Here is a 114,446-nt window from a genome sequence, read left to right as displayed (position 1 = left end):
GGCCACGAAGAAGCCCCGTCATAAACAAGTCTTAGGAAAAAGGGGAGAGGCCTTCGCAGCGCGCTATCTGCGCGAACGCGGGGCAGAAATAATTGCTGCCAACGTCACTTATCGGGTGGGAGAAATCGACCTTATCGCCCGGGAGGCGGATGGAACCATCGTCTTTGTTGAGGTTAAGACCCGCGCCAATTCCCGCTACGGGGTAGCTGAGGCCGTAACCCCGCAGAAGCTCGCGCGACTGCGTAAAGCCGCGGCACAGTGGCTTGATGGAAAGCCACTGGCTGAGGTGCGATTCGACGTTATTGCCTTGGTCGCGCGCGGGCAGGGGTTTGCGCTGGAACACTTCAAGGGGGTTGAAGATGGCTCTAGGTAATTGTTTGACCATGTCCCTCAACGGAGTCCTAGCTCAGTTGGTTGAGGTAGAAGCAAATGTTGGCCACGGGCTGCCAGGGATACACGTTGTAGGCCAGACGGATACCGCAATCTCCGAATCTCGGGACAGGATCAGGACCGCAGCCTTTAATTCCCATCTGCCCTGGCCCAAGACCAAAGTGGTGGTCTCCATGTCCCCGGCTTCGCTTCCCAAATCCGGGTCCCACTTTGACCTACCCATAGCGCTTGCGATTCTGGCGGCCCAGGCGGAGGCCGACTTCCCATCTTATGGCAGTACTCCCTCGCCCGCCCAACGTCTCCAGCGCACCTTGGTCTTAGGCGAGCTCGGTCTCGACGGCTCCGTTCGTCCTGTAGCGGGCATTATCCCTGCCCTCCTTGCTGCACGGGAACAGGGAATAACAACTCTTATCGTTCCGCCTGGCAATGCCGCCGAGGCGACATTGGTGCCGGACATGGACGTACTGGTTGCTTCGTCTTTGCAGGAAGCTTTCGGATGGGCCTGCGGAAACCGTGGGCTGCCGCAGGCGGCGAGCTTTTCGGGGTCGCTCAGCCCCGCGCCTGCGGCGGCGTCGCGACTCGACTTTAGCGATATCGCTGGCCAAGCTAATGCCAAATGGGCTGCCGAGGTTGCTGCAGCCGGTGGCCATCACTTGATGATGATTGGGCCGCCAGGATCAGGAAAGTCCATGATCGCCTCACGCCTGCCCACCATCCTGCCTACACTTACCCCGGACCAGCAGGTCGAAACCACCGCAATTCATTCGCTGACCGGAACCCCAGGTGAGGTCATCGAGCGCGCCCCGTTCATCGCCCCGCATGCCTCAGTTACTCGGGCGGCATTACTTGGCGGCGGTTCCGGACATCCGCGCCCTGGTGCGGTGAGTTTGGCTCACAATGGTGTGCTCTTTCTCGACGAGGCCAGTGAGGTAGCCGCGCCGGTACTCGATGGTCTGCGTGCACCGCTGGAGGAAGGACACGTGCGGTTGGCGCGCTCGCGCCGCGAGGTTACCTATCCTGCTCGCTTCCAATTGGTCATGGCGGCAAACCCGTGCAGGTGTGCGGCCGAAGACCCGTCTAAGTGCAGATGCAACCCCCATGAACGAATGAACTACCTCTCCAATCTCTCCGGACCGTTGCGAGACCGTCTGGATATGGTGGTCACCTTAAGCGGGCAGGCGGCAACAATTAACGCGGACGGTGAAGAGGAATCCGCAGTCATCGCCGAGCGCGTCGCCGCTGCCCGTGAGCGCGCCGCCGCACGCTGGTGGGCGGATGGCATCACCGCACGCACCAATGGGGAAGTTCCTTCGTCCTATTTGCGCCGAAAGAGACCCGCTGCAGAGGCTGCGATGGTCATGTTGTCTGCCTACTTGGCTGAAGGTGAAATATCCCAGCGCGGAGTGGACCGCGTATTGAAACTCTCTTGGACTCTGGCCGATCTAGCAGGAAAGGCACAGCCGGACCTGGACGAAGTGGGGCGCGCGCTCGATCTGCGCGGCTCAATTAACGTCGGGAGGCTCGCAGCATGACCGACCTTGACCTCTCTACTCCTTATGCCACCTGGGTATACCTCAACCGAGTGGTGGAAGGTCCCTCTGCGGCGTTGCAGGCCCTGCTTACGCAATACCCAGCTGAGGAAATCGCCCACGGAATCTACAATCGCGCCGACTGGATTGGCCCGCTTTTGGCGCGCACGGCCTCCCGCTATGACTGGTTGCGGCAGGCCGAAGATATGGCGGCAGCCGAAAGGGTCGGGGCTCGGCTCATTACGGCAGAAAGCTCAGAGTGGCCCACAGAGGAGTTTGACTCTGCATTCGGCTTCTATCAGCACGGCGGGGAGGCCCCAGCTACTTTTGATGACCAAGCATTGCCACCACATAGCCTGTGGGTGCGCGGTGCACCATTACAGGCAGAGGTTGCTCAAGCTGTGGCCATCGTCGGTACTCGTGCCATTTCTCGCTATGGCTGGCAGGCCACCCACAACGTCGTGTCCGGATTGGTTCAGCATGAATGGACTCCAATATCCGGCGGCGCGCTGGGAGTGGATACCGTCGCGCACGAAACAGCGTTGCACAACAACGGGCGCACGGTAGCCATAGCAGCGTGTGGCATCGATAGGGACTACCCAGCCCGCAATGCCAACTTATTCGCCAAGATTGCGGACAATGGTTGCATCATCTCTGAATTCGCGCCGGAAACCGCGCCGAAGCGCCACCGGTTCTTAACGCGCAATCGCTTAGTGGCAGCATTGAGTCACGGTACCGTAGTTATGGAGGCGGCATTTCGATCTGGCGCGTTGAACACCCTCAACTGGGCAGAAGCGCTTGGGCGAGTTGCGATGGCGGTGCCGGGGCCGATAACTACTAGCGGTTCGTTGGGCTGCCACCAGCGCATTCAAGAAGGCCGCGCACAGTTGGTTACCAGTGCTGATGAAATTCGCGCCTTAGTAAGTCGCGCCGGGGAAGTAGACCCAGGCGCACAGTACGAAATCAATTTTGCGGCAACCATGACCCAACGCCTCTCCCGCAATGAGTTGCGCGTCTTTGACGCGACGCCACCGCTAGGACAGGAGAAAGCAACGGCAGAAGACATTGCCCGCGAAGCAGGATTCCGATTACCGCTGACAGTTCACTTACTACTGGCACTGGAAAAGATGCGCGTTGTCGTCCGGCATGGCAATACTTGGGCGCGCCGGGAAACGGAATAAATGGCACCTGCGTAGGGCGAGTACACTGCTGTGGCATGAGTGAAGATGGAAAGTCCGCGAAGGCTCCGAAAGTTGAGGGGCAGATGGCTGAGGCCATTGAGGACTTTGCGGATTTCCAACTACACGTCAAAGGCCGCGCAGAAGCGACGGTGCGCGGGTATCGCTCCGACTTGCGCGACCTTGCACGCAGCGTGCCTACCTTCGCGGAGTTTGACCTCAATAGCCTGCGCCACTGGTTGGCAGAGGCTGTTGCGGAAGGAAAGTCGCGTTCCACTCTGGCACGGCGCACCGCGGCAGCGAAGGGGTTTTCTACTTGGGCAGTGCGCGAAGGGCACCTTAAGCGAGACGTTGCTGCCCGCCTAGTGACGCCCAAAGTGGGGCGTCACCTTCCAACGGTTCTCGCTCCGGAGCAGGCCGGCGAGCTTATGGGCAATGCGGTTTCTGCAGATGAAGTCCACTTTCTTCGCGATAGCGCCATCCTGGAGTTGCTCTATGCCTCCGGTATGCGCGTGGCGGAGTTGGTCCGGCTGGACCTGGGCGATATTGATTTTCAACGCGGTACCTTGCACGTCACCGGTAAGGGCAATAAGCAGCGCGTAGTGCCTTTCGGGCACGCAGCGGAAGACGCCTTAAAGCAGTGGATTGGCAAAGGCCGTGGAGAACTCGCCGGGGCCGAAACTGAAGCTGTATTTGTTGGCAGCAGGGGAGGGCGCATCGATCAACGCCAGGTGCGCCGCATTGTGGCAAAGGCCGCCAAAGTCACTGGTACACAGGGGCTTACCCCGCATGGGGTGCGCCACTCTGCCGCAACCCACCTATTGGAAGGCGGGGCAGATTTGCGCGTAGTGCAAGAACTGCTGGGGCACTCCTCGCTTAATACCACGCAGATTTATACCCACGTGTCCGCGCAGCGCTTGCAGCGCGTATACGACCAAGCCCACCCCCGAGCCTAAAGCGGTTTGAGGCGAATTACCGGCATATCCAGCAGGGTTAAAGGATCGATGTAGGTATCTTTTGCGATGAGTGCGCCCCAGTGCAGTCCGGGATAGCCATCGACGGGATTGCCTAAACGGCCTATCACTTGGCCCTCGCGGACTTCTTGGCCCTGCTTTACGGAGCCGTGCACAGGTTGATACGTCGTTCTCACTCCATCCGCGTGGGCAATGGAGACAACTGGTTTGCCGGCCACCGTGCCCACAAAGGCGACTTCGCCGTCTTCGGCGGCTACCACCGGCGAGCCCACGGATAGGGCCATGTCGACGCCGCGGTGGCCAGGGCTCCACTTTTGTTCTGGGGCATCGAAACCACGCAACACCCGCGCCGGGCTAGGTTTGCCGGAGGCAGGGTCGACATAGGCCGTGGCCGGTGGGCAACACGGAATAAGAATCGAAAGAAGGGTGAGGAAAGTGGTGGGGAGGAAGGTGGGGCGTCGGCAAGCGGGAAATGTGGAGGGGGAAAGGAACTGATTCATGGGCACAGTGTCCGCCGGAATGAAGCGTTTGGGAAGTCCGTTCACCTTATAGCTGTGGACAACTTGGGTTGCATGATGTGATTGAGACGGTTGTGACGATTGATGCAAAGTGACTGCGGTGAAGTTGTGGATAAGCTGTCTTCGGTTTGGAAAAACCAGCGTAAGGGGATTATTCTTTGGAGCAGCAGTGTGTCCACCTCGTGGAGGCATTGACTACGCGCGGCGAAGTTGTCGCTTCCTGCTGGAAGGAAGAGACAGCCTGACGGTTGACGTGGTCCTTGGAAACAAGGTGTCAGCGGGGCCTTCGTTGCTAGGGTGCGGAATAAAACACCGCACAATTGGAAAACCGAAAGACAAGATAAAAGAAAGCGAGCGAATCATGGCAGTTGTAACCATGCGCGAGCTCCTCGACGCTGGTGTGCACTTTGGCCACCAGACCCGTCGCTGGAATCCGAAGATGCGTCGTTTCATCTTCACCGACCGTAACGGCATCTACATTATCGACCTGCAGCAGACGCTGACCTACATTGACGAGGCTTACGAGTTCGTCAAGGAAACCGTTGCACACGGCGGCACCATCCTGTTCGTTGGTACCAAGAAGCAGGCTCAGGAAGCAGTTGCTGAGGAAGCAACCCGCGTCGGTATGCCTTACGTCAACCACCGCTGGTTGGGCGGCATGCTCACCAACTTCCAGACCGTTTCCAAGCGTCTGAAGCGCATGAAGGAGCTTCAGGCAATGGACGAGCGTGAGGACGGCTACAAGGGCCGCACCAAGAAGGAAGTTCTCATGCTCAACCGTGAGCGCGCCAAGCTCGAGCGCGTTCTGGGTGGCATCTCCGATATGGCCAAGACCCCGTCCGCACTGTGGATTGTTGATACCAACAAGGAGCACATTGCGGTCAAGGAAGCTCACAAGCTGAACATCCCAGTTGTTGCCATCCTGGACACCAACTGCGACCCGGACGACGTTGACTTCCCGATCCCGGGCAACGACGACGCCATCCGCTCCACCAAGCTGCTCTCCGGCATCGTTGCCTCCGCTGTTGAGGAAGGCAAGAAGGCTCGTGAGGAGCGTCAGCTGGCTGCAGCTAAGGAAGCTGCCGGCGACTCCGCTGAGAAGGAAAAGCGTGACGCTGAGGCAGCTGCCGCAGCTTCCGACCCGGCTTCCGCGGAAAAGTCTGAGGGAGCATCCGCAGACAAGGCCGAGAAGTAGTCTTAAACTTCTCGCTAGGAAATTTCCTCACCTGCGTTTAACTGAATACCCCACGCACTTTTGGTGTGGGGCAGCAAGGGGAGTAATTCCTGCCCAAGGCTGTTTACCAACCCCCGCCACCGTGCTTTAACGGCGGCGGGGGTTGGTTTTATCTATGCTGGGTGCTGCTGAAACCAGCTCCACTTTCATGCATAGGTAGGAAAGGGGTGGTTTCTGCCACCCTAAAGCGGCGCGATTTCACCGCGTCGACTACGCTGTTTGAACGAACACTGTTTGATTTTCAAGGAGGATCGCCCCAACTATGGCGAACTACACTGCTGCAGACGTCAAGGCACTGCGCGAAGCTACCGGCTCCGGCATGCTCGATTGCAAGAAAGCTCTGGAAGAGTCCAACGGCGACTACGACAAGGCTGTTGAGTACCTGCGCATCAAGGGCGCTAAGAACGTCTCCAAGCGCGCTGACCGTGAGGCTACCGAGGGCCTCATCGCCGTTTCTGGCAACACCATGGTCGAGATCAACTGTGAGACCGACTTCGTTGCTAAGAACGAAGCTTTCAAGACTTTCGCAGCCAAGATTGCTGACGCTGCTGCTGAGGCCAAGGCCAACTCCGCTGACGAGCTCAACAACATTGAGATCGACGGCAAGAAGGTCTCCGAGGTCGTGGACGAGGAGTCCGCAAAGACCGGTGAGAAGCTGCAGGCACGCCGTGCAGTTACCGTAGAGGGCGACAACGTTGCCGTTTACCTGCACCAGCGTTCCGCTGACCTGCCGCCGGCAGTGGGCGTTCTGGTCTCCTACGAGGGTAGCGAGGAAGGCGCTCACGCTGCAGCGCTGCAGATTGCTGCAATGAACGCTGAGTACCTCACCCGCGAGGACGTTCCTGCAGAGATCGTTGAAAAGGAGCGCGAGATCGCTGAGGCCACCACCCGTGAGGAGGGCAAGCCAGAGGCAGCCCTGCCGAAGATCGTGGAAGGTCGCCTGAACGGCTTCTTCAAGTCCATCGTTCTGCTGGAGCAGGCTTCCCTGTCTGATAACAAGAAGACCGTAAAGCAGGTTGCTGAAGAAGCTGGCACCACCATCACCGGCTTCGTTCGCTACGAGGTTGGCGCTTAAGCCCACCGCGCTTTAACAACTAGCCCACGAAGGACTATCCTTCGTGGGCTTTGTTGTGCGCTCACCGTGCCGACTCGTGCGGATGGACAATCCGCAGGAAAGGGACCGGCACGTCGCAATTGCCTACTGGCCTGCACCGGCGGGCGGTGTGAGGATGCGAAAGATATATGGGTAAGATAGGGCGGAGATTGAAACTGCCCCGCGTTAAGGAGACGAAGTAGGCGTGACTGCTGCAGATATTAAGCGAACCGGATACAAGCGAGTAATGCTGAAGCTGGGCGGTGAGATGTTCGGCGGCGGCAAGGTCGGCATCGACCCAGATGTGGTTGAAAACGTAGCCCGCCAAATCGCCGAGGTTTCCCGCCAGGGAATCGAGATTGCAGTGGTTATCGGTGGCGGAAACTTCTTCCGCGGCGCCGAGCTTTCCCAGCGCGGCATGGATCGTGCTCGCTCGGACTACATGGGCATGCTGGGCACGGTAATGAATTCCCTCGCATTGCAGGACTTCCTCAAGCAGCAAGGCGTGGACTGCCGCGTGCAGACCTCCATCAACATGGCGCAGATTGCCGAGCCTTACCTGCCGCTGCGCGCTGAACGCCACCTGGAAAAGGGGCGCGTGGTTATCTTTGGCGCCGGCATGGGCATGCCGTACTTCTCCACGGATACCACTGCCGCGCAGCGCGCCCTGGAAATTGGCGCTGAGGTTCTTTTCTTGGCCAAGGCGGTCGACGGCGTCTACTCTGATGACCCGCGCACCAACCCGGATGCGGAACTGTACTCTGAAATCACTCCGCGTGAGGTCATTGAAAAGGGCCTCAAGGTTGCAGATGCTACGGCCTTTAGCCTGTGCATGGACAATGATATGCCAATTTTGGTCTTTAACCTGCTGGAGGAGGGCAATATCGCCCGCGCCGCAGGGGGCGAAGTTATCGGCACGCTGGTGCAGTCCTAATACTGTAAGGGCTGCGAACCTGCTACCTTTTTATACAGCCACCCCTATTCGTTTAAGGATGATTTAACCTCATGATCGATGAGATTCAGCTCGAAGCAGAAGAGCACATGACCGCTTCCGTCGAGCACACCCGCGAGCAGCTGGTGACCATTCGTACCGGCCGCGCGAACCCCACCATGTTCAACGGCTTGGTAGCCGAATACTACGGTGTACCTACTCCGATTACCCAGATGGCTACCATTTCCGTACCAGAGCCGCGCATGCTGCTCATCAAGCCTTATGAGCAGTCCATGATTCATGAGATTGAAAACTCCATCCGCAACTCGGATTTGGGCGTGAATCCCACCAACGATGGTCAGGTTCTGCGCGTGACCGTTCCGCAGCTGACGGAGGAGCGTCGTAAGGAAATGGTGAAGCTGGCCAAGAGCAAGGGCGAGGACGGCAAGATTGCTATCCGTAATATTCGCCGCAAGGCCATGGAGCAGTTGAAGAAGCTGCAGAAAGACGGCGACGCCGGCGAGGATGAGGTCATCGCTGCGGAAAAGGAAATGGAAAAGATTACTTCCGGCTACATCGAGCAGGTGGACAAGCTGGTAGAAAATAAGGAAAACGAGCTGATGGAGGTCTAAGACCTCCCATCATTGCCGCCGTGCCCGTCCTCGGCCGGCGGCGCTTTTTCTGTTCCGCGGCCTACAGATCCGAAGTTTAGAGTAGGGGAGGTCGAGCAGTGAAAGTTAGCGAGGGGCGCGAAAAGATGCAGCGAAAGGAGTCGGTCACGGTGAGTGATGCCATAAACCGCCGATTGCCACAGCCGAAGAATGGTGCAGGCCGCGATTTGCCGGCCGCTATCGGCGTTGGCGTAGGCCTTGGCGCACTTGTCGTGCTCGCCGTATGGGCCGGCCCATTCGCGTGGTACGCGGTCGTGGCCCTTGCAGTTGGCGTTGCCATGTGGGAGGTACTCAGCCGCCTGCGGGAGCATTCCTACTATATTCCGCGCACGCTGCTCATTATTTTGGGCCAAGCCATGGTGTGGGTCTCGTGGCCACTGGGCGCGCCCGGCCTTGTTGCGGTCTATGTCACCGCTGTGCTGGCGCTCATGTTTGGTCGCCTCTTCCATAATGGTCGCCATCGCCCGCCAATTAACTACCTGCGGGATATGTCCGTCGGCATTTTTGTGCTGACGTGGATTCCGCTTTTTGCCACCTTTGCAGCAATGCTGTCGCTGGTATCGACCCCGTTTGCCAGTGGTGCCGCTTCCATCGTCGTCTTCATGTTGTGCGTGGTGGCCTCCGATACTGGTGGCTATATCGCTGGCGTGATGTTTGGCTCGCATCCCATGGCCCCTGCGGTGAGCCCCAAGAAATCGTGGGAGGGCTTTGCTGGGTCCATCCTCTTTGGCGTGGTCACCGGCGCGCTTACCGTGAAGTTCCTGCTTCATCACGATGCCTGGGTGGGTGGCCTGATGGGGCTTGGCCTTGTCATTTGTGCCACCTTGGGCGACTTGGTGGAATCCCAGTTTAAGCGTGAGCTCGGAATCAAGGATATGTCGGCCTTGCTGCCAGGCCATGGCGGCTTGATGGACCGCCTGGATGGCATGCTGCCTTCCGCCATGGTCACCTGGGTGGCCATTAGCTTCCTGGCAACGTTTACGCCATAGAAGCAGCGGGTACGCGAAAGCCGCCTCTCCCCAATAGTCCGTCCTAAGAAGGCAGGAAAAGGGGGGAGGCGGCTTTTTGAGACTTATACCTGCTTAGCCTGCTTGCGAAGTTGGCGGCGCAACTCAAACATGCGCCAGCCACCCACTAGCGCCATGATGAGTGCTCCGCCAATGGCGAAGATGAGGAAAGCAATTCCGGCAGGGAACTCACCGGACCAGCCTAGGAAGTTCATGGGAACCTCGTGCTGGTTTTGCATGATGAAAACAATGAGAACAATCAGCAGCAGGAAACCTACGATGAGCGCGATCCATGTGCTGGCTGCGAAAGATCCCTTGGCCTTGCCGGAAGGCTGGGTGGAGTGAGAAGTAGAGTCAGAGACCGTCGGCTCTAGGCTAGAACCGGTTTCCGGTGCAGAAGTGTTCATCTCCGTCGAGGAGAGGTCTGCGTCGGAAGAAGAAAAGTCATCTGCGGGGTAATTCGGATTTGTCATGCATCCATTATTTCTTTAAACCTGTCGATTATGCCACTTGGCACGGCTTTCAATTGGAAAAACCCACGCAGACCGTGGAAAAATGGGCAACACTATGGCTCAACCAGTGAAACTTAACTTCTCTGCCCCGCGCCGCGGACTTCCCCCTAAGCACTTCGCGGACTTGACCGAAACCGAGCGCATTGACAAGCTCGCAGAAATTGGCCTGCCTAAATTCCGTGCAAAGCAGCTGGCTAAGCACTATTACGAGCACTATACCGACAATGTGGAGGATATGACCGATATCCCCGCCGGCAAGCGCGAAGCAGTCAAGGAAGCTTTCTTCCCTGAACTCATGCAGCCTATCCGGACTACTTCCACGGATGACGGCGAGACCACTAAGTCCCTGTGGCGTTTGCATGATGGCACGCTGCTGGAGTCGGTTCTGATGCGCTACCCAGGACGCGCCACGTTGTGTATTTCTTCCCAAGCCGGCTGCGGTATGGCCTGCCCGTTCTGCGCTACCGGCCAGGGCGGTCTAGACCGCAACTTGTCTACGGGCGAGATCGTTGAGCAGTTCCGCCATGCTGCAGCCGCGATGGCAGCAGAAGGTGGCCGCCTGTCCAACGTGGTCTTCATGGGCATGGGTGAGCCACTGGCCAACTACAAGCGCGTGGTGCAGGCCGTGCGACAGATTACCGGCCAGGATGGTGCCGGCTTTGGTCTTTCCCAGCGCAACGTGACCGTGTCTACCGTGGGCTTGGCTCCGGCAATTCGTAAGCTGGCGGACGAGGATTTGGCCTGCACGCTCGCCGTTTCCTTGCACACTCCGGATGATGAGCTGCGCGATGGCCTCGTGCCTGTCAATAACCGCTGGTCCGTCGATGAGGTGCTCGATGCTGCGCGTTATTACGCGGATAAGTCTGGTCGCCGCGTGTCCATTGAGTATGCCCTGATTCGCGATAAGAATGATCAGGATTTCCGCGCGGATATGCTGGGCCGCAAGCTGCATCAAAAGTTGGGCTCCAAGGTTCACGTCAATGTCATTCCGCTCAATCCCACGCCGGGCTCGGAGTGGGATGCAGCTCCGCAGGACCGCCAGGACGAGTTTGTGCGCCGCGTGCAGGCCCAGGGCGTTCCTTGTACAGTGCGCGATACCAAGGGCGATGAGATTGCGGCGGCGTGTGGTCAGCTCGCAGCAGATGAACGGGAAGATAAGTCCGCCTAACTGATAAGATTGGCGGATATGATTATTCCGAATTATCCGCCGCTTGCAGATGACCCCACCGCGCAGGCCTTTGCCGTGCGCGGTCTGAATAAATCTTTCACTGGACGCCCCGCAGTGTCGAATTTGAGCCTCGACATTCCGCGGGGCTCTATTTATGGCATCGTTGGCCCAAATGGCGCTGGCAAGACCACCATGCTGACCATGGCGTGTGGCCTGCTGCGCCCAGATAGCGGTGAGGCGTTCATCGCTGGGCACAATACGTGGCAGCAGCCGATTGCGGCCAAGGCGGCGATGGGCCTGCTCATTGATGGCGCTCCCGTCTTTGACCGCTTGTCTGGTCCAGAGTACCTGTTTTATCTTGGCGCGTTGCGCAGCATGAACCAGGCCGAGGTGGAGCACCGCAGCGCACAGCTGCTGGACGCCTTGCAGCTTGCCGACGCCGCCGATAAACCCATCGCGGACTATTCCGCCGGCATGACTAAGAAGATCCTTTTGGCTGGTGCGCTCTTGCATAACCCGGAAGTCGTGATCCTCGACGAGCCTTTGGAAGCGGTGGACCCAGTCTCGGGCCAGCTCATTCAAGAGCTCTTGCGCGCCTATGCCGCCCGCGGTGGCACCGTAATCCTGTCTTCACACGTCATGCAATTGGTAGAGGGCTTGTGCGATCATGTAGCCATCATCGCGGGAGGACAGGTGCTATCTGCTGGCCATGTGGAGGAGGTGCGCCAGGGCGGTAGCCTGACGGATGCCTTCATCCACTTTGCTGGTGGGAGTGATTTTGATGCAGGCTCTTTCGATTGGCTGCGCCGTGGAGGCGGCGAGCCGCAGCGCGGGGAAGGGGAGGCGTAGGCGCAATGACTTCGACGCTCCTCAAGCTGCACCGCACACTGTGGGTCCGCAATCTCAAGGCGAATGCCGCTGCGGTCATGATCCCTATCTGCCTATTGCTCTATGGACTCATCGGCCTTGCGTCGCTAGGGGCTCTTGCTGCGGCAGATATCTCCATCGGAACTGGGAACGTGCAAGCCCTTACCGTGGCCCCCGCTGTAGGCACGCTCGCCTTTATCGTTATCACCCTCATCATACCCAGCGGGGAGAATCAGCTTTCTGCCCGTGAGCTTTCCGCGTTGCCGGTGCGGTTAAACGACATCACACCGGCACTAGCTATTGCCTCAGTACTCAATCTGCGCGCTCCAGTATCTGTCTTGCTCTCCATCGCCTACGCGGTGGCGGGGAGTGTGATCTTGGCGGCCAATGGCAAGGCATTGTTCATCGTGCCCTTCTGCCTGGGCATGCTCTTTGCCCTAGTGCTGACGCTGGTCTTAGTAGATCTCGCGGTCTATGTCGGGGTTACCGTCGCGGAGCTAAGCTCGACCACCCTCAAAGTTTTGGGTGCGCTGGCGGTGTTCTTGCTTATCTTTGGTTCGAATCGGCTTGCTTCCCTCGCTGACTCTGACTTCCCATTGGGAACTGTGGGCGAGGGTCTGGCGTGGACGCCAGTAGGCGCACCTGTAGGCTGGGCGCTCGCGCTCGCCCAAGGTCAACTGGCGGTGGCCCTTGCACAGTTCTTCATCGCCGCGGCGTCACTGGGCGCAGCCGTGTGGGCGTGGCACCGGTTGCTGCGCTTGCAATTCGAGCGCCGCACACTCCTGTCTCCGGCGCACCAACGCCGCGAAAAGGCCAAAGGGATTAACCGCTTTTCCTTGGGCTCCTTTTCCTATCGCGGTCCAGCTGCCATGGAGTTTACGCGCTCGCTGCGCTACATCTTCCGCGACTCCCGCCTTATCGGCACCATCATCATGCAGCCAATTTTGGCAATCGCCTTTATTATTCAGGGCTTTACTACTGATTCCGTCATGCCTTCTATAGGAGTGCTATTTCTGGGTCTTTTCGGCGGAATTGTAGCCACAAATGATTTTGGCTATGACGGTCCAAGCCTGTGGGTAAAGATGGCCGCCCCAGTTCGTCCGCGCACGTTTCTCTACGCGCGGCACTGGGCCCACTTGGCGCCCACAACCATTACCTTCGTCCTCTCGGCGGCAGTGCTTTTCGCAGTGAGCGCCGACAAAGCGCTCACCGGGTGCTTGATGGTGGTCGCACTGGGAATTTTCATCTCCTCTGCGGGGTTGTCATTGCTGCTATCCACCTTTAATCCCTTTGCCACCGCGCGGCCCGGTGGCAGTATGTGGGCAGATAAATCCGGCTACTCGGCCAGTGCCTTCTTAAGCGCCATTTTGAATTTGTTTATTGGCTGGACGCCGATTATCCCTGGCGTCATCCCAATGGCTATCGGCTACGGCTCGAATATGGCGCTGGTTGCACTGGGGTATATCCTCGTCATCGCGGTTCCCGTTGCGTGTTATATCGTCGCCCTCCGGGTAAGCGGCAAACGCGTGGACAACTCCTTGCCTGAGATTTACGCCAAGGTGGGGCACTGGGTGTCTTAAACCTTTATGTCCCCGCGACAGTAGCTCCATCGCGGCCCTCCCCGGGGCGCGATGGGGTCCGTGGAGCTGGGAGTGGGGCCTCAACGACAGAATGCGTTGGTGAGTAGGAGGGGGCGTCGCCAAGCGGAGGCATAAAGAAACCGCCGACCTTCGCAGGGAAGGGCGGCGGTAGCTAAAGCGTACTAAAAGCTTAGAGCGTGTGCTTGCCGGAGGTTACCGGGGTGGCGTTGTTGGTGCCTGGCTCAACGCGCAGGTGAGAAACGCGGGAAGGCTCAATGTTGAGCGCGCGCAGCTGGGAATCGGTCAGCTCGGCGTATGCGCCGGTGTTGGTCTTCTGGTCGTAGACCCAGTCCGGCTCCTGGTGGCCCACCGGCTGGTTGCGGGCGGTCACGGTGCGAACCTGGTGCAGCTTAGGCTGGAAAGCGTGGATGAGCAGGCCAACGGCGATCAAGATAGCCAAGGCAATGAGCCAGATGGTCTCAACGTGGCCCTTGTGGTTACCAAAGTTGTAGGCAAGCAGGAACAGGACAGAGATCCAACCGGCGATCTGTACGCCAGAGCGGCTGATGCGGGACCAACCGAATCCTGCGGATGGAACGTCCTCAGTAGAAACACCGTCAAATACCTGCGGTACCGGCTTGTGGGAAGACACTTGCTCTCCTTCGCTTCTGCGTGTGTCCGTCTGTGCGATGGGCATGCGGGCACACCAATGCCATTTGTCTGTTACACATTCTAAAACATCGCACCTGAGATGGCGATTAAACACCCCCGTCGCAGTGCGGCGTACCTGCCGCGCCCGCACAATGGTGGTGGGCGCTAGGGTGGAGGCGTGACTACTCAGCGAATACTCATTCTTGGTTCCACCGGTTCAATCGGCACGCAGGCTCTGGAAGTCATTGCGGATAATCCCGATAAATTCGACGTCGTGGGAATCGCTGCGGGTGGCTCCAACCCGCAGCTCATCATCGAGCAAGCCCGTAGCCTCAACCTTTCGTTTGACCACGTTGCCGTGGCCAACGAGGCCGCCGCGGCCGAGGTGTCGGCCGCTTTAGGCGGTTCGGTTTTGAGTGGCGCCGACGCTGCAGAGCACCTAGTGCGCTCGACCCCGGCCGATACGGTACTCAATGCCTTGGTGGGTTCTTTGGGGCTCAAGGCCACCGTGGCCACACTGGAAATGGGCGAGTACTTAGCCTTGGCCAATAAGGAATCCCTCGTCGCGGGCGGCACGCTGGTTACGCAAAAGGCGCGCCCTGGCCAGATTATCCCTGTTGACTCGGAACATTCCGCCATGGCGCAGTGCCTGCGTGCCGGCGAGGAGGGGGAGCTGGATAAGCTTGTCCTTACCGCCTCTGGTGGCCCCTTCCGCGGTTGGTCGCGCGAAGAGATGTGGGACGTGACCCCTGAGCAGGCAGCGCAGCACCCTACCTGGTCCATGGGGCAGATGAATACCCTCAACTCTGCCACCCTCATTAATAAGGGCCTGGAGCTTATTGAAGCAACGCTCCTCTTTGACATCGCCCCTGAGCGCATCGACGTCACCGTGCACCCGCAGTCCATCATTCACTCTATGGCCACCTTCAAGGACGGCTGCACTATCGCACAGGTCTCGCCGCCATCGATGAAACTGCCTATTTCGCTGGCACTGAATTGGCCGCACCGCGTACCAGGCGCCCAGCCGGCCTTGGACTTTGCGCAGGCGCATGACTGGCGTTTTGAGCCGCTTGACGATGCCGCCTTTCCCGCCGTCAGCCTCGCCCGCCGGGCCGCGGCCGATGGAACAGGGGTCATTTATAATGCCGCTAATGAGGAAGCTGCGGCCGCGTTCTTGTCCGGGCGCATCCATTTCCCGGAAATTGTGGACGTCGTGGGCACGATCCTTGATTCCGCATCCGAGTTTGCTGGTGTAGTCTCTAGCCTCGATGAAATCCTCGCGGTAGAAGGCGAGGCGCGCAGGCGCGCGAATGCGCTGATTGATTCGCTGGCTGACTAGAAAGCTTTCACACCATGGCAAACTTGCTGGGCATTGTGTTTTTCGCCCTTGGCATCGGGCTTACCGTAGCGTTGCATGAAGCAGGCCATATGCTCACGGCGCGTGCCTTTGGCATGCGCGTGCGCCGTTATTTTATTGGCTTTGGGCCGCGCCTATTTTCCTTCCGGAAGGGCCACACCGAATATGGACTTGCGGCCTTCCCGGTGGGCGGGTTTTGTGATATCGCTGGCATGACCGCGCAGGATGAATTCCTCTCCGAGGAAGAAGAGCCCCATGCGATGTATAAAAAGCCGTGGTGGCAGCGCATAATCGTGATGGCCGGCGGCATCGGTGTCAACCTGATTCTGGGCTTTGTCATCCTCTACTTTGTGGCGATGACGGCTGGTTTGCCCAACCCGGATGCTGATGTGCGCCCGCGCGTGGGTGAGGTGACGTGCTCGGCCAATCAGAAGCCGAACCAAGAGCTAGAGGCGTGCACGGGTAAAGGCCCCGCTGGAAAGGCCGGCGTGCAGGAGGGCGATATTATTGTGGCTCTCGATGGTCAGAAGCTGGATTCTTTTACCCAGCTGCGCGATGAGGTAATGCAGCGCCCCGGCGAGACCATCACGCTGACGGTTGAGCGCGGTGGGGAAGACAGGGACTTCTCGGTCCACCTCGATACGGTCAAGCGGTTGAACCAAGACGGCGAGCTGGTGGATGCTGGCTCGATCGGACTGAGTAATCAGCTTATCGATGTCGTCGAAAAGCACGGCGCCGTCGAGGCCCTACCGGCAACCTGGCGCTTTAGCACCTACTCGCTGGACGCAACGGTCGAGGGGCTGAAGCAATTCCCGGGCAAAATTCCGGGTGTGGTGGCCTCCATTTTCGGCCACGAACGCGAGGCCGATGGCCCGATGTCCGTCGTCGGTGCTTCCCGCGTGGGCGGCGAATTGGCAGAGCGTTCCCTGTGGTCGATGTTCTTTATGATGCTAGCCACCCTGAACTTCTTCCTCGCACTCTTTAACCTGATTCCGCTACCGCCTTTCGACGGCGGACATATCGCCGTCATCATCTATGAAAAGCTGCGCGATGGCATCCGCAAACTGGCGGGCAAGCCAGCTCTGGGGCCGGCCGATTACACCAAGTTGATGCCGGTGACCTATGTCATGGCCGCGCTGCTAATGGGCGTTGGTGTCATTGTCATTGTTGCCGATGTGGTCAACCCCATACGGCTATTTGGCTAGCCGCCGCAGCCCCCGCTGCGCGCACTTCAGGCATAAAGCAAGCAGTGCTAGAGTGGGGGCGTTAATCACCCACCGTATGTATTTACTGTGCTTCAACAAGGAGAATTCATGTCGACCCCCATCGGTCTAGGAATCCCAGACGGCCCACCACCAGTCCTGCACCCGCGCCGCAAGACTCGTCAGCTGCAGGTGGGCCCGGTCGGCGTCGGCTCTGACTCACCCATCTCGGTGCAGTCGATGACCAATACCAAGACGCACGACATTAACGGCACGCTGCAGCAGATCGCGCAGCTGACGGCTTCCGGCTGCGATATCGTGCGCGTGGCTTGCCCTAAGCCTGTTGATGCGGAGGCACTTCCGGCCATTGCCAAGAAGTCCCCGATCCCGGTTATTGCGGATATCCACTTCCAGCCTAAGTACATCTTCCAGGCCATCGACGCTGGCTGCGCCGCCATCCGCGTGAACCCGGGCAATATCCGCGAGTTTGACGGTCGCGTAAAGGAAGTTGCTAAGGCAGCCGGCGATGCCGGCATTCCCATTCGCATCGGCGTGAATGGTGGCTCCTTGGACAAGCGCCTGCTGGAAAAATACGGCAAGGCCACCCCGGAAGCACTCGTCGAGTCTGCTATCTGGGAGGCTGGCCTCTTTGAGGAGCACGGTTATGGCGATATCGCTATTTCCGTTAAGCACTCCGATCCGGTTTTGATGGTGGAGGCCTACCGCCAGCTGGCGGAAAAGACTGATTACCCGCTGCACCTCGGCGTGACCGAGGCCGGTCCGAAGTTCATGGGTACCATCAAGTCTTCGGTTGCCTTCGGCGCACTGCTGGCAGAGGGCATTGGCGATACTATTCGCGTGTCCTTGTCCGCTCCGCCGGTAGAGGAAATCAAGGTGGGCGACCAGATTCTGCAGTCGCTCAACCTGCGCCCGCGCAAACTGGAAATCGTTTCCTGCCCGTCCTGTGGCCGCGCCCAGGTGGACGTTTACAAGCTGGCGGAGGAAGTTACCGCCGGCTTGGAGGGCATGGAGTTCCCGCTGCGCGTTGCCGTGATGGGTTGCGTTGTCAATGGCCCAGGCGAGGCCCGCGATGCCGACCTCGGCGTTGCCTCCGGCAATGGCAAGGGCCAGATCTTTGTTAAGGGCGAGGTCGTTCGCACCGTGCCGGAGGACAAGATTGTGGAAACCCTCATTGAAGAGGCCATGCGCATTGCCGATGAGCAGGGTATGGAAGCCGTGGAAGGCGCCAAGGCTGAGGTTCGCGTAACCCAGTAATTTACCCACTTTGAGCAGACTGCCCCGCACTTCGGTGTGGGGCAGTCTTTTTTGGCGCTTGCGCTGCTAGAGTGCCAAGACATGAAGAAGTTGGTCGCGCTGGTTGCAACTATCACGCTCGCCTCCACCAGCGTGGTTGCCTGTACACCGAAGCCGGTCTCTGCGGAACCGGTCGCAGAAGAATTCCTCCAGGGGATGGAGTCCCGCAATAATGACGGTTTAGCCGCGCTTACCGACGCCCCCTCCGACGCCACCTCCGCCCTCGATGCCACCTACTCCGGCCTGCAGGCCGAGGGGCTCGACATTGAGCTTGAAGGCGTGGACCAAGATGAGAACCTCGCCACGGCCAACTACAAGGTCACCTGGGACCTGCCCAAGGAACGTACCTTGAGCTATGACACGCAGATGACGCTGACCAAGACTGAGGATGAGTGGACGGTGCGGTGGAAGCCGAGCCTTATCCACCCCGACCTGGGAGCAAATCAGCACCTGGAACTGCGCGCACTGGAAGCAGAGCGCGCCAGCGTGGTGTCTTCCAATGGAGTGGAACTGATGAGCCCGGGGCTGAACTACCGGCTGGTGGTAGATACCAGCTCGCTGGATGATGTGCGTCCCACCGCTTCCAAGATCAGCGGCGCACTAGCTGCCGCTCACCGCCAGGATGACTCCATTGCAGAGATGGATGCCAAGGATCTGGCCAAAAAGTTGGAGGATGCAGACGGCTCCTTTTCCGTCACCATGTTTACGGAGGATCAAGCCAAGGCTGTGCGCCCCAAGGTGGAAGGCATGGACGGCGTGCGCCTCAATGAAGAACCGGCTCTAGTCACCCGCGACCGTGGCCTGGCACCCGATCTGATGTCGCGCGTGCGATCCGCGGTCCAAGATGAGGTCGATGGCCAAACCGGCTGGTCCATTTCTGTGGTCAATGAGAATGGCGCAGCACTCTCTGATGTGGAAAAGCACGACCCTGATGCGGCGCCATCGATCAAGGTAGGTCTGGACTACGACGTGCAGCGGGCCGCGCAAGAGGCGGTCAATGAGCGCGCAGACTCCCAGGCTATGCTCGTAGCCATCCGTCCCTCCAATGGCGATATCTTGGCCGTCGCCCAAACCGAAAAAGCCGATGAAGACGGCGACGTAGCCCTCCAAGGCCAGTACCCTCCGGGCTCGGTGTTTAAGATTCTCACCGCCGCGGCCGGCGTAGAAAAGCAGGGGCTTAATACCGATACCATCGTTCCGTGCCCTGGCACCATGGACATCTTTGGCCGCGTGGTGACCAACTACAATGCCTTCGCCCTAGGCAGCGTTCCGCTCAGCCAAGCCTTTGCACAATCGTGCAACACTACCTTCGCGGATATTTCCACCAAGCTTAAGCCTGGTGAGTTGAAAGACATGGGAAAGAAGTTTGGCTTCGGCGTGGAATACGATATCCCAGGCCTTACTACCATTACCGGTTCCATTCCGGAGGGCAAAGAACCACTGGAGCGCACCGAATCCGGTTATGGCCAGGGCTATGACTTGGCTAGCCCTTTCGGCATGGCGCTTGTCTCCGCAACGGTTGCCAATGGCAAAACGCCAACACCTACGCTGATTGAAGGCCATGAGACCAAAGCCTCCGATAAGCCGCAGCAGATTTCAAAGCCCGTGCTGGACAATGTGCGCAGCATGATGCGCCAAGTGGTCACCAACGGTACCGCCCGCAGCATGGCGGCTGGCGGCACGATTTACGGCAAGACCGGTGAGGCCGAGATCAACGAAGGCTCGCACGCCTGGTTTACCGGCTACCGCGAAGAAGACGATATTGCCTTTGCCACCCTCGTGGTCTTGGGCGGCGGCTCCGATGCTTCGGTCAATATCACCAGCAATTTCTTGCAGAAGGTCGATGACTACCGCTCCGGTCCGCACGAGGGTGCGGCTCCGCCGGCCGAAGGGTAGAAACCCCGCCTGCCCTCGTGACCCCGGCTGCTGCATTATGGGCGCAGAGGACTACCATGGGAAACCATGAGTAATCGAGGAAAGCTAAAGCCAGGCAAGCCCACTCCGATCCTCACCGTGCCGGAGAGCATTGAGCGACCGGAGTACGTGTGGAAGGACGAGGTACAAGAGGGCATTGGTGAGCCCTACGTCCAGTCTCCTGAGGTCATTGAGAAGATGCGTGAGGCATGTAAGATTGCTGCCAACGCCCTCAAGGAAGCCGGCAAGGCCGTGCAGCCGGGCGTAGCTACCGATTATGTAGACCGCGTCGCGCACGAGTACATGTGCGACCACGGCGCTTACCCGTCTACGCTGGGCTACCGCGGCTTCCCCAAGTCCAGCTGTGTATCCCTCAATGAGATTGTTTGCCACGGCATCCCGGATACCACGGTGATTGAGGATGGCGACATCGTCAATATCGATATCACCGCTTATAAGAATGGCGTCCACGGTGATAATAACGCTACCTTCCTTGCCGGCAACGTCTCCGAGGAACACCGCCTGCTGGTAGAGCGCACCAAGGAGGCCACCATGCGCGGCATCAAGGCTGCAAAGCCTGGCCGCGAGATTAACGTCATCGGTCGTGTAATTGAGTCTTATGCCAAGCGCTTCGGCTACAACGTCGTGCGCGATTTCACCGGCCACGGCGTTGGCCCAACCTTCCACAACGGTCTTGTTGTCCTGCACCATGACTCGACCGTGTACCGCGACATCCTTGAGCCTGGTATGACACTGACTGTAGAGCCGATGATTAACCTCGGCTCCTTGGATTATGAGATCTGGGATGATGACTGGACCGTCCAAAACACCGACGGCAAGTTCACCGCCCAGTTTGAGCACACCCTTGTCATTACCGAGGATGGCAACGAAATCCTCACCGTCCCCGACGAGGACTAAAACTATTTCACAAAGGCCGCCTCCACACGACCCTCGGCAGGGAAGTGGAGGCGGCCTTGCACATGCTTGCCGACGCCTTGTGGAAGCCAACCCGCCCTAAGTAGTGAACAGGCTCATAGTAAAAGGGTCTCCTTCTAAGGATGCAACCGCTTGTAAGCCTTAGCTTTCTAGCCCCAACATGTCGCCAGCAATTAGCGGAGGATTGTGCCCAGAACTTGTGGATAGATCCGTTGTTACGGCGAAGTTATCATCTCCGGTCATATCTTCGAATTGTGGAGTTTCGGCCGAGAAGTACGGGCGTAGAACACGGCTCGGTATCCACTTGGTGCAGGTGGCAGTTGCCGGTCACTTGCGAGGCCTTCGCTAGCTGTAGATCCGATTTTGGAGGACAAAGACGCGCACTCGAAGTCTCCAGCATTGAACTTCTTGACTACTAAGAGTGGACGAAAAGCTGGGCTGATCATGTCATCACGCAGACTGCTGATGCCTGTACGGCGCTAGCCCTGGAAGACCATTTGCCCACGCAGGATCGCGGAAAAGTCCTTGGAGGAGCCAATGACGCCAACGCCTTTAACCGCTCGTTGCCCTCGAGCTAATTGTAAACCCTAGATTGCAGGGAAGGGGAGTAGTTGTCCGGATTGAGTTTTGCTGTCTTTTCTGTCTTGAAATGGTTAGCCTGCCCCAAATGATCTGCTCCACTTGGGGCAAACGGTCACGCCAGCGGAGGCAATGGCGGTGTTGCCGAATGCGACGGAGACTGCGGTAGCTATATCGAGGTTGGATATTTCAAAATTACTTTTAGGGGTATAAGCAATGTCTTGCAGTGGGGGAACCAAAGTGCAATTGAGAATCTGGCAGAATTAGTAAAAGCGATGACATGTGCCTATTGGTTTGGGCCGGTATTTCGAGTGAATTCAGTAAAACTCCCGTCCTTTTGCGCGTCAAAGACTGGAATGTCAGCGATTAAATTAATTTGGGCCCTTTATGGTGATAATTTTCCTGAAATTGTGAATGGCCCTTCCTTGGCGTGAAGTGGGAAAACGCCCTAAAACCTGGGAATAAACTGGAAGGATGTGAGAAGGATCACGTAACAGTTCACTTATTCCACTCCAGTCCCAAAAGGGCATTTTCCACTACTTCTGGCAGCGCAGGGTGGATCCAATATTGGTTGCGAGTAAACTCCCGCATGTCCAACTTGTAGGCCATCGCGGTAATCAATTGCTGGATCAAGGTAGAGGCCTGTGGGCCCATGAGGTGAGCGCCGAGAAGCTGTCCAGTCCCGCGGTCTGCTACCAGCTTGCAGATGCCAGTGGTATCTTCCATAGCCCAGCCGTAGGCAACGTCGCCAAAGTTTTGAACTTTGACGGTGATGTCGAAGCCCTTCTGACGTGCCAGCTTTTCAGTAAGGCCCACTGTGGCGATTTGTGGGTGGGTAAAGATGGCGGCGGGGACATTGTCGTGGGGCAGTGGGCGGAGATCTTCTGGGTGGAGCAGGTTGTGCTGCACGGCGCGGGTCTCCGCATTGGCTACGTGCTTGAGCATATATGGAGAAGAGACATCGCCAAGCGCCCAAACACCCTCGGCGGCGGTGCGGCCAAATTCATCGGTGGCAATTCGGCCGTCGGCAAGTAGCTCAATGCCAGCCTTGTCCACATCCATCTGGTCGCCATTGGGGGTGCGCCCAGTAGCAACTAGAATCGCTTCTGCTTCCACGGAGTCACCGTTGTCGAGCTCCAACCGCACTCCATTGTCGGTCTTTTCGAGCTTGGTGCCATTGGCTATGCGCACGTCGAAGCGATCGCGCGCAATCTGGTTGAAGCGGCTGGACAGGTCATCATCCAAGTGGCGCAGCAAGGTCTCGGAGCGATTGACCACGGTCACCTGGGTGCCGAGGCCGTCAAAGACATGGGAAAACTCCATGGCGATATAGCCACCGCCTACCACAATGAGGCTTTCTGGCTGGTGGTCCATGCGCATGATGTCTTCATTGGTGTAGTACTTCACGCCCGAGTTGGCATAGACCTCCGGAATCGCCGGACGGGAGCCGGTGGCAATGACGATCTGGTCGCCGCTGATGACATGCTCGCCGGTCTGAATGGTCTTCGGGCCGACAAAACGAGCGTGCTCATCAAACACGGTGATATTCGGGGTTTCTTCACCGCGGCGGTACTGCTCGCCGCCCTGGGCAATCTGGTCGATGCGGTTGGTAAAGACCCGGTCCACGATGGAGCCCCAATCCACGCTAGTGACCTGAGCATCAAGGCCCAGCCGGCCGGCCTCGCGCGCCGCTAGTGCAATATCGGCGGCATAGACATACATCTTGGTGGGAATGCAGCCTACGTTGAGACAGGTGCCGCCGAAGGTGCCCTTTTCAATGATGGCGATTTTCTGGTCATCAAAATCCGGGCTAGGGATGGAGTTTCCGGAACCGGTGCCGATGATGATGAGGTCAAAATGTTCCTCGGCAGTGGGCGTGTGGGACTGGTGTGAAGTAGTCACGTTTATTCCTTATATATAGGGGATGATTTAGTGAGTAGATTGTGGGGTATCTAGGACGGTGGGAAGCCACTCGTCACAGGCGTCAAAAGCTTCTTGCAGCGGGTCCGGAAGCGATAGGAACACATCGTGCCTAGCGCCCTTGATGGGGTGCAAGGTGTAGTGGGCGCTAAGTTCCTTTGCCCAGCGCCGCGTTTGCGCAACGTCGATGATGACATCTGCGTGGTTCACGCTGTCGGAGTAGGGCTGACCCAATTGGGTGCGAGTGGACTGCAGCGTCAAGATGGGGATGCCAGCATCAACGCGGCCGCTGTGGATAGCGTCAAAGCCATGGAATACCGCGGCTATCCAGCCGACATATTTTTTATGGCCGGCCAATGGCTTAAAGCGAAGATCAAAATCCCAGTCGCCGTAAAAGTCTCGGTGTACGGACTCGCCGTAAGCAGTGAGGTTGCCACCAGGCAGGGGAATCATGGGAGCCTTGCGGCCTAGCGCATAGAGCAATGGCTTGAGGGGGGTGAGAACTTGGCCGGGTACGCCCATCATGTCGAGCCACGGACTATTCAGGATGAGGCCCGCCAAGCGCTGGTGGCGTTCTTGGTCGGTTCGGCGCAGATGATCCATCCACAGCGGGGCGATCAAGCCACCGGTGGAGTGGGCGATGAAGATGACCTCATCATTGGGGATCGCATCAAGTGCGGCGGTGAGGTCTGTAAAGTACAGCGCCAAGTCCGAAGCATAGTGCCACGACTGGCCCGAGCGGCGCGAGCGGCCGCACTTGCGCAGATCGATGGCATAAAAGTCATAACCTTCGGCGGCAAAGTGCTCGGCTACGTGGGTGTGGAAGAAATAATCGGTCATGCCGTGTAGCCACACCAGCGCCGGGCGTGACGGGGCGGCTGACTCACGTGCAGTACCACCCGCGTGCTTCGGCGCGTAGTGCACCAGCGTGGTGACCACGTCGCCCTCGCCATCGGGGTCTGTACCCAAGTCAATGGTGGCAGCTTCATAGTCAGGGCCAAGTTTGTCTGGGCCCCATACCGGGGAGTGTGTAACCATGCCTCGATTCTAGGTGCAATGAAGAATTTATGGTGTTGCCGGTGGGGTGTAAATAGTGGGGCGGAAATTCCCACATTTTCGCCACTGGTCTGGGGGAGAAATCCCAAATTGGATGAGAAAAGCGTAGAGTAAGGCCTTAATGCGTGACGCACCGCCAGGTTGTCATAGTGCAACGATGGTGGCGCGGGGCGCTAAGCGGTAAAAACCAAGGCGTAGACCGCGCCGATGGATATCTATTTTCAATTCGAAGAGGTAATAACACAGTGTCCTCCGCTAAGAAGACAGCACAGGTTGTAGACGAGGTCGATGTAGCACTAATCGGTGCTGGCATCATGAGCGCCACCCTGGGTGCTATGCTCCGCGAGTTGGAGCCCAGCTGGACCCAAATGGTCTTTGAGCGCCTCGATGGCCCCGCATTGGAGTCCTCCTCCCCGTGGAATAACGCCGGTACCGGCCACTCCGCACTGTGCGAGCTGAACTACACCCCGGAGAAGAACGGCCGCATTGATATCTCCAAGGCTCTGGGCATCAACGAGAAGTTCCAGAAGTCTCGCCAGTTCTGGTCCCACCAGCTCAACAACGGTATTCTCACCGACCCGAGCGAATTCATTAATCCGGTTCCGCATGTGTCCTTCGCACAGGGCGAAATCCAGGTAGATTACCTCAAGCGCCGCTATGATGTGCTGAGCGAGAAGCACATGTTCCCGGGCATGCAGTTCTCCGCAGACGATTCCGACTTTGCTGAGAAGCTGCCGCTGATGGCGAAGGGCCGTGACTTCTCCAATAAGGTGGCCATTTCTTGGACCGACGCTGGTACCGACGTCAACTTTGGCGCGCTGACCAAGCAGTTCCTGACCGCAGCTAAGGCTTCCGGCACCGAGATCCGCTATGGACATGAGGTCATCGACATCAAGCGTGATGGCTCCGCGTGGAAGGTGTACTCCAAGAACAAGCACACCGGCGACATCACCGTAGTTAAGGCAAAGTTCGTCTTCGTTGGTGCCGGCGGTTACGCCTTGGATCTGCTGCGCAAGGCAAAGGTGAAGGAAGTTGCCGGTTACGCAGGCTTCCCAGTATCCGGTCTGTGGCTGCGCTCCAAGAACCCGGAGCTTATCGAGCAGCACCAGGCAAAGGTCTACGGCAAGGCTGCTGTGGGCGCGCCGCCAATGTCCGTGCCGCACCTGGATACCCGCGTTATCGACGGCGAGAAGGGCCTGCTTTTCGGTCCTTACGGTGGCTGGAGCCCGAAGTTCCTGAAGAAGGGCACCTACCTGGACCTGTTTAAGTCCATCCGCCCAGACAACATCACCTCTTACCTCGGCGTTGCCGTGCAGGAGTTCGGCCTAACCAAGTACCTGGTGGATGAGGTGCGCAAGAGCTTCTCGGACCGCGTGGAAGCCCTGCGCGAGTACGTACCGGAAGCAAAGGAAAGCGACTGGGAGACCGTTATCGCTGGCCAGCGCGTCCAGGTGATTAAGCCTGCCGGTGCTCCGCAGTTCGGCTCCCTCGAGTTCGGCACCACCTTGGTGAATAACCAGGAGGGCAATATCGCCGGCCTGCTCGGCGCTTCCCCGGGTGCATCCATTGCCCCGGCCGTCATGCTGGAGCTGCTGGAGCGTTGCTTCGGCGAGCACATGATTGATTGGGCAGACAAGATCCGCGAGATGGTTCCGTCTTATGGCATCAAGCTGCGCAACGATGAGAAGCTGTACGACGAAATGTGGGAGTACACCCAGAAGACCCTGAAGCTGGACCGCTAACAGCTAGCTTTCCTCCCTACGCGCCCCCGCGCCGCCACGTTGGCGGTGCGGGGGTTTCGTGCGTCCTAGGCCGGTAATGGCAGCCCTAGGTGCCGCAGTAGGTCAGGTAGCCCTCGAGACCATTAGGATCCGGCGATTCGAACGCTGGGTTGGGCTCCCACGGGTGGGTGACCGCGTGGAGGAGCGCCTGATACGGGCCCAACTCCCCGCGTTCGGCAGCATCCAGCGCGGATTCTACGGCGAGGTTGCGCGGGATCACCCTCGGCATGGCGTTATCGACGCGGGAAGGATCGGGCGAGGACGCAAGGTAGTCATCCAAGAAGTCTCCCTTGGCAAAGAGCTCGCGGGCGTGGGTGGGGTGGCCCGCGGCGGTGTCGGCAAGAGCGCGGTGAGCCAGCGTGATATCTGGGCCATTGAGCTGCATGGCAGCCGCATAAGAAGAAGCGACCTCTCGAGAGGTATCCAAAGCCTGTGCCAAATCTGCCCTGTGCTGGTGCTCAAAGCGGTCGCTAAAGCCGTTGATGGATTCTTGGGCAAAGTCCATGGCCTTATTCATGTCCATATCAAAAAGCGGCAGGAGGGATTCCGCCAAGCGGGCCAGGTTCCATCCCAGAATGGAGGGCTGATTGCCAAAGGCATAACGGCCCTGCCTATCGATGCTGGAAAAGACCGTTGATGGCGAATAGGCCTCCATAAAGGCACAGGGGCCATAGTCAATGGTCTCGCCAGAGATGGTGGTGTTATCCGTATTCATCACGCCGTGAATAAAGCCCAAGCGCATCCAGTGGGACACGGTGCGGATCTGCGCATCCATCACCTGGGTGAAAAACTCCTGGTAGTCCGCTCCAGGGTAGTGGCGCGCAATGGCATAGTCGGCCAACTGTCGGGTGTAATCCGTCTGCGCGGCAAGATGGAAAGTGCCGACGCGGATATGGCTGGCCGCTACGCGTACCACAATGCCGGCCGGTTGCACGTGCCCGCGCTGAATGGGCCGTCCGGTGGAAATAACCGCCAGCGCCCGGGTGGTGGGAACACCCAAGGCATGCATAGCCTCAGAGACTAGGTACTCGCGCAACATGGAAGACAGCGTTCCACGGCCATCGGACCCGAGGCGGGAAAAGGGAGTAAGCCCAGTTCCCTTGGCATGGAGATCCCACATCCGCCCGTCCTTTTCCACCTCGCCCAAGAGCATGGCCCTGCCGTCTCCCATTTGCGGGTTAAACGCACCAAATTGGAAGCCGGAATAGGCCATGGCGTGGCCGCCCGCGCGGCCGGTAAGGAAATCTATGCCCTCGGAGGAGCGCAGCCAGCTCGGGTCAAGGCCCAATTGCCTGGCCAGTTCCTCGTTGAGTATGACCATCTCTGGGTTCGGCTGCTCCTCGCCCTCGGTGGGGCGAACCAAGTGGGGAAGCTTCTGGGCAAAATCGTGGTGTAGCTGCACCTAAACCTCCAGTGTTCCGCGCACGCGAATCTGGGCGCGACCGCCCACCCAAATATCCGTGCCGTCATCGTTGATAAAAACTTCGCCTGCCCGGCCAATCTGGCTGCCTTGTGTTGCGGTATAGCGCGCCGGCACCAAGTTGCGCGAGCGCATAAACTGCGCGGCGCCGCCGTTGAAAGAACCGGTGACTGGGTCTTCGAATTGGGTGGTAAAGGCCCGCAGCTCATAGGCCGGCTCGCTCTCTGCGGCGTTGGGATTAAGACCCACAACGCCGACCTTGGGGCGCTCGGCCTGAGGCTTCACCGCGCGCACCGCCGCGGCATCGCGCAATTGAAGCAGGCGCCAGCCCGGGCCATTGTCCACCCAGCCATGGTCCACAATATCCGCGCTATCTAGCCCCAGCCCAGCGCAGGTCTCCTTCAGCTCCGCCGGGCTCAGCGGTTCTTCGCGGCGCAGCGGCGGGGTAGCAAAGGAAAAGACTTCGCCCTCTTGGCGGACGGTTACCAAGCCCACGCCGCATTCTTGGACGATGCGTCCCTCTTCCCGTGGCTGATTGCCTAGTGCCCGCCACGCGGCAGCGCTGCCCAAGGTGGGGTGGCCGGCAAAATTAAACTCTTCGTACGGGGTGAAAATGCGCACGCGGTAGTCCGCGCGGGCGTCGCTAGGCTCGAGCAAGAAGGTGGTTTCAGAAAAGTTGGTCCAGTTCGCGATCGCCTGCATCTGCTCGGTACTAAGGCCATCGGCGCCCGCAATCACCGCCAAGGCATTGCCGTTAAAGGCACCCGTGGCAAAAACATCAACCTCAAAGAACTCGTGGTGCATGCCCGCCAGTCTAGTCAGCCCCAGGGATGAGGACTATGGCCTAGAGCCTGCGCTAGCCTAGAAAGCCATGAAGAAGCTATGGCCCGATGCACTTCGCGCGTGGGTAGGCCCACCGTGGAGAATTATCATTCCGCTGTTTTTCTGGAGTTCTTCGGTGCCGGCGGCAGAAGGTGTTATTGATAGAACCTCGCTTTTCCAGGAGCTGGTTCTCGTAGTTTATGCAGTCGGTATTCCACTAGCACTCTGGCTACACCCCAAGCTCAGGGAATATGCCATCGGGTTCACTGCTATCACGCTAACGGTGTGCATCTTTACCCCGCTTGCTGCAATGGGCAACGCTCACTTTTTCCCTTTGGCTTACTGCGTATTTCTGATAGGCGCACATTCACCCAAACGACTACAGCGAATCTGGATAGGGTGGATTGCCTTAGGCTCCTTGGCGGCCACCGCAGCGGACCTATACGGCCGGAGGATCATCAGCGGCATCGATTTTGGCCTCGAAGACACCACTGTTGGCCCGCTTCCTGCCTTCGCCTCCGTCGTCATCATCGCGTGGCCCGTTATGGGCTTTTTCTTCTTGCTAGGCACCAATGACCGCAAAAAGCGCGAAGACCAGCAACTGCTGAAAGAGCGCGCGGAAATGGCCGGCGCGGTAGAGCGCAACCGCATTGCCCGCGAGATGCATGACATCGTGGCGCATAACTTGGCGGGCGTTATCGCTCTTGCTGACGGCGCCCGGTTCGCCGCTGCCAAAAATCCTGCAGCGGCCACAGAAGCCTTAGAAACCATCGCCTCTACCTCCCGCGATTCCCTCAAGCAGATGCGCGGATTGCTCTCTGTGCTGCGAGATGGCGATTCCCGCGCCGATACCAAGGCGCCTGGCGCGAGCGATATTGCCGGCCTTATTTCGGAAGCCCGCCGCAGCGGCTTCGATATCACCGTGCACGGGCTGGAGGACCTGCCGACCGAAAGCGACGAGCTCTATCAGTTCACCGTCTACCGCGTGGTGCAAGAAATTTTGACCAATATGCTCAAGCATTCCCGCGATAAAAGGGGAGTGCTGCGCTTTCGCTCTACTGGAAGCGGCCTAGTATTGAGCGCCGATAACCCGGCCGCACGCACGCCGGACAATCACGAGCCCGGTTACGGGCTCATCGGGATGAGCGAGCGCGTTAGGGCCTATGGCGGCAGCGTTGCTACCCGTACTGAGGATGGACACTTCTTGATTACCGTGGAGGTACCCAATGACTAACTCTGAGCAGCCAACAGCTGCGCCTGCTGGCCCCATCCGTATCGGCCTGGTTGATGACCAGCCCCTCGTGCGCGCTGGGTTCGCCATGCTCCTCGGTTCCCAAGAGGATTTGGACGTTGCCTGGCAGGCATCCGATGGCGATGAAGTCCTCGACCTCGCCCGCGCGCAGCCTGCCGATATTGTGCTCATGGATGTCCAGATGGCCCGCGTCAACGGCATCGCCGCCACCGAAAGGCTGCTGCCAGAGTTTCCGGAGACCCAGGTCATTATGCTTACCACCTTCGATGATCAGAACTTTGTCCATGGCGCGATTTCCGCCGGGGCTTCCGGATTCCTGCTCAAAGACGTCGAACCGGAGGAACTCCTCGCCGCCATTCGCACCGTACATTCCGGCGAGGCCGTCCTTTCACCGCGCATTACCGCACAGGTACTGCAGCAATTGCGCAGCGAGCAGTCCGCGTCACAGCCCGATTCACATGCCACCCCCGTTGCGGCAGCAGCTACCGCCCCTCCGGCTGAAGATCTCACGCCACGCGAGCTGGACGTCCTCAAGCTAATGGCACTGGGGTATTCGAATACCGAAATCGCGGAATGCGAGTTTGTCTCCATGGCCACGGTCAAGACCCACGTACGCCATATCTTGACGAAAACCGGCTCGCGCGACCGCGTGCATGCTGTGCTCTACGCCCTTACTCATGGCGTGGTCTCGGTGGAGGAGTTGCTGTCTCATCCCTAGGTATGACCTGCCAAATCACTCCCAAGGATGGTTACTTCGTGCCGGTCAGGCGGCACGATGGAAACCATGCTCAAAGTTTCACACCTTTCCAAGAATTTCCGTTCCTTTAAAGCAGTAGATGACCTCTCCTTTGAGGTTCCAGACGGTCAAGTCACCGGCTTCCTCGGACCGAATGGTTCTGGCAAATCCACCACCATGCGCATGTGCGTGGGGTTGGAGAATCCGACTTCCGGCACCGCGACTTTTGATGGCACGCCTTTCCGCGAACTATCCAATCCCGCTACCACGGTGGGCACCTTGCTGGATGCCAACTGGTTTCACCCGGGCCGCAGCGCCCGTGCTCACCTGGGCTACATGGCCGCGTTGCAGGGCGTGTCCATGAACCACGTGGATGACACCCTGGACCGCGTCGGCCTTACCCAGGTAGCCACTAAGCGCGTGGGCGGCTATTCGCTAGGCATGAAGCAGCGCCTGGGCCTTGCTTGTGCGCTCATCGGCGAGCCGAAGCACTTGCTTCTCGACGAACCCGTCAACGGCCTCGACCCCGAAGGCGTGCACTGGATGCGTGCCCGTATCCGTGAATTCGCTGAGGCCGGTTGCTCCGTGCTGGTTTCCTCCCACTTACTTTCGGAAATGCAGCTCACCGCCGACCGCCTCGTAGTCATCGGCAAAGGCAAGCTGCTGGGCGAGGGCACCGTGGAAGAGTTCGTCAACGGCACGGGAGGCGCAAGCCTCGAAGTCATCGTTGACCAGCCCGATGAACTCCTGCGCCTATTGCACGGCACCGATGCGGAAACCTCCTTTGACGGTGAAGTCCTGCGCGTGCGCGGCCTCGAAGGCTCCGACATCGGCCGCATCTGCCTGGATAACCGCATTCTTATCTCCAGCTTGGAACGCAAACAGCCCTCTCTGGAAGAAGCCTACCTCGGCGCGACCGCCGACCACGTGGCCTACCGCTCCGCCTAAACGCACAACCCAACCTTTAAGGACAGATTTCTATGAATACTGTGGTTTCAGAATCCCGCAAACTCTTTTCCCTGCGCTCTACCTGGGTCTACCTCGCCATCGTGGCACTCGGCATGGCCGCCGGCGGCGTGCTTACGGCCTGGGGCTATGACTTCAACGGCACCGCGGACGGCAAGTTTCAATCCAGTGATGTCTTATCAGCTAGTGAACTCGCCATGGTGGTGATGATCTTTGCATCCGCGATGATGGTCGGAGGTGACCTGGGAAAGGGAACCGTTGCATGGTCTTATCTTTCCTCCAATCGCCGCGTTGGCATAGTGCTTAGCCAATTCGTTGTCATCTTGGTATCACTCTTGCTTGCGGCCACGCTGGGCATGGCTGTGGGAACCTTGCTGATTGCAGCATTCGGCGGCGATATCAACTTCGCGAGCTTTTATCAGTGGCCGGACTGCAACCGAGTAGTGTTTGCTTACCTGGAATGGGCCGGCTTTAGCCTGCTGGCTATGGGGTTGGCTTACCTCTTGCGTAGCGGCACATTTGCCGCGATGATCCTAGTGGTGGAATTCTTTGTCCTTGAAACTGCGCTTATGGCATTTGACGCCTCGTGGGCAGAAACGTTGTTGAGCTGCCTGCCCTTCGTCAATATGCAGACCTTGGTCGTGGGTAGCGATTCAGGTCCCTTGGATCATTCCCGCGCTGTGTCTGCTTTGATTCTGGGCGTAACGCTGGCAGTCTGCGTCGGCGGCGCGTGCGTAGTATCCCGCCGCCGGTCTGTCGCCAAATAGCGCCCAGAACTAGCTACGCTGGTGGGCATGAGTGATGCACTTTTTGCCCGCATAGAACCCATCCAGACCATGCGGGATGGCACGGTCAAGCAGGTCAACCCGTTCTCCGGGACCGAGGTGTGGACCGTGCCGGGCCGCGGCAACCGCCCCCTGTCCACACCGGTGGCTAACCCGCAGCCTCTGCATGAAGAAGACTTCACCCACCGCTGCGCCTTTTGCTCAGGGCGCATGACTGATACCCCGCCGGAAAAGGCCCGCATCCTGCCATCCGGCGGGATTGTGCGTGGATTGCCTTTGAGCGAATACGGCCACACCGTTCCGGCCTTTCGCCGCATTCCCAATCTGTTTGAAATCGTCTCCTATGACTACTGGCACGCCAACTACGGCTTCGACATGGATGCTGAGACCCGCCAACGCATGGACAACTACCTTGCCGATCCTGCCGGCCGGGAACATGTGCTCAAGATCGTGCGCACGAAGCGCAAGGCAGCGCACCTGCCCGAGGCAAGCGAAGAGGAACTTATAGAACAGGCGACGGGCTTTTTCGCAGGTGGCCACGACGTCATCGTGGCCGGACGCCATTTTGAGCGTGGTGCGCAGGATGATTCACAGCTAGTGTCCTCTGGCACCCTCAGCGCTGAAGAGCACCTGCTCTTTATGCAGCTGACTATCGATGCCATGCGGGACCTCTACGAGCGCAACCGCTACGCCCCCTATGTGGTGGCCTTCCAAAACTGGCTGCAGCCAGCCGGCGCCTCCTTTGAGCACTTGCACAAGCAACTTGTTGCCATTGATGACCGCGGCATGGCCTCCCACCGGGAGGTACAGATGCTGCGCAGCAATATGAACATGTACAACGAGTGGGCGGTGGACTATGCCGCTAGCCGCAACCTCATCGTTGCGGAAAATGACCATGCCGTTCTCTTCGCCGGCTTTGGGCACCGCTATCCCACCTTGGAGGTCTATTCCAAGTCCGCGACTTGTGAGCCGTGGTGGCAGTCAGAAGAGGAAATACGCGCCATGAGCGACCTTGTTCACGCCGCCCACGCCGCAGTGGGCCGCGAGGTTCCCTGCAATGAGGAATGGCACCACAAGCCTGCCGATGTCGACGTCGCTCAGCCATGGCGCATTCTCATCAAGCTGCGCATTTCTACCCTTGCCGGATTCGAAGGCGGCACCAAGATTTACCTCAACACCATCTCGCCCTGGGGCCTGCGCGATAGGGTAGTAAGCCAGCTTTATCCCCTGCGCGAGTCCGGGCATGTTGCCCGCTCGATCCGCGTGGCTACCGAATGTTCGGTACAGCGCAATAGCCTGCTGTATAACCCACAGCTGCGCTAGCCAAGCTGTGCTGAATAGTTTGCGGCGGGCTTAGCGCTTGACGACGAGCGTAAGCTCACTCGACCCCGGCCCCGGCTCCTCAACGGTCATACCCGCGGCGCGCACGATGGCGGCAACGTCGGCGGCGCTATAGGCGTCAGCAGGCGAGAGCGCTAACTCGCGGGCTAATAGGCCCTTGTAGTGCTTATTGAAGTGGCTGACCACCTTGCGCGATCCATCGTCCTGCACGCTTTCCACCCGTACCGTTACCGCATCCTTTACGCGGCCGAGCTGCTGGTAAGTGCCCGAGCGCAGATCGACAATTAGCTCATCTACCTCCTCGAGCGCCTGCGTAATCTGCTTGCCCCAGCGCGACTTCATGGTCCGTTCACCCAGCTTCGTGCCACCCGAGAGCCGGTAATGCGGAATGGGGTCGCTGGCGCGGAGGACGCCAAAGAGGGCGTCGCCAATAGCAAGCCGATCCCACGTGGGCAGGGAAGGGGCATCCAAGGCATCAAAAAGCACGCCGGTATAACGCAACACCGCCGGCATGGTGGGGGTGGTAAAAAGCCCCTGATTGGATTCGGCCTCACCACGCAGCTTTTCCGAAAGCTTGAGTACCTCCATGGCCTCGTCTACCGGAAGAGACTGCAGCTCAGCGGCAATTTCTTGCCGGGTGGCATGCAATTGCGGGAAGGACAGCTGGCTGAAGTCAAGGGGCTGTCCCGTACCGCCGTGAGCCTTAGTTTCTGAAGGAGGGAGGATAATGAGCATATATACAGGGTAGCGGGGTATATTTTTGTGCATGATTACCCGCCTTTCTGAACTATTTCTCCGAACCCTTCGTGAGGACCCCGCCGATGCCGAGGTCCCTAGCCACAAGCTGCTCGTACGCGCCGGCTATGTACGCCGCGTCGCGCCGGGCGTATATACCTGGCTGCCGTTGGGTCTGCGCACCCTGCGCAAGATTGAAGATGTAGTCCGTCAGGAAATGGACGCCATCGGCGGCCAGGAGATGCTCTTTCCTGCTTTGCTGCCGCGCGAGCCTTATGAAAAGACCAACCGCTGGGTTGAATACGGCGATAACCTCTTCCGCCTCAAGGACCGCAAGAACGCAGATATGCTGCTTGGTCCTACCCACGAGGAAATGTTTGCCAGCGCGGTCAAGGATATGTACTCCTCCTATAAGGATTTCCCGGTCACGCTGTATCAGATTCAGACCAAGTACCGCGATGAGGAGCGCCCCCGCGCTGGTGTGCTGCGTGGCCGCGAATTCACGATGAAGGATTCCTACTCCTTCGACATGACCGATGAGGGCTTGGACGAGTCCTACGGCCGCCACCGCAAGGCGTATCAAAATATCTTCAACCGCCTAGAGATCGATTACGCCATCTGTAAGGCCACCTCTGGTGCCATGGGCGGCTCCGCCTCCGAGGAGTTCCTCGCCGTCTCTGAGGTGGGCGAGGATACCTTCGTGCGCTCCACCAAGGGCGACTACGCTGCCAATGTCGAGGCCGTGGTGACCCCAGCACCGGCGGAGAAGGATATTGAGGGCCAGCCAGAGGCACAGGAGTATGACACCCCGGGAGCAGAGACCATTGAGAAGCTGGTCGAGTGGGCCCAGGGCGCCGGTATTACCGTCGATGGCCGCGAGGTTACCGCGGCAGACACGCTCAAGTGCATGATGGTCAAGCTCTTCCACCCGGCCGCTGAGAGCGAAGAGCGCGAGTCCGAGTTGGCGGCGGTTCTCATCCCTGGCGACCGCGAGCTGGATGAGAAGCGCCTTGAGGCCGCACTCGAGCCGGTGGAGTTTGAGTTGGCCGGGGACAAGGACTTTGCAGACAATGACTTCCTAGTCAAGGGCTATGTGGGCCCGCGTGCATTGAACGCCAATGGCATCAAGGTCCTGGCCGATCCGCGCGTGGTCAAGGGTACGGCATGGATTACCGGCGCCGATGCGAGCGAGCGCCACGTGGTGGGCTGCGTGGCCGGCCGCGATTTCACCGTGGATGAGTTCATTGAGGCCGCAGAGGTTAAAGAAGGCGACCTGGCTCCTGATAACCAGGGCACCTTGACCTTGGAGCGCGGCATTGAGCTCGGCCATATCTTCCAGCTGGGCCGCAAATACACCGAGGCCTTTGACGTGCAAATCTTGGATGAGAACGGCAAGCGTGCCGTTCCTACCATGGGATCCTATGGCATTGGCATTACCCGCATGCTGGCTGTTCTGGCCGAGCAGCGCCACGATGACAAGGGCCTAAACTGGCCAGTAGCTGTTGCGCCGTACCAGGTACACGTAGCCGTGGCCAATAAGGACGCCGCCGCCATGGAGGCCGGCGACAAGCTGGTAGAGGAGCTATCTGCCAAGGGGCTTGAGGTGCTCTTCGATGACCGCCCAAAGGTCTCCCCAGGTGTGAAGTTCAAGGATGCAGAGCTCCTGGGCATGCCCTTCGTGGCCATCTTGGGCCGTGCCTTCAAGGAAGGCAAGATTGAGCTGCGCATCCGCGGTGGTGAGACCCTCGAGGTTCCAGCCGAGGACATCGTGGACAAGATCCTCGAGCTCGTGCGTGGCTAAATAAGACTCAACTCTGCGCGGCGGGGTACCGTGGAAGGCATGAACTTTCAAAAGAATGGGCTTTCCACGGTGCTTTCAGCAATGGGCGTACTGCACTTTGTGAAGCCGAAGACTTTCGAATCCATTGTCCCGCCGCAACTGCCAGGCCCTGCCCGGTTCTATAACTTTGCTTCGGGCCTGTGGGAGATTGCCACCGGTGCTTTGCTTCGCCGCCGCGCCACCCGCGGCTTCGGCGGTGCTTCCGCACTCGCGCTCTTTGCTGCGGTGTGGCCGGCCAATATGTACCACGCCTGGATTGAACGCAAGGCAGGGTGGCCAAAGAAGCTCTACCACATCATCCGCCAGCCGCTGCAGGTGCTGTTGATGATGTATGCCTGGAATATCGCCAAGCATGAGGCCTAAAGCCGCCTTGGTTGCATGCTAGCCAGCTAGGTCAAGCACAAAACCGGCCTCCTCCCTTACTCCGCGGGGTTTCGCGGGATGGGGAGGAGGCCGGTTTCGTGTTAAATGCCGAGGCTAAAACTAGCCAGCGACGGGGCCGCCGCAGTTGGGCCAGGCGCCAGCACCCTGGGTGGCTAGGACGCTTTCGGCCACGGCAATCTGCTGCTCGCGGGTTGCCTGGTCAGCGGTCGGGGCGTACTGGGTGCCGCCATTGGCAGCCCAGGTCTGCGGGTTGAACTGCAGGCCACCCTGGTAACCGTTTCCGGTATTGATGTGCCAATCACCGCCGGACTCGCAGGCGGCTACCTGATCCCAGGCGCTAGCCGGCGCGGCGGTAGCGGCAGGCGCGGCCAAGCCAGCAAGGCCGAGAGCTGCGGCGGATACGGTCAACATGGTCTTCTTAGAACGCATTGAGAGGAAACTCCTTCTCTTTGTGTCTGTTTAGCTTGCGGAATCTCCTGCAAGCTCATGGTGACCCAACCTACGCACGCTTGCGGAGTGAAAGCAATGCATTATGCCGTAAAGGTCGCTGCAATTTCGCTGACTGGTGTTCAGGGGATTTACAGGCGGTCAGCCTGTCTTATCGCATTCCGTGGGACTCCGCCGCGATGCCAATGAGCCAAGTAACCCATTCCTGATCCGGGGATTCTTCTTGCGCTGCACTCGTAGCGGCAGCGGACCACTTGCGGCCGTCGTGTGCGGCAAGGCCATCGATAAAGGCCAGGGCGGAAGCAGAATCGTGGGGCAGTTCTTGCTCTCCGGAGGTATAAGCCGGCTCCGGCTGCGGAGTGTTGCCGTAGCGGGCAAGTGCGCCCTGGAGGGCGTCGATGCGGCGATGATGAACAGCGAGGCGATGATCCACCTTGTCCTCGTGCTCGGGGCCAACGTAGGCGCGGGCGAAATCTAGACCGTATACCTGCTCATACTCCCAGCTCAGGAGATCGGCAGCGCTTTTTTGCTCCGGTTGGGAAAGCTCGGGGATATCGGGGGCATCGCCAGGCAGCCAGGCATTGAGCGCGATGGCCTGCTCGGTAACTAGGGTGCGCGATTCAACGGTGACCTCATCGGCGGCCTCGGTGGTAGCGGAGGCGGCATTTTCCATAATTTCGCCAGAGTCTGCGGCGTGATTGGCCTCGGTAGGGCGCTCTACCTCGCAGGAGCGTGGGGGATTGCCGGCATCATCCGTGCCGCATAGCCGCGTAATTTCGGCATACAGGGCATCTGCCTGGGAGCTGCGCAGCCCTGCGGCATGGTCATCGACGCCGCTGAGGGACAAGGCGTCGGTGGCGGCGGCGTCGGCAAGCGCCAGCAGCCTGCTTTCTGGCCGCGGGCCAAAATAGTCGACGACGGAATCAACCGCTTGGCACCCAGCCAAGGCGGGCAGGGTGGCGGTTGTGGCTACGAGGGTTAAAGCTATACGTCGGCGGTTCACGCAAAAGACTGTACCCCGTAGCACGTAGGCTAGTGCACATGGCTTTCCCAGATGCACAACAATTGACCGATCTCCTGCAACCCAAATTGGCTGAGCGGGGATTGGACGTAGAAGACATTAAAACCACCAAGGCGGGAAAGAAATCCCAGGTCATTATCCGTATTGATGGTGATAAGCGCCCTAGCTCCGATGTGTTGGAGGAAGTTTCCAACGAGATTTCTGCCTTCTTTGATGACAAGGAAGCGCAAGGAGAGCTGAACTTCGGCGCCGGCTATACCTTGGAGGTCTCCACCCCCGGCGTGGACTTGCCGCTCACCGCCCCGCGCCACTGGCGCCGCAATCGGGGGCGCAAGGTCTCCTTTGACCTTGGCGATGGCAAGACTCAATCGGCGCGCATTGGCGCGCTTAACGACGCCGCCGATGCCGTAATCCTCATCACGGCAAGCAAAAAGGACGTGCAGGCGCGCGCCGAACGATTGGAAAACATTGCCCGGGCAGTGGTAGAAATTGAGTTTGCACAGCCGTCCGAACAGGAGCTAGAGGCAGTGCGAAAGACGTTTGAAGAAGCCGAGAACTAACCGGCAACCGAGAGGAATGACAAGTGAATATTGATCTACAGGCACTTCGTACCATCGAATCCGAGCGCAATGTCCCCGTAAAGGACTTGCTGGAAGCGATTGCGGGTGCCTTGTTGTATTCCTACCTGGATTACCGCGAGTCCAATGCTGGCGGCAAGGTAGAAGGCGCCAAGTCCCGCGTCGATATCGACGCCACCACCGGTGCGGTCAGCGTCATTGTCTCGGAGCGCGACCCAGAAACTGGGGAAGTAACCACCGAATATGATGACACCCCGGAAAACTTTGGACGTGTGGGCGCGCAGGCCGTGCGCGAGGCCATCCTGCGCAAGTTGCGCGAGGCCGAGGCAGAGCGCACCTACGATTCCTACTCGGAGCTTACCGGCCGCGTTGTCAGCGGCATCGTTCAGCGCGATGCGCGCGCTAATGCCCGCGGAATCGTCGTGGTCCAGCTGGGCTCTGAGCTGGAGTCCCAAGACGGCATCTTGCTGCCGGCCGAGCAGATTCCGGGAGAAAAGCTCGAGCACGGTGACCGCATCAAGGCCTATGTCGTAGGCGTTAACCGCAATGGCGCCCAAGTACAGATCAATCTCTCCCGCACCCACCCCGAGCTGGTGCGTGGCCTTTTCGAGCTCGAAGTTCCAGAGGTTGCCGATGGCACCGTGGAAATGATTGCCATCGCCCGCGAGGCGGGACACCGCTCCAAGGTGGCCGTTGTGGGCCATGCCAAGGGCCTGAACGCAAAGGGAGCCTGCATCGGCCCGCGCGGTCAGCGCGTCAATAACATCATGCGCCAGCTCGGTGGTGAAAAGATTGACATCATCGACTTCAGCGAGGATCCCACGGTCTACGTAGGCAATGCACTGGCCCCCTCGAAGGTGGTCAAGGTCACCGTGGTAGACAACGAGGCGCAAATCGCGCGCGTGGTGGTGCCGGATTACCAGCTGTCCCTGGCTATTGGTAAAGAGGGGCAGAATGCCCGTCTAGCTGCCCGTTTGACCGGCTGGAAGATTGATATTCACTCGGACGCTGACGCTAATTAAGGATCTGCGCTTTTGTAGCGTAGGCTAGTAAACGGCCCAGTTGCAGATTGGGGGCATATTGGCGACGCGAAAAGTAAGGAGTTGAATGTCTGAGAGGCAAAGACTCCGGACTTGTATCGCCACTCGCCGCCGCCTGCCAGATACGGACTTGTTACGGGTGGTCATCGACCGCGATGATCCGCACGGCCGCCGTCTGGTAGCAGATCCACACCGCCGGCTTCCCGGCCGCGGGGCGTGGATTAGCCCCACACTTTCTGCACTCGAGCTGGCGGAGCGCAAACGCGCCTTCAAGCGCGCGCTTCGCACGTCCGCACCCGTGGACACAGGTCAGGTACGGCAGTACTTGGAAGCGCATAGCGGACAGGTACCTAGCGCGGAAAACGCCGCGTTAGATTCGTACGAACCAGAGTTACAAAGGAAGACCGAACACTGATGAGCGCACAACGATGAAGCATCAGCGATGAAAGTCCTATACACCTAACTAGGGGTCAGGCCAGTTTCCGCGGCCTTGACTCCTAGTCGATACCAAGAGGAGACAAGTGCCCGGAAAGCTACGTGTTCACGAGCTCGCAAAGCAGCTCGGAGTAACCAGCAAGGAACTGCTCGCCACCCTGAAGGAACAGGGTGAGTTTGTAAAGACTGCTTCTTCCACCATCGAACCGCCGGTGGTTAAGAAGATGCGAGCACATTATGAAGCACAGTCCGGCGGCGATGACGCCGCCGAGAAGAAGCAAGACAATAAGCCAGCCAAGGGTGCCGCTAAGAGCACCGCAAAGGCGAGCGCCCCTAAGCCGGGTGCGAAATCTGCTGCCCCCAAGCCGGGCGCAGAGGCGCCAAAGCCAGGCGCGAAGGCCGCTGCACCGAAGCCAGGCCAGGGCGCACCGAAGCCGGGACAGGGTGCTGCTAAGCCCGGTGCAAAGCCAGCTGCCCCGAAGCCGGGTGCTCAGGCGCCGAAGCCTGGTGCTAAGGCTGCCGCACCGAAGCCTGGCCAGGGCGCACCGAAACCAGGCCAGGCTGGCGGCAAGAAGTCGGGCGAGCGTCCGACCCCAGGCAATTCCATGCCTCGTCCAATGCCGAAGCCAGGCGGTTCCCGTCGCGTAGCCAATAACCCGTTCTCCACGGGTGGTGGCGACAACCGTCCGGGGCCGCGCCCAGGTGGCTCCAAGGGTCAGCGTGGCGGAAATAAGCCAGGCGATAACCGCGGTAAGCGCGGCGGCCAGAACGAGGGCGGAAATAACCGCCAGGGTGGCAATAACCAGGGTGGCGGCGGTCGCCGTCCATCCCCGGCCATGATGCCGTCCCACCCGAACCCTGCGTCGATGCCGTCTAAGGCACCGAGCGGTGGTGGACGTGGCGGCCGCGGTCGCGGCGGTCACGGCGGACCGGGTCACGGTGGCCCAGGTGGCGGCCGTCCAGGCGGTTTCCGCGGCGGTGGACGCGGCGGACGTCGCGGCGGCACCGCGGGTGCATTCGGCCGTCCAGGTGGCGCTCCACGTAAGGGCAAGAAGTCCAAGCGTCAGAAGCGCCATGAGTACGAGGAGCAGCAGAAGCATGTCGTAGGCGGCGTGCGCTTGCCAGACGGCAAGGGCCAGACCGTCCGTCTGCGTCGTGGCGCATCCCTGTCTGACTTCGCCGAGAAAATCGGTGCGGATCCAGCATCGTTGGTGCAGGCACTGTTCAACCTCGGTGAAATGGTGACGGCAACCGCTTCCGTATCGGAAGATACGCTGCAGCTGCTCGGCTCCGAGATCAACTACAACGTCGAGGTTGTCTCCCCTGAGGACGAGGACCGCGAGCTGCTCGAGTCCTTCGACCTGAAGTTCGGCGAGGACGAAGGCGGCGAGGAAGCATTGGAGAATCGTCCTCCAGTCGTCTCCGTTATGGGTCACGTTGACCACGGTAAGACCCGCCTGTTGGACGCCATTCGTAAGACCAACGAGGGTGCCCGCGAGGAAGGCGGCATCACCCAGGGCATTGGTGCCTACCAGACCACGGTGGACGTGGACGGCGAGCGCACCATCACCTTCCTGGATACCCCGGGTCACGAGGCCTTTACCGCCATGCGTGCCCGCGGTGCTAAGTCCACTGACTTGGCCATCCTCGTGGTTGCTGCCGATGACGGCGTCATGCCACAGACCGTGGAGGCCATCAACCACGCCAAGGCTGCCGATATTCCGGTCGTCGTGGCCGTGAACAAGGTGGATAAGCCGGAAGCTCAGCCGGATAAGATCCGTGGCCAGCTCACCGAGTACGGCCTGGTTCCGGAAGAGTACGGCGGCGACACCATGTTCGTGGATATCTCCGCGAAGCAGGGCAAGAACATTGACCAGCTGCTTGAGTCGGTCATCCTCACCGCGGATGCGGCCTTGGAGCTGACCGCTAACCCAGACATGGACGCACAGGGCGTGGCCATTGAGGCTCACCTGGACCGCGGTCGCGGTCCGGTGGCAACGGTCATAGTTCAGCGCGGTACCTTGCACGTGGGTGACTCCATCGTCGTTGGCGATGCGCACGGCCGTGTCCGCCGCATGCTCGATGAGTTCGGCGAAGACGTCGAAGAGGCGGGCCCATCCCGTCCGGTGCAGGTCCAGGGTCTGTCCGGTGTGCCGGGTGCAGGCGATAATCTGCTCGTGGTGGAAGACGACCGCGTTGCCCGCCAGATTGCCAACCAGCGTGACGCCCGCAAGCGCTCTGCCCTGCAGGCCAAGCAGCGCAAGCGCGTCTCCCTGGAGGATCTGGACAAGGTATTGCAGGAGACTTCGACCCTCAACCTCATCCTCAAGGGCGACAATGCCGGTTCCGTCGAGGCACTGGAAGACGCCCTGCTGGATATCAAGACCGAGGACGAAGTCGAGCTCAACATCATCGACCGTGGTGTGGGTGCTGTGACCGAGACCAACGTCTCTCTCGCAGCGGCTTCCGACGCCGTCATTATTGCCTTCAACACTCGTGCGGAAGGCAAGGCGACGGAGATGGCCACCCAAGAGGGCGTGGATATTCGTTACTACACGATCATCTACAAGGCCATCGAAGAGGTCGAGGCTGCGCTCAAGGGCATGCTCAAGCCGATTTACGAGGAACGCGACACCGGTGCGGCCGAAATCCGCGCCCTGTTCAAGTCCTCCGCGGTGGGTACCATCGCCGGCTGCATGGTTACCGAGGGCAAGGTTGTCCGCAACGGCAAGGTTCGCCTGCTGCGCGATAACAACGTCATCACTGCCGACGCCAAGATTGAGTCCCTGCGTCACGAAAAGGACGACGCAACCGAGATCAAGGCCGGCTACGAGTGCGGTATGGTGCTCTCTTACCCGGATATCCAGGTAGGCGACATCATCCAGGCCTACGAAGAGGTCGAGGTTCCGCGCGACTAATCGCCGCCGTCTCAAGGCCCGCTTCCGCTCCCGCCGTCCCCACTGAATGTGCTGCCAGCACTCAGTAGGGAAGGCCCGGGGAGATTGGAAGCGGGCCTTGTGCTATTCCGGCGTCTGTGAGTCAAGGGCGCCGTGAGCGCCGCTGCCTACAGGCGCTGCCGCGACGGGTTTTCATTGTCCGGGATTCGGCACTAAACTGGTGGTTTCTTGTACCGGTTGGCGGTAATTTTAGAGATAGATTCTTATTGAGCTGGGAGGTTCACATGGTCGATCACGCACGCGCAGCGCGCATGGCCAAGCGCATTCAGGAAATCGTGGCGAGCGCCATCGAACGCCAGGTTAAGGATCGCCGCCTCGAGCTGGTGACCATTACGGATACTCGAGTCACGGGCGACCTGCACGATGCCACCGTGTTTTATACCGTGCGCGGAAAGGACATTGATTCAGAGCCGGACTTTGCACAAGCAGAAGAAGCCCTCAAGCGCGCTAAAGGTCAGCTGCGCAAGATTGTGGGCGATCAGCTCTCGGTGCGGTTTACCCCGACGCTAACCTTCGAGGTCGATACCGTTCCGGAGGCCTCTGCTCATATGGAAGAGCTTCTGGCTCGTGCTCGCGCCCGCGATGAAGAACTGGCAAAGCTGAAGGAAAACGCCCAGCCGGCAGGGGATGCGAACCCGTATAAGACCTCCGATGAAGACGAGGCTTAAGTGACTAAGAAGCAATACCAGCCGGCAGTTGCCGCTTTGCATGATGCGCATAGCATCTGCATTGTGACGCACCTGCGGCCGGATGCCGATGCCATCGGCTCTGCTGCGGCGTTGCTGCTCGCGCTGCGCCAACGGGGCAAAGATGTGTGTGCCGTTGTGGGCCAGGAGCGGGAGATTTCCCGTAATCTGTACACCATTCCTGCCGCCGACGACGTCACCACTAGTCGTGAGCTGCCGGAAGGCTATGACCTCTACGTCACCGTTGATTGTGGTTCTTTAGACCGGACGGGCTTTTTTGCGGACCGGATTGAGCAGCTAGCCCAGCAGGGCCGAGTTCTGTGCATTGACCATCATTCTTCTAATCCAGGGTTTGGTGCCATCAATGTGGTGGACACTGAATGTGAATCCACCACCGTGGTGTTGCTGAGCATCCTGGATTCACTGGAGATTCAGATTGACCGTCATATTGCGCACTGCTTATATGCCGGTTTGATGACCGATACTGGCAGCTTCCGCTGGGGCAGGCCGGCTATGCACGATATTGCCACCCGCCTCATGCACTACGATCTCGATACCAAGCAGATCGCAGCTGACCTTTTAGATTCCACCACGCCGGACGATCTTCAGATGATCGGTAGGGTATTGGCCGGTTTGCGCCTCGAAGAAGCAGGGGAGCACACCCTAGGCATTCTCGTCGCGCGGCTGGAAGATATCCAGGGACACTCTGATTCGGCCGTTGAATCTTTGGTGGAGTTCGTTCGCGCGCTTGAAGGAACCACCGTCGGCGTGGTGTTTAAGGAACAAGCTCCGGAGGTGTGGGCGGTTTCCTTGCGTTCTTCTCGCATTGATTGTTCTTCGGTAGCGCTTACCTTCGGGGGCGGCGGACATGTACCGGCCGCGGGCTATACCGCTCACGGGGCTCCGGAAAAAATTGTTAAGGAATTGGTGGCCGCTATCCAATGAGAAAAAGGCAGACGGATGGAATGAACGCTCAGGATCGCTCCACCGCCGGCACGGTAACCGCACGCGAGGTCTTTGGCCTCGCGTTTCCCGCGCTTGGCGTACTTGCGGCCATGCCGCTCTACCTCCTGCTGGATACCGCGGTAGTCGGTCGCCTTGGCGCCCAAGAGCTCGCCTCGCTGGCTGCAGCCACCACAATTCACTCCGTGGTGACGACGCAGTTGACTTTCTTGTCCTACGGCACGACCGCTCGCTCTGCCCGTCTCTTTGGCTCCGGCAAGCGCGAAGCTGCGGTTGCTGAAGGCGTGCAAGCCACCTATGTGGCCCTAGGCGTAGGCGCGCTGCTCGCCGTGATCATGTGGATTTTCGGCGGCGTATTTGCCCGTGCTCTAACTGGTGATCCCACTACAGCCGCCGGGACGGCCTTGTGGCTGCGCATCGCAGCTCTGGCTATTCCCATTACTTTGGTGGAGATGGCCGGAAACGGCTGGATGCGCGGTGTCCAAGATACGAAGAAGCCGCTGTACTTCACTTTGTCTGGCATGATTCCCGGCGCTATTGCGGTGCCCATCTTCGTCCATTTCTGGGGGCTGGCAGGCTCGGCCATTGCCACGGTTTTGGGCATGAGCATTATTGCTGCGCTATTTGTCCGCGAATTGCATAAGGAACATACCGGCTCCTGGCAATTTCAGTGGCATGTGGTACGCGAACAACTCATCTTAGGCCGCGATCTTATTTTGCGTTCGGCTAGCTTCCAGGTGGCCTTTCTTACTGCCACGGCTGTGGTTTCCCGCGTTGGTACCGCTTCTTTGGCCGGTCACCAGATCATGATGCAGCTGTGGAACTTCATGTCCCTTATTTTGGATTCGTTGGCCATTGCCGCGCAATCATTGACTGGTGCTGCACTAGGTGCTGGCTCTGCCCGGCACGCACGCAGTGTGGGCAGCAAGGTGGCGTTGTACTCTACGATTTTCTCTGGCTTCTTGGCTGCCGTATTTGCCGCTGGTGCAGGGATTATTCCGCGCATCTTCACCTCCGCTCCAGAAGTGCTCGATGCCATCTCCCAGCCGTGGTGGATCCTGGTAGCCATGGTTATCGGCGGCGGCGTGGTCTTCGCCTTCGATGGTGTCTTGCTGGGGGCCGGCGATGCTGCCTTCCTGCGTACGCTGACCATTTCTTCGGTCCTGGTGGGATTTTTGCCGGGTGTAATCTTGGCGCACTTCATGGGTACAGGCTTAACCGGCGTGTGGTGTGGTCTCGCCGCCTTCATTGCTTTCCGTATGGTGGGTGTGGTCTACCGGTTCCGATCGATGAAATGGGCCGTAGTACAGGAGAGCTAGCTGCGCTAAAGTGGGCGTGTTGATACTCTCGCGCGGTGTGCGGCTCCGTGCAGCGCGCAGATTCTAGGAAGGCAGGTGAGAAACCTATGCCAACAGTGTGGGCGGTTTCTGACCTGCATGGAGCGGTCAGCGCCAATAGCGAGCGCATTGATCAGCTTACTCCGCCCGATCCCGCGGATTGGCTCATCGTGGCCGGGGACGTTGCAGAGCGGACCGATCTCATTATTCGTATTTTGCGCCAGCTCAATGATCGCTATGCCAGGCTCATCTGGGTGCCGGGCAACCATGAGCTATTCTCCCGTTCCCAGGACCGGTATCAAGGCCGAGAAAAGTATGCGCACTTAGTGGAAAGGTGCAGGGAGATTGGAGTTATTACTCCAGAAGACCCGTATCCGGTATTTCACGGAACTACCATCGTTCCGCTATTTACTTTGTATGATTACAGTTTCCGTCCGCATGGCCTTAGCGTGGACGAAGCCATTGACGCAGCGCGCGCGAAACAACTGATGATGACTGATGAGTTCGCTATCGCCCCCTTCGTAGACGTGCGGGCGTGGTGTTGGGATAGGTTGGCTTATTCCATCAAGCGCCTTTCCCGAGTACATGGTCCTACCGTGTTGGTTAACCATTGGCCGTTGGTCCAAGAGCCGACAATGTTATTGCGCTTTCCTGAAATTGCCTTGTGGTGCGGAACTAGGCATACGCGGTCGTGGCCGCGGCGCTATAACGCGGAGTCCGTCATCTATGGGCACCTGCATATGCCGTCTCGCATTAATGTGGATGGCGTTGACCACATCGAAACGTCATTGGGGTATCCGCGTGAATGGCAGGGGCGCGAGAGCGCCCAAGCGTGGCCCTATCCGGTACTGCGTTCCTTTGTAGAGGAGGGGACACGATGATGTATCCAGAGCTATTTCCAGAAAGTGCGCGCTATTGCTACGTGCGCACGGACTCGAGCTATGCGAATTTGGCTAATTTTGAAGAACTAGCGGCCGAAGAAAAGTCTCTGGTTTCCCAGGCAGTTGATGTGCGCAAGGCCGAGTTCGGAGATGCTCGGTGGTGTGCGCACCGAGCCTTGCAGGAATTAGGTGCCAATCCGGCGACGCCGATTTTGCGGGGTGAGCGCGGCATGCCGCTGTGGCCCGCGGGTTTTGTCGGCTCGATGACGCATACCGAGGGGATGCGGGCTGCGGTGGTTGCCCCTACCTCATCCTTAAAATCCGTAGGCCTGGATGCAGAACCCGCCGAACCGCTGCCGGATCATGTGCTCACCATGATCGCCCGGGCAGGGGAGATGCCGCAGCTTTTGCGGCTTCGTAAGGCGGGGATTACCTGCCCGGATCGTTTGCTCTTCTGCGCCAAAGAGGCCACGTATAAGTCGTGGTTTCCCATGACCTTTCGCTGGCTGGACTTTGACCAAGCAGAAATCGACCTGCGCGAAGATGGCACGCTTATTTCCTATATTTTGGCTAGGCCCACACCGGTGCCTTTTATCACCGGGCGCTGGGTAATTCGAGACGGCTACGTTATCGTCTCCACCTCGGTTCCGGCCTTAGATTTTAGTCGCTAAAGGGTAGAGGGCCGTGCCACAAATACGGTGGCCAGGCGCTTGCCTTTTTCTTTAATGAGCGCCACGGCTTGGCCATTAGGGGCCACAGCAGCGTGGACGCCCTTGAGCCCGCGGGGCTCTAGCCATTTGCCCATGGCGAGGGCGGCTGCCTCCTCCTCGGTGACGGAAAGGACGGGGAAGCAGCGAGCCAAGGCCTCATCCAAGCTGAGGGAAAGGCGAGGGGATTCGGCAAGGGCGTCGAGCGAGAGGGCGTCGGCAAGTGCAAAAGGGCCCACCTCAGTGCGACGCAAGGCGGTCAGGTGCCCGCCCACCTGCAGGGCCTCGCCCAGATCGCGGGCCAGGGAGCGGATATAGGTGCCGGAAGAACAGTCCACCGTGACGTCTAGATCGATGTAGTCGCCCTCGCGGCGCTCTGCCAGGACGTCAAATCTATCTACCGTTACTGGGCGGGCGGGAATGTCTACCTCCTGGCCCTCGCGTACTAGTTCATGGGCGCGGCGGCCGTTAATTTTAATCGCGGATACGGCCGCGGGCTTTTGCATAATATTGCCCGTGAGCGTGGAAATCTCTGCCTCGATTGCGGTGCGGTCAATGGCCGCAGCGCTAGCGCCCCAAGAGTACTCTCCCTCGGCGTCATCGGTTGTGGTGGCGGCGCCGAGGCGAATGGTGGCGTCATAGGACTTAGTGGAGGCGACCATGTGGGCCAAGAACTTGGTGCCACGCTCCATGCCTAGGACAAGCACGCCTGTGGCCATGGGGTCGAGGGTGCCGGCGTGGCCTACCTTCTTGGTGTGAAAGTACCTGCGTAGGCGGCCGACAACATCGTGGGAGGTCATGCCGGCGGGTTTGTCTACGATGACGAGTCCGGAGTTTGCGAGCGCATCAGTCATAGCCTCTAAGTCTATGCTCTACGATGGTCTGCGTGGATATTTGGTACGGAATCGATGACATCCCCGCGGAAGTGGGCCCAACGTCAGTAACCATCGGTGTCTTTGACGGCCTGCACCGCGGCCATCAGCAGCTCATCTCCGCCTGCGTGGAGCATGCGCGCGCTCATGGTGAGCGTCCTGTCATGGTGACCTTTGACCCGCACCCGGTGTCGGTATTTCTCCCGGAACGTGCGCCCTTGGCGGTGCTGAGCTTTGAACGCCGACTGGAATTGGCCGAAGAGATGGGCATTGCAGCCGTGCTTGTTATTGACTTCACCCGAGACCTTGCTGGGGTGGAGCCGCGACCCTACGTAGAGGATTTATTGGTAGGAAAGCTCGCAGCGCAGCACATCGTGGTGGGCGAGAACTTCACCTTTGGCGCCGGTGCGACCGGAACCGCCCAGGCTATGCAGGAATTTGGTGCCGAGTTCGGCTTTAGCGTCGAAATCGTCCCACTGCTGGATGATGAGGGCGTGCGCATTTGTTCCACCCACATTCGTGAGTGCCTTGCGCAGGGGGACATCGAATCCGCCAATTGGGCGCTTGGTCGCCATTTCACCGTGACCGGGCCTGTAGTGCGCGGCGCAGGACGTGGTGGCAAGGAGCTCGGATTCCCCACGGCCAATCAGTATTTCCCGGATACGGTCGCTATCCCGGCCGATGGTGTGTACGCGGGCTGGTTCATCGTCCACTCTGACTCCTCTATCGACGGGGATATGCGCCCTGGCGTGGCCTATGCGGCCGCGATTTCCGTAGGCACCAACCCCACCTTTGGCGACGAGGAGCGCTCTATCGAGTCCTTCGTGCTCGACCGCGATGCTGACCTGTACGGCTACGAGGCTACGGTGCACTTTGTGGGCCACCTCCGCGATATGGTGAAGTTCAATTCCGTAGACGAGCTGCTAGAAGCGATGGCCAATGACGTAGCCAAGGCCCGCCAGGTGCTAGCCGCCGATGCTAAGGCGCAGGGCTGGACCGCGAAAGATTACTTCCTGCGGGAGAAATAAATGAAGGCGATTCTCGATCTTGATACCGGCATTGATGATGCCCTAGCGCTGGCGTATGCCATCGCCCATCCGGACCTGGACTTAATCGGCGTGACCTGCACGTACGGCAATGTGACCGTGCCCTTGGCCGTGCGCAATACACTGGCCCTTCTAGAGTTGCTGGGCCAAGACGATATTCCGGTCTTTGCCGGACCTAGCCCGGATGGTTTTCGGCCAAGCGAGATTTCTTCATTTATTCACGGTCACAACGGTGTGGGGGAGGTCCTGCTTCCGCCGGCCACGACCCAGGCGCAATCCCAACCTGCGGCCGATTTCCTCATCGAGGCTGTGCACGAGCACGGCGATGATCTAGTAATCATTCCGACCGGCCCGTCCACCACGATTGCTGCCGCCATGCAGCAAGACCCTTCCTTTGCCACGGCCGCACACCTAGTGATGATGGGCGGGGCACTTACCGTTCCGGGCAACGTGACGCCGTGGTCCGAGGCCAATATTTCCCAGGACCCGGAAGCTACCGATTTCCTCTTCCGCCACACGAGCGATACCACCATGGTGGGCTTGGATGTCACCTTGCGCACCCTTTTGACCACGGCGGAGTCCGCTCGTTGGCGCGCCACCGGCACCCACGCCGGCCGCATTTTTGCGGATATGGTGGACTATTACATCCGCGCCTATGCTACGACTTCGCCGCACTTGGGCGGGTGCGGCCTGCACGATCCATTGGCCGTTGCGGTGGCAGCAGATGCCTCGCTTGTCGACGTCCTATCTATAAACCTCAAGACGGACACCACCGGCCCTACCCGTGGGCGGACAATCGCAGATGAAAAGCGATTGGATGCGCCACCCACCGCCCGGGTAGCTGTGGGTGTGGATAGTGAGCGTTTTGTGCGAGAGTTTGTCGAACGCCTTGAGACGCTCTTCAGCGAGCTTTAAAAGCACAGCCTAGAAGCCATGTGGTTTTGATTTTCTCTGCCTGAGCGCTGTAAGGTGATTCTTTGGCTTAGCGACTGCGGTTCACAGCAGTTGCGGCACGCACAAGTCACGCGCGCAGCGCAGGCTTATGCGTCACGATAATGTGGACTGAAATAAAGGAGAAATACTCATGGCATTGACCACTGAGAAGAAGGCCGAAATCCTCAAGGAGTACGGCCTGCACGAAACCGATACCGGTTCCCCTGAGGCACAGGTTGCCCTGCTGACCTCCCGCATCAATACTTTGACCGAGCACCTGAAGTTCCATAAGCACGATCACCACTCCCGTCGTGGTCTGCTGCTGATGGTTGGTCGCCGTCGTGGCCTGCTGAAGTACCTGGCTGAGAACAACGTCGATCGCTACCGTGATCTGATCTCTCGCCTGGGTCTGCGCCGTTAATATCGGCCCAGATTCGGCCACCTCGCCCCGCCCTTTGGCGGGGCTTTTGTGGTTTTTCTGTTAGAATTTGACACCGTTGTCATAGACAAAATCGACCAGGCGGCACCGACGATCGCCTAAACCACTCAAGGAGACATTTTTTAATGAGCGTTCAGAACTCCGTCGAGTTCAATATTGACGAGGACTTTGGCATTACCGAGGCCATTGCCACGCTAGACAATGGTGACTTTGGCACCCGCACCCTGCGCTTTGAAACCGGGCAGCTCGCTCGCCAGGCAGATGGCTCCGTGACCACCTACTTGGATGATGACACCATGTTGCTGGCCACGACCACTGCGTCCAACCAGCCGCGCGAGGGATTCGACTTCTTCCCCCTGACTGTGGACGTAGAAGAGCGCATGTACGCCGCCGGCAAGATTCCGGGCTCCTTCTTCCGCCGTGAGGGCCGCCCTTCTTCTGAGGCTATCCTGGCATGCCGCCTCATCGACCGCCCGCTGCGCCCAACCTTTGTCAAGGGCCTGCGCAACGAGGTCCAGGTCGTTGTCACCGTGATGTCCCAGGAACCGGAAGAGTACTACGACGTCGTTGCTATCAACGGCGCTTCCGCCGCCACCCAGCTGTCCGGCCTGCCTGTCTCCGGTGCAGTCGGCGGTGTCCGCATGGCACTGATTGCTGACGACAAGCACCCAGAAGGCCAGTGGGTAGCGTTCCCGAACCACGAGCAGCACGAGCGCGCTCTCTTCGAGATGGTTGTTGCCGGCCGCATCGTCAAGAAGGGCCGCAAGGACGACGTCGCCATCATGATGGTTGAGGCCGGTGCTGGCACCAACGTTGCTGAGCGCATTGCCGACGGTGCTCCTGCACCGCAGGAAGCAGCCGTTGCCGAAGGCTTGGAAGCAGCAAAGCCATTCATTAAGACCTTGTGCGAGGCCCAGAACGGTCTGGCGGAGCGTGCCGCCAAGGAAACCCAGGAGTTCCCACTTTTCCCGGCATACGGCGATGATGTCTTCGCGGCAGTGGAAAAGACTGCTACCAAGAAGCTAGAAAAGCTGCTGACCATCCCGGGCAAGCAAGAGCGCGACGACGCCACCAATGAATACATGGAGCAGGTCGAAGAAAAGCTCTTGGACCAGTTCGAGGACTTGGATGAGGCCGATGCCTCCAAGCAGATCCGCGGCGCTTATAACGCATTGATGAAGCAGATCGTGCGCCAGAAGATCCTTTCCGAGGGCTTCCGGATCGATGGCCGCGGCGTTACCGATATCCGTGACCTCTCCGTTGAGGTGGACCTGGTTCCGCGTGCTCACGGTTCCTCCCTGTTCGAGCGCGGTGAGACCCAGATTCTGGGTGTTACCACCCTGGACATGCTCAAGATGGAGCAGCAGATTGATTCCCTGACCCCGGTGGAATCCAAGCGCTACATGCACCACTACAACTTCCCGCCATTCTCCACCGGCGAGACCGGCCGCGTGGGCTCCCCGAAGCGCCGCGAGATCGGCCACGGTGCTTTGGCCGAGCGTGCTCTGCTTCCGGTCATCCCATCCCGTGAGGACTTCCCATACGCCATCCGCCAGGTCTCTGAGGCCTTGGGCTCCAATGGCTCTACCTCTATGGGCTCTGTGTGTGCTTCCACCTTGTCCCTCTACAATGCCGGTGTTCCGCTGAAGGCTCCGGTAGCTGGTATCGCTATGGGCTTGGTCTCTGGTGAGGTTAATGGCAAGGAAAAGTTCGTCGCCCTGACAGATATCCTCGGCGCCGAGGATGCCTTTGGCGATATGGACTTCAAGGTCGCCGGTACCTCTGAATACATCACCGCCCTGCAGCTGGACACCAAGTTGGATGGCATCCCATCCAAGGTCCTGGCCCAGGCCTTGGAGCAGGCTCGCGATGCCCGCTCTACCATCCTGGAAACCATGGCTGAGGTCATCGATACCCCGGACGAGATGTCCGGCCTTGCGCCGAAGATCACCTCCGTGAAGATCCCGGTTAATAAGATCGGCGAGCTCATCGGACCAAAGGGCAAGACCATCAACCAGATCACCGAGGAAACTGGCGCCGATGTCTCCATCGAGGATGACGGAACCGTCTACGTTTCCGCTGCTACCGGTGAGGCTGCGGATGCTGCCATTGATAAGGTCAACTCCATTGCTAACCCACAGCTGCCGAAGGTAGGAGAGCGCTTCCTGGGCACCGTGGTGAAGACCGTTCCGTTCGGCGCATTCGTTTCCTTGACCCCGGGTCGCGATGGTCTGATCCACATTTCTAACCTGGGTGGCGACGAGCGCATCGAGAAGGTAGAAGACGTCATCAACGTTGGCGATAAGGTTCAGGTAGAAATCGCGGATATCGATAACCGCGGCAAGATTTCCCTAGTTCCGGTTGAGGACTAATCCCTAAGCCCAAAGAAGGCTCTGCCTTCCAGTTCACTCGCTGGAAGGCAGAGCCTTTCTTCGTAGGTGTGCACCATTTAGAGGCGCCGCTATACGTTAGTTCTGGAAGTCAATGACCACGCGGGACGGGTCCTTTAGATACGTCACGGAGTAAGCGGTCTTCTTCTCTAGTCCAATAATGAGCTGTGTTTGCGCCTCAAAGGTGGTGGTGTAGTGGACTGCGCTGACCACCCCGGCACCAGGGGTAGTGCCCGGTTGCATGTACTTTTCTTTTAGCTCTGGGGTAGAAGGCCACGGCGTTCCCTCAATGCCGAGGTTGAGGAAGGTATTTCCTTGGACCTCAACCGGCTTGCCGGATGCCTGTTGGGCAGGGCTATCGGTATAGGACGTAAACCAGCCCGGTTCACCTTCGCCCTCCATGTCAATGACGACGCGGGTGAACCCATCGTGCGCCCCCACTCGCACACCAGTGGGGATGAGGTTTCCGAGGCTCTCCGGCATGTGCTGTTGGTCCTCGAGAGAGGCCGTGCCCATACCGGCGAATGCCAGTGGGGCTGAGTCTTGGGGGAGCTTCTGCTTTTCTGCATCCGCCGCTGAGGTACTGCGCGGGGCAGAACTAGCGGCGGGGGTAGCGGAGGTGGTCTGAACTTCAGCAGTGTCGGTAGTTGACTGAACCTCACTAAAAGCCGGTGTGCCTGCCTGTGTAGCGTCCTCATCGGAACAAGCAGCAAGTGCTAACGCGCATCCTGCGCTGATGGCCACGGCGATAGTGCGAGAGAAAATTGAGGGAGACATATTCATCACTTCCTTGGTGCTTACCGTGTTATTACACCCATTCTACTGGGGCAGATGGGACAAGCATCAGGAAGTGATGCAATTGTTAACCCGTGTGATGAGGGGAGGGGTGCGACTACTTCTTCAGTTCGACGAGCTGAATTAGGTTGCCCACGGTGTCATCAAAAACAGCGATGATGGACGGCCCAACATCGGTGGGCTCCATGGTGAACTTCACGCCCTTGTCACTGAGCTCCTTATATTCGGTTTCCACATCGGCGGACAGGAACTGCGTGGCCGGAATACCGTCGGCCTTGAGTGCTGCGGCGTAGTCTTTGACGGCGGGATGGCCCTTCGGCTCCAGAAGCAGCTCGGTATCTCCCTCACCTTCAGCATTGGTGACGGTAAGCCAGCGGAAATCGCCGTGGGTGACGTCATCCTTGACTCGGAAGCCAAGGGTATTGACGTAAAAATCGTGAGCGCGGGCAACGTCGTCTACAGGAACGGAAGCGATATATATCTGCATGCACGCCATCCTAGGGAGAATGAGGGGCATCGTCGAAGAGCGCAAGCCCCTTCCAGGAAGGCGAGGTAATGCGTAACCCCCATGCGCGTTAGGATGGGGAGAAAAGTACTACCGATGTGGCTGAAGAAGGAGAACACACCATGGCTATCAAGGTTGGCGTACTAGGCGCCCACGGGCGCGTAGGCCAGGCAATCGTTGAAGGTGTCAACGCGGAAGACGACCTCGAGCTGGTAGCGGAAATTGGCCGAGGTGATGATCTGCAGCAGCTTATCGACGCCCACGCAGAGGTCATCGTGGACTTTACCCAGCCAGATTCCGTTATGGGCAACCTGGAATTCTGCACCGCCCACGGAATCCACTGCGTGGTGGGAACCACCGGCTTTAATAAGGACCGCTTGGCTCAGGTAGAGGAGTGGACCAAGCAGGACGGTGCCGGCAATGTCCTCATTGCGCCGAACTTTGCCATTTCTGCAGTTCTCACCATGGTGCTAGCTAAGCAGGCTGCCAAGTTCTTTGAGACTGCAGAGGTAATTGAGTTCCACCACCCAACCAAGTTGGATGCGCCGTCCGGTACTGCGATCCATACCGCTGAGGGAATTGCCGCCGCCCGCAAGGAGGCTGGTCTGGGTGAAATGCCGGATGCTACGGAAAAGCAGCTCGATGGTGCCCGCGGCGCCACCGTCGACGGTATTCCGGTTCACGCAGTACGCACCCGTGGCATGGTGGCACACGAGGAGGTCATCTTTGGTGCTCAAGGTCAGTCGCTGACCATCCGCCAGGATTCTTATGACCGCGCGTCTTTCACGCCGGGCGTACTGGTGGGTGTGCGCCAGATTGCAGATCACCCGGGCCTAGTCGTAGGCCTCGATAAGTACCTGGGGCTTTAAGCCATGGCTAAAGCAAGTGAGCTAGACATTCAGCTCATTGCCGCAACACAGTTCCACGCCCCGCAGGGCGTGGAGTGGCACGCGGATGACTCGGCCTCTGATGGGGAAGCACTTGTCGAGTTCGCTGGACGGGCGTGCTACGAGTCCTTTGATAAGCCAAATCCCCGGACGGCAACCAATGAAACCTACCTGCACCACATCATGGAGGTAGGCCATACTGCGTTGCTCGAGCACGCTACGGCCACGATGTACATCACAGGGCTGTCGCGTTCGGCGAGCCATGAGCTCGTGCGCCACCGGCACTTTTCCTTCTCGCAGCTCTCCCAGCGCTTTGTCCACCCGGAGGAGACCGAGGTGGTCCTGCCTAAATTGGTGGCTGAGGACGAGCAACTTAGCCGATTGGTAATGCAAGCGGTAGATGAGACTCGCTTTGTCTACGATGAACTGCTTAACGCGCTGGAAGAGAAGCTGGATGAGCCCAACGCGCTCCTCCGCAAGAAGCAGGCCCGTCAGGCGGCGCGTGCCGTTCTCCCCAACGCCACAGAAACGCGCATTGTTGTCACTGGCAACTATCGCGCCTGGCGTCACTTCATTGGTGCTCGTGCCGCCGAGCAGGCCGATGAGGAGCTTCGCCACGTTGCGGTGGAGTGCCTGAAACTGCTGCAAAGCAAGGCGCCAGTGCTGTTTGATGATTTCAATATCACCACTCTGGCTGATGGGACCCAGATGGCAGCGAGCCCCTACGCCTAACACGCGCGTGACCCCGATGCGGCTAATTGCAAGCCAAAAGGGTAATCTTGACGGCTATGAGCACAGGTATGACAGCAAAGACTGGCGTCGACACCTTCGGACGCATCGGCGTTGCCATGGTCACCCCGTTTGACCGTGACGGTGCGCTGGACGTTGCAGCAGGTCGTCGCCTAGCAGCTCATCTCGTCGACAATGGCGTTGATTCGCTCATCCTAGGTGGAACTACCGGCGAATCACCGACCACTTCAGTTGAAGAGAAGCTGGAGCTGCTCAAAGCCGTAAAGGAAGAAGTAGGAGACCGCGCAAAACTTTGCGCCGGTGCCGGAACGAATGACACCGCAGCCTCCATTAAGTTGGCTCAGGCCACCGCTGACGCGGGGGCAGACAGCTTGCTGGTGGTAACTCCGTACTACTCCAAGCCATCTCAAAAGGGCGTTTACGAGCACTTTGCCGCAGTCGCGCAAGCCACGGATCTGCCGATCTGTGTCTATGACATCCCTGGCCGCTCGGGCATCCCAGTGGCGCCGGATACCCTCCGCCGCCTTGCGGATTTGCCGACCATCCAAGCCGTAAAGGACGCTAAGGGCGACCTTCCTGCGGCCGCAGAACTCATCCAAGAAACCGGTTTGGCCTGGTATTCCGGTGATGATCCGATTAACCTGCCGTGGCTTTCCCTCGGCGCTTCTGGTTTCATCTCCGTCATCGGCCATGTTGCACCGCGTGCCTTGGTAGAACTTTATGAAGCTTTCGACGCGGGCGATATGGCCCGCGCCCGAGAAATCAATGTCACTACGCTCCTTCCGCTAACCCATGCGCAAGCTCGGTTGGGCGGAGCGACGTTTGCAAAGGAAGCCCTGCGCCTGCAGGGCATCGAAGTTGGCGATACCCGTCTTCCTGTCACCGCTGCGAGCGAGGAGGAACGCGAGGTACTTCGCCGTGATCTGGAACAATCTGGAGTCCTCTAAGAATGAATGAACCCCGTAACCGTTCCCGCAAGGTGACCCGCAAGGCGGGCCCACCGGCGGAAAACGAAACCGCCTCCAACGAGGCGGCTTCGCCAGTTTTCCAAGCCCCAGCAACTGATGCGGGCAATTCCGCACAGGATGATTCCGCGAAGGGCGACAAAGGCAATTCTGGCAAGAAGAATTCTTCCGACAATAACAATGATGGCGGCAGCAATAATCGTCGCTCCCGTTCCCGTGGCAGCCGCGGCCGTGGCCGTGGTGGCAATGGCAATGGCAATAACCACGGTGGAAACAATAACCACGGCGGCAAGAACGGCAACGGAAAGAACGGCAACGGCAATGGTAAGGGCCGCGGCCGTAACAACCGTGGCCGCCGCAACGTGCCCAAGTCTATGCAGGGCGCGGATCTGACCAAGCGCCTGCCGGAGCCACCGAAGCAGCCGAAGGATGCCCTGCGCATTTACGCTCTGGGCGGTATTTCGGAGATCGGCCGCAATATGACCGTCTTCGAGTACGGCGACGACCTCATCATCATTGACTGCGGTGTGCTCTTCCCATCCTCCGGTGAGCCAGGCGTGGACCTCATCCTGCCTGACTTTGGCCCGATTGAGAAGAAGATCCACAAGGTCAAAGCCCTCGTCGTTACCCACGCGCACGAGGACCACATTGGTGCAATCCCGTGGCTGCTTAAGCTGCGTCCGGATATCCCTATCGTTGCTTCCCGCTTCACCATCGCGCTTATTGCTGCAAAGTGTAAGGAGCACCGCCAGAAGCCGAAGTTCGTCGAGGTTAATGAAAAGTCTGACGTAACCTACGGTCCGTTCCGCGTGCGCTTCTGGGCAGTCAACCACTCCGTACCGGATGCTTTGGGCATCATGCTGGGAACCCCAGCCGGCAACATCATCCACACCGGTGACATCAAGCTGGACCAGACCCCGCTGGATAACCGTCCAACGGATCTCCCAGCCCTGTCCCGCTATGGTGACGAGGGTGTTGATCTCATGCTGTGTGATTCCACCAACGCCACGGTCCCTGGTGTATCGGCGTCTGAGGGCGATATTCCCGCCAACTTCAAGCGGCTTGTCGCCGGCGCTAAGCAGCGCGTAATCTTGGCGTCCTTCGCCTCCAATGTTTACCGTGTCCAGGCCGCTATCGACGCCGCTGTGGCTAACGGGCGCAAGGTAGCTTTTAACGGCCGATCGATGATGCGCAACATGGAAATTGCGGAGAAGATGGGCTTCTTGAAGGTTCCACGCGGCACTATTATCCCCATCGATGAGGCAGCCAAGATGGCTCCGCATAAGACCATGCTGATTACCACCGGTACTCAGGGTGAGCCCATGGCAGCTCTGTCGCGTATGGCTCGCCGTGAGCACCGCCAGATTACCGTCCGCGATGGCGATACCATCATCTTCTCTTCCTCGCTCATCCCGGGCAACGAGGAGGCCGTCTACGGCGTCATCAACATGCTGTCCCAGATCGGTGCCAACGTTATTACCAACCAGGATGTAAAGGTGCATGCTTCCGGTCACGGTTACGCTGGCGAGCTACTCTTCCTGTACAACGCAGCGCGCCCGCGCAACGCGATGCCGGTGCACGGCGAGTGGCGCCACCTGCGCGCCAATAAGGAACTGGCTATTTCCACCGGTGTGGACCGCGACCGTACCGTGCTGGCACAAAACGGCGTCGTCGTGGACCTGCACAAGGGCCGCGCCGAGGTCGTAGGCCAGATGCAGGTGGGTAACCTGTACGTCGACGGCGTTTCCATGGGCGATGTGGATGCTGACACTTTGGCTGATCGCACCAACCTGGGTGCCGGCGGCGTGGTTTCTATCACTTGCGTGATTGATAACCGCACCTCACGCCTACTGGAACACCCAACGGTATCTACCACAGGCTTCTCCGATGATGACCGCGGCATTGTGCCGGAGGTTGCGGAGATGGTGGAAAACACTATGAACGATCTCGCTGCGGAGGGCGAGAACGATACCTACCGCATGGTGCAGAAGCTGCGTCGTAAGGTATCCAAGCTCATGGATTCCAAGTACAAGCGCGAGCCGGTTATCCTTCCGACCATCGTGCCGACCAACTCCGGCCCTTTGGTTACCGATGAAGAAGACGTTGACGCTTCTCGTGAGTCCCTGTAAGTAATACAGGTTCCTCGCGCTAAGTAGGACACAGCCCCAGCATGCCAGCTAGCTCGGTATGCTGGGGCTTATGTCGTTTTCTTCTGCTGAGCGCGCCAAGATGGTAGCGCTATTTCATAAGCTTGGCCCCGATGCCCCAACCTTGTGCGAGAGCTGGACAACCCGCGACTTAGCCGTACATTTGTGGGTGCGGGAAAATCGCCCAGATGCAGCCGCCGGCATCTTCGTTAAAGCATTTTCCGGCCGGCTTGAAAAGGAATCACGCAAGGTAGCCGAACGCGACTTTGATGAGTTGGTTGATGACTGGGGGAGGGGACCTGCTGCCTATAACCCCGTCCGGTTCGTGGATGCACAGCAAAACTTTGTGGAGCACTTTGTTCACCACGAGGATATTCGCCGGGCTAATGGCATGGGCCCACGCGACTTTTCGGCGCGCATCAAGCAGCAGATGCATGGCTACCTAAAGCCCTTGGCCAAGTTGGCTCTGCGCAAATCTGAACGTCCGGTCATTGTGCAGCCGGAAGGACTGCCGCGAATCGTTGCAGCAGATACGCATGGCGTGGCGGATAAAGGCGATGCCGTAGTCCGCGTTTCAGGCGAGGTAGGCGAGCTCATCCTCTGGTCCTTCGGGCGTGATGCTGCTGAAGTGACGGTAGAAGGTAATGCCAAAGCTATCGTAAGGTCAAGCCTTTAATGTTGATTTAGCTATCACTTTTATGTCGTGGGCCGCGCGTGACGTGTGTGCCGACAGTCTAAAGGGGGCAGGTGCTAGGGAAACGCGTGTGGCTAATGTGATTTGTGGGGTAGCCCGGTTAGAGTAGAGGCATGTCTGTCAAAAATGCCTCTTCGCGCGGAACGCGCCGAAAGTCGAATCGTTCCCGGCCGTCGGGCCGCAGCCGGTCCGGTGCTGGCATGCCGGAAACCTTGGCTATGACGTCTTCGCATCGGCGCGCGGCGGCGAGCTCGCAGGAGCGTACGGGTAGTGCGTTCCGGGCCGTCGGCAAGGGCTTGGGCGTTGCCTTTAGTGCCACGGCCCGCGGCATGGGAAATATGGCGCGGGGTGTAAGCCATGGCGTGGCCGGGCTCAAGCCCAGCGAAGACGTATATGACACCGAGGAGTACGAGACGACGAGGGAGCCGGAAGAAATTTCTGCACGCGGGGAGAAAAAGAAGAAGAGCAAGGTTACTCGGGCGCGCGATGTAGCCGCGGAAGAAGAGCTTTCTACGATGGAAGCAAGCGAGGAGGAATCACGCGGTATTCAGGTGAAAAATCCTGATGCGGTGGCACTCGTTTTAATCGGCATTGCCATCGTGCTCGCTGCTACCGTCTGGTTTGGCGTTGCTGGCCAGGTTGGCGCCTGGGTGGGCAATATCGTCCGCTATGTCATTGGTGCAGGCGCCTGGGTGCTGCCGGTGGCACTGGTGGCCTTGGCCATTTCCTTGATGATGGATATCTCCGGCCCAGCGGGGCACTTTAAGCCGCGCATTGTGGGTGGTATCAGCATCATCGTCCTTGCCATGCTCAGCTTGATCCACATCTTTGCTGGCACCCCTGAGCTTGGCTTTACCCCGGACAGCGCCGGTGGTGCTGGCGGTGTAATCGGCTACGCTATCGGCGGCCTTCTGGAGACAGCCTTTACCTCTTTCGTCGCAGTGCCGTTGCTTTTCCTCGTCATTATTTACGGCGCCTTGTTAGTCACCGGCATTACTATCCGCGAGGCCTATGAGTTGGTGGCTGATGCCATTGCTGCGGCCTTCTCCCGCTTTGGTGGTACGGATGAAGACTATTACGACGAAGAGGGCGATGACCTCTACGGCCACGTGACTGGCGATATTGATGACATCGCGGAAGGCCGTGAGCGCAGCGAGCGCCCAGCACGACCTGTGGCCAAGCGTCGTTCCTCTGAGCGTGGTGGAAGCCTGCGCGCTTTCCGACGCCCCTCTGAAGACCCCGCCCCGCGTGGTTCTTCTTATCCGGTGGATTCCCCTGCTGCAGCAGAGGAGGAACATGCCACCCGCGCCTTTAGTGCACCAACGCGTGGCGGGTTCCAGCCCGTGTCTAACGCGGCTGAGAAGCCGGTCTCTCGTGACATTGGCGATACCGATGAGATCCCGGTAGTAGACGACGCCGCTGCGTCGTCGCCGGCACAACCGGACTCCTGGGATCCGGAACCAACTCGAGTGCTGGGCACTACTCGTCAACGTTCCACTTCTCCTTCTGCTCGATCGGCTACGGCAGCGGGTGCTGATGCTGGCACCGCCGCCGGTAACGCAATTGGCTCGGCCGCTGGTGCGGCTGCGGGCGCCGCGGGTGCTGCGGGAGCAGCAAGTGGCGCAGCAAAGACTGCTGCTGCGGGTGCTGCCGGTGCCGCTGGCGCTGCAGCGGCCGGTGTAGCTGCAGGCGCTGCTGGATCTGCGGTGGAAGGAGGCGCTGATGCGGTCTCGTCCGCGCACGAGAAGGCCCGCCAACTCTTCCGCGAGCGCTCCGGACGCGACGCTACGACCGGTGCACAGGTGGACTCCACCGAGCCTGCGGCCGAAGCCGCAGGGGCACCAAGCGCTTCAGCTGCTCCTGCGCCGTCCGCGCAGTTTGGCAACGAGAATTACGCGGTTCCCACCACGGACCTGCTGACCCCGGGCACTCCAGCAAAGGAGCGCACGGAGATTAATGACCGCATCATTGAGGCCATCACCGATGTCTTCGAAGAGTTCAAGGTCGATGCCCAGGTAACCGGCTTTAGCCGTGGCCCAACAGTGACCCGGTATGAAATCGAGCTGGGACCAGGCGTCAAGGTATCGAAGATTACGAACCTGCAATCCAATCTGGCCTACGCCGTGGCCACGGATAATCTACGTTTGCTCACGCCCATCCCCGGCAAGTCGGCCGTCGGCATTGAGGTTCCGAACCCGGACCGCGAGATGGTGCACCTGCGCGAGGTGCTTGATGCGCCAAGCATGACCAGCTCCTCGGATCCCATGCTCATCGGTTTGGGCAAGGACATCGAAGGCGAATACACCTCGTTCTCGGTTCAAAAGATGCCGCACTTGCTCGTCGCCGGCGCTACCGGTTCCGGTAAGTCCGCTTTCGTCAACTCCATGTTGGTCTCGCTGCTTACCCGAGCCACCCCTGAGCAGGTTCGCCTCATCTTGGTGGACCCGAAGATGGTGGAACTTACCCCGTACGAGGGCATTCCGCACTTGATCACGCCCATCATTACCCAGCCGAAGAAGGCCGCAGCAGCCCTGCAGTGGCTGGTGGAGGAGATGGAGCAGCGCTACATGGATATGAAGGCTGCTCGCGTGCGCAAGATTGAGGACTATAACCGCAAGGTGGTCTCCGGCGAATACCAGGCGCCGGCAGGCTCCGAGCGCGAGGTGCGCCCGTACCCGTACATCGTCTGTGTCGTTGACGAGCTGGCGGACCTGATGATGACCGCGCCAAAGGAGATTGAGGACTCCATCGTTCGCATCACCCAGAAGGCGCGTGCCGCCGGTATTCACCTGGTGCTGGCAACCCAGCGCCCGTCCGTTGACGTGGTGACCGGTCTGATTAAGACCAACGTGCCTTCACGCTTGGCTTTCGCGACGTCCTCACTGACGGACTCTCGCGTTATCTTGGATCAGGGCGGCGCGGAAAAGCTCATTGGTATGGGCGATGGCCTCTTCATTCCGCAGGGCAAGCGTCCTGTACGTATGCAGGGCGCATTCGTCTCGGATGATGAAGTCATGGCGGTTGTCGATGCCGCCAAGTCGCAGGCCGCGCCGAACTACACCGAGGGCGTGACTGAAGAGAAGCAATCCGAGGCCAAGCAGGAAATCGATGAGGAAATTGGCAAGGACATGGACGACCTCCTCGAGGCCGTCGAGCTGGTGGTCACCGCCCAGTTGGGCTCGACCTCGATGTTGCAGCGCAAGCTGCGCATCGGTTTTGCCAAGGCTGGCCGCCTCATGGACCTGATGGAATCTCGTGGCGTCGTCGGACCGTCCGAGGGCTCCAAGGCCCGCGAGGTCCTAGTGAAGCCGGAAGAGCTCGATACCATCATCTGGATGATTAAGGGCGCCGATCCTGCCGAAGCCCCGAAGGAGATTCAGGAGGAGATGCAGCAGCAGGAGCAGGAGGAAGCTGCCGCTACTTCCGACGCCGATTCTTCCGCAGGCGCCGATTCCTCCCCGCAGGGCGATGCCGGCGACACCCGTACCGTTCAGGCGACGTATAACCCTTCGGCAGGCGCCTTCTAAGATCGTGTAAGGTTGGACGGGTCTTGGAGGGGAGTACCCCATCCTTCGGCATCGATCGTCAGCACGGTAGCATTACGCTCCCGGTCGTGCCGGCCCGGCGGAATTTAGTTCGCCGGGCGGGGGAGACCTCCGGTCAATTTGTTGTATCTTCGACCGGAGGGATGTTCCAATGCATGTGCCATTGTGGATCTGGGCGATTTCTATCGTCGTCATTCTTGGATTCTTTGTTTTTGATTTCTACTCCCACGTGCGCACCCCGCACGAGCCGACGCTGAAGGAATCCGGGTTCTGGACCCTATTCTATGTCGGTATCGCTTTACTTTTCGGTGCCGGCGTGTGGGCCATATGGGATCACGAGCACGGAATCCAATACCTCACGGGTTACGTGACAGAGAAGGCGCTCTCCGTAGATAACCTCTTTGTTTTCGCGCTTATCATGGGCGCCTTTAAGATCCCGCGGAAGTACCAGCAAAAGGTCTTGCTCATCGGTATCGTCATCGCTTTGGCATGCCGCCTAGTGTTTATCCTTTTGGGTGCTGCGGTCATCGCGGCATGGTCCGATATCTTCTACCTGTTCGCGATATTCCTTATCTACACAGCGATCAAGCTCATCGTCGATGAGATTCGGGACGCCCCCGAAACCGATCCCAATGACATGGGCATTATCAAGCTGATCCGCAAGGTAGTCCACGTCACCCCGCGCTACCACGGCGATAAGCTCACGCACCGCGTAGAAGATTCTTCGGGCAAGCGTAAATTCGCGTTCACCCCGCTATTTATCGCGTTGGTGTCCATTGGTCTTATCGACGTGATGTTTGCCTTTGACTCCATCCCAGCCATCTACGGCATTACCTCAGAAGCGTTTCTGGTCTTTACCACCAATGCCTTCTCCCTCATGGGCTTGCGTCAGATGTACTTCCTGCTGGATGGCCTATTGGATCGCTTGGTGTACCTGCCCTATGGTTTGGGCATCATCTTGGGCTTCATCGGTGTAAAGCTCATGTTCCATGCGCTGCATGAGAATAACTTGCCGTTTGTAAACGGCGGCGAGAACGTGGAGTCCATCCCAGAATTTTCCACTATCACCTCTCTTATTGTGATCGTGGGCGTCCTAGTCATTACGGTTATCGCCTCGGTTATCAAAAACAAGCGCGATGAGAACCAGGGCGGAGTACCGGTATCGCACAACCACTTCGACTGGGACGAGGAAGGCAATAAGATCGTCCGCAACAAGAAGGGCGAATTCTTGGGCAAGGCCGAAGACCTGCCCAAGGAAGAGCTACCGCACTAGAAGCGGGCGTTGACGGGATTCCATTCGCGGAAGCTGCGGCCGGTAATGCAGCCGGCCTGGTAGAAGGGGTCTTTGTCCATGAGGGCGATGGCGTCGGCGACCACGGCGTCGTCGCCAAGCCCCACGATGATGAGCGCGCCGCCCTTGGAATCCGTCAACGGGCCAGTGGCAATGATGGTGCCCTCCTCAAAAAGCTGCGCGGTAAACTCGCGGTGCGCGGGGCGGGCCTTAGCAATCTCAGGATTATTGGGGTTGTAGTCGTAGCTAACAGCAAAATACTTCATGCTTCGCAGTTTAAAATGCAGGGGCATCCAAGCGCAGGTGCTTGGTGCTAACAGGTAGTATGTATAACGTGAATCAACCCGGAACACAGTCAGCGCAATCCTCGGATGTGAATCCACAGGTATCCAATTGGAACCTGCCAAATATTCTCACCAGCCTGCGCATTCTTTTCATTCCGGTTTTCGCATGGCTGGTGATTGCCGGCCATGACTGGTGGGCTTTTGGCCTATTCGCTGTCTTGATGCTCACAGATAAGCTCGACGGGGACATCGCACGTGCCCGTGGCCTTATCACCAATTTTGGCAAAATCGCTGATCCCATCGCGGATAAAGCGCTTATGACTACCGCATTGGTGTGCCTCAATATCATTGGGGTACTGCCAGTGTGGATTACCGTGGTCATTCTCATCCGTGAGTTCGGTATCACCATCTGGCGTATGGTTTTGTTGCGCCGCGGCAAGGTCGTTCCTGCTTCGAAGGGCGGCAAGCTGAAGACTGTATTGCAATCCGTGGCAGTCGGGCTGTATCTGTGGCCCTTGCCGGAGTGGATGAACGTTCCTACTTTCCTGGTGATGCTCTTGGCTGCAGTGGTGACCGTGGTTACCGGCGTTCAGTACCTCATCGACGGCAAGAAGCAGAATAGCTAGGTAGTTCATGAGCTCCATGGCGGCCCGCCTCGTATCTGAACTCATTGAGCGCGGCGAAACTTTGTCCTTTTGTGAGTCACTTACTGCTGGGTTGGCCAGCGCCACGGTGGCTTCCGTCCCTGGAGCTTCGGCTGTGTTGCGCGGAGGGCTTGTAACATATGCCACCGAGGTGAAATCCCACTTTTTGCACCAACCGGTAGCCGATATCGAAGCAGCCGGTGTGGTTTCTGGGGAGACCGCCCTTGCAATGGCGCGCGCGGCGGTGGCAGAAACCGCCGCGGACTGGGGGATAGGCCTTACCGGGGTGGCGGGACCAGACCTACAGGAAGGCAAGCCGGCGGGCACGGTTTATATCGGAATTTTTTCTCCTAGCGGAGTCAGTTTTTCGCAGCAGCTGTCCGGGTTGGGGAAAGAGCGAAACGAAATCAGAGAGGCCACGGTCGCAGCCGCCTTGCGGCTCCTGGGCTCAACTTTGGAAGAAAATCCGGCACTGCGGGAACAATAACGAGACAAGGAGCGTTGACCATAGTGATGAACACTTCTACTGCAGTCCTCGAACACCCGGTAAACGGCACTGTTGCACCAGCGGCGCCGGCCACTGCTCGTACCCCTGAGCCGCTTTTGCGTGAGGCTCTTGGGTTGACGCTGCGCGCCTTCCGCGCGGACAAAGGGGTAACCCTGCGCGAATTGGCCGCGGTGGCCCGCGTATCGCCGGGTTACCTTTCGGAACTTGAACGCGGCCGCAAGGAGGTCTCCTCTGAGCTTCTTGCGTCTGTGTGCCACGCGCTGGATTGCTCGGTGTCTGATGTGCTGATTGAAGCGGCCGGTTACATGGCCCTGCCCTCCATGGATGAGGAGCTTGCCCATACGGCACCTGCCGCATCAGAGCTTTAGCCCACAGCGGTCTATGTCAACAGCCGGCCTATTCTCTTGCGAGGAAGGTCGGCTGTGGTGGTTAAGGGGGCGTCGGCAAGCGTCCGCGACCGCGGGGAGTGCAAGCGGTGGAAACAGCGCTTCGCTAGTATAAACAGCAGAACATTACGCACATTTTTTAACCTAGAAAGGTTGAAGCACACCATGGCGAACCCATTTGTTAAGGGCTGGAAGTACCTGATGGCTCTCTTCGATAATAAGATCGAGGAAAACGCCGATCCAAAGGTGCAAATCGAGCAGGCTATTGAGGATGCTCAGCGCCAGCACCAAGAGCTGTCTCAGCAGGCGGCCGCCGTGATTGGTAACCAGCGTCAGCTGGAAATGCAGCTTAACCGCCGTTTGGCAGAGGTAGAAAAGCTGCAGGGCAATGCCCGCCAGGCTTTGGAATTGGCTGATCAGGCCCGTGCTAAGGGCGATGAAAATAAGGCCGTGGAGTATGAGAACGCGGCCGAGGCCTTCGCCGCCCAGCTGGTTACGGCTGAGGAGTCCGTGGAGGATACCAAGAAGCTGCACGACCAGGCACTACAGCAGGCAGAAAAGGCCAAGAATGCGGTTCAGCGTAATAACGCCGCACTGCGCGAAAAGGTCAATGAGCGTTCCAAGCTGCTTTCCCAGCTGGAGCAGGCAAAGATGCAGGAAAAGGTCTCTGAGTCTTTGAACTCCATGAACGAGCTGACTGCCAATGGCAATACGCCGTCTCTGGATGCTGTGCGCGATAAGATTGAGCGCCGTTACTCCAAGGCACTTGGCCAGGCTGAGCTTGCTGAGAACTCCGTGGAAAACCGCATGGCCGAGGTTCAGCAGGCAGGCGTGCAGATGGCCGGTCATTCCCGCTTGGAGCAGATTCGCAGTGAAATGAACTCTTCTAAGTCCGTGGAAGGCAATAAGGCCCAGGCCATTGAGGGCAATAAAGCTTCTGGCTCTGCTGCCGACAACGCTGCTCAGCCCGGCAGTGCCAACAACGATGCTGTGCAGGCCCGTCTGCGTGAGCTGCGTGGGGAGTAATCCCCGACTGTCTTCTAAATAATTATCGCCTCCCTCGGCCATCATGTGGTGGTGCAAGGGAGGCGATAACTTTTGCTGCTAGTCGCCGACGCCGCGGGCTTGCAAAGCCTCACCCATGGCGCGCGCTCGCCGGATGGAGCGAATGATAACCGGGGTGCCAAATGCGAGCGGGGACATTCCGGCACCGCGCGCTTTACGGGCATCAAGGACCTCATAGACGGTTTCAAACATGAGTGGGATGAGCCGAATAGTCAGTGACATAGCCAAGCTAATGTTTTCTACCGGTATTCCCAGTCGCTTTAGGGGCTGCAGCGACTCTTCCAGCGACTCCATGATCTCATCGACCGTGGAGGTCAGCGTGAGCAAGAAGGCAGCCATCATAGCGGCGAAGACATTGAGGAACATCACCGCCGCATAGTCGAAGTCCTTTGCCCACCATTGAAAGCCTGCCAAGGGAACCAGGAAAAAGAGGGGCGGCCAGATCTGACTCCAGGCAATGCCCAGTGGAATCCGGGCGCAAGCATAGAGAAAGACGACAAAACTGACGCCGCCTGCCGCCCACGGAATGGACTTGAAAAAGATGCTGGTGACCAGGATAAAGACTAAGAGGAATGCGATTTTCCAGCTAGGTTTGATGCGATGAACAAAGCTGGTGCCATCAACATAGACGGAAAGTGGGAGATTGGTGCGTCGTTGCATGAGAATTCTCCCTACAGCGGCCGCTGGGCCATGAGGTCTTGGTAAAAATCTATGACCTCCGCCGGCCGGCCATCCGCGGCGATGCGGTGGTTATCGATGCAGATGACTCGATCAAAATCGCGCAGAAAGTCCAGATCGTGCGTCACCACAATTAGTTGCTGTTCTAGTCGCGCGAATTCTCTTTTGATCCGATCGCGGTTGCGCAGATCGAGCAGGGTAGTGGGCTCATCAGCGATGATGAGAATCGGGTCGATGACCATGACCGCTGCCAGCGCGAGGAGCTGCTTTTGTCCGCCGGAGAGTGTATGCGGTGAGCGCTCAGCAAATTCGGCGAGTCCGAAGCGCTCGAGGGCAGCATCCACGCGAGCGATGCGCTCGTGTTTGGGCAGCTTAAAGCGGCGGAGCGAAAAGGCGACGTCATCGCGCACATTGGGCATGACAATCTGGTTTTCGGCATCCGAAAAGACGAACCCCACCTTTTCGCGTACCTTTTTGCCTTGCTTGGCGACGTCCATCTGGTCCACCGTCACCGTACCTTCACTAGGCTCGCCCAACCCATTAATGAGCCGGGTCAAGGTGGATTTCCCACCACCATTCTGGCCGATAATGCCAATGCGCGGTTCAGTGAGGGTGAGGTTGATGTCCTCAAGCACCACGGTGTCATCAAAAGTCACCGAGACCGAGGAAAATTCGATCGTGGGCACTAGGCGGCCTTTCGTCCCATCAGATCGGGGAAGGCCGAGTGAACACCGAGAGCGATGATGACGGCAACGACAAGCTTTCCGGCATCGACAGGGATGAAGGGCAATTGGGCGGCGAAGGCTGGACCAATGTCCAAGCCAGAGCGGATCATGAGACCAAAGGCGCCGCAGATGTATTGGACCGCAAGGCCTGCAATGGCAGCAATGGCAAGTATGACCGCCATGCCGCCCTTGTTCTTAGGGGAGCGGTAGGCAATTGCGCCTGCAACTGCTGGCGAGAGAACATAGCCGATGATGTAGCCTGCGGTCGGGCCTGCCAGCGCGCGCAGCGTGGTACCGCCACCTGCCAGAACTGGGAGGGCGAGCCCCAGGAACAAGAAGAGTAGTCCCACGTAACCGCCGCGCTTGCTGCCCAAAATTAGGCCGGCGAGGATCAGCGCTGCGTTTTGCAGCACGATGGGCACGCCGGCCGAACCGACGGGGATGGATACGAAGGCAAGGACAATGACGAGAGCGGTAAACACGGCAACATAGGCAATGGTGGTTGCCAGAGAGTTCTTTTTCATGCTCAAGAGGTTAGCACTGCATGAAAACTGCAGACAATTGAGGGTTTTGAACGGTGTTCACCCGGGGCTGATAATTGCGAGCCAGAGCTATTGCGGCGGGCTCCCAATCGAGGCTTCTTAGCCCGCTGGCGCCTGTGTTTAAGCGCTGAGTAGGATGGCGCGCATGCGATTGACCGAGTATTACCAGCTCATTAAGGACGAATTTGGCGAGTCTAAGGGAAAGTGGATTAGCCACTCCCATGTCTTGCCAGACCTCGGGGCAACGCCTGATGAGCTTATCGAACGCGGCGTCGATCCGCGTCGCGTCTGGCTGAGCCTGTGTGATGACTTTGATGTACCGAAGGAGCGCAGGTTGGGAGTCGATTACCCGACTTTATAGCGCCGTCGAATTTGACGGACTGGCGTGTTCACTTTCAAAATTCGAACAGATGTATGTAATATGGCGGAAGTGTCGATGCAGTCGTCTACAGTGGGATGGCGTTGACGGAGGGAACCGTTTGAGTTCCACGGCAGTCTAATAATGCGTTAGTACATCGTCGTTAAAGATAAGGATGAAAGTTAATGGCAACCAAAAAGAAGTCTTCTTCTTCCGCCTCTAAGGGAGATGACCGCCAAAAGGCCCTCGATGCCGCGATGGCCATGATTGAGAAGGATTACGGCAAAGGCGCTGTGATGCGCCTGGGTGATGACAACCGCCCACCGATTAAGGCCATTTCCTCCGGTAACACCGCAATCGATGTCGCTCTTGGTATTGGCGGTTTCCCGCGCGGGCGCATCGTAGAGATTTATGGCCCGGAGTCTTCTGGTAAGACCACTGTTGCGCTGCACGCTATTGCATCCGCGCAAAAGGATGGCGGCATTGCCGCGTTTATTGACGCCGAGCACGCGCTCGACCCGCAGTATGCTCGCCTGCTTGGCGTGGATACCGATAACCTCTTGGTTTCCCAGCCAGATACCGGTGAACAGGCCTTGGAGATTGCCGATATGCTGGTGCGCTCCGGCGCAATCGACATCATCGTTGTTGACTCCGTAGCTGCCCTTACCCCGAAGGCGGAAATTGAAGGTGAGATGGGGGATAGTCACGTCGGCCTTCAGGCCCGCCTGATGTCGCAGGCGCTGCGCAAGATGACCGGTGCCCTGTATAACTCCGGGACCACCGCTATCTTCATTAACCAGCTGCGCGAAAAGATTGGCGTGATGTTCGGCTCGCCAGAGACCACCACCGGTGGTAAGGCGCTCAAGTTCTACTCTTCCGTGCGCTGCGATATCCGCCGCATCCAGACCTTAAAAGATGGCCAGGATGCCATCGGCAACCGCACCAAACTCAAGGTAGTAAAGAATAAGGTCTCGCCACCATTTAAGATTGCCGAGTTCGACATCATGTATGGCGAGGGCATTTCTCGCGAGTCGTCCATCATTGATCTTGGCGTCGAAAACGGTTTCATCCGCAAGTCCGGCTCCTGGTTTACCTACGAAGGCGACCAGCTGGGCCAGGGTAAGGAGAAAGCGCGTAATTTCCTGAAGGATAACCCGGATCTGGCCAATGAAATCGAGCAGAAGATTTTCCAGAAGCTCGGTATCGGCGAGGCTGCGGCCGAAGGCGAGGAGGGCGCTGCGATGGACGTTCCTGGTGCCGATGACCCATTGACCGATGAGTCCGTTGATCTCGTTCCAAACGTCGATTTTGATGACGACTAAAATCGTCTAACCCGTCTCCACACTCCGCGTACCATTTGAATCTGCATCATGAATCAGCCCGCCCCCGAAAAGCTCGCCCAACGTCGTCAGGCCCTCGAGGCCTATGAGAATGGAGCAGCTGGGGGCGGGCTCTTCGATCGAGAGGCAGAAGAAGCCAAGGCCAAGGTCCGCTCTCGGGCACTGGGTCTTTTGGATCAGCGCTCTAGGTCCAGGAAAGAGCTTTATGATCGTCTAGTAAAAGCCGAGTTTGAGCCAGATGTCGTTGAGAACGTACTAGATGATTTAGCCCACGCTGGCCTGGTGAATGACGCAGCCTTTGCACATGAGTGGGTGCGCCAACGGCATAAGCGGCGCGGCAAGTCCAGCTCGGTTCTCAACAGGGAATTGCGGGAAAAGGGCGTGAGCGAGGCTGACCGTGCTGAGGCGCTCGAACAGATTGACCCTGCCGATGAACAAGCCATGGCGCAGGCCCTTGCGGAAAAGAAGGCCCGCTCCATTAAGTCCGTACCGGAGGATCGCAAGGAGCGCGACAAGGCCCTACGCCGCATCGTGGGAGTGCTGGCACGCCGTGGCTTCAATGAAGGGATGTCGCTGCAGATTGCAATCGCAGCGCTTGACGCGCGGTGCGCGGATCTGCGCGCAGAGGACTGATACGGCCAAGGCAGGGCAGCACCGGAATGGCCAAGTCCGGCAGTTATGAGATGCCTAGCTTCATGGCTAAACTATGCCGACGTGGAGCAGACAATCGCAGATAACCGTACTTATGAAGTCCGAACTTTCGGCTGCCAGATGAATGTGCACGATTCGGAGCGCATCTCTGGCCTCTTGGAGGAGGCCGGCTACGCGGCCGCCGGCGAAGGCGTGGAGCCAGATCTCATCGTCTTCAATACCTGCGCCGTGCGCGAAAATGCCGATAAGCGGCTCTACGGCACGTTGGGTGCCTTGAAGAAGACAAAGGAAAACCATCCCGGCATGCAAATTGCCGTGGGCGGTTGCCTGGCGCAGAAAGACAAGGACACCGTCCTAGATAATGCCCCGTGGGTTGATGCTGTCTTTGGCACCCACAATATGGCGGCCCTGCCGACGCTGCTGGAGCGCGCCCGACACAACGATGAAGCCCAGGTGGAAATCGTTGATTCCCTCGAGGCTTTTCCGTCGGTCTTGCCAGCCAAGCGTGAGTCTGCCTATGCCGGCTGGGTTTCTGTTTCCGTAGGTTGCAATAACACCTGCACCTTCTGCATTGTTCCTTCCCTGCGCGGCAAGGAAGAGGACCGCCGGCCCGGCGATATCTTGGCCGAGGTCAAAGCTCTAGTAGATCAGGGCGTATCCGAGGTCACCCTGCTGGGGCAAAACGTCAATGCTTATGGCGTCAATTTCGCCGATCCCGACATGCCACGTGACCGTTTCGCCTTTTCGAAGCTGCTGCGCGAGGTAGGCAAGATCGAAGGCCTTGAACGCCTGCGCTTTACCTCCCCGCACCCAGCGGAGTTTACTTCCGACGTCATCGACGCCATGGCCGAGACCCCGGCCGTGTGCCCGCAGTTGCATATGCCGCTGCAGTCTGGCTCCGACAAGGTCCTTAAGGACATGCGCCGTTCCTACCGCACTAAGAAGTTCCTGCGGATTTTGGACGAGGTACGGGACAAGATTCCGCACGCCGCAATCACGACAGATATCATCGTGGGCTTCCCAGGCGAGACCGAGGAAGACTTCCAAGACACCATGGAGCTTGTGCGTCGCGCTCGTTTCGCCTCGGCCTTTACCTTCCAGTACTCCCCGCGTCCGGGAACCCCGGCTGCGGAAATGGAGGACCAGATTCCCAAGGAGATCGTCCAGGATCGTTTCGAGCGTCTCGTCGCCCTGCAAGATAGCATCCAGGCCGAGGAAAACAAGAAGCTCATCGGCACGGATGTGGAGCTTTTGGTGCAGGCCGAAGGCGGCCGCAAAAACGATGAAACCCACCGCATGACCGGCCGTGCGCGCGATGGCCGCCTGGTGCATTTCACCCCGGTTGACTCTGACGGCACGGATATTTCGGCGGAGATTCGCCCGGGCGATGTGGTGCATACCCAGGTCACCGGTGCGGGCTCTTTCTTTTTGCTTGCCGACGCCGCCGTTACCTCACACACCCGCACCAAGGCCGGCGACATGTCTGCTGCCGGCGAAACGCCTACCACGGCACCTATCGGCGTCGGTCTGGGATTGCCGTCGATTGGCAAGCCCGCGGCGACCGAATCCGGCGATTCCTGCGGTTGCTAGCAGGGGAGTAGGCTAGGGAGCCATGACTGAGGAACATTCGACCACCGCAGCCCACAATGCAGCTAACGCTGAGCGTAGAGCAGCACAAACAATGGACCTCGGCGGTCACAAGGTCACGCTGTGTATTGCAGTGGTTGCCTATATTCTCTATCTGATTTTGCCCTACGCAGGTTCAGCACATGGTTGGGAGGCATTGACGTTCGGTACCACCTCAAGTGGCGTCAGGATTTCCATCATGGAAACCGTCTCCGCGTGGCTCGCGCTCATTGGGCTGGGCATTCTTACTCCGGTGACACTGTTCACCCGCCGCGCCACGCCTGGGCTGATTGCATGGATGCTGGTGACGGTGTCTTTCTTTGCCAACCTATGGGGCTTCTGGTTCCGTGGTTCTACCGCCGACGGCGCTTCGCTGGGAATGTGGGTAGGAATGCTGGCTACCTTCCTAGCATTTCTGGCCTATAGCATGGTGGCGCTGCGCCGCAGCCCAGAGCAGAAGGCTGCCGAAGCCCGCGTGCGCGCCACCGCCGGACAGCTCGATGAGGTGGGTGAATTCCAATCGAGGATTGACGCGGCACCGCAGCGGGAGCCACTGGAAGACAATCGCCGCAAGCAAGCCGCCGAACGCCACCGCGCCCAGCGCGGCGAGCAGTAAGCCTACCGCCACTAGTCCCGCAGCCGCAATTCCCACGCAGAAGAGCGGGAAAGTTCCCGGGCGCCCAGGCTGCGGTAAATGGCATTCATTGCCGCGTCCTTGGCGGCAACGGAACTATAGCAGCGCCGTACCCGCGGCCAATAGCCTGCCACCTCATGCAGCGCTGTGAGCTTGGCTAGCTGCGCAAGTCCGCGGCGGCGGTGCGGGCGATCGGTCACAGTCAGAGTCCACTCGCATACTTCAGGATTCGCGTCCTCGTGCCGAGCCATTTCGGTTAGCGCGAGAATGCTCCCATCCTCGGCGGTAAGTGCGATAAGAAGCGTGTGCCCGCGACGAGAGCGCAGGCGGCTGTGCGCTTCGCGCAATCGAGCACGCGTCCACACGATGGGCTCCACCGTCAAATCACCAGTTTCCGCGTCAGCGGAAGCTAGGCTAAGCAGCCGCATGACCTCGTCGAGGTAGTCCTCAGGGATGTCGTAATCCGGCCAGACTCGGGCCGTGATTCCCGCTGGGAGCAGTGCTGCGACCGGGCTTTCGGGGATGTCCATCACCAGCTGGTGCTCCGCATGCCTTTGCGTAAATCCCAACTCGCGGTAGATGCTGCCCATAGCGTCGTAGTCTGGATCCGCGCCCGGCGGGTTCAATAATCCCACGTGCGCTACGGTGCGGCCGAGCTGCCGGGCCAGCTCCAGCGCCTTCGTACCCATCCACTCGGCAACCTTGCGCCCTTCCTCATCGAGCTGCTCGCCGGGCAGAGGCAGGTCGCACAGCACGCATTCAATTTCAGCGGCCTCGCGCTCCTCCAAAAGCGGCAGGCTAATGTGGATGAACCCGAGGTAATCCAGCTCCGGGCTCGGTTCCACCGAGGGGATGAGCGGCAGTCCCAGCTCGGAAACCTCACCAAGGGTGGAGTCGCCGTCCACTACGGCAAAAAGATGGGTCTGCGATTCGCTAGAACCCTGCAGACGCTGTACCACACGGCCCGGCGACGTCGATGCCGCGGCATCGCCGCTGGCTTCTTGGGCTGCCAAGTTGGCCCAAAAGACGAAGCTGCGAATACAGTCCGCAGGTTCGCTGGGCTGGGTGTGAGCGGTAGGCGAGTGCGCCGGCCGCGGTGGCCGCGCAATGTGGACGAGGTGCACTACTTGTCATTGACGGCGTTAGCGGCGGCGTCGGCAAAAGCCTGCCACTGCTCGGCCTGCGCACGCAGTTCAGCGGCCTTTTTCGCATTGCCCTTGGCCTCAGCTGCCTCGGCTTGGGAGTTAAACTCATCGACCTTAGCCTGGAACTGCGCCACGCGTGCTTGCGCTTCTGGGTCGGTGCGGCGCCACTCGGACTTTTCTGCGTCAGCGACGCGCTGCTCCAGCGCCTCAATCTTGGACTCGTACTCGCGCACCTGCTTGCGGGGAACGAAGCCAATTTCTTCCCACTTTTCCTGCAGCTCGCGCAGCTTGGCCTTCGCACCCTCGATGCCCTTGGACGGGTCGATCTGCTCGTCGTATTCCGCGATCAAGGCGTCCTTGGCCTTGGCATTTTCTGCAAACTCGCGGTCGCGCTCGTCATTGACGGCATTGCGGGCATTGAAGAACTTGTCCTGGGCGGCGCGGAAGCGGGCCCAGAGCTTATCGTCCACGTCGCGCGGGGCGCGGCCGGCAGCCTTCCACTCAGTCATCAAATCGCGGTAGGCACGGGCGGTGGGGCCCCACTCGGTGGAATCCTGGATAGCCTCGGCGCGCTCGACCAGTTCTTCCTTCTTCTTGCGGGCAACCGCACGGGCGCGGTCCAGCTCGGCAAAGTGGGAGCCACGACGGCGGTTGAAGGAGTCGCGGGCGCGGGAGTAGCGCTTCCACAGGGAATCATCGGTCTTGCGATCAATGCCCTTAATCTGCTTCCACTCTTCTAAAATGGCGCGGATGCGGTCACCAGCGGCCTTCCATTCGGTGGAATTTTCTGCGATGTCTTCTGCTTCCGCCGCCAGCTTCTCCTTGGCAGCAATAGCTTCCTCGCGGCGGCGCTCCTTATCGGCCTGCGCCTGCTCACCGGCTTCTACCGAGTGCTCAATGACGGCAACAAGGCGGCGGTCAAGTGCTGCGATATCACCGATGACCGCAGCGGTAGGCAGGGTGTCGCGCAGTTGCGCTGCGGTCTTCTTGATGCCAGCGGCCTCGCTGGGGTTGGCGCGCAGGCGCGCCTCGAGCAGTTCAATTTCGGTGGAGAGGTCGTCGTAGCGCGCGCCGTAGTGCTTTAGGCCCTCCTCGGGGGTGCCGGCCTGCCATTCGCCAATCTTGCGTTCGCCCTCCGGAGCGGAAACGAAGACGGAACCATCCGCGTCGACGCGGCCCCACTTGGCCGGGTCATTCTTGCTGGGTGTCTGGACTGGAACAGGCTTTGCGGTGGGACGAGGGCCCTTCTTGGGCATGGAACCTGGGGTAGGGATGGGAGACATGACAAGCCCTCCTATGCATAGATCGCCGCGCGTCACGGCTGCCGAATAAAATCACTGGATACATTACCGCGAATATCCCGCGCGTGCCCAGATTCTATTTAATTACCTCCACTTGGGTAGATAGTATGGAGGAATAATGTTCAATCTCATGGTAATGCCTGCGTCACCGGCGCTGGCCGTGGAGCTTTCCGCCAATGACGCTGCTTCCCGCGCCCTGCTTGCCGCTGCCCGTACGCTCGCAGTGGAGGCTGCAGCCGCTGGAATAGTGGAAGTAGATATCGTCGGCAGCCAGGATAAGCGCTGGTATACCGCCCATTCCGGAAGCTTACGGGCCTGGGGTGCGGCCACTGACCTGGGCGGCGGCAACTTCCTTCCGGAGATCATGGCTCGGTACGTGCTGCACAGCGTGCCGCAGCTTCACGCCCGCGCTAGCCGGGAGCACATTGGCCAGCCGGATCCGGCGGCGCTCACCATCGTCGTGGCAGATGGCAGCGCGGGCCTGACCGAGCGCGCCCCCTTGGCGCTCGTTCCCGGTGCCCAGGAAGCGCACGAGTGGTGCGAGGAGGTGCTCATGGGGGCGTCGGCAAGCAAGGCAGGCGAATGGCTGTCCCAGCGCGGTGTGGTAGAGCCCGCGCTGTGGGAGGAGTTAGCAGGACTACAACCAAAGAAGGCGCAATTGCTGGCCACCGACGCCACCCTGGGGGTTGGCCGCTACGTTGCAGGGTGGGAGGTCTAATGCGCCCGATAGCAGTGTTTGGCCCCACCGCCTCCGGCAAATCTGCGCTGGGCTTGGCGCTGGCGCAGGAGCTGGACGGTGAGGTGGTCAACGTCGATTCCATGCAGCTCTACCGCGGTATGGACATTGGCACCGCCAAGCTCACCCCGGCCGAGCGCGAGGGAATCCCGCACCACCAGCTCGATGTGTGGGACGTGACCGAGACCGCTTCTGTGGCGCGCTACCAGCGCGATGCCATCGCGGACGTGAAAGGCATCATGGCCCGCGGCAAGACGCCAATCCTAGTCGGCGGCTCCATGCTTTATGCCCAAGCGCTGGTCGATGACTGGCAGTTCCCACCCACCGACCCCGCCGTCCGCGCCAAGTATGAGGCCCGGCGCGTAGAAATCGGTACCGATGCCCTGCATGAGGAGCTGGCGCAGGTGGATCCGGCCGCGGCCGCCATCATTGAAGATAAGGACCCACGGCGCACCGTGCGTGCCTTGGAGGTCATCGAACTGACCGGTAAACCTTATAAGGCTAGTCAGCCGCCGAAGGACGCCCCGCCGCGGTGGGGCACCCGTTTGCTCGGCCTGCGCACCACCGCAGACTGGCTTAATCCGCGCATCGAGTTGCGCACGCGCCTGATGTTTGAGCGTGGGCTCATCGAGGAGGTCGAGCGCCTCCAAGCCCAAGGCTTGGTTGCCGATTCCACGGCCGGGCGCGCCATTGGCTATGCGCAGGTATTCCAAGCCCAGCGTGGCGAACTTACGTGGGATGAGGCCGTCGAGCGCACTATTACCGGGACACGGCGCTACGTGCGCCGCCAACGTTCCTGGTTCAACCGCGATAAGCGCATCATGTGGTTGGATGCCGCGGGCGATACGCCCGCCCAGGCGCTGCGCGCGCTAGGGTAGGGAGCATGAAATTTGCCAAGGGTCATGGAACTGAGAACGACTTCGTCATCGTCGAAGACCACGCGGCCACCACGCCGCTTGCCCCCGAGCGCGTAGCGGCGCTGTGCGATCGCCGCGCGGGTATCGGCGGCGACGGATTGCTGCGCGTCGTGCGCGCCGAGGCCTTGCTCGCGGCTGGGGAAATCGAGTCGCTGGCCGAGGGCATCGCGCCCACTGACTGGTTCATGGATTATCGCAACGCTGACGGCTCTGTGGCCGAGATGTGCGGAAACGGCACCCGCGTTTTCGCCCACTGGCTGCGCTCGCGCGGCCTCGTGGAAGAAGACGAGTTCACCATCGGCACCCGCGCCGGCGCCAAGCGCGTGACGGTGCACTCGTGTGATGCGCATGCGGCTGAGGTCACCGTGGAGATGGGACCGGCCGAAGTAACGGGTGTATCCACCGCGTCTATGGCCGGGGAGAGCTACGCCGGTCTAGGCGTTGACATGGGCAATCCGCACCTCGCGGCCGTGGTGCCGGGACTGGACGCCGAGGGCCTTGCAGCCAAGACTTTCGAGCAGCCCATCATTGATGATTCTTTCTTCCCCGCCGGCGTGAATGTTGAGGTCGTGACCCCGCTGCGTGATGGCCACGTGCACATGCGCGTCTTTGAGCGCGGGGTAGGAGAGACCCGCTCCTGCGGCACCGGCACCGTGGCGGCCGCGACCGCCGCGCTTGCCGACGCCGCCGTTGACCACACCACCACCCCTCACGGCACCGTGCGCGTACACGTCCCCGGCGGGGAAGTGACAGTGGACATCTACGAGGGCGGCTCGCGCCTGACCGGCCCGTCCGCGATCGTCGCCACCGGCGAGACCTCCCTTTAGACCGCGTCGGGCCCGACGCGCGCGGAGCGCGGTACACGGTGAGTGCTTAGGCGCTGCGTCCTTCGCCTTCCTCTTCCTCGAATGCTTGCTCTTCGAGGGCTTGGCGGCGCAGGGCGCGATTTTTTACTTCGTTCTTTTCATACTTCGGCCCGAGCGCAAAAGCGGCGCGGCGGGCCGATAGCCATGTTTCCTTGAGCTCGCGAGCCCGTCCATCGGTCACCTTGAGCAAGGACTCCAGCTCGTTGGTGCTGACCTCTTCCGAGTTGACGCGTAGGTTCAGCCGGCGCAGAAACCGTCGGGAGCCCGAAATCTCATAGTGGAAGGCTTCGATGGTGGGGTCGGAGCAATCCAGATCTAAAAGCGCCGGCCGGTAAAGCGTGCGGTCCGCGATCTTTTCGGCCGCCTCGGAGGACCGGAAGTCTTCGTATTCGGCCAAGACGTCCTGAATATCTTCGGCAGAGAGCCGAATAGAGCTGCGCAGCGCCGCCTGCTCCGAGGCATCCGGCCGAGCGTGGAGCATGAGCAGTGCTGCCGCGATGAGTAGTGCCGCGATGAAAACCCCGGGGAGTTTTAGGGTTGCCACAACTGCCACTGATCCGACTAGGATCAGCGCGAGAACCAATACACGCCGGTTCCTCGCATTTTCCGGGAAAGGCATCCACACAGCTATTCCACCAGACCTTTGCGTCAGCTCTTAGTGGCCGCCGCAGCCACAGCCTCCGGAACCACAACCGCAGCCAGCGCCATCGCCGCAGCCACCGCTGGGCATTTCAATAGAAGCCGTCAGCAGGGCGGTGCCGGCCACGATAGAGTCCTTGGCGGGCAGCTCGTCGCTGCCCGCAGGCAGGCAGAGATCGAAGGGGAAGAGGCCATCCATCACGAGGTGGGCGAATTTCTCGCCGGTGAGCTCATTGGTACGCCACTCGGATTCCATGACGCGCGCCGCAAAGGTAGCGGCCGGGGTAGGAACCTCCGCGCCAGAACCGGAGGAAATTACCTTCGCCCCCGCGGACTCAAAGAGCGCCGGGAATTCGCCCTCGGCCGCCTCATAGGCATCGGCAGACTCGTAGGTGCGGATATCGAGGCCCATGGCGGTGAGGGAGATTTGCTGCCACTGCTGCAAGGGTTCGTCGGCAAGCAAAGGCCCCTGCGCCAAGTTCGCGGTGGCCTGGGCGATGGTGGTGCCGAAAGGATCGATGATCTCCAGCAGGGCGAGAACATCGTTGACCATTTCCACGTGGGCGAATCCCTGCGTAACGGCATTGAAGCCGATGAAGGTAGCAAAAGGCTCCACCGCGAGAATATTGAGCTGCGCGCCTGATGGATCGGTGAACTGGATCAGCTGACCACCGCGTACCTCACCGGTAACGGCCAAGCGATCGCTCGCGATAGCGGCCTCGACGGCATCCTGCCAGCGTTCGAAATTGAGGCCAATCGCCTGCATCTCGGTATTTTGCTGCGCCCCAGTGTCCTTAACGTTCATGCCCGCCATTGTATCGCCTTGTGCAGCCAGCTAAGAATCCGCAATTCCCGCTTTTGGCCGCAACGTGCCAAAATGAATGGTAGTATGACCGAATTTTCCCAGCACAATAACGACGATCTCCTCGCCCGCGCGTTCCGCGATAACGACGCCCCTACCGCACCACAGGCGACGCCCACCACCGGTGACCTTGACCTGGCAGAGCGCAACGCCTTCCGCCGCGTCACCCGTGAGACCACCATCCGCGCCGAGGACACCACCGATGGCTATGAGGTGGAGTACCGTAAGCTGCGCCTCGAGCGCGTCATCTTGGTTGGCGTGTGGACTGAGGGCACCGTGGCCGAGGTGGAAGCCACCATGGACGAGCTCGCGGCGCTGACCGAGACCGCCGGCGCCGAAGTAGTAGAGATGATCTACCAAAAGCGCGATAAGCCTGACTCCGGCACCTTCATTGGCTCCGGCAAGGTCAAGGAATTGCGCGATATCGTTGAGTCCACCGGCGCCGATACCGTGGTATGCGATGGCGAGCTCAACCCCGGCCAGCTCACCGCTCTCGAGCGCGCGCTTAACACCAAGGTCATTGACCGCACGATGCTCATCCTTGACATCTTTGCCCAGCACGCCAAGTCCAAAGAGGGCAAGGCGCAGGTCTCCTTGGCACAGCTGGAATACCTCTACACCCATACCCGTGGTTGGGGCGGCAACCTTTCGCGCCAGGCGGGCGGCCGCGCCGGCTCCAACGGCGGCGTCGGCCTGCGTGGTCCCGGTGAAACCAAGATTGAGACGGACCGCCGCCGCATCCGCACGGAGATGGCCCGGCTGCGCAAGGAGCTGCGCGCTATGAAGACCGCCCGTGAGGTCAAGCGTTCCAAGCGCCAGCGCTCGACCATCGCGCAGATAGCCATTGCCGGCTACACCAACGCCGGAAAGTCCTCGCTCATTAACGCCATGACCGGCGCCGGCGTGCTGGTGGAGGACGCACTCTTTGCCACGTTGGACCCCACCACTCGCCGTGCCACGCTTGCCGACGGCCGCCAGGTCGTCTTCACCGACACCGTCGGCTTTGTCCGCCACCTGCCCACGCAGCTGGTCGAAGCCTTCAAATCCACCCTGGAAGAGGTGCTGGCCGCCGATATCATGTTGCACGTGGTCGATGGCTCTGACCCATTCCCGCTCAAGCAGATTGAGGCCGTCAACCAGGTCATCTATGACATTGTGTCCGAAACCGGCGAGCAGGCCCCGCCCGAGATCATCGTGATCAATAAGATCGACCAGGCCGACCCGCTGGTGCTCGCCGAGCTGCGCCACGTACTCGACCATGAGGACGTCGTCTACGTATCCGCGCGCACGAGCGAGGGAATCGACGAGCTTACTGCGCGCGTGGAGCTCTTCCTCAACTCCCGCGATAGCCACGTCAAGCTGCAGGTTCCCTTCACCCGCGGCGATGTGGTGGCCCGCGTACACGCCGAGGGCACGGTGCGCCACGAGGAGTACACGGCCGATGGCACGCTTGTCGACGTCCGCCTTCCCGCGCCCACCGCCCGCGAACTTGCCGAATTCATCGTGGAGGAAGTTTCCTAAAACCAGCCTGGGTGATCCATAATTAAGGCTCGTGAGCTTAAAAGGTTGGACCGTCCACGGAGACGGTAAAAGGATTGCACCGGGCGCGGTCGTAGCGCCGGAAGAACGACTCAGCTGGGGCCGAACCATCGGCATCGGAATGCAGCACGTGGTGGCCATGTTCGGCGCTACGCTGTTGGTTCCTACCCTGACCGGATTCCCCGTCAATACGACGCTGCTCTTTTCCGGCCTCGGCACCATTTTGTTCCTGCTTATCACGCGCAACCGGTTGCCGTCTTACCTCGGCTCCTCGTTTGCATTCATCGCACCGCTTTCGGCGTCGCAGCAGTACGGTATCGCCGCGCAGGCGGGCTCCATTTTGGTCACCGGCCTCGTCTTGGCTGCGGTGGGTGTGGCAGTCAAAATCGCCGGCCGCCGCGTGCTTGATGCCGTCATGCCGCCGGCCGTCACCGGTGCAATCGTGGCCCTCATCGGCCTGAACCTAGCGCCGAATGCGGCCGAGAACTTCGCCTCCCAACCGCTCGTGGCCGCCGTGACGCTACTCGTCATCTTGCTGGCCACCGTCGCCGGCCGCGGTATGGTCTCGCGCCTATCCATCCTGCTCGGCGTGGTCGTCGGCTGGGTCTTCGCTGCGCTGACCGGCAACCTCGGCGATGACGCCGTCGCGGCCATCGATGCCGCCCCGTGGGTAGGCCTGCCGGAATTCCACGCGCCTTCTTTCAACGTCTCCGCCATTGCCGTGGCGCTTCCAGTGCTGGTGGTACTCATCGCGGAAAACGTCGGCCACGTCAAGGCCGTCTCCGAGATGACCAAGCGCGATCTCGATGACCTGGCTGGTGACGCGCTGATCGCCGATGGCCTTGCGTCCACCCTTGCTGGCGGCTTCGGCGGCTCCGGTACCACGACCTACGCCGAAAATATCGGCGTGATGGCCGCAACCCGTGTATATTCCACCGCGGCCTACTGGGTGGCGGCCTTTACCGCCATCCTTTTGGCCTTCGTGCCGAAGTTTGGTGCGCTGATTTTCACCATCCCGACCGGCGTTCTGGGCGGCGCCTGCATCGTGCTGTATGGACTCATCGGCATGCTGGGCGTGCGGATCTGGATGGATAATAAGGTTAATTTCAATAACCCGGTCAACCTGACCGCGGCCGCGGTGGCGCTTATCGCGGGCATCGGCAACCTGACCCTCACCGTGGGTGGGGTTTCCCTCGAAGGCATTGCGTGGGGCTCGGTAGGCATCATCGTGGCCTATCCGATTATGAAAAAGCTTTACGATTCCGTCGGTGAGGGTCACGGCGCTAAGTACTAATTTTCAACCTGTGGATAACTGCCCGTCGCGCGCCCGCGGCGGGCAGTGTTGTTGACGGACCAACGCGGGTTATCCACAGCGCGCCGGTATGCGGCTCGCTTAGGCGTGCGGGGTCTATTTAACTTAGCGGCATGACCGCATTGGACGCATACCTAAACGCAGTGAACGCCGGCATGGACATTGTCGCCGCCGTTCAAGGGTTTAGCGATCGCGAGCTCATCGCACGGGGCGCCTCTGACATAGCCGCGCGCGACCTGCTGCGTCTATGCGATACCTACTTCGGCCGGTGCGGCTTTGCTGCCAAACAGCGAGCGGCGCGGCAGACTAGGCATTCCCTCGACGTGTTACTGCTGATTGAAAAATACGCCTTGCGCTTGCCGACGCAGCGCGACGCCTGGACCCTACGCACCGAGCTGTGTGCCTTTCGCGGCAGCGCCACCGCCCTGGAAAAGCGTGCCCGCGCTTTGGTACGCGAACTGCGACCGCGCCGCGCGCCCGAAAAGGGAGTGCGCATTACCCGCCGCTCCGGCGGTCCTTGGTCACTGACTATTACCGGGGATTCAGCCGATGTGGCGGATATGCACGCTGCATTGGATGCCAATAAGCCCCTGGAATCTGCCAAAGACCTCTTCTTTGGCAAGGCGGATGCGACGCGGCCGACGGTGACGACTCAGGTGGTTCTCACCCTTGACGAGCTCGACCGAATAGTCGACGGAGGCGGCGAGGAAATCACCCTCCAACTCACCAACGGCGCTCGAATCACCGGGGCGGAGCTTGTCGCGCGGACACTGAGCGACCACGGCTATGTCACGCTCGTTCATCCCCACGAGGGGCCGGTTAACCTCTACCGGACCTCGCGCGTGGCCAACGACAAGCAGCGGCTCATGGCGGCTGCGGTCAACCCGGTATGCCCGTGGGAGAGCTGTAACTATCCCGCCGACAAGTGCCAGATTCACCACCTCAAAGCCTGGAAGCATGGCGGTGAGACCAACGCTGCGAACCTAGTAGGTGGATTGGTGTACAACTATCTATATGACCACAAAGACCACCACCACAACGCTGCCCGCCGGTATCTACGTGCGCATTTCCCTAGACAAGCACGACGGTGCAGGTGTTGAGCGCCAAGAAGAAATGTGCCGTCAATTGGCCGCCGAGCACGGCCTTGAGGTAACACGGGTGTATTCCGATAACTCAATTTCTGCTTACTCGGGAAAGACGCGCCCCGGCTTTATTGACCTTGTAGCCGACGTCAAGGCCCGCAAGATTGGCGCGGTGCTATCGTTCGCACCCGACCGCATTAGCCGCAACGTGAGCGAATACGGACTATTCAAGGCCACCCTCAAAAACACGCATTGCCGCCTTATCTATGTCAATGGCGGCGAGCAGGCCCTAGACGACCCCAACGCCGACCTTATTAGCACGATGTTGTCGGGCGTGAGCCAGTGGGAGAGTGCGATTAAGTCCACCCGCGTAGCCGCCGCCTTTGCACAGCACCGCAGCCGTGGGGACTATCCCACCAAGCCGAACCGGCTGTTTGGATACACCCGCAGCGGTGAGCCTCACCCCACCGAGGCGCCCCTTGTACGAGACGCGGCAACCCGTATCTTGGCAGGGGAGTCACTACGCCGCATTGCCCGTGAATGGGAGGAAAAGGGCGTTACCACCACCAGCGGCGGCCGCCCCAATGCACAGAACTTACGCAAGAGCTTGCTAACGCCAACAATGGGCGGGTTTACCCATTACGGGTTAAAGAAAAAGGATTACACCGCCGCCGAGTGGGAGAAGTTGAGCGCGTGGGACAAGCTCGGAATTATAGGCCGCGGCAATTGGGAGCCGGTGCTCGACCCCGAGGTATGGCAGGCATTGTGGGCACACTTGACCAACCCGGCACGCAAGACCAACCGTGTAGGCAACGCCCCGCAACACTTGCTTAGCGGAATTGCGCTGTGTGGACATTGTGGCGCGCCCATGTATTGCCGTAACAAGTGGTACAAGAAAAAGGCCGAGGAAGAACCCAAGCGTATCTATTGGTGCAAGTCCACCGGCGGCGGTCACCCCACCCGCATTGCCGACCCGCTGGAGCGCTATATTACCGACCTTGTGCTTGCCCGGCTTCACCAAGCAGACATTGTGGGCGAGCTTGCCGCCGGTGTGGATACAGATCGCCGGGCAGAGTTGACCACCACACGCGATATGGTGCGAGGCCGTATAGCTGACCTTGAGCAACAGGCCACGCTAGGAAACGTGGGCATGGACCAGTTCGGCCGTATGAACAAAGCGTTAACAGACCAGCTTGAGGCTATCGACGCCGAGCTTGTAGAGCTGGCAGGCGCGGGCGGTGTCCTCTCCGAGGTAGCCGGGGTTGCCGATGTTCGCGCATGGTGGGTTACAGCCACACTCGAGCTAAAGCGCGAACTTATCCGAGCGCTAATGACCATCACCATAGAGCACACCGGCGGCCCGCAATCTAAGTTCAATCCAAAGTTTGTCACCGTAGATTGGAAGGTGTAGCCATGGCCTCTCGCGTACTGAAAATTAAATGTAAGTGTCGGCCTACGCCACAGGGGGCGCCGCGGCCGGTATCCAACCTCATGTGGCTCAAACAATCTGCCCACGCTAATCGCTACATGGCACCGGCTTTCGACCGGCAGGTGCGTAACGCTGTGGTGACCGAATCGGGACAACCGGGCGAGCCTATAGGCGAGCACGTTTTTACCGTGGAATGCACCAAGTGCCGCCGCGTGCACACGGTAAAGTTCGCACAGCTCGTTGAGTGGTGGGGCGATTATCTCAGTGGGGGCACCCCCTCGGTTGAGCTTTAAGCGCCTATCGCTTATACTTAAAACACAACTTTATCGGCGTGGTTGCCAAACGAGCCTTTACCAGCGTCAATGCTAGGTAAACGGTATTCACCACACTAAGCCGCGGGGAGCCTCCATACCCTGCCTAAACGGCGGCCTTATAACCTCTCTCCCGAGAGAGGTGTGAAAGGTATGCCGAAAATGGCCCCCAAAGAATCACAAGCTATTCAACGCCGGATTGGACGCCTCAACGCGCTCAAGCGATGGCACCCCGAGCAAGACACCACGGAGCTAGAACAAGACCTAGCCGCGTGCCGTATCAGTGAATACGCCCACAAGGTCATGGCCGACGCGCCCGCCCTCGCCCAAGCTCACATTGACGATGTAGCCGCCATTTTGTCTAAGGCGGGTGCATAAGCCATGACCGAACCTAATTTCTTTCAAGGCATGACCGCCGCGCAACAGGTTTACGTATTGGGTGACTTACTAAACGTTGCGAGCGGCGACCGGAATGACAACAAACGCGGCGACAATGTCGTGTTTGAAATTGTCAACGTATTGAAGCGGTTTGAGGTACCCCTTGCATACGTCGGGGAAAAGACCCTAGCCAATGGCCGTGTAAAACACCTCGTTGTGGTCACCGACCCGGCCGACCGTGAGCAGTGGGTTACCCGCGTGTTTGTTGAGGCCACCCGCGGCGCTGACGACACGACCCGCAAGTTCCGTGTCACCCTCAAGTCTGACGTTCCCCCGCCGTTCACCGGACGAAATGAGGTAACGCGGCATTACAACGACGTAGATGACTTTAAGCGCGCATTGCTTACCATTGCCCTTATCGCCAAGAGCAACCCCGGCCGCCCGGTGGCGTGGGCCGACGTCAAGAAGATCATTAGGGTTACAGGGTTGCGCATGGCCAATGCCCCTTGGACTGATGACAAGGCGGGTGCATAAGACATGACCGCCCCCGCAATGACGCCTACGCAACGCGCGGAATATATCCGTCTTTCTTTCGCCACGGTGGACACTCTCAAGGCTGCCCACGAGGCACGCCGCGCGCCTGCACTAAGCCCCGAGCGCCTAGACCGTCTAACGTCCATCTACCGGGCTAATAAGGCGGTGGTCTAGGTGACCGAGCTTATTCCGCTGTATCTCATGCCCGGCACCTACGTCACGACCCACGACGGCACGGGTATAGGTTTCGACCGCTTTAAGGTGCTAGGCAAGTCCGATGGAACTTATCGCGCTATTGGCCTTGAGCTGCCAACGCAGTGTGGTTATGGAGACGTACGCCGCTGGCTTGGCGGCCGCCGGTTCAAAGGCCACAAGTGGGAACACAACCCCGAGTTTCCCAATCGTTTACCCAACGTTAACCCGGTGGTTACGCCGCGAGGCACGTGGCGCCCCGTTGGCTACCTCACCACCCCGCGAGAGGCCAAGCGCCGAGGCGGGCGCCCCATAAACGAGCACACGCCAACCATGTTTAGCCCGGCCGCCCTAGACGTGGTGCAGATCATTAACCAGCAAGAGCGCATGGAAAAGACCCCCGCCGAAAGGACTCACAGCGAGGGCCACCATGCCACCACCAACAACAAAGAAAGTGACAATTACTATGGTAACCCATAATTCCGAGTCCACACAGTCCGCACAGCACGGCAAAGTGCGAAAGCTCACCAAGCAAGAGCGTCAATCACTCAACGACAAGTACAGTAGAGACCTCAACGAGACGCTTAAGAGACTCGGGTTTGAGAGTCGAACCGATGTACTTGACGACGGCACCTATCGCAACGCCCTAGTCGCTCCCGGCGGCGATGAACAGGTGCTATGCCAAAGTTTGTACGGTGGCTATGACGTGCTTTCTCCCGTTGGCTTTACCAACGCCAAAACCGGTGAGGTTGTACGTTTCAAGGCCGGGGAACACGTGGACGCCATAGAGCTTTACGCCGGTGTGCGTGGTATGACTCCCGACGAATACGGGCGCGTTCTACTAGACAACGAACTTGCACGTGAGCGTGTTGAGGCCACCAAGCGTGAGCGGGCGCGTCTTGAGGCGCGTGAGGCCGCCGAGCAAGAGCGCATTGAACAACGCGCCCTACGCCTAGGAATTACACCCGGCGACGGTTGGCAGGGAAACGAGGACGCTTACAACGACGTGCTCGCCATGCTTGACAACGGTACTTTGGAGCCGCCGACTGCCGATCTTGTTTACCGTAACGACAATGTTGGTATGTTCTACCCCGGCTGCACGCACACGGTCTTTGGCGAACCCGGCGTCGGTAAATCATGGGTTGCCCAATTTTCCTGTGCCGAGCAACTCAAGCGCGGCGGGCACGTTCTGTACCTAGACTACGAAAGTAACTTTAGGCAGGTAGCGCAGCGCCTTTACAACCTCGGTGTGCCCGTTGCCGCCATGCGTGAGCGCTTGACCTACCGCGGCGCAACGGGCGACCCGGCTAACCCCGGCGCCACATTGGAGCACCCCCACACGCCCACGACGGCAACACCATGGCCGAGGCCATTTACACCAAGTTCACCGAGCTTATTGGCGCGCACCCTTACACGCTGGCCGTTATCGACGGCGTGGCAAGTGCCATGAGCGCGGGCGGGTATGACAACAACAGCAATGACGACGCGGTATCTTTTTGCCGCGAACTTCCCGAGTTTATAGCGGACCATAGCGGGGCGGCGGTGCTCATGGTTGACCACGTGACCAAGGCAGTGGGAAACAGACGTTACGCCATGGGCGCGGGGCAAAAGCTGGCACGTGTCACCGGCGCGTCGTTTCGTGCCGACGCTATCGACACCGACAGCCCCGACGAACACCGGCTTGCCTTGTACGTCACCAAAGACCGCAACGACGCCGTTGTGTCGAAAACTGACCTTACGCCCGACGGTCACTTTTTCGGACACTTCACATGGCAACGTGGCAACGCGTTTAGCAAGAACGACAACGCTATATTGGCGGGAATCGAAAACCCGGCCACAGCTCAAGCGTGGGAGAAGCGAGAGACCGCCAAGGTTCTTGCTGCCGAAGCGGGCGACATTGACCAAGCCGTTAACGCGGCCGGGCTTAGCCAACCGGAAACTATAGCGGTGTTGCTGGCACACCTCGGCCAAGGTGAGGCCATGACAACCAAGGAACTACGCACACGGCTAAAGGAGGACGCGCCGCAGTTCTTTGACGGCCTCAAGCGCAACTTTACCCAACGCCTTAACAGGGCAAGCGGCGGAAAAGACAAGGCTAAGCCCATCATTGCGCTTGGCGGCAATGGCGCAAGAATCAAAGCCAATACGGACGTTTTCACCGAGGCTATGGCCGGGTTGCTCCACCGCCTACAAGCCCCGGCAGACGACCCCGAGGCCAACCAAGACACCCCCTAGTTTGTCCGCAAAAGTGGTGCACCACGAGGGAGCAGGTGCCCCACTTTTGCACCGGTGCATTTTTGGTACACTTTCGCCCAAGTGCTAGACCACTTGCACCACATTTTACCCCCTATATACGCAGCTCACACCGCTTAACGCTCAATTCAAAACGATGGTGCAGAATAGTGAAAGTGCACAACCCTTTTGACCTAGCAACGCCTTGGTGCAGTGCGCCTTTTAAGGCGCACACCACGGTGCTATGGCGGTGTGGACATGGTGCAAGACAAAGAAAACAGGGGAGTCAAGTCGAGACCAATGAGCCGAGACGAGACGAAACCAAGCAAGGCTGTGGACACCTCAAGGCTGTGGACAACTCATTGCTTCCGCTGTGTGGACATGCCTTACGCCGCGCCCGCGCGTAGTGAGCAACGCCAACGGAAAATGGAAATGTATAAATGGAAACCTCGCGTATAATTTCCATTGGCCTAGTCTCCGGCCCGAGCCGGGGTGGGGGGTGTCTCCCCTCGGCCCCGGCCCCTCTATCTCCCCGGTATACAGACTTTTGTACCGCGTAACCCAAATGCTCGGAACCGATACACAATAAACCCCCTCATGCCGTGAATAAACCATGCATAAAATGGCTGTAGAGCACCAACGCGAAAGGAACAACAGCCGTGACTAGCCCACAGACACCCCGCAAAAAGCGCGATAAGACCAACGCCCCCTATGCCTTTTCCCACTCATGGCGCAAAAAAGTCACCACATGGCGGCGCAAACTTGAGCGCGACCCGGCTTTGGCTGTGTGCTGGTTGTGCGGTGGCGCTATCGACATGAACTTGCCGCCAACGCACGGCCGGGCGTTCACTCTCGACCACCTCGTGCCCCTTAGCCAAGGCGGTGACCTTATGGGAGAGGTAAAACCCGCGCACCGCTCGTGCAACTCCGCTCGTGGCGATGGACGGCGTTCCCGCCGCGGGCCTAATCCACCTACTTTGTTGGATTGGTAAACCACGCCGGGGGGCAAACAGCGCGAAATCAACGCCTCACGGGGCCATAGACGGCCTTTTACGCCTCGGCGGCATAACTTATCCAGCCACGCCCCTACAGGGCGAGAGAGGGGCACACAGCCCGTTTAGCCCAACCGCACGCCGTGACCCGTGTACGAAAGACCGCCGAGAATACCGGCATGACCTGTGCGTTTACTCGATCGAGTAAGCGTGTAAAGGCGGGCACCGGCTCCACTGAACAAACAGACTGGCACCTCGACCGCATGGCCGCCTACCTTGTAGCCATGAACGGCGACCCGAATAAGCCCGAGGTGGCCGCTGCCCAAGCGTATTTTGCCATGCAGACACGCCGCGCCGAGCTTGGTCAACCTCCTGCCAACCCGCCGCGCCCGGCCGCCTAGTACCTCTCCCCGCGGTGCCTGCCTTGGCGCCAGAGCTGTGAAACACCCCCGTTTGCTACCCCCGGTCGTGCCAGCGGTATAAACACAGCCATGTTATTTAACCTTGGACAATGCCGAAAAAGTACCCATTTCCAGCATGAATAGTACCTTTTCTAATTCTTGCCAACGCCGCTAATACGGCTCACAATAAAAGGCAAGGGGCACGCCCCTAATCCCAAACCACATGTGCTTGCACGACCTCCGGTCACTTCTCCCATAGGACTCACTGTCACTATCCAACAACTTGAGTAAAGGACATTGAGCTATGGCTACAGAGCCAATTGCACACTTTTCTAATCGCGTTGCCGCTGTATCGGCCGCGCTAAGCATGACGGGTGCCCGCCCGGCCGCCGCCGAGGCTATGGCACGAGCGGACGAAAAAATTTCCGCCCGCATGGCTGACTTTGACGACCACTACGCCAATAAGGCAAGCGACGACAAGCTAAAGGCCGCGGCCGCCAAGTGGGTGAAGCTCAATAGGGCAAGTTTCAAAGACCTAGACGAGCTCATTCTTTCCCCAACCCCTACCGAGAACACCACCGTTCCTATTTACGTCAATGACGGGTGGGGCGGTAAGTGGAACTATCACGAAGCCTCAACCCCCGAGGCCCGCCGCCTAGCTACAGCGCGCCAGCACGTCTTGAACGGTCTTATTGCAAAATATGACAAGCCTGACTATTCCACCGAGGCGCTAATTGAATCGTGCAAGCCTGACGTGCGTGCATGGTTCGACAATCTGGCAACGGAATACACCGAGGCCGTGGAAGCACTAGACGACAACGCCCGTGAGACCGCCAGCCGCGAGGGCGGTGGCGATGGCGTCGACAAGGCCGTGCTCAACCTAATCGACCCGGCCACCACGCCCGAGGCCACTATCACGACTTATCGCAGGTTTGCCCGGGTATGGAAGTTGGTGGACGACGCCCCGGGGTATGAACTACTAGCCCGCGCCATGGCTTTTAACGATGTAAGCGATACGCCTAACCCCGAGCGTGACGTGCGCGAGCGCTTGGAAGAAATGACTGGCAACCGGGCGCGCTACACTGCCCTGATGTTCGACGCCCACACGTGTGCACTAGACGCGCTTGGCATGAACGCCACTGAGGCGGTGTGCAAGGGGCTTGGACGTATCGCGCCGCTGGCCGACCCGCTTGGCGACGACCTGCCTGAGCTTGAGCACCGCATTAGCGCTATTAGTGCAGTGGGCGCGTGGCTGGACTACCGCGAGCGCACTGTTGGCGACCGCTACCGTGGAAAAGGTCTACACAGCGACGCCGCTCGGTTCGGCATGGCCACCCCCGAGGAATCACTAGCGGCGCTCAAGGAATATAACCCGACGGTGTTTGAGTACACCACCGACAACGCCGACGGCTATGACCTTGACGCGGTAGACGACCCCTACGAGAACTAAATGCCATGGACGGCCTCGACCTGAATGTGTGGCCGTGCCACCCGCACGGCTCATGGCAGAGGGCCTTAGCTCACAAAGCTATGGGGCTACCCGTAGACGACGCGGACGCTAAGGCCCTAGCGGCGTGGGATAGAGAGGGAAAGAACGCCCACGTTAAGCAATCGCGCATAAAACAGCACAGGCAATATGTGGCACGTGTGGCAGCCGCGGCCCGTAGTCATATTGGGCCTCGAGAGGTCGTGGCGTGCCGTGAACTAGCCTGCCGGGTTGCAGAGGCCCCTGACATGCCCTCCCGTGCTGAAGTGGTGGACGTGTTGAAATCACTCAAACCGGGGCGCAGTTATGGCGGTCTTACCAAGCGCTATATCGACAACTTGAGTGGGCACCCCGGCCATTTTTTCGCCCGGCGTGAACGTGACTTTGACATCTTCATTGCACGGCGAAAGGCTTACCGGGCTGAAATTGGCAGGCGGGTCTGTGCCCAATACATCAACGCCGGGCAAGAAAGAGAAAGGAAACACAGCTAATGGCCTACAGAGATGAACTAACCGAGATTGGCGCCCGCGTCTATGGGCGCAGCACCAACACCGAGACCGGACAATTGGGCGCTCGTATTTATGGTCGCTGTGACGAAACAGACTCGGCACAACTAGGCGGCCGTGTCTATGGTCACAATGACGAATTGGACGCCCTCGGCCACCGCGTCTACAACCCCACCCACGGGGAGGTTGTGAGCTACCAACAGGACGACCCCGCCGATGAAGAGGAGTCTCGGCCATGGCGGCTAAATGAGTCACGCCCCGGCCCCGGTGCTCACTACCTCGACGAGGCCGGGCAGGAGGACGACCTCGACGCTATCGGTGCCCGTATCGCACGCGGGGGCAGCGGCGTAGAGGGCATTAAGACCGCCGATAACCGAGACGAGAACTACGACGTCACCGGCACGCGCGGCCTGCCCGGCTTTGATTACTGATAAAATAAGGGCGTAGTTGGTTAGCCAACTATCATGTCAAGACCTCACCGCCCCGGTGCTTACCGTACGAGCACCGGGGCGGTGTTCTATGTCTAGGCGGTGTTCTACGCGGCCTTGAGAGGCGTTAGCCCCTACCCACGTACCACCGGCGCTCGTTCAACGCCTTAAATCGCAAATCTGACCTGCATGTTTGCAGCCCGAGGCGGCGGGGCCGGGCAGGGCAGGTGCTACCCCCTAAAGGGTTTACACTAATCCACCAATTAGCAACCTTGTGACATGCTGTCCCTATCACAACGGCGTCAATGACGATGACCCCAACGCCCCGCCGCGCCGAGGCCGGCTAGCCCGGGTGCGCGGGCAGGTGACGTGGGTGCCACCGTGGGGATAGGTGGCGTCGGAAAGCGAAAAGCTCCCCACCGCAAGGGTGGGGAGCCTAGAGTCGAACAGTTTTAGGGCTTAGGAAGCGTCCAGGTCCTTCTCGATGAGAGCAGCAATCTTTTCCACTGCTTCTTCGTTTTCGGAGGTAACGGTAACCTCATCGCCCTGTTCTGCGCCAAGAGCCATGATCATCAGGGAAGAGGCCGCATCGGTCTCATCCTCATCATCATCGCCGACCAGGTTGAGGAAAATATCCTCATCGAACTCGCCGGCAGCGTCCGCGATAATAGATGCAGGACGTGCGTGCAGGCCTACAGAGGAGCCAACCTTTACAGTCTTGGAAGCCATGGAAAATATCCTTTCTTATGGGGATTTTTACAATCCAGTGTACGAGTGTTTGGTTTATACTGCCACGTTCTGGGCGGCTTCTTCGACGGCCTTGTTAGGCCAGAACTGCTTCATCGCCAGCACCGCCGCAGTGGAGACAACCACGCCGGCCGCGATGGCCACGAGGTAGCCCCAGAACGGGTCGATGGCGAAGAAGACGAACACGCCGCCGTGCGGAGCACGGGAACCGACCGACAGGGCCATCGAAATCGCGCCCGTCACCGCGCCGCCGGCCATCATCGAAGGGATGACGCGGAACGGATCGGCCGCCGCAAACGGGATGGCACCCTCCGAGACGAAGGACAGACCCAGCAGCCAAGCGGACTTGCCGTTCTCCTGCTCGGCCGGTGTAAACAGCGACTTGCGGATAAACGTAGCCAGCGACAGCGCAATTGGTGCGACCATGCCGGACGCCATGACGGCGGCCATGATCTGCATGGAGGATTCGTCGCCGGTAGACAGTCCGGCCGTGGCGAAGAGGTAGGCCGCCTTATTGACTGGGCCGCCCAAGTCGAAGCACATCATCAGGCCGAGAATGATACCCAGCAATACAGCCGAGGAGCCGGACATGGACGACAGCCAATTTTGCAGGCCCTCCATGAGGTTTGCCAGCGGTACGCCGAGTGCCAGGTACATGGCGAGACCGACAACCAACGATGTCAGCAGCGGAATAATGACAACCGGCATGAGCGAGCCTAGCCAACGCGGTACCTTCCAGTTGCCAATCCACATCGCGGTGAAGCCTGCCAGCAGGCCAGTAACTAGGCCGCCGATGAATCCAGCGCCCAAGGTAACTGCGATCGCTCCGCCCGCGAAGCCTGGGGCGATGCCAGGACGGCCGGCGAGAGCGTAAGCGATATAGCCCGACAGCGCAGCGACGATGAAGCCCATTGCCGCTTGGCCTACGGCGAAGAGAACAGCGCCGAGATAGAGCAAGAACCCGGAGCGTTCGAAGTGCATGAGTTCGCCGTCAACGGTCACGTCATGGCCGGGGAGGTTGCCGAGCGAAAACTCCGTCGATAGTGTCTGCCAACCATTTGCCATATCGGCGCCACCGAAAAGGAAGCCGAGGGCGAGCAGCAGACCACCGGCCGCAACGAACGGGACCATATAAGACACGCCGGTCATAATGGCTTGCTGGATGCGCTTGCCCCAACCAAGAGACTTGCCTTCTTCTTCCGCATCGGCGCGGGTAGCAGTGCCGGAGACCTTGTGCGAGTGGGGGTTGTGCGCGGCTGCGATCGCCTCGTCGAGCATCGTGCCAGGTTCATTGATGGCGCGTTTGACGCCAGACTCGATAACCGGCTTGCCGGCGAAGCGTTCGCGGTCGCGCACGCCGACGTCCGTGGCGAAGATGACCGCATCGGCCGCGTCGATCGTGGATTGGGAGACAGGCTCATTATTAGACGAGCCCTGCGTCTCAACAGTCAGAGATACGTCATCACGCTCGGCCGCGGTTTGGGTGAGGGCGTCGGCCGCCATGTAGGTGTGGGCGATGCCGGTGGGGCAGGCGGTGATGGCCACGATGCGGGTGACATCGGCCGAAGGTTCTGCGTTGGTAGGGGGTGCGGCCGAGGGCGCGGCGGCGGAGGGGCCGGCGGCACCGGCATCGGTACCGGTTGCGGCAGTGCCGGCAGCAGCGCCTTGGGCGGCCGGTTCCTCGGCTGGCTTCTTCTTCGGCTTTTCGGCATTGACTACCTCCAGCACAAGCCGAACGATTTCTTCCTTGGTGGGCGCGTTGCGCAGGGACTCGAGGAAGTCCTTGCGCACTAGAGCGCGGGCCAACTTGGACAAAATCTTCAAGTGGGCTTTGCCGCCGCCGGCCGGAGCAGCGATGAGAAAGACCAGCTGGGCGTCACCGTCAGGGCCGGAGAAATCCACGCCGCGGCTCAGGCGGGCGAACGCGAGGGTAGGTTCGGTTACTGCCTCGGAGCGGCAGTGTGGAATGGCGACGCCTCCAGGGACGCCGGTACCGGCCTTGGCTTCGCGGTCGATGGCGGGCTGTGCCAAGCCGGCGATGTCGGTGGCTCGGCCGGTGTCATGGACCAGCGTGGCCAGGTTGGTAATTACGGAGTCAACGCTGTCGCCGAAGTCGGCGTCGAGCGCGACTAGGTCGGTAGTGATGAGGTCGGAAGCCATGATTAGGCACTCCTTAGGCTAGCGATTGTACGAGGGTGTGTGCGATATCGAGTTCTTCTGGGCGAGGGAATTGGGTGCCCTGTTTGGATGCAGCCGCAGTTCCGTAGGCCACCGACTGCGCGAGGCTATCGGCCGGCGACTTACCGGCGGTGCGACCGAGGAGGTATCCGGCGAGCGCGGCGTCACCGGCGCCTACGGTGGATTTCACCGTGGCGGGCGGGGGAGTTGCAGCCCAAGCGCCATCCGCGGTAACCAGCACCGCGCCGGCACTGCCAAGAGTGACGAGTACTTCTGCGATGCCCTGCTTGACGACGTCTCGGGCCGCCCGAACAACCCCTGAGTACTCGCCGTGCGCGGCCTGGTCTTCCAGTTCGCGGCCGTCGGTTCCGGTGAGCTGGCCGAGCTCTAGGCCGTTCGGCTTAATGAGATCCGGCGCAGCAGAATTGAGGTTTTCGCCAATGGCTTGCATTGGGGCATCGGATGTATCGACGGCAATGCGGGCCTGTGGTGCGGCCGAGCGAACCGCGGAGATGAGGTCGCAATACCAATCGGTATCTACGCCACGCGGCAGCGAGCCGGCTAGAACCACCCAGTCGGAGGCAAGGGCGCGGGCGGTGAGCTCGGAGGTAATGGCGTGGGAGTCGGCGTCGGAAAGCGCAGGGCCTGGACCGTTGACCTTGGTGGTAGTGCCATCAGGCTCAGTGATGGTGGTATTGACGCGAACTGCGCCGTCCATGGGGATAGCAGAGGAAGGCAGCCCAGCCGAGTGAATGAGGTTCAGGAAAGAATCGGAGTCGTGGGCCGGGAAAAGAGCCAAGGATTGCTCGCCGGCCAAGTGCACGGCATGGGTGACGTTGACACCCTTGCCGCCAGCAACCTGTGTGACCTCGCTGGCGCGGTGGACATCACCGGAGGTCAATGGCTCTCTGAGCACAAGGGTGGCGTCGATACTGGGATTGGGGGTCAGCGTGAGAATCAAGTCGTCCCTTTCGCAGGTTGTATATTGGGGGCCGAACGCCGTTGGAGAGAACCGTACGGGCATGGCCCGCCCTTAATGTTGATTCTTGTCCGATTGTGTCCGAAAGTCAACAGAATTCCTGTGGTATACATTGCTTTTCTATCCGATTTGTGGTGTTCTGGAAGTTAATAGACCGCTATCTTCGAAGGAAGTACGCTCATGGAAAACGCGTCTGAGTCCACAATCAAAGGAACCGGTGTCGTTGCCGGAGTCGCCTACGCCGAAGCCGTGTGGGTCCGCCCTCGCCCGGCCCTGCCTACCGAGGGAAGCATCGACCCAGAGCAAGCGAGTGATGTTGAATACGACCGCTTCCTTGCGGCCGTAGATACTGTCGCTGGCCGTTTGGAGCAGCGAGCTGCTGCCGCAGAAGGCCAGGCTGCGGAAGTTCTGACCGCAACGGCCGGCATGGTCAAGGACCGTGGCTGGCACAAAGCCGTGCGGAAAAACATCCGCACCGGCCAAGATGCGGAGTTCGCTACTGTCGGCGCCACCGATAAGTTTGTCACCATGTTCGAGGCCGCCGGCGGCGTGATGGCCGAGCGCACCACTGACTTGAAGGACGTGCGCGACCGCGTAATCGCAGAGCTGCGCGGCGAGGACGAGCCGGGGCTGCCGCTCGTAGACGGCGAGGCCGTGCTCTTCGCGGATGACTTGGCTCCGGCCGATACCGCGACGCTGGATACCAAGCACATCAAGGCCCTTGTCACCGAGCTCGGTGGACCTACCAGCCATACGGCCATCATCGCCCGTCAGTTGGATATCCCGTGCATCGTTGCTGTGGGCGCCGCGCTGAGCGATATTGAAAGCGGCACGCTGGTATTCGTCGATGGTGCAGTGGGCGCCGTCACCCTTGGAGCCGACGAAGAGGCGTCCACAAAGGCAGTGGCCGAGTACCGCGAGCGTGCGGCACGCGTTTCCCAATGGCGCGGCCCAGCTGAAACTAAGGACGGCCACCGCGTGCAGCTGCTTGCCAACGTCGCCGATGGCAACGCCGCCCGCATTGCTTCGGATTCCCAGGCAGAGGGCATTGGTCTCTACCGCACGGAGCTGTCCTTCCTCTCGGCTAGTGAAGAGCCGAGCGTGGACGAGCAGGCAAAGATTTACGGCAAGGTTTTTAATGCCTTTCCTGAGTCAAAGGTTGTCGTGCGTACGCTGGATGCCGGATCCGATAAGCCTATCTCTTATGCCACGCTAAGCTCCGAGGAAAACCCAGCATTGGGTGTTCGTGGCCTGCGTATTGCACGCGATAATGAGGCTTTGCTGACCCGCCAGCTGGATGCGATTGCGCAGGCGGCTGCGGCTCGCGATGACAAAGCATCGACTTGGGTGATGGCTCCTATGGTTGCCACCTCTACCGAGGCCCAGTGGTTTGCTAGCCTGTGCCGCGAGCGCGGCCTGACTGCCGGCGCCATGATTGAGGTTCCGGCTGCAGCGCTTATGGCGGATAAAATCATGCCGCACCTTGATTTCGTGTCCATCGGCACCAATGACCTGACTCAGTACACGATGGCTGCGGACCGCTTGTCTCCACAGCTGGCCTACCTGACCGACCCGTGGCAGCCGGCTGTCCTGCGACTCATTCAGCACACCTGCATCGTGGGCCAAGCCAATAACGTTGCGGTTGGCGTGTGCGGTGAGGCAGCAGCCGACCCGATGTTGGCCTGCGTGCTTACCGGCTTGGGCGTAAATTCGTTATCCGCAGCGTCGACGGCGGTAGCAGGCGTCGGCGCACAGCTGGCAGAAGTTACCTTAGAACAGTGCCAGCAGCTTGCCGAAGTGGCACTGGATGCGGAAAGCCCTGACGCTGCCCGTACCGCAGTGGTCGAACGCATGGAGTCCTTCGCCTAAATTAGGCGAAGGGTCGGGGGATTATTCGCTGGCGAGCACGACCTCAATTTCGCGCTCGCGCAACGCTTCCACGAAGGAATCGGGGGCAGCAGCGTCAGTAATGACGACGTCGATATCGGCGGCAGAGGCGAAACTTACAAGGTAGTCATTGCCCAGCTTGCTGGAGTCACACATGACCACTACCTTGTGGGCATTGGTGACGAAGGCGGATTTGATGGCTGCCTCTTGGGAGTCGGCCGTCGACAAGCCATGGTCTAGGGTGAGGGCATTGGTGCCGATAAAGGCGACGTCGGCACGCATCAAAGCTAGGGTGCGCAGTGCGGTATCGCCAACGACGGCCTGGGTAATCGCGCGGACCGTACCGCCAAGTAGCTGGACGTCAGGCACGCCATTGCCCGCTAGCGACAGGGCAATAGGCAAGCTATTGGAGACAATATTGAACTGCGCCTGCGGGTATTGCTGTCCAATGAGCTCCGCGAACGCATTGATGGTGGTGCCTGCGTCCAAGAAAATACTGCCGCCGCCGTGGGGGAGAAAATCAAGGGCCGCGCGGGCGATAGCCGCTTTTGCGCCGGAGGCGGACCTCTGGCGGGTATCCAGGGTAAGCTCCGCGGTCTGGAAGGTTTGGGAGGCTACTGCGCCGCCATGCACGCGATGGACGACACCCTCACGGTCAAGCACCGCAAGGTCGCGGCGAATGGTCTCGGCCGTAACTTCGAAGCGTTCTGAGAGCTCAGTGACGTTGACGCGGCCTTCAACGGCGGTGAGGGAAGCAATTTGGCGACGCCGCTCTTCTGCGTACATGATTCCTCCTTGAATCTAGAGACATCGCGTCATGGCGCGGGGGGTAAAAATTGCCATTTTATGCGGAAGTGAAAATCCGGCGATGTTGTTTTGCTTAGTCTATTGTCTCAAAAATCGGGAATAAACGGACTAAAGCAAAAACTTGCACAGCTGCATTTTAGAGGCGGTACCTTGAAATGCCTGGTTATCAGGAAAAGTGGGAAAGTGGGATTTTCGTCTCTTTTGGTGTCCGGGTCCGAAATGGAGCCAAAATGGGGGTGGCAGGATACGGGCTGCGTCAACGAAGGGTGTACATAGATAGACCCCGCGAGGGCCACGCTCGGCCCTTGCGGGGTAATGGAATCTGCGTCAGGTGAGTGGTTAAAGCTTACGGAATACCGATACAACCTTGCCCATGATTTCCGCATCATCGCCGTTGATGGGATCGTAGGCATCATTGTGGGGAAGCAGCCACACGCCGGAGGAATCACGGTGGAACTCCTTGACGGTAGCTTCAGAACCTTCGAGCAGGGCGGCGACGAACTCGCCCTCCTCTGCAACTGACTGGGAACGAATGATTACCCAGTCGCCGTCAAGGATGCCGGCATCCTGCATCGAGTCGCCGACTACTTGCAGCATATAAAGGTCGCCGCTACCGACTACCTCATCAGGCATGGGGAAGTATGTGTCGACGTTTTCCTCTGCGGTAATGGGTGCTCCCGCAGCGATACGGCCGACCACAGGAATATAGGAAACCGCACCTGCATCCTCGGGAACTTGCTGCTCAGACTTAGCCGGCTTGCGGCCCGGCTTTTTGGCGCCTTCATCCGTATTAAGGTGACGAACATCTACAGCACGCGGCTTATTAGGGTCCCGGCGCAAAAACCCCTTCTCTTCCAATTGTTTTAGCTGGTAGGCAACCGATGATGTGGACTGCAGGCCTGCTGCGTCACCAATTTCGCGAATGCTTGGTGGGTAGCCACGCAACATAACGGCGTCACTAATGACGTTGAGAATGCGTCGCTGGCGGTCGGATAGGGAAGCGTAGTCGGTCTTCTCGGTAGTCTTCTTTGGCTTGCGGCCCATTGATGGCTCCTCGGAGGGGGTCGGGTGGATTTATCGGTGGTCTGTTAGCTGGCGGCGCTGAAAAGTTGCCACACGTCATTTGTAGCACGAAAAGTACAGATGTTCGAGATTTGCGCGTTGGGGTGGACAAGTATTCGAAGCGATGCTATAAATCGAACGTACCAACTAATTCGAACATTATGGCGACTGGGTGTCATGGCGTGTCGAATGAGGCTCCTAAGGTGGTTTCAGTCGTCGAAAGGAAAGTTATGTCTCTGCTGATTAATTCTCGCAATAACCTGGTAGCACGCAATGCTGCTGATCCTGTAGTGGTGCCTTCTGCATCCGTGTGGGATGTGGAGCGTGGCTACGGTTCTGCGGCCCGCGGTACCGCAAACTCTCGGTATGTTCGAACTCTACGTGTGGCAGATTGCACGACCTATCGTTCGAACCGTACGTCCCTCGGAGACTCTGGGAACAGATCGAATAGGGGCCGAAACAGCGTGGGTGAGTCGAACACAGGTAACTACGCATTGGGCGCAGTGTTTGGCGTAGCGGTCTTTGTGGGCACTTTGCTAGGCGGACTAGCTGGTGCTGAAGGAAACAGTGCACCGCAACCGCCGGCCTCTAATGTGCAACAAGTAGAGGCTGCAGTAACACGATAGGGGGAACGGTGGGCGAAGGTCGGTGGTCGCACGAAATCGAAGGTGAGTAAACTACTGGCGTAACAACGTCAGTGAAAGGACCACCGTGTATTGCCCTTTTTGTCACAATGAGCAATCCCGCGTCATCGACTCGCGAGTGGTCGATGCTGGAGCGTCGATTCGTCGCCGGCGCGAGTGTGCTTCGTGCAAGGGTCGCTTTACCACGGTTGAGAAGGCCGTGCTGCTTGTGGTGAAGAGAAACGGTCTGGCCGAGCCTTTCAGCAGAGATAAATTGATTCGAGGTGTGCGCCGTGCCTGCCAGGGGCGAGATGTCAGCGACGATGCCCTAAAGAAGCTGGCGCAAGAAGTGGAGGAGACCGTGCGCAGTCATGGCTCCTCGCAGGTCAACGCGAACGAGATTGGCTTGGCCATCCTAGAACCACTGCGGGACCTTGATGAAGTGGCCTATCTGCGCTTCGCCTCTGTATATAAATCCTTTGAAAGCGCAGATGACTTTGAATCCGAGATTCGCCTGATGCGAAGGCGCGATCGCGAGGACTTTTAGCGCAGTTTGTCCACCGCCTTTTGGATACGGCGGAGTGAAACGGCGTGGGCTGTGCCAAGGCGCTGAGCGAAAAGAGAAACTCGAAGTTCTTCAATCATCCAGCGTACGTCCTTGACCTCGCGCGTCTTTTCGCGGCCTGCCGGGAGGTTGCGAAGGCGGTTAGATAGGTAAGCCTTGGCGTTGTCTACTTCGGCTTGGCGGTCCGCATCGCGGTCCGGGTCAAGGTTTATGTCCTCTAGACGAATTCGCATGGCTTGGATATATCGCGGTAGATGACGCAGATGGGACATTCCATGGACAGTGATGGCGTTTTGGGGTAGGAGGAAGTCCAATTGTGCGCGCATGTCATCTATTGCTGGGCCGTCCCAATGAGCGAGCTCCGCTCGCAGGTTGGAGTACTCGGCGAGTCCCGGTGCAATAGCTACCACTGCCTGGCGTACGCGTCCTGGGACCTGCGGTTTGACGGTGTCTTTAAGCTTCTGGAACGCCACGGGGGTGCGGACGGGTCCGCCGGCTTCGAGCATCAGGTCGCGGATCGCGGCGACGCGGGCGTCATTGACAAGGCCGTCGGCGCCGCCGTGCGGATAGGAATCGACGGCGACGCGCTGTTGCAATGGCAGGCCCTTGACCATTTGTGAGGCGTTGACGGATATCTCACGCATGAGGAGCGTAAGAGTGGTCGTGACCATGGCGGCATCTGCGGCGGCCTTGGTGGGATGGACCTTGAGTTCGACGCCGTCCTTGGTAGCGACCAGGGCAGGGTAGGCGGTGACTTCGTGGCCGTCCACGGTGGTCTTGACCGTGTCATCGATGGTGCCGAGGGTGTCGTCGGTCCATTCGCTGACGGCGGTGGACTCGGAGGTGCGCGAGACGCGGGATACGGAGGACTTGATGTGTCCGGCCTGACGTCGGACGAGCGCCGCGAGGTCGCGGTCGGAGTCGACGATGTTGCCGCGCTTATCGATGGCCCCGTAATTCATCCGCAGGTGGGCGGGTAGCTTGCTGGCCTGGAAGTCGGTGGCGTTGATTCCTTGACCGCCGAGTTCGCGGAGGACGTCGGCAAGTTGCTGGGTGATGGGGCCTTCATAAGGGATGAGGCGGTCGATGGCGCGCTCGGCAAATTCGGGCGCGGGTACAACGGTGCGGCGCAGGGCCTTGGGCAGGCTGCGGATAAGCTCGGTGACGAGCTCGAGGCGAAGACCTGGAACGAGCCAATCGAATCCTTCGGTATCCAAGCCGGCGAGCATAGGAATGGGAACCATTACGGTGACGCCGTCGAGTGGATCGCCGGGCTCGAACTTGTAAGTCAGTTCGTAATCGATAGTGCCCTTGCGCCAGTGGTCGGGGAAGGACTCTTCAGTGACGTCGTGGGAGTCGTCGATGAGCTTAGCCGGATCGAAATCCAGCAGATCCGGGGTGCGGCGGCGCTCCTTTTTCCACCATGAGTCGAAGTGGCGGCCGGTGGTTACCTTTGCCGGAATACGCTGGTCGTAGAAGTCGAAGAGTGTATCTTCGTCCACGATGAGGCCGCGGCGGCGGGCCTTTTCTTCGTATGCGGCGGCGTCGTCAAGCGCTTGGGCGTTGGCCTTGAAGAAGGCGTGGTGGGTGTTCCAATCGCCGGCGATAAGGGCGTTGCGGATGAACATATCGCGGGCAGCGGCGGGATCGACGCGGTGGTAGGGCACGGTGCGGTCGGCCACGATGGGCACGCCATAGAGCGTGGATTTTTGGTGCGCGATGGCGGCGGCGCGCTTGCGAGACCAGGTGGGCTCGGAGTAGTTGTGCTTGAGCAGGTCCGCGCCGAGCTTTTCTACCCAGGCGGGATCGATGGCGGCGACATCGCGCGCCCAGAGACGGGACGTTTCCACCAGCTCGGCGGCCATGAGGAACTCGGGAGGCTTTTTAGCCAGGGCGGAGCCGGGGAATACCAGGAAGCGGGTGTTGCGCGCGCCTTGGAACTCCTTGGAATTGCCATCGCGGGCGCCGATATTGGATAGCAGGCCCGAAAGGAGGGACATGTGGATGTCATCGGAGCGGCGCTCGGTGCTTTCCTGGTAGGTCCAGCCCAGCTGCTTGGCGACGTCCTTGAGCTGGCGCACCAAGTCAAACCACTCCCGGATGCGCATGTAGTGCAGGAACTCCTGTTTCATGCGCTTGCGGAACTTATTGCCGGATTGCTCATTGCGAGTTTGCTTGATGTAATCCCACAGCTTGAGCATGGACAAGAAATCCGAGGTCTTGTCCTTGAAACGGGCGTGGGCTTGGTCGGCCTGGGCTTGGAAGTCGAGGGGGCGCTCGCGCACATCTTGAATGGTCATGGCGGCAACGATGACCATGACGTCATCGAGGCAGCCGTTGGTATTGGCCTCAATGAGCATGCGAGCCATGCGCGGATCCAGTGGGATGCGGGCAAGATCGCGGCCGATGGTGGTGAGAGACGGCTTGTCCTGCTTGTCGTGGAGGGCGCCGAGCTCGTGGAGGAGTGTGAGACCATCGCGAATGGCCTTGTGCTCGGGAGGTTGGATGAAGGGGAATTGTTCGATAACGCCGAGCTTGAGCGAAACCATTTGCAGGATGACGCTGGCAAGGTTGGTGCGCAGGATTTCTGGGTCGGTGAACTCGGGTCGGCTTTCAAAGTCCTGTTCGCTGTACAGGCGGATGGCGATGCCGTCGGCGACGCGGCCGCAACGGCCGGATCGCTGGTTGGCGGAGGCCTGCGAAATGGGCTCGATGGGCAACCGCTGGACCTTGGTACGCGTGGAATACCGCGAGATGCGGGCGGTGCCGGTATCGACGACATAGCGGATGCCGGGCACGGTGAGCGAGGTTTCGGCGATATTGGTGGCCAAAACGATGCGGCGGCCGCGGTGCTCGCTAAACACGCGGTGCTGCTCTTGGTTGGATAGACGGCCAAAGAGGGGAGTGACCTCGACGTTTTTCCACTTCTTGCCTTCGATGGCTTCCATGGCATCGCGAATATCTCGCTCGCCAGGGAAGAAGCACAGGATATCGCCGTCGCCTTCGTGCATGAGCTCTTCGATGGCTTCAGTCAAGCCGTCGAGCGGGTCTTGGTCTACTACTTTTCCGCCGGCCTCGAACTCGAGGGGCCGGTAGCGGATTTCTACGGGGTAGGTGCGCCCGGAGACCTCGATGATGGGGGCGGGGTTGCCGTCGGCATCGGCAAAGTGGGCGGCGAAGCTTTCTGGGTCGATGGTTGCGGAGGTGATGATCACCTTGAGGTCTGGGCGCTTAGGTAATAGGCGCTTCAAGTAGCCCAAGAGGAAGTCGATATTGAGCGAGCGTTCGTGGGCCTCATCGATGATGATGGTGTCGTACTTATTGAGAAAGCGGTCGCGCTGCATCTCGGCGAGCAGGATGCCGTCGGTCATCAGCTTGACGGCGGTGGTCTCAGAGACGCGATCGTCAAAGCGGATGGCGTAGCCAACGGACTCCCCGATTTTCTGGTCCAATTCCGCTGCGATGCGTTCAGCCACGGTGCGCGCTGCAATACGGCGCGGCTGGGTATGGCCGATGAACCCGCGCCGGCCGCGGCCCAGCTCGAGACAGATCTTTGGGATCTGGGTGGTCTTACCAGAACCGGTCTCACCAGCGATGATGACGACCTGGTTGTCCCGAATGGCCTCGGCGATATCGTCCTTGCGGGCGGTGACAGGGAGGGCGTCCGGGTAGGTGATGGCGGGAACGGCGGCGTCGGTAAGCGCGACGCGCTCGGCCGCGGCATGGATTTCAGCGCCGATTTCTTGCAGCGCTTTAGGAGCGCGAGCCTTTTTGAGGCGGCGACGGAAGGAGCGCGCCTCGGCCAAAGAGACATTTTCGAGTGCGGCGAAGAGGTCCTCGCGAGAAGGGGATTCGTTCTTAGTCATGACTAGGCAACGAGTTTACCCGTCCACCTGAAATGAGGAAAAAGTTGTTAAAGTTAAAATACTTATCCATTTTTCTATGTGCATTCCTGAAGGAGGAGCACCGCCTATGACAAACCCGTATTCGGGTGGAAATGACGATTTTCCTCGCTATGAGCCGACCAACCATCCTGAGGATCGGCCGGACTACGGCCAGCTTCCATCGTACGGTGGCAGCCACGAGGGCAACGCTCAAGGCTATGCCGGCTACCAGGCAGGCCAGCGGCCGTTTACCGGTAAGGTCTCCGCAATAGATGCGGTTTCTTGGGCTTTTAGGACTGTCTTTGGCAATTGGAAGCTGTGGATTCTAGGAGCAGTAGCGCTTTTTGTTCTAAGTATCGTTTTTGTAGCCGTTGCAGGCGGCATCAATGCCGCGAGCTACTCCGGTACGGGTGATCCAACCGCGGGTTCTTGGGTTTCTCAGCTCATATCCACTGTCCTAAGCCTTGTATTGTCGCTGGTAATTATGCGCCTAGCGCTCTTCCAGATCGATGACGCCCGCACCGGTTGGGGTTACCTTTTTAAGAACGTGCGTTGGTGGCAGCCACTGGTCATCATGCTCGTCATCGGGGCAGTGGCGAGCCTTATTGCATTCGCTGCAGTAGGCGGAACTGTCTATGGGTTGCTTAACGACGCCGAGACTATGACGGAGGACGAAGCAGTTGCGGCAGTATTAAGCGTCATGGGCATCATGGGCGTGCTTTTGCTCATTAGCTTCTTTATCCAACCATTCTTCTCGCTGATGCAGTGGTTCGCGGCCGATGGCGATAGCGTTGGTGACGCCGTGAAGAAGGGCTTTCAGGCAGGTAAGAATAACTACGGCCAAATGTTGCTGCTGGCAATTTTGAACTTTTTCATCATCATCGGTGGCTTCTTGCTTTTGGGCATCGGCCTCATCGTGGCGTATCCGGTTACCCTCTTGGCACAGGCGCATATGTACCGCCAGTGCGCGGGGCGCAATACTCTCCCGCAGGCGTAGCGCAGCATAGTTAAAGGCCACCGTTCCAATTTGGGGCGGTGGCCTTTGGCGTGCTTGGCGACGCCCCCGTGTGGGGCCGCCGGGTGAGACTACTGCCGGGAACGCTCAATCGCCTTGTTATAGGCAGAGGTGATGAGCGTGCCGAATTCGCGGAATTCTTCGGCGCGGGCGGCGGAGGAACGGAACACGAGGCCCACCTCGCGTTCGGCGGTGACATCGGAGGCAAAGTGGGCGATGGCGACGTCCTTGCCATGGCACTCGGTGGCCAGTGCAGATTCGGGGACGAGGGTGCAGCCCAGGCCGCCCATGACCAGCTGCATGATGGTGGTTAGGGAGGAAGCACGGGTGACGGAATTGGTGGCCTCGGCCGGGTTGATATTGGCGTGGCGGCAGAGATCGACGACCTGATCGCGCAAGCAGTGGCCGTCGTCAAGCAGCAGCAAATCTAAGTCCTTGAGCTCCGCAAGCTCGACATCCTCGCGGCCGGCGATGGGGTGATCAGGAGGGCAAACGATGGAGAATTTCTCCGTGTAGAGCGGGCTATCGACCATGCCGGTGGCCTCAGAAGGAAGGGCCATGATGGCAAGGTCCAAGTTGCCGTTGCGCAGGCGGGTAATGAGGTGCTGGGTTTGCTCCTCGACGAAGCGCGGCTCGAGATCCGGGTAGGCCTCAACAAGCATCGAGAGCAGATCGGGGAGGATGTAGGGAGCAATGGTGGGGATAACGCCGATGGTCAGTGGGCCGGCAAGGGTGCCGTTGGCGCCGCGAGCGTGGGCCAGGAAGGTATCGGCGGCCTCGAGGGTGGCCTTGGCGTAGGGGAGGAGGGTCTCACCGGCCGAGGTGACGATGACCTTGCGAGTGGAGCGCTCGATAAGCTGCAGGCCCAAGCCCTGCTCGAGCGCAACGAGGCCTTGGGAGAGGGAGGGCTGGGAAATTTCGAGCTTGGCGGCCGCGGTGCCAAAGTGCTTATTTTCCGCAACGGTGACGAAGGTGCGCAGCTGAGCAAGTGTAGGGCGATACTCTTTATTATGCATGCCTATCACTCTAACACCTACCTATAGGATTTGCTATTGACGCGAGCGGAAAAGATGGTATAACTGATCGTGTTGGGCCGGACACGGTCCGGCCCCGCTGCTTGTATGTCAAGCGGCAGGAAACTTAGAGGAAAAGCCTTTGCTAAAGGAGTTGAAGACTATGCCTATTTTGACCGTCGGCGAAAAGTTCCCAGAGTTCAACCTCACCGCCCTGACCGGTGGCGATCTGCACGACGTCAACGCTAACCAGCCGGAGGACTACTTCGAGCAGGTATCCCTGGACAAGTACGAGGGCAAGTGGAAGGTCGTCTTCTTCTACCCGAAGGACTTCACCTTCGTCTGCCCGACCGAGATCGCTGCCTTCGGCAAGCTGGACGAGGAATTCCAGGACCGCGATACCCAGATCCTCGGTGGCTCCACCGATAACGAGTTCGCTCATTTCAACTGGCGTGCAACCCATCCAGAGCTGAAGGAAGTTCCTTTCCCGATGTTCTCTGACGTACGTCACGACCTCATTCGTGCACTGGGCGTCGAAAACGCTGATGGCGTTGCTGACCGCGCCACCTTCATTATCGACCCGGATGGCGTTATCCAGTTCGTATCCGTTACCCCGGATGCTGTCGGCCGTAACGTAGACGAGGTTCTGCGCGTGCTCGACGCCCTGCAGTCCGAAGAGGTCTGCGCTTGCAACTGGGAGAAGAACGACCCAACCAAGAACATCAACAAGATGGACGTCGTTCAGTCCGCGCTCTAAATCTCACTGAGATGCAGGTTTACCCCGCTTTCGTGGCGGGGTTTCCTTTTAAATCCGACGCAGTAAATTCCTATCAAAACCGCAAAGGAGAAAAGTTATGTCTATTGATAATCTGAAGTCTTCCCTGCCGGAGTACGCCAAGGACCAGAAGCTCAACTTGGGCACCCTGACCCGTTCCAAGGACCTGGACGAGGAGCAGCTCTGGGGCTGCCTGTTGGCATCGGCCGCCGCAACCCGCAATGACACCGTGCTGTCTGAGATTGCGGAGGAAGCAAAGGAGCACCTGTCTGAGGAAGCTATCGAGGCAGCCTACGGCGCAGCCACCGTTATGGCTATGAACAATGTTGCCTACCGCGCCAAGGGCTGGTTGGGCGATGACTACGCACGGGTTAAGTTCGGCCTGCGCATGAACATTATCTCCAAGCCAGGCGTGGACAAGGCCAACTTCGAGCTGTGGAATACCGCAGTCTCCGCCATCAATGGCTGCGAGCACTGCTTCGGCGCCCACGCCCAGGAAGTCAACGAGGCTGGCCTGAGCAAGGAGCAGATCTGGGAGGCCGTTAAGGTCGCTGCCGTAGTTCAAGCTGTGGCACAGGCTGTCCAGATTGAGGCCGCACGCTAAAAGTCTGGCTTATAGCCGCCCTCGCGCTTGCCGACGTCCCCCAGCTCCAGCGAGTGTGGGTCTTCCGGATTGGTCTGGATGATGGCTTTCATGCCACACCACCGTATTTAAATCCAATCGTCCTCGACGAGGAAGGCATTGACCGCAATGGCGGCGGCGTTGGCCTCGCCCATCGCCATCGCTACCTGCGCCGGTGGGTTGACCACGTTGCCTACGGCCCAGATGCGCGGGTGGCTGGTGGCACCGGCGAGGCCCGTTTTGATCAGGCTGCCGCCCATGCCCGACGGCGGACTGTGGCGCTGAAGATTGAGGTCAGCGAGGAACTCATCGTGAGGGCGGGGAATGGGCATGTAAAACAGTGCATCGACGGCATGCTCGTCGCTTTCCAACAGGACTTTTCCGTCTTGGAAGGCGGTGACGGGGCCGTCGATAAGCGCAATGCCCCGCCGAGTCAGGTCCGCGCGCTGCTCGTCGGTGAATTCCATTCCATTGGTGAAGAAGGTGATGTCCTTCGACCACTGGCGCAGAACCGCGGCATGGTGGAAGGAGAACTCGCCGATGTAGAGTACGCCGAGCTTCTTGTCCGCCACCTCGTATCCGTGGCAGTAGGGGCAGTGGAGGACCGTATTTCCCCAGTTTTCTTGCAGGCCCGGGATAGCTGGGTGCTCGTCGTCCACGCCGCTGGCGACGATGATAGAGCGGGCAGCGATGGTCTCACCGTTGCTCAACGTGGCGGTGAGCGTGCGGTCATTATCGGTGACGGAATCCACGGTGGCGTTCATGATCTGCGCGCCATAGCTGCGCAGCTGCTCCTTGCCGCGCTCTTGAAACTCAAGGGGTGGCGTGCCCTCGAGGGCAATGACTCCATGAATTTCATGGGCGAAACGGTTGCGGGGAGTGGCGGAATCAACAATGAGCACGCTGCGGCGGGCGCGGACCATGACTAGGGCTGCCTGCAGGCCGGCCGCGCCACCGCCGATGATGAGGGTATCTACTGTCTGCATGGCCCCGAGTAAACCAAAGGAGGGTTTAAATGGCAATGGTTTTCAGTAGTTTGTGGCAGGCGTCACGCCCAACCCTGACTTGGCCAAGTTAGTGCCGAAGGGTTGGGGTGTGGTGGGAATTCGTCAACATGAGGCATCGGCCAGAATCGGGAATCCGGCCGTCGAAGGAAGGCGCCTTGTGTATCCTTTGGGTGTCGTTGAGCCTTTAAGGAGCAAGAAAGTAGCATGACCCACCCCTCCACCGTCTCTAAGGTGGGCATCCGATCCCGTGCCCTGCGATTCGCACCGCGCCGCTCGGACTGGTCCCGCGTGACTATCGGGCGCGACCTTTCGGCCGGCCTTATGGTGGCCCTAGTCGCACTCCCCCTGGCGCTCGGCTTCGGCGTTGCTTCTGGTGTCGGCGCGGCAGCTGGAATTACGACGGCCATCGTCGCGGGCATCCTGTCCGCAGTCTTCGGCGGTAGCAACGTCCAGGTAAGCGGCCCGACCGGCGCAATGACCGTGGTGCTCATCCCCATCGTGGCCGACCATGGTGCCGATGGGGTGCTCGTCGTTGGCGTGCTGGCGGGGCTCATGCTGCTCTTGCTGGCATTCACCGGCGCTGGCCGCGCGATGAAATACATGCCGTTGCCTGTCATCGAAGGTTTCACAGCCGGTATTGCGGTGATCATCGCCCTCCAACAGCTACCTGCAGCACTCGGTGTTGACGTAGATGGCGAGAAAGTCCTCGGGTTGGCGTGGGACGCAATCAAAGCTTGGCTAGATGCTCCGGTATGGCAGGCGCCCGTTATGACCCTCGCGGTGGCGGCCGGAATCGTGGTTGCTGCCCGCATTCGTAGTGGCTTTCCCGCGGCGCTGGTGTTGGTAGCTGCTGCGACGGCCATCAACATGCTGGCAGACAGCGGTCTGAAGACTATCGGCTACATCCCGTCGACGTTGCCTGCCCCGCGCTGGCCGCAGATCCCGTGGGAGCACCTGGATTCCTTGCTGTTGGCAGCGGTCGCCGTCGCAGCGCTCGGTGCGTTGGAATCGTTGCTGTCAGCGACGGTTGCCGACGCAAAGACTGTCGGCGACCGGCACGATCCTGACCGCGAGCTCTTTGGGCAGGGCGTGGCCAACGTCGTCGCGCCCCTGTTCGGCGGGATCCCCGCAACAGCCGCGATCGCCCGAACTGCTGTCAACGTGCGGGCAGGCGCGGGCACACGCCTGGCAGCGGTGTTCCATTCGCTGCTCCTGCTCGTCGCCGTACTCGTTGCGGCCCCCCTTACCCCGGGGCGAGGCAACCAGGGTGGCTTGTCGTTTTCGCTGGCTAATACTCCACGCGCAGGTCAGCTAGGCGGACTTCGCCGGCTTCATCGGAGGCATCGAGGTCTACCGTAGCCACGAACTGGTAGGCGTAGTCGCCGTCTGGGTCCTTGATGATCTGGCGCACGGACCACGCACGCGAGTCAGTATCGCCTAGGCGGAAAAACTCCGGGCCACGGGCCTCGGGGCCGGAATCGATGTCATCATATTCATCGAAGTAATCATCTAGGATAGCGCCGAAGTCTGGCACCTCGTCCAAGTAATCGAGCAGCTCCGCCAAGCGCTCTTCCTTTTCCAAAGCAAAGAGCTGCACTAAGCGGAACATGTAATTGCGCACCATGATGGTAAAGGCGCGGCGATTGGCCGTGAGCGCGGTGGGGTCCTCCACGCCAAAGGCCAGCTCGCGGTCCACCGTGTCTTGGTCGATGGGGGAGTCTTCGCCGGCCATTTGCGCCCATTCGTCGACAAGCGAGGAATCCACCTGGCGGATAAGCTCTCCCAGCCAGACAACGATGTCCTCGAGCTCCGGAGTGTTGTACTCATCGGGAATGGATTGCTTCAGGGTACGCCAGGCGTCGGTCAGGTAGCGCAAAATCACGCCCTCGGAGCGGGCCAAGCCGTAGGTTGCGACCAGATCGGAGAAGGTCATGGCGTTCTCGAGCATGTCGCGCACCACGGACTTGGGCCGCAGCTCAAACTCCTTGACCCACGCATTGGTCTCAGCGAAAGTATCGTAGGCCTGCTCCAATAGCTCTTCGAGCGGCTTCGGCCAGGTGATGTCTTCTACGATATTCATGCGGTCGGTGTAGTCCACCCCGTCCGCTTTCAGCGCGGCAATTTCTTCGCCGCGGCGCTGCTTCTGCTGGGCGATGAGCACCTGGCGTGGGTCATCCAGAATGGCCTCGAACACGGAAATGACGTCTAGGTTATAAGTCTCCGCCTCCGGATCCAGCAGCGAGAGCGCCGCCAGCGCGAATGGACCCAGCGGCTGGTTGAGCGCAAAGTCACGCGGCAGCTCTCGTACCAAATGGTAGGGACGGCCGTAGATATCCAATCCCTTGGTGGATTTTTGCACCACGCCGGAATCCACTAGCCCGCGGAAGAGATCGATAGCGGTGAGAATGTCCTTATTCTGTTTGCTGCGATTATCGTGATTGTCTCGCAGCAGGTGGCGCATGTGGTCATAGCCATTGCCATGGCGCGCCAAGACGTTGAGCAGCATGGAATTTGAAACGCGGAACTGAGAGGTAAGCTGTTCCGGTTCCGCCTCAGTAAGGCGCGCGAAGGTCTTCTCAGACCAGGACACCTCGCCTTCTCGGGCGGACTTTTTCTTGAGCTTCTTCAAGCGTTTGGGGTCATCGCCGATGCGGCGGCGTTCCTTGGCATTTTCAATCTCGTGCTCGGGCGCCTCGACCACCACAGTGCCCTCGGTGTCATAGCCAGCGCGGCCGGCGCGGCCGGCAATCTGGTGGAATTCGCGCGACTTGAGGATGCGTTGGCGCTGGCCGTCGAACTTGGCAAGCCCAGTCATCAGCACGGTGCGGATGGGCACGTTAATGCCCACACCCAAGGTATCGGTGCCGCAAATGACCTTAAGCAGGCCTTTTTGTGCCAGGCGCTCTACCAAACGGCGGTATTTGGGGAGCATGCCCGCGTGGTGGATACCGATGCCCTTGCGCAGGAGCTTGGACAGATCCTTGCCAAAGGCAGTGGTGAAGCGGAAACCACCGATTTCCTGGGCAATGGCTTCTTTTTCGTCCTTGGTGATGATCCCCGAAAGCGAGGTGAGCGCCTGGGCGCGCTCGGCCGCTTCACGCTGCGAGAAGTGCACCACGTAGATGGGAGCCTTCTTATCAGCCAAGAGCTCCTCGATGGTCTCGTGCACCGCACTAAAGACATAGGAGAAATCCAGCGGCACGGGCCGCGTGGTGCCGGCGACGAGGTTGGTGGCGCGGCCGGTGCGGCGGGTGAGATCTTCTTCTAGCCACTGGGTATCGCCCAAAGTGGCGGACATGAGCAGGAACTGCGCCTTGGACAACTCCAGCAACGGCACCTGCCAGGCCCAACCGCGATCCGGCTCGGAGTAGTAGTGGAACTCGTCCATCACAACCTGGTCGATATTGGCCTCGGCACCATCGCGCAGCGCAATATTGGCCACAATCTCGGCGGTGGCGGCGATGATGGGGGCATTGCCATTAACGGTGGCGTCGCCAGTCATCATGCCCACATTCTCGGCGCCGAAAATATCGCACAGGGCAAAAAACTTCTCGCTCACAAGGGCCTTAATCGGCGCGGTATAGAAACTGCGCTGGCCA

109 protein-coding genes and 1 pseudogene (2 of these 110 cut by a window edge) are annotated in these 114,446 nt (G+C 59.4%); 80 read left to right on the top strand and 30 right to left on the bottom strand.

Features of this window, described 5'->3' with window-relative positions; genetic code table 11:
- The 4 genes in view from QP915_RS04060 to QP915_RS04045 are tightly spaced (at most 35 nt apart) and all read left to right on the top strand, a layout consistent with a single transcriptional unit that may run on beyond the window.
- Positions 1–373: the 3' portion of a YraN family protein gene (locus QP915_RS04060; protein WP_284768185.1), read on the top strand. Its footprint begins 26 nt before the window's first position; the window shows 373 of its 399 coding nt (coding positions 27–399); the start codon falls outside the window, past its left edge; it ends in the stop codon at positions 371–373.
- Positions 360–1,922, top strand: a complete 1,563-nt coding sequence (locus tag QP915_RS04055; RefSeq protein WP_284768183.1) for a YifB family Mg chelatase-like AAA ATPase — start codon at positions 360–362, stop codon at positions 1,920–1,922. Before QP915_RS04060 ends, QP915_RS04055 begins: the two co-directional genes overlap by 14 nt.
- Complete coding sequence (gene dprA, locus QP915_RS04050; RefSeq protein ID WP_284768182.1) at positions 1,919–3,100, top strand: DNA-processing protein DprA; 1,182 nt, start codon at positions 1,919–1,921, stop codon at positions 3,098–3,100. Before QP915_RS04055 ends, dprA begins: the two co-directional genes overlap by 4 nt.
- A 35-nt stretch (positions 3,101–3,135) precedes the next feature.
- On the top strand, positions 3,136–4,053 hold the full coding sequence (locus tag QP915_RS04045) for a tyrosine recombinase XerC (RefSeq protein WP_284768180.1): 918 nt from the start codon (positions 3,136–3,138) through the stop codon (positions 4,051–4,053).
- Here the strand turns inward: QP915_RS04045 and QP915_RS04040 are convergent.
- Positions 4,050–4,571 carry a M23 family metallopeptidase gene (locus QP915_RS04040; protein ID WP_284768178.1) on the bottom strand — a complete coding sequence of 174 codons (522 nt, stop codon included), beginning with the start codon at positions 4,569–4,571 and terminating at the stop codon, positions 4,050–4,052. The two genes, QP915_RS04045 and QP915_RS04040, sit on opposite strands and share 4 nt — an antisense overlap.
- A gap of 379 nt (positions 4,572–4,950) precedes the next feature.
- Between QP915_RS04040 and rpsB the strand changes: the two genes are divergently transcribed.
- The 5 genes from rpsB to QP915_RS04015 all read left to right on the top strand — a co-directional run bounded on the left by rpsB (position 4,951) and on the right by QP915_RS04015 (position 9,507).
- Positions 4,951–5,784: a 30S ribosomal protein S2 gene (gene rpsB, locus QP915_RS04035; protein WP_284768176.1), complete on the top strand. Its 834-nt coding sequence runs from the start codon at positions 4,951–4,953 to the stop codon at positions 5,782–5,784.
- 301 nt (positions 5,785–6,085) lie between these two features.
- Positions 6,086–6,898: a translation elongation factor Ts gene (gene tsf, locus QP915_RS04030; RefSeq protein ID WP_005325225.1), complete on the top strand. Its 813-nt coding sequence runs from the start codon at positions 6,086–6,088 to the stop codon at positions 6,896–6,898.
- Between the two features lie 265 nt (positions 6,899–7,163).
- Positions 7,164–7,850: a UMP kinase gene (gene pyrH, locus QP915_RS04025; RefSeq protein WP_239277749.1), complete on the top strand. Its 687-nt coding sequence runs from the start codon at positions 7,164–7,166 to the stop codon at positions 7,848–7,850.
- Positions 7,851–7,921: 71 nt separating this feature from the next.
- The gene (frr, locus tag QP915_RS04020) at positions 7,922–8,479 is read left to right on the top strand and encodes a ribosome recycling factor (RefSeq protein ID WP_005325221.1); all 558 of its coding nucleotides are present in this window, start codon (positions 7,922–7,924) and stop codon (positions 8,477–8,479) included.
- A 125-nt stretch (positions 8,480–8,604) separates the two neighbouring features.
- Positions 8,605–9,507 (top strand): phosphatidate cytidylyltransferase, encoded by a 903-nt coding sequence (locus QP915_RS04015; protein WP_284768174.1) that lies wholly within the window; start codon positions 8,605–8,607, stop codon positions 9,505–9,507.
- Positions 9,508–9,590: 83 nt separating this feature from the next.
- Here the strand turns inward: QP915_RS04015 and QP915_RS04010 are convergent, their stop codons facing one another.
- Positions 9,591–9,998 carry a LapA family protein gene (locus tag QP915_RS04010; RefSeq protein ID WP_284768173.1) on the bottom strand — a complete coding sequence of 136 codons (408 nt, stop codon included), beginning with the start codon at positions 9,996–9,998 and terminating at the stop codon, positions 9,591–9,593.
- A gap of 94 nt (positions 9,999–10,092) precedes the next feature.
- Here QP915_RS04010 and rlmN point away from each other — a divergent pair, with 94 nt between their 5' ends.
- Genes rlmN through QP915_RS03995 form a run of 3 tightly spaced genes read left to right on the top strand, consistent with a single transcriptional unit; the run spans position 10,093 to position 13,652 of the window.
- On the top strand, positions 10,093–11,205 hold the full coding sequence (rlmN, locus tag QP915_RS04005) for a dual-specificity RNA methyltransferase RlmN (RefSeq protein ID WP_502869317.1): 1,113 nt from the start codon (positions 10,093–10,095) through the stop codon (positions 11,203–11,205).
- 18 nt (positions 11,206–11,223) lie between these two features.
- A complete protein-coding gene (locus QP915_RS04000; RefSeq protein ID WP_284768170.1) occupies positions 11,224–12,054 on the top strand; it encodes an ABC transporter ATP-binding protein in 831 nt (276 codons plus the stop codon).
- Between the two features lie 5 nt (positions 12,055–12,059).
- On the top strand, positions 12,060–13,652 hold the full coding sequence (locus QP915_RS03995; protein ID WP_284768168.1) for a hypothetical protein: 1,593 nt from the start codon (positions 12,060–12,062) through the stop codon (positions 13,650–13,652).
- A gap of 190 nt (positions 13,653–13,842) precedes the next feature.
- On the opposite strand, the gene QP915_RS03990 is transcribed toward QP915_RS03995, so the two are convergent.
- Positions 13,843–14,349 carry a DUF2631 domain-containing protein gene (locus QP915_RS03990; protein ID WP_284768167.1) on the bottom strand — a complete coding sequence of 169 codons (507 nt, stop codon included), beginning with the start codon at positions 14,347–14,349 and terminating at the stop codon, positions 13,843–13,845.
- Positions 14,350–14,481: 132 nt separating this feature from the next.
- Here QP915_RS03990 and dxr point away from each other — a divergent pair, with 132 nt between their 5' ends.
- From dxr to map, 5 genes are all read left to right on the top strand, one after another.
- Positions 14,482–15,642 carry a 1-deoxy-D-xylulose-5-phosphate reductoisomerase gene (gene dxr, locus QP915_RS03985; protein WP_284768165.1) on the top strand — a complete coding sequence of 387 codons (1,161 nt, stop codon included), beginning with the start codon at positions 14,482–14,484 and terminating at the stop codon, positions 15,640–15,642.
- Positions 15,643–15,656: 14 nt separating this feature from the next.
- Positions 15,657–16,865, top strand: a complete 1,209-nt coding sequence (locus QP915_RS03980) for a M50 family metallopeptidase (protein ID WP_284768163.1) — start codon at positions 15,657–15,659, stop codon at positions 16,863–16,865.
- A 108-nt stretch (positions 16,866–16,973) separates the two neighbouring features.
- Positions 16,974–18,137 (top strand): flavodoxin-dependent (E)-4-hydroxy-3-methylbut-2-enyl-diphosphate synthase, encoded by a 1,164-nt coding sequence (gene ispG / locus QP915_RS03975; RefSeq protein WP_269953086.1) that lies wholly within the window; start codon positions 16,974–16,976, stop codon positions 18,135–18,137.
- An 81-nt stretch (positions 18,138–18,218) separates the two neighbouring features.
- Entirely contained in the window at positions 18,219–20,072 is a 1,854-nt protein-coding gene (locus QP915_RS03970) for a penicillin-binding transpeptidase domain-containing protein (protein WP_284768160.1), read from the top strand.
- Positions 20,073–20,138: 66 nt separating this feature from the next.
- Complete coding sequence (map, locus tag QP915_RS03965; RefSeq protein WP_284768159.1) at positions 20,139–21,008, top strand: type I methionyl aminopeptidase; 870 nt, start codon at positions 20,139–20,141, stop codon at positions 21,006–21,008.
- A 1,095-nt stretch (positions 21,009–22,103) separates the two neighbouring features.
- Here map and mtr read toward each other — a convergent pair.
- Positions 22,104–23,507, bottom strand: coding sequence for a mycothione reductase (gene mtr / locus QP915_RS03960; protein ID WP_284768157.1), 1,404 nt, complete (start codon positions 23,505–23,507; stop codon positions 22,104–22,106).
- 27 nt (positions 23,508–23,534) lie between these two features.
- Positions 23,535–24,563: an alpha/beta hydrolase gene (locus QP915_RS03955; RefSeq protein ID WP_284768156.1), complete on the bottom strand. Its 1,029-nt coding sequence runs from the start codon at positions 24,561–24,563 to the stop codon at positions 23,535–23,537.
- A 263-nt stretch (positions 24,564–24,826) separates the two neighbouring features.
- Between QP915_RS03955 and mqo the strand changes: the two genes are divergently transcribed.
- The gene (gene mqo, locus QP915_RS03950; protein ID WP_005325195.1) at positions 24,827–26,323 is read left to right on the top strand and encodes a malate dehydrogenase (quinone); all 1,497 of its coding nucleotides are present in this window, start codon (positions 24,827–24,829) and stop codon (positions 26,321–26,323) included.
- A gap of 85 nt (positions 26,324–26,408) precedes the next feature.
- On the opposite strand, the gene QP915_RS03945 is transcribed toward mqo, so the two are convergent.
- Together QP915_RS03945 and QP915_RS03940 are read right to left on the bottom strand one after the other, a co-directional pair.
- Positions 26,409–27,764: a protein adenylyltransferase SelO gene (locus tag QP915_RS03945; RefSeq protein WP_284768154.1), complete on the bottom strand. Its 1,356-nt coding sequence runs from the start codon at positions 27,762–27,764 to the stop codon at positions 26,409–26,411.
- Complete coding sequence (locus tag QP915_RS03940; RefSeq protein WP_284768153.1) at positions 27,765–28,586, bottom strand: PhzF family phenazine biosynthesis protein; 822 nt, start codon at positions 28,584–28,586, stop codon at positions 27,765–27,767.
- Positions 28,587–28,653: 67 nt separating this feature from the next.
- Here QP915_RS03940 and QP915_RS03935 point away from each other — a divergent pair, with 67 nt between their 5' ends.
- The 5 genes from QP915_RS03935 to QP915_RS03915 all read left to right on the top strand — a co-directional run bounded on the left by QP915_RS03935 (position 28,654) and on the right by QP915_RS03915 (position 33,666).
- Complete coding sequence (locus QP915_RS03935) at positions 28,654–29,838, top strand: sensor histidine kinase (RefSeq protein ID WP_284768151.1); 1,185 nt, start codon at positions 28,654–28,656, stop codon at positions 29,836–29,838.
- Complete coding sequence (locus QP915_RS03930) at positions 29,831–30,574, top strand: response regulator (protein ID WP_284768149.1); 744 nt, start codon at positions 29,831–29,833, stop codon at positions 30,572–30,574. Before QP915_RS03935 ends, QP915_RS03930 begins: the two co-directional genes overlap by 8 nt.
- 66 nt (positions 30,575–30,640) lie before the next feature.
- Entirely contained in the window at positions 30,641–31,540 is a 900-nt protein-coding gene (locus QP915_RS03925; RefSeq protein WP_284768148.1) for an ABC transporter ATP-binding protein, read from the top strand.
- Between the two features lie 32 nt (positions 31,541–31,572).
- Positions 31,573–32,325, top strand: a complete 753-nt coding sequence (locus QP915_RS03920; RefSeq protein ID WP_284765853.1) for an ABC transporter permease — start codon at positions 31,573–31,575, stop codon at positions 32,323–32,325.
- A gap of 27 nt (positions 32,326–32,352) precedes the next feature.
- A complete protein-coding gene (locus QP915_RS03915) occupies positions 32,353–33,666 on the top strand; it encodes a DUF4921 family protein (RefSeq protein ID WP_284768146.1) in 1,314 nt (437 codons plus the stop codon).
- A gap of 30 nt (positions 33,667–33,696) precedes the next feature.
- Here the strand turns inward: QP915_RS03915 and yaaA are convergent, their stop codons facing one another.
- A complete protein-coding gene (gene yaaA / locus QP915_RS03910) occupies positions 33,697–34,419 on the bottom strand; it encodes a peroxide stress protein YaaA (protein WP_284768145.1) in 723 nt (240 codons plus the stop codon).
- Positions 34,420–34,450: 31 nt separating this feature from the next.
- Here yaaA and QP915_RS03905 point away from each other — a divergent pair, with 31 nt between their 5' ends.
- Both QP915_RS03905 and QP915_RS03900 read left to right on the top strand, forming a co-directional pair.
- Complete coding sequence (locus tag QP915_RS03905) at positions 34,451–36,220, top strand: proline--tRNA ligase (protein WP_284768143.1); 1,770 nt, start codon at positions 34,451–34,453, stop codon at positions 36,218–36,220.
- A 39-nt stretch (positions 36,221–36,259) separates the two neighbouring features.
- The gene (locus QP915_RS03900) at positions 36,260–36,622 is read left to right on the top strand and encodes a DoxX family protein (RefSeq protein ID WP_034668463.1); all 363 of its coding nucleotides are present in this window, start codon (positions 36,260–36,262) and stop codon (positions 36,620–36,622) included.
- 120 nt (positions 36,623–36,742) lie between these two features.
- On the opposite strand, the gene QP915_RS03895 is transcribed toward QP915_RS03900, so the two are convergent.
- Positions 36,743–37,072 carry a transglycosylase family protein gene (locus tag QP915_RS03895; RefSeq protein ID WP_049377454.1) on the bottom strand — a complete coding sequence of 110 codons (330 nt, stop codon included), beginning with the start codon at positions 37,070–37,072 and terminating at the stop codon, positions 36,743–36,745.
- A 169-nt stretch (positions 37,073–37,241) separates the two neighbouring features.
- The gene (locus tag QP915_RS03890; protein ID WP_284768141.1) at positions 37,242–38,093 is read right to left on the bottom strand and encodes a DUF4439 domain-containing protein; all 852 of its coding nucleotides are present in this window, start codon (positions 38,091–38,093) and stop codon (positions 37,242–37,244) included.
- 38 nt (positions 38,094–38,131) lie between these two features.
- Here QP915_RS03890 and rimP point away from each other — a divergent pair, with 38 nt between their 5' ends.
- The 9 genes from rimP to QP915_RS03845 all read left to right on the top strand — a co-directional run bounded on the left by rimP (position 38,132) and on the right by QP915_RS03845 (position 47,659).
- Positions 38,132–38,671 (top strand): ribosome maturation factor RimP, encoded by a 540-nt coding sequence (gene rimP, locus QP915_RS03885; RefSeq protein ID WP_005325182.1) that lies wholly within the window; start codon positions 38,132–38,134, stop codon positions 38,669–38,671.
- 23 nt (positions 38,672–38,694) lie between these two features.
- Entirely contained in the window at positions 38,695–39,711 is a 1,017-nt protein-coding gene (gene nusA / locus QP915_RS03880; protein WP_198491606.1) for a transcription termination factor NusA, read from the top strand.
- Positions 39,712–39,796: 85 nt separating this feature from the next.
- On the top strand, positions 39,797–40,144 hold the full coding sequence (locus tag QP915_RS03875) for a YlxR family protein (protein WP_284765860.1): 348 nt from the start codon (positions 39,797–39,799) through the stop codon (positions 40,142–40,144).
- A gap of 106 nt (positions 40,145–40,250) precedes the next feature.
- Positions 40,251–43,082, top strand: coding sequence for a translation initiation factor IF-2 (gene infB, locus QP915_RS03870; RefSeq protein ID WP_284768139.1), 2,832 nt, complete (start codon positions 40,251–40,253; stop codon positions 43,080–43,082).
- Between the two features lie 263 nt (positions 43,083–43,345).
- Positions 43,346–43,789 (top strand): 30S ribosome-binding factor RbfA, encoded by a 444-nt coding sequence (rbfA, locus tag QP915_RS03865; RefSeq protein WP_284768138.1) that lies wholly within the window; start codon positions 43,346–43,348, stop codon positions 43,787–43,789.
- Complete coding sequence (locus QP915_RS03860) at positions 43,790–44,752, top strand: DHH family phosphoesterase (protein WP_284765862.1); 963 nt, start codon at positions 43,790–43,792, stop codon at positions 44,750–44,752. It abuts the gene before it with no gap.
- Between the two features lie 20 nt (positions 44,753–44,772).
- Positions 44,773–46,089 (top strand): MATE family efflux transporter, encoded by a 1,317-nt coding sequence (locus tag QP915_RS03855; RefSeq protein WP_284768136.1) that lies wholly within the window; start codon positions 44,773–44,775, stop codon positions 46,087–46,089.
- An 86-nt stretch (positions 46,090–46,175) separates the two neighbouring features.
- Complete coding sequence (locus tag QP915_RS03850) at positions 46,176–46,988, top strand: metallophosphoesterase family protein (RefSeq protein WP_284768135.1); 813 nt, start codon at positions 46,176–46,178, stop codon at positions 46,986–46,988.
- On the top strand, positions 46,985–47,659 hold the full coding sequence (locus tag QP915_RS03845) for a 4'-phosphopantetheinyl transferase family protein (protein WP_284768133.1): 675 nt from the start codon (positions 46,985–46,987) through the stop codon (positions 47,657–47,659). Before QP915_RS03850 ends, QP915_RS03845 begins: the two co-directional genes overlap by 4 nt.
- On the opposite strand, the gene truB is transcribed toward QP915_RS03845, so the two are convergent.
- Complete coding sequence (truB, locus tag QP915_RS03840) at positions 47,656–48,549, bottom strand: tRNA pseudouridine(55) synthase TruB (RefSeq protein WP_284768131.1); 894 nt, start codon at positions 48,547–48,549, stop codon at positions 47,656–47,658. The genes QP915_RS03845 and truB overlap by 4 nt on opposite strands.
- A gap of 23 nt (positions 48,550–48,572) precedes the next feature.
- Between truB and QP915_RS03835 the strand changes: the two genes are divergently transcribed.
- From QP915_RS03835 to QP915_RS03820, 4 genes are all read left to right on the top strand, one after another.
- Positions 48,573–49,595, top strand: coding sequence for a bifunctional riboflavin kinase/FAD synthetase (locus QP915_RS03835; RefSeq protein WP_284768130.1), 1,023 nt, complete (start codon positions 48,573–48,575; stop codon positions 49,593–49,595).
- On the top strand, positions 49,596–50,528 hold the full coding sequence (locus QP915_RS03830; RefSeq protein WP_284768127.1) for a nucleoside hydrolase: 933 nt from the start codon (positions 49,596–49,598) through the stop codon (positions 50,526–50,528).
- 169 nt (positions 50,529–50,697) lie between these two features.
- Complete coding sequence (gene rpsO / locus QP915_RS03825; RefSeq protein WP_005278802.1) at positions 50,698–50,967, top strand: 30S ribosomal protein S15; 270 nt, start codon at positions 50,698–50,700, stop codon at positions 50,965–50,967.
- A gap of 143 nt (positions 50,968–51,110) precedes the next feature.
- On the top strand, positions 51,111–53,357 hold the full coding sequence (locus QP915_RS03820) for a polyribonucleotide nucleotidyltransferase (protein ID WP_284768126.1): 2,247 nt from the start codon (positions 51,111–51,113) through the stop codon (positions 53,355–53,357).
- Between the two features lie 96 nt (positions 53,358–53,453).
- Here QP915_RS03820 and QP915_RS03815 read toward each other — a convergent pair whose 3' ends face one another.
- On the bottom strand, positions 53,454–54,152 hold the full coding sequence (locus QP915_RS03815) for an AMIN-like domain-containing (lipo)protein (protein WP_284768124.1): 699 nt from the start codon (positions 54,150–54,152) through the stop codon (positions 53,454–53,456).
- Between the two features lie 115 nt (positions 54,153–54,267).
- Positions 54,268–54,657, bottom strand: coding sequence for a VOC family protein (locus QP915_RS03810; RefSeq protein WP_284768123.1), 390 nt, complete (start codon positions 54,655–54,657; stop codon positions 54,268–54,270).
- Between the two features lie 140 nt (positions 54,658–54,797).
- Here QP915_RS03810 and dapB point away from each other — a divergent pair, with 140 nt between their 5' ends.
- The 7 genes from dapB to QP915_RS03775 all read left to right on the top strand — a co-directional run bounded on the left by dapB (position 54,798) and on the right by QP915_RS03775 (position 64,936).
- A complete protein-coding gene (gene dapB, locus QP915_RS03805) occupies positions 54,798–55,544 on the top strand; it encodes a 4-hydroxy-tetrahydrodipicolinate reductase (protein WP_284768121.1) in 747 nt (248 codons plus the stop codon).
- A gap of 3 nt (positions 55,545–55,547) precedes the next feature.
- On the top strand, positions 55,548–56,294 hold the full coding sequence (gene thyX, locus QP915_RS03800; RefSeq protein WP_284768120.1) for an FAD-dependent thymidylate synthase: 747 nt from the start codon (positions 55,548–55,550) through the stop codon (positions 56,292–56,294).
- A 56-nt stretch (positions 56,295–56,350) separates the two neighbouring features.
- Positions 56,351–57,259: a 4-hydroxy-tetrahydrodipicolinate synthase gene (gene dapA / locus QP915_RS03795; RefSeq protein WP_284768118.1), complete on the top strand. Its 909-nt coding sequence runs from the start codon at positions 56,351–56,353 to the stop codon at positions 57,257–57,259.
- Positions 57,260–57,261: 2 nt separating this feature from the next.
- Complete coding sequence (locus QP915_RS03790; RefSeq protein ID WP_284768116.1) at positions 57,262–59,406, top strand: ribonuclease J; 2,145 nt, start codon at positions 57,262–57,264, stop codon at positions 59,404–59,406.
- Between the two features lie 58 nt (positions 59,407–59,464).
- Positions 59,465–60,100: a TIGR03085 family metal-binding protein gene (locus tag QP915_RS03785; protein WP_284768114.1), complete on the top strand. Its 636-nt coding sequence runs from the start codon at positions 59,465–59,467 to the stop codon at positions 60,098–60,100.
- 218 nt (positions 60,101–60,318) lie between these two features.
- The gene (locus QP915_RS03780) at positions 60,319–63,645 is read left to right on the top strand and encodes an FtsK/SpoIIIE family DNA translocase (RefSeq protein WP_502869319.1); all 3,327 of its coding nucleotides are present in this window, start codon (positions 60,319–60,321) and stop codon (positions 63,643–63,645) included.
- Between the two features lie 169 nt (positions 63,646–63,814).
- Positions 63,815–64,936 carry a TerC family protein gene (locus tag QP915_RS03775; protein WP_284768110.1) on the top strand — a complete coding sequence of 374 codons (1,122 nt, stop codon included), beginning with the start codon at positions 63,815–63,817 and terminating at the stop codon, positions 64,934–64,936.
- On the opposite strand, the gene QP915_RS03770 is transcribed toward QP915_RS03775, so the two are convergent.
- Positions 64,933–65,220: a YciI family protein gene (locus QP915_RS03770; RefSeq protein WP_284765875.1), complete on the bottom strand. Its 288-nt coding sequence runs from the start codon at positions 65,218–65,220 to the stop codon at positions 64,933–64,935. The two genes, QP915_RS03775 and QP915_RS03770, sit on opposite strands and share 4 nt — an antisense overlap.
- A 59-nt stretch (positions 65,221–65,279) precedes the next feature.
- Between QP915_RS03770 and pgsA the strand changes: the two genes are divergently transcribed.
- The 4 genes from pgsA (at position 65,280) to QP915_RS03750 (ending at position 67,802) form a co-directional block, all read left to right on the top strand.
- Positions 65,280–65,864 (top strand): CDP-diacylglycerol--glycerol-3-phosphate 3-phosphatidyltransferase, encoded by a 585-nt coding sequence (gene pgsA, locus QP915_RS03765; RefSeq protein WP_284768108.1) that lies wholly within the window; start codon positions 65,280–65,282, stop codon positions 65,862–65,864.
- Between the two features lie 7 nt (positions 65,865–65,871).
- Positions 65,872–66,369: a CinA family protein gene (locus QP915_RS03760; protein ID WP_284768107.1), complete on the top strand. Its 498-nt coding sequence runs from the start codon at positions 65,872–65,874 to the stop codon at positions 66,367–66,369.
- Positions 66,370–66,395: 26 nt separating this feature from the next.
- Complete coding sequence (locus tag QP915_RS03755; RefSeq protein WP_284768224.1) at positions 66,396–66,758, top strand: helix-turn-helix domain-containing protein; 363 nt, start codon at positions 66,396–66,398, stop codon at positions 66,756–66,758.
- Positions 66,759–66,941: 183 nt separating this feature from the next.
- The gene (locus QP915_RS03750) at positions 66,942–67,802 is read left to right on the top strand and encodes a PspA/IM30 family protein (RefSeq protein WP_049377429.1); all 861 of its coding nucleotides are present in this window, start codon (positions 66,942–66,944) and stop codon (positions 67,800–67,802) included.
- Positions 67,803–67,880: 78 nt separating this feature from the next.
- Here QP915_RS03750 and QP915_RS03745 read toward each other — a convergent pair whose 3' ends face one another.
- From QP915_RS03745 to QP915_RS03735, 3 genes are read right to left on the bottom strand one after another with little or no spacing between them, the layout of a single operon-like run.
- Complete coding sequence (locus tag QP915_RS03745; RefSeq protein ID WP_284768106.1) at positions 67,881–68,501, bottom strand: energy-coupling factor transporter transmembrane component T family protein; 621 nt, start codon at positions 68,499–68,501, stop codon at positions 67,881–67,883.
- Between the two features lie 11 nt (positions 68,502–68,512).
- Positions 68,513–69,205 carry an energy-coupling factor ABC transporter ATP-binding protein gene (locus QP915_RS03740; protein WP_284765879.1) on the bottom strand — a complete coding sequence of 231 codons (693 nt, stop codon included), beginning with the start codon at positions 69,203–69,205 and terminating at the stop codon, positions 68,513–68,515.
- Positions 69,205–69,768: a biotin transporter BioY gene (locus QP915_RS03735; protein ID WP_284768104.1), complete on the bottom strand. Its 564-nt coding sequence runs from the start codon at positions 69,766–69,768 to the stop codon at positions 69,205–69,207. The genes QP915_RS03740 and QP915_RS03735 overlap by 1 nt, the downstream gene beginning before the upstream one ends.
- Positions 69,769–69,931: 163 nt before the next feature.
- Here QP915_RS03735 and QP915_RS03730 point away from each other — a divergent pair, with 163 nt between their 5' ends.
- From QP915_RS03730 to QP915_RS03710, 5 genes are all read left to right on the top strand, one after another.
- Positions 69,932–70,147 carry a DUF3046 domain-containing protein gene (locus QP915_RS03730; RefSeq protein WP_239277525.1) on the top strand — a complete coding sequence of 72 codons (216 nt, stop codon included), beginning with the start codon at positions 69,932–69,934 and terminating at the stop codon, positions 70,145–70,147.
- A 182-nt stretch (positions 70,148–70,329) separates the two neighbouring features.
- Positions 70,330–71,466, top strand: coding sequence for a recombinase RecA (gene recA / locus QP915_RS03725; protein WP_284765881.1), 1,137 nt, complete (start codon positions 70,330–70,332; stop codon positions 71,464–71,466).
- A 48-nt stretch (positions 71,467–71,514) separates the two neighbouring features.
- Positions 71,515–72,117, top strand: coding sequence for a recombination regulator RecX (gene recX / locus QP915_RS03720; protein WP_284768103.1), 603 nt, complete (start codon positions 71,515–71,517; stop codon positions 72,115–72,117).
- A gap of 45 nt (positions 72,118–72,162) precedes the next feature.
- Entirely contained in the window at positions 72,163–73,725 is a 1,563-nt protein-coding gene (miaB, locus tag QP915_RS03715; protein ID WP_284768102.1) for a tRNA (N6-isopentenyl adenosine(37)-C2)-methylthiotransferase MiaB, read from the top strand.
- Positions 73,726–73,747: 22 nt separating this feature from the next.
- A complete protein-coding gene (locus QP915_RS03710) occupies positions 73,748–74,377 on the top strand; it encodes an Rv2732c family membrane protein (RefSeq protein ID WP_284768101.1) in 630 nt (209 codons plus the stop codon).
- Positions 74,378–74,388: 11 nt separating this feature from the next.
- Here QP915_RS03710 and QP915_RS03705 read toward each other — a convergent pair whose 3' ends face one another.
- Positions 74,389–75,519, bottom strand: a complete 1,131-nt coding sequence (locus tag QP915_RS03705) for a GNAT family N-acetyltransferase (protein ID WP_284768100.1) — start codon at positions 75,517–75,519, stop codon at positions 74,389–74,391.
- Entirely contained in the window at positions 75,519–76,823 is a 1,305-nt protein-coding gene (locus tag QP915_RS03700) for a DUF349 domain-containing protein (RefSeq protein ID WP_284768099.1), read from the bottom strand. The genes QP915_RS03705 and QP915_RS03700 overlap by 1 nt, the downstream gene beginning before the upstream one ends.
- Positions 76,824–76,959: 136 nt before the next feature.
- On the opposite strand from QP915_RS03700, the gene QP915_RS03695 reads away from it, so the two are divergent.
- Genes QP915_RS03695 through dapF form a run of 3 tightly spaced genes read left to right on the top strand, consistent with a single transcriptional unit; the run spans position 76,960 to position 79,321 of the window.
- Positions 76,960–77,559 carry a hypothetical protein gene (locus QP915_RS03695; RefSeq protein ID WP_198493203.1) on the top strand — a complete coding sequence of 200 codons (600 nt, stop codon included), beginning with the start codon at positions 76,960–76,962 and terminating at the stop codon, positions 77,557–77,559.
- Positions 77,559–78,455, top strand: a complete 897-nt coding sequence (miaA, locus tag QP915_RS03690; protein WP_284768097.1) for a tRNA (adenosine(37)-N6)-dimethylallyltransferase MiaA — start codon at positions 77,559–77,561, stop codon at positions 78,453–78,455. The genes QP915_RS03695 and miaA overlap by 1 nt, the downstream gene beginning before the upstream one ends.
- Positions 78,456–78,460: 5 nt before the next feature.
- Positions 78,461–79,321, top strand: coding sequence for a diaminopimelate epimerase (dapF, locus tag QP915_RS03685; protein WP_284768095.1), 861 nt, complete (start codon positions 78,461–78,463; stop codon positions 79,319–79,321).
- Positions 79,322–79,367: 46 nt separating this feature from the next.
- On the opposite strand, the gene QP915_RS03680 is transcribed toward dapF, so the two are convergent.
- Together QP915_RS03680 and QP915_RS03675 are read right to left on the bottom strand one after the other, a co-directional pair.
- Positions 79,368–79,979: a hypothetical protein gene (locus QP915_RS03680; RefSeq protein WP_198493200.1), complete on the bottom strand. Its 612-nt coding sequence runs from the start codon at positions 79,977–79,979 to the stop codon at positions 79,368–79,370.
- A 36-nt stretch (positions 79,980–80,015) separates the two neighbouring features.
- Entirely contained in the window at positions 80,016–80,813 is a 798-nt protein-coding gene (locus QP915_RS03675; RefSeq protein WP_284768093.1) for a hypothetical protein, read from the bottom strand.
- 75 nt (positions 80,814–80,888) lie between these two features.
- Between QP915_RS03675 and hflX the strand changes: the two genes are divergently transcribed.
- The 17 genes and pseudogenes from hflX to QP915_RS03590 form a co-directional block, all read left to right on the top strand.
- On the top strand, positions 80,889–82,382 hold the full coding sequence (hflX, locus tag QP915_RS03670; protein ID WP_284768092.1) for a GTPase HflX: 1,494 nt from the start codon (positions 80,889–80,891) through the stop codon (positions 82,380–82,382).
- Between the two features lie 31 nt (positions 82,383–82,413).
- Positions 82,414–83,694, top strand: a complete 1,281-nt coding sequence (locus tag QP915_RS03665) for a uracil-xanthine permease family protein (protein ID WP_040425259.1) — start codon at positions 82,414–82,416, stop codon at positions 83,692–83,694.
- 131 nt (positions 83,695–83,825) lie between these two features.
- A complete protein-coding gene (locus tag QP915_RS03660; protein WP_284768091.1) occupies positions 83,826–84,812 on the top strand; it encodes an HNH endonuclease signature motif containing protein in 987 nt (328 codons plus the stop codon).
- Positions 84,727–86,205 (top strand): recombinase family protein, encoded by a 1,479-nt coding sequence (locus tag QP915_RS03655; protein WP_284768090.1) that lies wholly within the window; start codon positions 84,727–84,729, stop codon positions 86,203–86,205. The genes QP915_RS03660 and QP915_RS03655 overlap by 86 nt, the downstream gene beginning before the upstream one ends.
- 2 nt (positions 86,206–86,207) lie before the next feature.
- Positions 86,208–86,516 (top strand): hypothetical protein, encoded by a 309-nt coding sequence (locus QP915_RS03650; RefSeq protein WP_284768089.1) that lies wholly within the window; start codon positions 86,208–86,210, stop codon positions 86,514–86,516.
- Between the two features lie 180 nt (positions 86,517–86,696).
- Entirely contained in the window at positions 86,697–86,912 is a 216-nt protein-coding gene (locus QP915_RS03645) for a hypothetical protein (protein ID WP_284768087.1), read from the top strand.
- A gap of 3 nt (positions 86,913–86,915) precedes the next feature.
- Positions 86,916–87,446 carry a hypothetical protein gene (locus QP915_RS03640; RefSeq protein WP_284768086.1) on the top strand — a complete coding sequence of 177 codons (531 nt, stop codon included), beginning with the start codon at positions 86,916–86,918 and terminating at the stop codon, positions 87,444–87,446.
- A 3-nt stretch (positions 87,447–87,449) separates the two neighbouring features.
- Entirely contained in the window at positions 87,450–87,620 is a 171-nt protein-coding gene (locus QP915_RS03635; protein ID WP_005328615.1) for a hypothetical protein, read from the top strand.
- Entirely contained in the window at positions 87,621–88,118 is a 498-nt protein-coding gene (locus QP915_RS03630) for a hypothetical protein (RefSeq protein ID WP_284768085.1), read from the top strand.
- A complete protein-coding gene (locus QP915_RS03625) occupies positions 88,105–89,088 on the top strand; it encodes a hypothetical protein (RefSeq protein ID WP_284768084.1) in 984 nt (327 codons plus the stop codon). Before QP915_RS03630 ends, QP915_RS03625 begins: the two co-directional genes overlap by 14 nt.
- On the top strand, positions 88,998–89,873 hold the full coding sequence (locus QP915_RS03620; protein ID WP_284768083.1) for an AAA family ATPase: 876 nt from the start codon (positions 88,998–89,000) through the stop codon (positions 89,871–89,873). Before QP915_RS03625 ends, QP915_RS03620 begins: the two co-directional genes overlap by 91 nt.
- Before the next feature lie 656 nt (positions 89,874–90,529).
- Entirely contained in the window at positions 90,530–90,862 is a 333-nt protein-coding gene (locus QP915_RS03615; protein ID WP_284768082.1) for an HNH endonuclease, read from the top strand.
- A 143-nt stretch (positions 90,863–91,005) separates the two neighbouring features.
- A complete protein-coding gene (locus QP915_RS03610; RefSeq protein WP_284768081.1) occupies positions 91,006–91,263 on the top strand; it encodes a hypothetical protein in 258 nt (85 codons plus the stop codon).
- A 304-nt stretch (positions 91,264–91,567) separates the two neighbouring features.
- Complete coding sequence (locus QP915_RS03605) at positions 91,568–92,713, top strand: hypothetical protein (RefSeq protein ID WP_284768080.1); 1,146 nt, start codon at positions 91,568–91,570, stop codon at positions 92,711–92,713.
- Between the two features lie 284 nt (positions 92,714–92,997).
- Positions 92,998–93,240, top strand: coding sequence for a hypothetical protein (locus QP915_RS03600; RefSeq protein WP_284768079.1), 243 nt, complete (start codon positions 92,998–93,000; stop codon positions 93,238–93,240).
- Positions 93,240–93,686: a hypothetical protein gene (locus tag QP915_RS03595; protein ID WP_284768078.1), complete on the top strand. Its 447-nt coding sequence runs from the start codon at positions 93,240–93,242 to the stop codon at positions 93,684–93,686. The genes QP915_RS03600 and QP915_RS03595 overlap by 1 nt, the downstream gene beginning before the upstream one ends.
- A 259-nt stretch (positions 93,687–93,945) precedes the next feature.
- Positions 93,946–94,074: pseudogene (locus tag QP915_RS03590) on the top strand (HNH endonuclease signature motif containing protein); the annotation flags it as partial.
- 68 nt (positions 94,075–94,142) lie between these two features.
- Here QP915_RS03590 and QP915_RS03585 read toward each other — a convergent pair.
- The 3 genes from QP915_RS03585 to QP915_RS03575 are packed head-to-tail and all read right to left on the bottom strand — an operon-like array spanning position 94,143 to position 97,569.
- Entirely contained in the window at positions 94,143–94,412 is a 270-nt protein-coding gene (locus QP915_RS03585; protein ID WP_005325102.1) for an HPr family phosphocarrier protein, read from the bottom strand.
- Positions 94,413–94,466: 54 nt separating this feature from the next.
- Positions 94,467–96,590: a PTS fructose transporter subunit IIABC gene (locus QP915_RS03580; RefSeq protein ID WP_284768077.1), complete on the bottom strand. Its 2,124-nt coding sequence runs from the start codon at positions 96,588–96,590 to the stop codon at positions 94,467–94,469.
- A gap of 13 nt (positions 96,591–96,603) precedes the next feature.
- Positions 96,604–97,569 (bottom strand): 1-phosphofructokinase family hexose kinase, encoded by a 966-nt coding sequence (locus QP915_RS03575; RefSeq protein WP_284768075.1) that lies wholly within the window; start codon positions 97,567–97,569, stop codon positions 96,604–96,606.
- A 198-nt stretch (positions 97,570–97,767) separates the two neighbouring features.
- On the opposite strand from QP915_RS03575, the gene ptsP reads away from it, so the two are divergent.
- Positions 97,768–99,456 (top strand): phosphoenolpyruvate--protein phosphotransferase, encoded by a 1,689-nt coding sequence (ptsP, locus tag QP915_RS03570; protein ID WP_284768073.1) that lies wholly within the window; start codon positions 97,768–97,770, stop codon positions 99,454–99,456.
- Positions 99,457–99,477: 21 nt separating this feature from the next.
- Here ptsP and sugR read toward each other — a convergent pair whose 3' ends face one another.
- Together sugR and lexA are read right to left on the bottom strand one after the other, a co-directional pair.
- The gene (sugR, locus tag QP915_RS03565; protein ID WP_284765897.1) at positions 99,478–100,260 is read right to left on the bottom strand and encodes a transcriptional regulator SugR; all 783 of its coding nucleotides are present in this window, start codon (positions 100,258–100,260) and stop codon (positions 99,478–99,480) included.
- Between the two features lie 360 nt (positions 100,261–100,620).
- A complete protein-coding gene (gene lexA, locus QP915_RS03560; protein WP_284768072.1) occupies positions 100,621–101,325 on the bottom strand; it encodes a transcriptional repressor LexA in 705 nt (234 codons plus the stop codon).
- 729 nt (positions 101,326–102,054) lie between these two features.
- On the opposite strand from lexA, the gene nrdR reads away from it, so the two are divergent.
- On the top strand, positions 102,055–102,513 hold the full coding sequence (nrdR, locus tag QP915_RS03555; RefSeq protein ID WP_005328590.1) for a transcriptional regulator NrdR: 459 nt from the start codon (positions 102,055–102,057) through the stop codon (positions 102,511–102,513).
- Here the strand turns inward: nrdR and hrpA are convergent.
- Positions 102,510–106,397, bottom strand: a complete 3,888-nt coding sequence (gene hrpA, locus QP915_RS03550) for an ATP-dependent RNA helicase HrpA (RefSeq protein ID WP_284768071.1) — start codon at positions 106,395–106,397, stop codon at positions 102,510–102,512. The genes nrdR and hrpA overlap by 4 nt on opposite strands.
- A 106-nt stretch (positions 106,398–106,503) precedes the next feature.
- On the opposite strand from hrpA, the gene QP915_RS03545 reads away from it, so the two are divergent.
- Complete coding sequence (locus QP915_RS03545) at positions 106,504–107,412, top strand: hypothetical protein (RefSeq protein WP_284768069.1); 909 nt, start codon at positions 106,504–106,506, stop codon at positions 107,410–107,412.
- A gap of 89 nt (positions 107,413–107,501) precedes the next feature.
- On the opposite strand, the gene QP915_RS03540 is transcribed toward QP915_RS03545, so the two are convergent.
- Positions 107,502–108,446, bottom strand: coding sequence for a hydrogen peroxide-inducible genes activator (locus QP915_RS03540; RefSeq protein ID WP_239277550.1), 945 nt, complete (start codon positions 108,444–108,446; stop codon positions 107,502–107,504).
- 160 nt (positions 108,447–108,606) lie between these two features.
- On the opposite strand from QP915_RS03540, the gene QP915_RS03535 reads away from it, so the two are divergent.
- Complete coding sequence (locus QP915_RS03535) at positions 108,607–109,200, top strand: peroxiredoxin (protein ID WP_023021385.1); 594 nt, start codon at positions 108,607–108,609, stop codon at positions 109,198–109,200.
- Positions 109,201–109,297: 97 nt separating this feature from the next.
- On the top strand, positions 109,298–109,822 hold the full coding sequence (ahpD, locus tag QP915_RS03530) for an alkylhydroperoxidase, AhpD family (RefSeq protein WP_005325083.1): 525 nt from the start codon (positions 109,298–109,300) through the stop codon (positions 109,820–109,822).
- A gap of 107 nt (positions 109,823–109,929) precedes the next feature.
- Here the strand turns inward: ahpD and QP915_RS03525 are convergent, their stop codons facing one another.
- Positions 109,930–110,826 (bottom strand): NAD(P)/FAD-dependent oxidoreductase, encoded by an 897-nt coding sequence (locus tag QP915_RS03525; RefSeq protein WP_284768067.1) that lies wholly within the window; start codon positions 110,824–110,826, stop codon positions 109,930–109,932.
- 225 nt (positions 110,827–111,051) lie between these two features.
- Here QP915_RS03525 and QP915_RS03520 point away from each other — a divergent pair, with 225 nt between their 5' ends.
- Positions 111,052–112,206, top strand: coding sequence for a SulP family inorganic anion transporter (locus QP915_RS03520; protein WP_502869314.1), 1,155 nt, complete (start codon positions 111,052–111,054; stop codon positions 112,204–112,206).
- Here QP915_RS03520 and QP915_RS03515 read toward each other — a convergent pair.
- Positions 112,136–114,446: the 3' portion of a DEAD/DEAH box helicase gene (locus QP915_RS03515; RefSeq protein WP_284768065.1), read on the bottom strand. Its footprint extends 233 nt past the window's final position; 2,311 of the gene's 2,544 nt are visible here — the last part of the coding sequence; its start codon lies off the right edge, out of view — the gene reads right to left on this strand; it ends in the stop codon at positions 112,136–112,138. The genes QP915_RS03520 and QP915_RS03515 overlap by 71 nt on opposite strands.

Origin of the sequence: Corynebacterium sp. MSK158 (assembly GCF_030229085.1) — a bacterium.
Classification (GTDB): Bacteria; Actinomycetota; Actinomycetes; order Mycobacteriales; family Mycobacteriaceae; genus Corynebacterium.
This window is presented reverse-complemented; position numbering and strand designations above follow the sequence as displayed.

Bases quoted from the DNA above. Each gene is read 5' to 3' on its own strand.
- QP915_RS03815 (WP_284768124.1), bottom strand. From the start codon at position 54,152: ATGTCTCCCTCAATTTTCTCTCGCACTATCGCCGTGGCCATCAGCGCA.
- QP915_RS03595 (WP_284768078.1), top strand. From the start codon at position 93,240: ATGGCCTACAGAGATGAACTAACCGAGATTGGCGCCCGCGTCTATGGG.
- QP915_RS03735 (WP_284768104.1), bottom strand. From the start codon at position 69,768: ATGAAAAAGAACTCTCTGGCAACCACCATTGCCTATGTTGCCGTGTTT.
- frr (WP_005325221.1), top strand. From the start codon at position 7,922: ATGATCGATGAGATTCAGCTCGAAGCAGAAGAGCACATGACCGCTTCC.
- QP915_RS03940 (WP_284768153.1), bottom strand. From the start codon at position 28,586: ATGCACCACGAGTTCTTTGAGGTTGATGTTTTTGCCACGGGTGCCTTT.
- dprA (WP_284768182.1), top strand. From the start codon at position 1,919: ATGACCGACCTTGACCTCTCTACTCCTTATGCCACCTGGGTATACCTC.
- QP915_RS03750 (WP_049377429.1), top strand. From the start codon at position 66,942: ATGGCGAACCCATTTGTTAAGGGCTGGAAGTACCTGATGGCTCTCTTC.
- QP915_RS03990 (WP_284768167.1), bottom strand. From the start codon at position 14,349: ATGCCCATCGCACAGACGGACACACGCAGAAGCGAAGGAGAGCAAGTG.
- QP915_RS03525 (WP_284768067.1), bottom strand. From the start codon at position 110,826: ATGCAGACAGTAGATACCCTCATCATCGGCGGTGGCGCGGCCGGCCTG.
- miaB (WP_284768102.1), top strand. From the start codon at position 72,163: ATGAGATGCCTAGCTTCATGGCTAAACTATGCCGACGTGGAGCAGACA.
- thyX (WP_284768120.1), top strand. From the start codon at position 55,548: ATGGCTAAAGCAAGTGAGCTAGACATTCAGCTCATTGCCGCAACACAG.
- ahpD (WP_005325083.1), top strand. From the start codon at position 109,298: ATGTCTATTGATAATCTGAAGTCTTCCCTGCCGGAGTACGCCAAGGAC.
- QP915_RS04040 (WP_284768178.1), bottom strand. From the start codon at position 4,571: ATGAATCAGTTCCTTTCCCCCTCCACATTTCCCGCTTGCCGACGCCCC.
- QP915_RS03645 (WP_284768087.1), top strand. From the start codon at position 86,697: ATGGCCCCCAAAGAATCACAAGCTATTCAACGCCGGATTGGACGCCTC.
- QP915_RS03760 (WP_284768107.1), top strand. From the start codon at position 65,872: ATGAGCTCCATGGCGGCCCGCCTCGTATCTGAACTCATTGAGCGCGGC.
- rimP (WP_005325182.1), top strand. From the start codon at position 38,132: ATGGCTTTCCCAGATGCACAACAATTGACCGATCTCCTGCAACCCAAA.
- QP915_RS03935 (WP_284768151.1), top strand. From the start codon at position 28,654: ATGAAGAAGCTATGGCCCGATGCACTTCGCGCGTGGGTAGGCCCACCG.
- QP915_RS03585 (WP_005325102.1), bottom strand. From the start codon at position 94,412: ATGGCTTCCAAGACTGTAAAGGTTGGCTCCTCTGTAGGCCTGCACGCA.
- QP915_RS03540 (WP_239277550.1), bottom strand. From the start codon at position 108,446: ATGCATAATAAAGAGTATCGCCCTACACTTGCTCAGCTGCGCACCTTC.
- QP915_RS03900 (WP_034668463.1), top strand. From the start codon at position 36,260: ATGAACTTTCAAAAGAATGGGCTTTCCACGGTGCTTTCAGCAATGGGC.
- QP915_RS04045 (WP_284768180.1), top strand. From the start codon at position 3,136: ATGAGTGAAGATGGAAAGTCCGCGAAGGCTCCGAAAGTTGAGGGGCAG.
- rpsO (WP_005278802.1), top strand. From the start codon at position 50,698: ATGGCATTGACCACTGAGAAGAAGGCCGAAATCCTCAAGGAGTACGGC.
- QP915_RS03745 (WP_284768106.1), bottom strand. From the start codon at position 68,501: ATGCAACGACGCACCAATCTCCCACTTTCCGTCTATGTTGATGGCACC.
- QP915_RS03820 (WP_284768126.1), top strand. From the start codon at position 51,111: ATGAGCGTTCAGAACTCCGTCGAGTTCAATATTGACGAGGACTTTGGC.
- dapB (WP_284768121.1), top strand. From the start codon at position 54,798: ATGGCTATCAAGGTTGGCGTACTAGGCGCCCACGGGCGCGTAGGCCAG.
- QP915_RS03605 (WP_284768080.1), top strand. From the start codon at position 91,568: ATGGCTACAGAGCCAATTGCACACTTTTCTAATCGCGTTGCCGCTGTA.
- recA (WP_284765881.1), top strand. From the start codon at position 70,330: ATGGCAACCAAAAAGAAGTCTTCTTCTTCCGCCTCTAAGGGAGATGAC.
- QP915_RS03810 (WP_284768123.1), bottom strand. From the start codon at position 54,657: ATGCAGATATATATCGCTTCCGTTCCTGTAGACGACGTTGCCCGCGCT.
- map (WP_284768159.1), top strand. From the start codon at position 20,139: ATGAGTAATCGAGGAAAGCTAAAGCCAGGCAAGCCCACTCCGATCCTC.
- QP915_RS03520 (WP_502869314.1), top strand. From the start codon at position 111,052: ATGACCCACCCCTCCACCGTCTCTAAGGTGGGCATCCGATCCCGTGCC.
- QP915_RS03780 (WP_502869319.1), top strand. From the start codon at position 60,319: ATGCCGGAAACCTTGGCTATGACGTCTTCGCATCGGCGCGCGGCGGCG.
- hrpA (WP_284768071.1), bottom strand. From the start codon at position 106,397: ATGACTAAGAACGAATCCCCTTCTCGCGAGGACCTCTTCGCCGCACTC.
- QP915_RS03695 (WP_198493203.1), top strand. From the start codon at position 76,960: ATGTTCAATCTCATGGTAATGCCTGCGTCACCGGCGCTGGCCGTGGAG.
- QP915_RS03955 (WP_284768156.1), bottom strand. From the start codon at position 24,563: ATGGTTACACACTCCCCGGTATGGGGCCCAGACAAACTTGGCCCTGAC.
- ptsP (WP_284768073.1), top strand. From the start codon at position 97,768: ATGGAAAACGCGTCTGAGTCCACAATCAAAGGAACCGGTGTCGTTGCC.
- miaA (WP_284768097.1), top strand. From the start codon at position 77,559: ATGCGCCCGATAGCAGTGTTTGGCCCCACCGCCTCCGGCAAATCTGCG.
- rlmN (WP_502869317.1), top strand. From the start codon at position 10,093: ATGGCTCAACCAGTGAAACTTAACTTCTCTGCCCCGCGCCGCGGACTT.
- QP915_RS03855 (WP_284768136.1), top strand. From the start codon at position 44,773: ATGAACGCTCAGGATCGCTCCACCGCCGGCACGGTAACCGCACGCGAG.
- truB (WP_284768131.1), bottom strand. From the start codon at position 48,549: ATGACTGATGCGCTCGCAAACTCCGGACTCGTCATCGTAGACAAACCC.
- QP915_RS03600 (WP_284768079.1), top strand. From the start codon at position 92,998: ATGCCCTCCCGTGCTGAAGTGGTGGACGTGTTGAAATCACTCAAACCG.
- hflX (WP_284768092.1), top strand. From the start codon at position 80,889: ATGACCGAATTTTCCCAGCACAATAACGACGATCTCCTCGCCCGCGCG.
- QP915_RS03580 (WP_284768077.1), bottom strand. From the start codon at position 96,590: ATGGCTTCCGACCTCATCACTACCGACCTAGTCGCGCTCGACGCCGAC.
- QP915_RS03675 (WP_284768093.1), bottom strand. From the start codon at position 80,813: ATGGCGGGCATGAACGTTAAGGACACTGGGGCGCAGCAAAATACCGAG.
- QP915_RS04055 (WP_284768183.1), top strand. From the start codon at position 360: ATGGCTCTAGGTAATTGTTTGACCATGTCCCTCAACGGAGTCCTAGCT.
- dapF (WP_284768095.1), top strand. From the start codon at position 78,461: ATGAAATTTGCCAAGGGTCATGGAACTGAGAACGACTTCGTCATCGTC.
- QP915_RS03920 (WP_284765853.1), top strand. From the start codon at position 31,573: ATGAATACTGTGGTTTCAGAATCCCGCAAACTCTTTTCCCTGCGCTCT.
- QP915_RS03625 (WP_284768084.1), top strand. From the start codon at position 88,105: ATGGTAACCCATAATTCCGAGTCCACACAGTCCGCACAGCACGGCAAA.
- QP915_RS03895 (WP_049377454.1), bottom strand. From the start codon at position 37,072: ATGCGTTCTAAGAAGACCATGTTGACCGTATCCGCCGCAGCTCTCGGC.
- QP915_RS03650 (WP_284768089.1), top strand. From the start codon at position 86,208: ATGGCCTCTCGCGTACTGAAAATTAAATGTAAGTGTCGGCCTACGCCA.
- pyrH (WP_239277749.1), top strand. From the start codon at position 7,164: ATGCTGAAGCTGGGCGGTGAGATGTTCGGCGGCGGCAAGGTCGGCATC.
- QP915_RS03655 (WP_284768090.1), top strand. From the start codon at position 84,727: ATGACCACAAAGACCACCACCACAACGCTGCCCGCCGGTATCTACGTG.
- QP915_RS03850 (WP_284768135.1), top strand. From the start codon at position 46,176: ATGCCAACAGTGTGGGCGGTTTCTGACCTGCATGGAGCGGTCAGCGCC.
- QP915_RS03700 (WP_284768099.1), bottom strand. From the start codon at position 76,823: ATGTCTCCCATCCCTACCCCAGGTTCCATGCCCAAGAAGGGCCCTCGT.
- QP915_RS03770 (WP_284765875.1), bottom strand. From the start codon at position 65,220: ATGAAGTATTTTGCTGTTAGCTACGACTACAACCCCAATAATCCTGAG.
- QP915_RS03930 (WP_284768149.1), top strand. From the start codon at position 29,831: ATGACTAACTCTGAGCAGCCAACAGCTGCGCCTGCTGGCCCCATCCGT.
- QP915_RS03915 (WP_284768146.1), top strand. From the start codon at position 32,353: ATGAGTGATGCACTTTTTGCCCGCATAGAACCCATCCAGACCATGCGG.
- sugR (WP_284765897.1), bottom strand. From the start codon at position 100,260: ATGTACGCAGAAGAGCGGCGTCGCCAAATTGCTTCCCTCACCGCCGTT.
- QP915_RS03775 (WP_284768110.1), top strand. From the start codon at position 63,815: ATGCATGTGCCATTGTGGATCTGGGCGATTTCTATCGTCGTCATTCTT.
- QP915_RS03755 (WP_284768224.1), top strand. From the start codon at position 66,396: ATGAACACTTCTACTGCAGTCCTCGAACACCCGGTAAACGGCACTGTT.
- QP915_RS04000 (WP_284768170.1), top strand. From the start codon at position 11,224: ATGATTATTCCGAATTATCCGCCGCTTGCAGATGACCCCACCGCGCAG.
- QP915_RS04015 (WP_284768174.1), top strand. From the start codon at position 8,605: ATGCAGCGAAAGGAGTCGGTCACGGTGAGTGATGCCATAAACCGCCGA.
- recX (WP_284768103.1), top strand. From the start codon at position 71,515: ATGAATCAGCCCGCCCCCGAAAAGCTCGCCCAACGTCGTCAGGCCCTC.
- QP915_RS03680 (WP_198493200.1), bottom strand. From the start codon at position 79,979: ATGCCTTTCCCGGAAAATGCGAGGAACCGGCGTGTATTGGTTCTCGCG.
- pgsA (WP_284768108.1), top strand. From the start codon at position 65,280: ATGTATAACGTGAATCAACCCGGAACACAGTCAGCGCAATCCTCGGAT.
- QP915_RS03875 (WP_284765860.1), top strand. From the start codon at position 39,797: ATGTCTGAGAGGCAAAGACTCCGGACTTGTATCGCCACTCGCCGCCGC.
- QP915_RS03835 (WP_284768130.1), top strand. From the start codon at position 48,573: ATGGTCTGCGTGGATATTTGGTACGGAATCGATGACATCCCCGCGGAA.
- QP915_RS03785 (WP_284768114.1), top strand. From the start codon at position 59,465: ATGCTGGGGCTTATGTCGTTTTCTTCTGCTGAGCGCGCCAAGATGGTA.
- QP915_RS03830 (WP_284768127.1), top strand. From the start codon at position 49,596: ATGAAGGCGATTCTCGATCTTGATACCGGCATTGATGATGCCCTAGCG.
- QP915_RS03790 (WP_284768116.1), top strand. From the start codon at position 57,262: ATGAATGAACCCCGTAACCGTTCCCGCAAGGTGACCCGCAAGGCGGGC.
- ispG (WP_269953086.1), top strand. From the start codon at position 16,974: ATGTCGACCCCCATCGGTCTAGGAATCCCAGACGGCCCACCACCAGTC.
- rpsB (WP_284768176.1), top strand. From the start codon at position 4,951: ATGGCAGTTGTAACCATGCGCGAGCTCCTCGACGCTGGTGTGCACTTT.
- QP915_RS03635 (WP_005328615.1), top strand. From the start codon at position 87,450: ATGACCGCCCCCGCAATGACGCCTACGCAACGCGCGGAATATATCCGT.
- QP915_RS03660 (WP_284768091.1), top strand. From the start codon at position 83,826: ATGACCGCATTGGACGCATACCTAAACGCAGTGAACGCCGGCATGGAC.
- QP915_RS03845 (WP_284768133.1), top strand. From the start codon at position 46,985: ATGATGTATCCAGAGCTATTTCCAGAAAGTGCGCGCTATTGCTACGTG.
- QP915_RS03970 (WP_284768160.1), top strand. From the start codon at position 18,219: ATGAAGAAGTTGGTCGCGCTGGTTGCAACTATCACGCTCGCCTCCACC.
- QP915_RS04010 (WP_284768173.1), bottom strand. From the start codon at position 9,998: ATGACAAATCCGAATTACCCCGCAGATGACTTTTCTTCTTCCGACGCA.
- QP915_RS03905 (WP_284768143.1), top strand. From the start codon at position 34,451: ATGATTACCCGCCTTTCTGAACTATTTCTCCGAACCCTTCGTGAGGAC.
- tsf (WP_005325225.1), top strand. From the start codon at position 6,086: ATGGCGAACTACACTGCTGCAGACGTCAAGGCACTGCGCGAAGCTACC.
- yaaA (WP_284768145.1), bottom strand. From the start codon at position 34,419: ATGCTCATTATCCTCCCTCCTTCAGAAACTAAGGCTCACGGCGGTACG.
- QP915_RS03620 (WP_284768083.1), top strand. From the start codon at position 88,998: ATGGCCGAGGCCATTTACACCAAGTTCACCGAGCTTATTGGCGCGCAC.
- rbfA (WP_284768138.1), top strand. From the start codon at position 43,346: ATGGTCGATCACGCACGCGCAGCGCGCATGGCCAAGCGCATTCAGGAA.
- QP915_RS03535 (WP_023021385.1), top strand. From the start codon at position 108,607: ATGCCTATTTTGACCGTCGGCGAAAAGTTCCCAGAGTTCAACCTCACC.
- dapA (WP_284768118.1), top strand. From the start codon at position 56,351: ATGAGCACAGGTATGACAGCAAAGACTGGCGTCGACACCTTCGGACGC.
- QP915_RS03710 (WP_284768101.1), top strand. From the start codon at position 73,748: ATGACTGAGGAACATTCGACCACCGCAGCCCACAATGCAGCTAACGCT.
- lexA (WP_284768072.1), bottom strand. From the start codon at position 101,325: ATGGGCCGCAAGCCAAAGAAGACTACCGAGAAGACCGACTACGCTTCC.
- QP915_RS03925 (WP_284768148.1), top strand. From the start codon at position 30,641: ATGCTCAAAGTTTCACACCTTTCCAAGAATTTCCGTTCCTTTAAAGCA.
- QP915_RS03545 (WP_284768069.1), top strand. From the start codon at position 106,504: ATGACAAACCCGTATTCGGGTGGAAATGACGATTTTCCTCGCTATGAG.
- QP915_RS03640 (WP_284768086.1), top strand. From the start codon at position 86,916: ATGACCGAACCTAATTTCTTTCAAGGCATGACCGCCGCGCAACAGGTT.
- QP915_RS03995 (WP_284768168.1), top strand. From the start codon at position 12,060: ATGACTTCGACGCTCCTCAAGCTGCACCGCACACTGTGGGTCCGCAAT.
- QP915_RS03730 (WP_239277525.1), top strand. From the start codon at position 69,932: ATGCGATTGACCGAGTATTACCAGCTCATTAAGGACGAATTTGGCGAG.
- QP915_RS03980 (WP_284768163.1), top strand. From the start codon at position 15,657: ATGGCAAACTTGCTGGGCATTGTGTTTTTCGCCCTTGGCATCGGGCTT.